Consider the following 115,343-nt stretch of genomic DNA (forward strand, 5'->3'; position numbering starts at 1 on the left):
TCTCTCGAATGCGGATGCAAAAGTAGTGCTTTACAACATACGCTCCAAACTTTTCACGCTTTATTTTTCACATAAAATCGTATCTATTCAACTATAGCGCTGAGTCATTGACGATTACAAAGTAAAAAAAATCAACACACTCCAAACACTCAACTATCGTTAAAAATCAGAACTTATGCCCTATTCGCTCTTCCAAAGACCGGTTTTCCTATACATTATAATATGGGAAAAACATCAGGTACAACAAAGCCTTCTTCTTGTTTGTTTTACTAAAAAAACAAGGAGATTATTTTATGGCAATAAAAAAAGTAGAAAACATCATAGCACCTCCTGCACCACATATGGTTGGAGATGGATTCAGAGTACATAACTTCATACCTCATCTGGAAGAATTAAGCAGAGAGCGCATGAATCCTTTTATCTTGCTCGACTATAATGCAAAAATGGAGTTCGCACCACGAAAAGAGCCAAGAGGAGTCGGGGTTCATCCACACCGTGGGTTTGAAACCGTAACAATTGTATATAAAGGGAAGGTCGCTCACCATGACAGCAGAGGAAACAGCGGCGTGATCGGTCCGGGTGATATCCAATGGATGACAGCAGCTTCCGGTGTTCTTCACAAAGAGTATCATGAAGAACAATTCAGCCAAAAAGGAGGAGAATTCCATGTCGTACAACTATGGATCAATCTTCCAGCCAAAGATAAAAAGACAGATCCGAAATATCAATCTATCATCAACGGCCAGATACCCAAGGTTGAACTACCCGATAATGCCGGACTGGTTGAAGTCATTGCCGGACATTATCAGAATACAAACGGAATAGCATCCACTTTCACGCCCATGCATTTACTAAATGTCAAGCTAAATAAAGGTGGAAGTGCTGATTTTTCATTTCCAGCAAATTATAACACTGCCATTCTGGTCATTGAAGGCTCCGTAAAGATCAATAATAATGAACTGGTTCCAACCGATTATTTCGCTTTGTTCGAAAATAAAGGAGAAAGTTTCAGTATTCAGGCTGTAAACAAAGCGACTATCCTTGTATTGAGTGGAGAACCAATCAAAGAACCTATCGCTGCTTATGGCCCATTCGTCATGAACAATGTTGCAGAATTGAAACAAGCTTACATCGACTTGGGAGCCGGTAAGTTCGGTAAACTGGATGACTAGGGTGACTAGGCCGACTATTCCTGTTAGATATTCCAGTGTTATACAATACAACTTACATCTAACAGAATAGAAAAAATAATAAATTACCGCTTCAATTTAGTTTAGTATGAACAAACGCCTGACAGCATTGTTTGAACAAGACAAACGAGCATTATACTAAACTAAATTTTACAGTTATGGCAAAAGAAAGTGTTAAGATTCTACAGCAGAAACTAGACGTAGAAAGTTTATTATCACAGCTTAACGCTGCATTATCAGAAGAATGGTTAGCATACTATCAATATTGGGTAGGCGCTTTGGTAGCAGAAGGTGCTATGCGTGCAAACGTACAGGCTGAATTTGAAGAACATGCCAACGAAGAATTAGGACATGCCAAACTACTGGCTGACCGTATCATCGAACTGGAAGGCGTTCCAGTTCTCGATCCGAAACAATGGTTTGAACTGGCAAGATGCAAATATGACACACCTAATGATTTCGATGTTGTCAGCCTGTTGAACCAGAATGTTGCTTCAGAACGTTGCGCTATCGTCAGATACCAGCAAATTGCTGAATTTACAGATGGCAAAGACTTTACTACCTGCGAAATCGCCAAACATATCCTGGGTATGGAAGAAGAACATGAGCAGGATCTGCAAGACTATCTGACTGATATTGCCAGAATGAAAATTTCTTTCTTAAAGTAATACCTGGTCCGGTATAAATTACTGAAAAATAAACCCGCTCCTTTCAATAGAAAGCCGTGGGTTTATTTTTTATTGTGCCATCTGCTTCAATGCAGGCATGTTACATACTTTTACCACTTTCCTGTCTATAGAGATGATTCCCTCCTGCTCCATCTCTGCCAGCGCCCGTGCCAATGACGGCCGGGTAACACCGAACGAATCGGCTATCTCCTGCTGTGTTTCTGTTAAATGAATCACAGTCGACAATGCATCCGGTAACTTACGCAACAAATAATCCGCAATCTTATTCTTTATGTTCTTCAGGGACAGGAACATGATCTTATCGCTCAGGAAATGGCTTCTTCCGGATATCAACATCAGGAAGTTCTGAAGAAGTTGCCTGTTCTGTTGCATCCAAACGGTAAAATCATCCCGATGAATAAATAAGATCTCCGACGATTCCATAGCAATAATGTTTACCGGCAGATTATTTTTCGGAGCATATAAAAATGCAGGGGCTAATAATTGAGCGGCTTCCAACTCCTCAATAACAACGAGTTTACCTGCATCATTCACCATTTGCCCTTGTAAAAGTCCGTTCAAAACGATCATCAGATGATTACAGGGCGTTCCCTGTAAAGCAACGACATCTTTTGTCCGGTAAGTAACAACCCGGTAAGCCGCCGTTTCCAACAAAGCGGAAATCTCAGATTCCGGGATATCCCGGAATAGGATGGATTTAGAGAGAATAGCTATCATATTCAATTATATATACAGACAAATATAACAAAAGATATGGAGGAAAGCTTCTTTTTCTGCAAGGGAAAGTTGTTGCCGACACTGTCGGCAAAATAATCGACAGCGTCGGCAAAGCTTTCGACAGTGTCGGCAATATTGTTGACACTGTCGGCAACAACTTTCATCGGCAACTAAACAAAGTTACATAAGGTCCCATACTGCTTTCATTCCTATCCTGCTAAAAGTTTTACCGTGTCTATCTAAAAAATATCCACGTTTGTAACATTTGGTACAATATAAGAAACCTTACCACCTTACTTTTGTTTCCAGAATAATATAAACCAATAAATTATAGAATAGTATGGATGCAAAAATGTTTTGTTTTCAGTGTCAGGAAGCCGCAAAAGGTACAGGTTGTACAATCAAAGGTGTCTGTGGAAAAGATGATGAAACAGCCAACCGGATGGACCTGCTTTTATTTGTTACTAAAGGTGTTTCCGTTGTAGCTACTCTATTACGGAACGCCGGAGTTGAAATTCCCTCACATATCGACCACTTCGTTGTCGATGCCCTTTTCTCTACAATTACGAATGCGAACTTTGACATAGAAAGTATTACTAAACGAATTGTCGAAGGTATCACTTTAAGAGACCGGTTAAAGGAAGAAGCCCGCAAACAGGCAATCGAACTTCCGATCATCGACGAACTGGTATGGATAGGCGATGAAAGCAGTTTTGAAGGGAAAGCACTGACCGTCGGTGTTTTACGCGAAGCTAACCCGGACATCCGTTCGTTGAAAGAACTAACCATCTACGGATTGAAAGGCATGGCTGCTTATGTGGAACATGCCGGAAACCTGGGATTCGAGGATAAAGACCTGCACCGATTTATCCAATATGCCCTGGCGGAAACTTTAAGAAAAGACCTTTCCGCAGAGCAATTAACAGCATTGGTTCTGGAAACCGGAAGTTATGGTGTGAAGGCCATGGCTTTATTAGACAAGGCAAACACCAGCAGTTACGGTAACCCGGAAATCACACAGGTGAACATCGGTGTCCGCAATAATCCGGCAATCCTTATCAGCGGTCATGATCTGAAGGATATGGAAGAACTGCTTGCACAGACAGAAGGAACCGGAGTCGATGTTTATACACATAGTGAAATGTTACCGGCCAATTATTATCCGGCTTTCAAGAAGTACAAACATTTTGTCGGCAACTACGGAAATGCCTGGTGGCAGCAACGGGAAGAGTTCGAGAGCTTTAACGGACCGATCCTGTTCACAACAAACTGTATCGTACCGCCGCTGGAAGGAGCTTCCTACAAAGACCGTGTCTATACAACCAACTCGACCGGTTTCCCGGGATGGAAACATATACCTTCTAGAGAAGATGGTAAAACAAAAGACTTTTCAGAGATCATAGCACATGCCAAACGTTGTGCAGCACCGAAAGAGATCGAACATGGACAGATCACCGGAGGTTTTGCCCATAACCAGGTAATGTCTTTGGCTGATAAAGTGATCGATGCCTTTAAAAGCGGTGCAATCCGTAAGTTCGTGGTGATGGCCGGATGCGACGGACGTATGAAGAGCCGTAACTATTATACGGAATTCGCCAGCGAATTACCCTCCGACTGCGTGATCCTGACTGCCGGTTGTGCCAAATACCGTTACAACAAATTGCCATTGGGAGATATAGGCGGTATTCCCCGCGTATTGGATGCCGGACAATGTAACGACAGTTATTCACTTGCCGTTATAGCCATGAAGCTGCAGGAGGCTTTCGGACTGGAAGATATCAACCAACTGCCGATCGTCTATAATATCGCCTGGTACGAACAAAAGGCGGTGATCGTCCTGCTCGCCCTGCTGAGTCTTGGAGTCAAAAACATTCACTTGGGTCCGACGCTTCCGGCTTTCCTTTCTCCCAACGTGGCAAAGGTACTGGTTGAGAACTTCGGTATCGGGACGATCAGCACTGTAGACGAGGATATTGAAAAACTAATTCTTGCCTGATATTTTAACGAAACTTTGTATATTCGCAACCAAATTCGGATAAGAATGGTTATATCATAAAAAAGGCGAATATATATGGGGAAGTTTTTACAAGAATTTAAGCAGTTCGCCATGCGCGGCAACGTCGTTGACATGGCTGTCGGTATCATCATCGGTGGTGCTTTCGGAAAGATCGTATCTTCTGTCGTTGGAGATATTATTATGCCAGCAGTAGGGTTACTGGTGGGTGGTGTGAACTTTACGGATTTGAAAATCGTATTGAAGCACGCGGTAATGGAAGGTGACAAAGTAATCACTCCTGCCGTATCCATCAATTACGGGAACTTTTTACAGGTGACATTGGACTTTATCATCATTGCGTTTGCAATCTTTCTGATGATAAAAGGGATGAATGCCCTCAACAAGAAGAAGGCAGAGGAAGTTCCGGCCGCCCCTCCCGCTCCACCGGCTGATGTTCAGTTGCTGACTGAAATACGTGATTTACTGAAAGAAAAGAAATAAGCAAAAGCCTTACGAATAAGGTTTCCACAAAGATAGGGAAGCGTGTCAAAACAGAGGTCTGCCTCTTTTGACACGCTTTTATTTTCTATGCACCGACAGTTTCCGGTACATCCGGTTTCGGGAACAGGCGAGAGCTTAATGCTTGCAGCGCCCGGGCTTTATCGGCAGACTTCATAACCAGCGAGACGTTACTGCTACTTCCTCCGTAAGAGATCATCCGCACAGGGATATCTTTTAACGCATCTATGATACGGGCTTCAAAGCCGACATTCTGCCATTCAAGATCTCCGACAACACATACGATCACCATATCCCTTTCCACATAGATCGTTGCATACTTTTCCAGGTTTGTGACTATTTCCTGTAAATGTTCAGGATTATCTATGGTCACAGAGACACCGATATCCGATGTCGTCACCATATCGACAGCCGTTTTATAAAGAGCAAACGTTTCAAAAACCACATTCAGGAACTTATGAGGTGGTAAAATATTTAACGACTTCATCTTAATGAACACGATATTATCTTTCGCTGCTACCGCCTTGATCCTTCCCTTCTCTGCCGTATTGGAGATCAGTGTTCCGGGAACCTCCGGCTGCAAAGAGCTTAGCAGGCGGACGGGGATATTGTTATCCTTTGCCGGGCGGATACAGAAAGGATGGAGTATTTTCGCGCCGAAATATGCGAGCTTCGCTGCCTCTTCAAAATTCAATTGGCGGACAGGTGCCGTGTGATCCACTACGCGGGGATCGTTGTTATGCATACCGTCAATATCCGTCCATATCTGTATTTCTTCAGCATGGATGGCAGCTCCGATCAGGGAAGCGGAATAGTCACTTCCGCCACGTTGCAGATTGTCCGTCTCTCCGTATGCATTCCGGCAAATGAAACCCTGTGTGATGAAGATTCCGGTACCGGGGAAGCGGGAAAGCTGGTTATTGAGATGCTCTGAGATATATGCCATATCCGGTTCTCCGTCAGCATTGATCCGCATAAAATCGAGAGCCGGAAGCAAAGCGGATTTTATTCCCTGCTCCTGCAAGTATAAGTGCATCATTCCGGTCGAGATCAATTCACCCTGTGCCAGGACCACTTTCTCATCAAATATGGTAAAAGGTGTATCGGCGAACGCCCAGATTACGTTGAAGCGCTCCATGACCAGTTCCAACGCCTTTTCCTTATAGGTGACAGAAGAATATAAATCCTCGATATGTCCGGCATAGGTCTGTTCCAGACGGGTGATGATCTTATTTGCTTCATCAGCCTCCTTACGGTAGAAACAGCGGGTGATGTCGACCAGCGAATTGGTCGTTCCGGACATAGCTGATAAGACGACAATTTTAGGTTCTCCATTACGGATTATAGATACGACGTTCTTCATCCGTTGGGCTGAGCCAACAGATGTACCGCCAAATTTCAATACTTTCATGATTGTTTACTGTGTTATCTAAATTACTATCAGACTTCAAATTTTATAATGAACGTACTCCCTTTACCGACTTCGCTTTCCACACGGATCGTACCGCCATGCGCTTCAACAAAGTCTTTGCTGATCGCCAGGCCGAGCCCGCTACCCTGCACTTTGGTTCCGGGGACACGGAAGTAACGGTCGAAGATGCTTTGATGGTAACGGGGATCGATGCCTTTACCGAAATCGCGGACGAATATCTCCAGGGATTTGCCCTCCTGACGGGCTCCAATGATGATACGACCGTTCTCCGGCGTGTAATGGATGGCGTTCGATAACAGGTTGGTCAATACCCAGGCAATCTTTTCGCTATCGACAAACAGCTTGGAGATCTTCTCCGGATACTCGACTTCAATGTGGCAGCCGAACCGCTCCGCTTGCACACGGTTTGCCTTAATCGCGTAGTCGATCAGTTCGATCGGCTTGGTGATCTTCGGGTTCAACTGTAGTTTACCGGTTTCCACCTGCGTCATTTTAAGCAGTTCGCCGGTTATTTCCAGAAGGCGGTCGCTGCTTTCCTTGATACTTTCAGCCAACGCCTTTTGCTCGTCGTTCATATTGCCGACACGGTTATCTTCCAGGAGCTTGAGGCTCATCATAATGGCAGAGATAGGTGTTTTCAGCTCATGGGAAATGGTCGAGATGAAGGTTGTCTTTGCTGAATCGAGCTCCTTGAACTCTGTGATATTCTTCAGAAGAATTACGTCGCCGACATACTGGCTGCCGTTTTTCTGGTCGTCCGTTACATGAATAGGGATATACTGGACTTTGAAATAACTTTCTTTATTATCGGCATAAATCTTGAGCGGTTCTTCCTTTTCGTTCGGCTGAACCAATTCACGGACGAGGCGGCGCAACAGATCGTTCTTTAAAGCGAGTTCGGCGGCGGATTTGCCAATCACATTTTCACGTTTCAGATTGAGGATAGTTAACGCCACGTCGTTGGCAAAAAGAATGATACGGTTACCATCCAGGCCGATGATCGGTTCGGTAATGCTGTTTACGATGGCTTCGATGTATTTCTTACCCTGAATAATATCGGAAAGCGTACTTTTACGGTATTCGGTCAGACGCTCCGCCATCCGGTTGAACGATTGGGCAACTTCGGTAAATTCCTCGTATTTTCCCAGGTCGAGACGCTTCTCATAATTATGGTTGGCAATTTCCATGATACCGTCTGTCAGCTTACGAATCGGAGTATTGATGGATCGCGGGAGACGTATCAGGAAAGCAAAGGCAATCAGAATACAGGTGATACCGATGATGCAGATCCATAGCAACGCTTCATGCGCGGTATGTTCCGCTACCTGGCTTTTTCGGTAGATAGAAGCCATGTTCAGGCTCATCACCTCGTTCAAAGCGATGCGGACACGTTGGATGGAAGCATCGTTCATGTCTTTCTTCATCGATTCATATTGTGTGACCAGATGAGTGGTCGCTGCATTCTCGTCCACCTCTGTTATGTTCTCCTTTTGCAGGCCCAGGTTCTTTTCAAATTCGTTCCGTGCCACCGGGTCGGTCTTGATGCGTTCGAGCGCATCCAACATACGGCGGGAATACAACAATGTGTTGTAATTATCCGCAAGGATATTCTGCGTATCTGCCGACATACGGTAGATATTCTTTACCGACAGACCGCCCAACAGGACGATCATTGCAAACAGCAGACCTATTCCGTAGGTGAGCTTCGTTTTAATCTTTAAACTAATAGACTGTAACATGTTATGCCAATATTATCAGGTCAATATTCATTTGTGACAAGCTATTCAGCAATTTCCGGTACTGGAAACAAGCGCGAAGGACGGAAGTGAGCGTAAAAACAGGCTTTCCGATACAGACGGTCGTGATTTGCTTTTCGCGGCATACCTCGATAATGCTGTCGGGGATACTTTTCGACTGGACCTGCATCACCTCGCCTCCCAACTCTGCCGCCAGTTTGAAATGGTTGGACAGATAACGCTGGTTTGCCAGCGGAATGCGCTCGATACTTTCGCGGGGCGTTTGCACGTAAAGGACAAAGAACTTCGTGTTGTAGCGGGTAGCCAGCCGCGCCGCCTTGCGGATCACTTTCCTCGGCGTCTTCTCATTACTGCTGATGCAGGCCAGGAACTTCTCGTGGCGGACACCGGTATTGACTGGGACAGCACTCTCCACCTTCTTCTCGACACGGAGGGCAACCTCCTTCAAGGCCAGTTCGCGTAACTGGAGAATGTTTTCGGATTTAAAGAAATTGTTCAGTGCCGTCGGAATCTTTTCCGGCTTGTATATCTTGCCCGCTTTCAGGCGTTTCACCAGTTCATCGGCTGTCAGGTCGATGTTCACGACCTCATCCGCCTGCTCCAGGACACTGTCGGGGATGCGTTCTTTGATCTCGATGCCGGTGATATCCTGCACATCTTCGTTCAGACCTTCCAGATGCTGGATATTTACTGCCGTAATCACGCTGATACCTGCTTCTAAAATATCCGTCACATCCTGCCAACGCTTTTCGTTCTTGCTTCCATCGATATTGGTATGTGCCAGTTCGTCCACGATCACGACCTCCGGATGGATATTCAGGATTGCCTGCAAATCCATCTCCTCCACTTCCTTCCCCTTGTAAAACGACCGGCGGCGCGGTATCAAAGGTAAACCTTCTACCAACGCCTCCGTTTCAGTCCTGCCGTGGGTTTCCACATAGCCGACCTGCACGTCTATTCCGCTGCGAAGCAATTCGTGCGCCTCCTGCAGCATGCGGTATGTCTTGCCTACACCGGCGATCATACCGATGTAGATCTTGAAATTGCCGCGACGGGACTTTTTCAGCAAATCTAAAAAGTGTTGTACGCTTTGTTCTCTGTCCATGAGTTCCTGTTTCAGATTACCACGGTCTTAACGATATTCCAAACACTAAATGAGCGTCTTCCATACGAGGATTCCAAATAGCCTGCGCAAATATAGGCAAAGAGAATGAATCGCTGAACTTTATTGCCGTACTTCCTTTGAGCGCGACGTTGGTAACAGCAAATCCGTCGTTGGTCTTCGTACCGGTATATACGCCGTAAGAGGTATAGGGAAGGAAACCGCAGGTCAGATTCAAATCTACCATTTTTACAGAGAAAGGATAGTTCAATTCGACATAAGATGAATAATTTTGATTGCCGTCGGCATCCTTATCCTGTCCGGCAAACATAGTGTACCAGGCGATCGAGAGGGGAAGTTTCTCAACCGGGAGTGTATAGGCTACGCCCGCTTCAAAATGATGTGCCGTTTCATGGCTTTTGAAGTTGAAGTATTTGTTCGCACCTTGACCAGCCCACCAGAGGTCGGCGATGGAGAGGGTCAGACCGGAGTTTCCAAAGGTATAGGCGGCGGTGAGGTCGATCTCTTTGTTGGCGGCACCTTCCGAGGATTTGTAACCGTCGAAATCGGTCGATCCCCATGCCGTCAGGGAGAAGCTTCCGGCGCTGAATGCCAGTGTCGGTTGGAAACTTGCTCCCGTTTGGTAGAAGCCTCTCCAGATATAGGAACTCACGAGGTCACCCTGGACGGTGAAGTTTACGGGGCTTTCGTTTTCCTCCGCTTTCAAGGCAGTAAAGGAAGATAAAGAGAAGATCAGAGAGGCTAATGTGATATTTTTAACGATAGATTTCATATTCTTATATATTCAAGTTGTTATTGTCATCTGTTTTATTCCGGTTATTTATTCATTGCCGCTTTCTCCAAAGCGACATTCAGTTTCAGGACATTGACCTTTTCAGGACCGAATAAACCTAACAGGGGTCCTTCCGTATTGGCATTCACCAAAGCCATCACTTTTTCAGGAGAAAGACCGCGTGCCGTCGCTACCCGTTGTACCTGCACGTATGCGGCTTTCGGAGAGATATCGGGATCGAGTCCGGAACCGCTGGCGGTGACCATCTCGGCAGGGACTTCCCCACGTTTCAGATACGGATGGTGCACCAGGAAAGTGTCGATGCGGGATTCTACTTCGGCAAGGTATTCTTCGTTGGAAGGGCCTTTGTTACTGCCGCCGGAAGAGGAAGCATCATAGCCGTCGCCCGCACAGGAGGGACGACCCCAGAAGTAAATGTCCTGCGTGAAGGTCTGGCCGACGTTTGCGGCACCTACGATCTTGCCGTTCAATTCAACAACATCCGCATTTCCTTTGTTCGGACCAGCGACTTGTGCAAAAATCCACAGGATGAAGATGTAGCATACACTGAATAAAATACAGAATGCTACGGTCAGTTTAAATGATTTGAAAAGAGTCGATATCATATTATTCGTTATTTTTTAATTATTACTGCGTTACATAAAAAGACTGACTACCATATCGATCAGCTTGATGCCTACGAAGGGAGCAACTATACCTCCCACCCCATATATCAACAGGTTGCGGCGAAGCAAAGCGGAAGCACCGATCGGCTTGTAAGCGACCCCGCGTAAAGCCAGCGGTATTAGGATAGGGATGATGATCGCGTTGAAAATAACCGCGCTCAGGATGGCACTCTCCGGACTATGCAGATGCATAATGTTCAGTGCAGCCAACTGCGGGATTGCCACCATGAACAAAGCCGGTACGATCGCAAAATACTTGGCGACATCGTTTGCGATACTGAATGTAGTCAACGTACCGCGTGTCATCAGCAACTGCTTACCGATTTCCACGATCTCGATCAGCTTTGTCGGGTCATTATCAAGATCCACCATGTTGCCAGCCTCCTTCGCTGCCTGCGTACCACTGTTCATCGCAACGCCGACATTCGCCTGTGCCAGTGCGGGAGCGTCATTCGTACCGTCACCCATCATGGCGACCAATTTTCCGGCTTCCTGCTCCTTCTTGATGTAGTTCATCTTATCTTCCGGCTTTGCTTCGGCAATATAATCGTCCACGCCTGCCTTTTCTGCAATATATTTAGCTGTCAAAGGGTTATCTCCCGTTACCATAACCGTTTTTACCCCCATCTTGCGTAGGCGTTCAAAACGTTCCTGGATACCCGGCTTGATGATATCCTGCAATTCGATCACACCGATAATGAAATCATCCTGCGAAACGACCAGCGGCGTACCTCCGTTACCCGATATCTTCTCCACCAGCTCGGCTACTTCCTCCGGATACTTGTTTCCTGCCGCCTCGCTCATCTTACGGATGGCATCGAAAGCACCTTTACGGATACGTGTACCGTCTTTCAGGTCGACACCCGAACATTTTGTCTCCGCTGTAAATTTGATCATGCGTGAACCCGAAGTACTCAGGTCGCGGATGCGGACACCCTTTTCGCGTCCCAACTCTACAATCGATTTACCTTCCGGAGTTTCGTCGGACAAGGACGCCAGCAGGCAAGCCTGCACAAATGAATGTTCGTCGATCCATGTCACCGGATAAAACTGCGTAGCCTTCCGGTTACCAATCGTGATCGTTCCCGTCTTGTCGAGCAGCAAGGTATCGATATCGCCTGCCGTCTCCACAGCCTTACCCGACTTGGTGATCACATTTGCACGCAACGCCCGGTCCATACCAGCGATACCAATCGCTGAAAGCAGTCCCCCGATCGTAGTCGGTATCAGACAAACAAACAAAGAGATGAAGGCTGCGATCGTGATCTGCGTATTCGAATAATCCGCCATCGGTTTCAAGGTACCGCAAACTACCACAAACACCAGTGTAAAACCTGCCAATAAGATCGTCAACGCAATCTCATTCGGTGTTTTCTTGCGGGACGCACCCTCGACAAGGGCAATCATCTTATCCAGGAAGCTCTCTCCCGGCTGCGTCGTCACTCTCACCCGTATCTGGTCGGACAAAACTTTCGTACCGCCCGTCACCGAACTTTTATCGCCGCCCGCTTCCCGGATCACCGGAGCGGACTCACCTGTAATGGCACTCTCGTCGATAGATGCCAGCCCTTCGATGATCTCGCCGTCGGACGGGATCGTATCGCCTGCCTCACAGATAAAGATATCGCCTTTCTTCAGTTGCGAACTGCTTACTGTCGTAATGCTTTCATTCGCACCAACCAGCTTAGCTGGTGTTTCCTCACGGGTTTTCCGTAAACTGTCTGCCTGCGCTTTGCCACGGGCTTCGGCGATGGCTTCGGCGAAGTTGGCAAAGAGCAAGGTGACAAACAGCACAATGAATACCAATATGTTATATCCGAACGAACCTTGTGTATGATCGCCTGTCACGGCGGCCCAAAGGGTAACAAGAAGCATTACGAACGTCACGATCTCTACGATGAACATGATCGGATTCCGGAACATCGTACGCGGGTCAAGCTTCACGAACGATTGTTTAAAACTTTCTATAACAAGCTCCTTAGGAAATAAGGAAGCAGCTTTTTTATCTTTCATATTATTTATTCTTTTCGTATATCGATATGAATATTACACCTATCAATTGTTATCTGTAAATCGAGAAATACTCCGCAATCGGTCCCAGCGTCAGTGCAGGGAAGAAAGACAAAGCGGCTACGATAAAGATCACACTGAATGTCATCACGGCAAATGTCGCCGTATCCGTCTTTAATGTCCCTGCACTTTCCGGTATATATTTCTTCTGAGCCAGCAGTCCTGCAATGGCAACCTGCCCCACGATCGGAAGATAACGGCTGATGATCAGAGCCAGACCGGTCGTAAAGTTCCAGAAGTAAGTATTATCGCCCAGTCCTTCAAAACCGGAACCGTTATTCGCTGAAGACGACGTATATTCGTAAAGCATCTCACTGAAACCGTGGAACCCCGGATTGTTCAGCCAACCACCTTCCGCCTCCACAAAAGCCGGGTTATATACCCAATAGTAGCAAGCCACCGCCGTACCGATTAATATCACGAACGGATGTGCCAGCGCCACGATCGTTGCTATCTTCATTTCACGCGCCTCTACTTTTTTACCCAGGAATTCCGGCGTACGCCCTACCATTAAACCGCTGATAAAGACGGCAATGATCAGGAATGCGTAATAATTCATGAATCCTACGCCCACGCCGCCGAACCAGGTATTGATCTGCATGTTCAGCATCTCCATCATTCCCGACAGAGGCATCGTGCTGTCGTGCATACCGTTCACCGACCCGTTGGAGGTCACCGTCGTCGTACAACTCCACAGTGCAGTGGCTGCCGCTCCGAGCCGCGTCTCTTTTCCTTCCATCGCTCCCGCGCGCTGGTCGATTCCCATCGCCGAGATCATCGGGTTTCCCTTCGTCTCATAGTGCGTATTGATCGCAACGCTCGCCAGATAGGCAAACAACATCACTCCGAAGATCGAATAAGCCAGTTTCTTCCGTTTCAGGTAGAATCCCAATGCAAAGACCATCGCCATCGGCAAGACAAGGATTGCCCAGCATTCGACCATATTGGTCAGGTATGTCGGATTTTCCAGCGGATGCGATGAATTGACTCCGAAGTAACCGCCTCCGTTCGTCCCCAACTGTTTGATCGGGATGATAGCGGCAGCCGGACCCTGCGAAACCATTTGTTCGGTACCTTCCAGTGTCGTCAACTTCATCTTTCCGTCAAATCCCATCGGCGTACCTTCCACGATCAGGATACAGCCAACGATCAGGGCAAGCGGTAACAGGATACGGGTACAGCTTTTCATCAACAGATTCCAGAAGTTACCGATCGTCTGTGTCGTTTTCGATGCCATCGCCTTGAAGACACCCGCCAGCGCCGCCATACCGGTTGCCGCTGTAATAAACTGGAACAGCATGATCACGAACAATTGTGTAAAATAGGTCAACCCGCTCTCGCCGCTGTAATGCTGCAAGTTACAGTTCACCATAAAGCTGATGCAGGTGTTGAACGACAGATGCGACGACTGTCCTGCGTTACCGTCGGGGTTCAGCGGCAGATACTGCTGGAAATATAAGAGCAGGACTCCCCAAAAAAACCAAAAGAGATTGATTGTCAGAAGTGCTTTCAGGAAACTTTTCCAACTCATCTCCACATTCGGGTCGATGCCGCACAGTCTGAAAATAAAACGTTCCACCGGAGCCATGAAGTCCAGCCAGGTCTTCTCTCCTTTATATACTTTTGCGATGTACATTCCCAGCGGATACGCCAGGACGATCATCAATACTATTTGCGTGATGCTACCTACTAATTCCGTATTCATCTTTTCATTCTCATTATTTGTTTAAAACTTTTCGGGCTTCACCAATACATACATCAGATACCCGAAGATCACGAGACAGAGTATAAACAATGCGATAAACATATCTTCTCTCCTTTCTTTAAATCTTTTCGAACCAATCTACACACTTGAAAAAGAACCAATAGCAGAGACTCCCTACTCCGCATACAAAAATCAATGATACAATCTCATTTTCTAACATACCTTTGTTATTTAATCGTTAATACTAATCGTTTCGCCCTACTATATGCCAAAGGCGTGCCAAAAAAGGAAGATTACCACGTGAAGATTTGATACAGAAACACTTATCTTAAAAACAAGGGTTAGGAGGCAGGAATACAACCCTACCATTTTGAAAGGGTCAGCCTACCAAAACGGAAAAACTTTATACAAAGAGCGTTATTTTTTCGTTGCTTAAAAGGATAAAAGCCTTTTTTTCATGGCTTCTGTGGATTTATGAATTATTTCACTTTCCTTAATTCATTCTGTATTAATACTCTATGGGAAATGGTAAGAATTGTATTTTCAATATGCATATCAACACATTAGCGACTAATAATCAGATAATTACAAACAAAAATAGTGACTAGAAAAAAGGATCGTTTTTTTTAGTCACTATTTTTTACATGTCGCAAAGTTAAAAAGAATTATTATAAAACAAATGAAAATCAAGTTTTTCTTACTATAAATCAGTAAAATATATCTTGATAATCAACGATACTACAAATGTAAACCAATGTTAAATGAAAGGCATAAAAAATGACTAAAAAAAACGATCCTTTTTACTAGTCATCACTAGATATTTCGACTGATAAACAAACCAGCAAATGACAATAAACGATGATCTAAATAAAGAAAATAAGCCATCAACCGTGATTACTTATACAAGCAAGGCAGTTAATTCTTCATCCATCTGCGTGAATTATGCATTTCCTTCATCTTATGAATCGTTTACCCGGGTGAACAACCTGTGGAAGCCCTTCAATTTAACATTTACCCGGGTGAGATTAACATTTCCTGCGTATTTGAAATTGTCGACCCGGGTGAACGGAGCATTCAACGCCTCCAATTTAACGTTTACCCGGGTGAGATTAACATTTCCCGTGTATTTGAAACTATCAACCCGGGTGAACAGGTCATTTCAGGGCTTCCACGCACTGTTTACCGTGGTAAATAAAATATTCATCCCCGATTTTACAAAAACACTAGTATAAACACTTTAAATCTAACACATTATGGCAAAGATTCAATCTGCACCTAAGTCAAAAATGTCAGTCAGCGAATTTTATTATTTCTGCCTGTTTATCGTCAATTACCTGTCAGCAGCCAATTTTGCGGTACTGAAGTTCAAAACAGCCTTCAATAATTTCAAGGAGAAGTTCGACGCATACAGCGACAGCATCAACAAAATAAGCAAGATGGATTATGACAAGAAGTCTGCCGATATGAAAAAGAAATTGAACACTTCGCGTACAGGCTTTTTCAATGTGATCTCCGGCTTGTCGGTAAGTGCCGTTGCCGATGTCAAAGGAGCGGCAACCATCCTGCTCGATCTGATCGATAAAAAATATCGGAATATGAGCAAGTTGAAATATAAGGATCTGCAATTAATGACCCTTAACTTGCTCAACGATCTTGATTCGGACGAATACAAGACGTATATCGAAAAGCTGGAACTGACAAAGATCGTCACGGCTCTTCGTACATTATATAATGAATGCATCGAACTGGAATCGAAGTTGATCAGTGCCGAAGGTACAAACAAGCGTATGCGTAAGTCGCTTGTTACCCGTCGTGAGTTGAATGTCGCCTACGAAAGGCTGACAGACCAGCTCAATGCCCTTGCCCAGGTGGAAGGCGATACCGAATATCTGGAACTTTTCACCTGGTGGAATGCTTTGATCGACGACTACCGTGTCAAGATCTCTGCCCGCTCGGGTTCCGGCACAGGCGGTAAGACGCAAACCGACGAATCTTCGCAAACAGATCCTAATAAAGGGGTCGATAATGGCGGCGGTAGTGGTGACGATGATCGCCCGGTAATAGAATAACACTAACACAATAAAGAATATGAGGGAATTAATTATTTTATGTTTCACAATCTTGTTTCTCCCGCTGTCGATGGCGGCGGAAGGGACGGGGTTGAAGGTTGAAGGGGGAACACCCGGAACGGATTACAAGTATGAGGATAATACATACACTATTCTGACAGACACAGAATTAACAATATCCGGAACGACTACAGCGGATCATATTGCTGTGGGGGAAAATGTGACAGCGAATATTATATTCAATGATTTGTCCATTAAGTTTGAAGATGGAAATAATCCAATTAAAGGAACATGTGCCTTTTATATATATAAAAAAGCTCATGTCACAGTAACTATCACTAGTACTAATACTATTCAAAGTGGTGCACTTTTAGCTGGTATTCAGATAGAAAAAGACGCTTCCATAACAATTCAAGGGGATGGTACACTAAATGCACAAGGTGGTTGGGGAGGCGCTGGTATCGGTGCCGGAAAAGCAACTTCTTGTGGAACAATTAATATTAACAGTGGCACTGTAAATGCTTTTCCCGGAGGTTGGGCTTTTGGTTTAGGCGGAGGCTGCTTTTTAGAGATGGAGCCAACAACAGATGCTATTATTAATATAAATGGAGGAATTGTAAGTGCTGGTGGAAAAGAATGGGGTTCTTCTAGCATAAATGGTACAATAAATATAAATGGAGGGGAGATTACTACTTCTTATCATGGAAGTAGTTTTTACAAATATAATTTCAATGGTCTACAGACTATAACAGGAGGAACATTTAATAATTATACTTTCAATAATGAAACCACAATTAAAGGTGGAACATTCACAAACTGTACCCTCAATAAGATTATATCTTTTGATGAGACTAACGCTTCTTTCTCAGATTGCAATCTGACTTTTACAAATCCGGCAACATTAACAAAAGATTATTCAGGCTGTACTTTCAATGGAGAGATAACAATTAAAGGTGGAACATTCACAAACTGTACCCTCAATAAGATTATATCTTTTGATGAGACTAACGCTTCTTTCTCAGATTGCAATATGACTTTTACAAATCCGGAAACATTAACAAAAGATTATTCGGGCTGTACTTTCAATGGGGAAATAACTATTAAAAGTGGGAAATTTACAAACTCTACTTTCACTGGAGAGATAACAGTTAAAAATGGAACATTTACTGACTGCATCTTTGATGGAAAAGTCTTTTTATATAATGGCTCATCTACCGGTGATTCATCTGTAAAAGGTTCAGAATGTTATATATATGATGGAAATTGGATTTTTAATAATAATGAGGCTGCCATTAATAGTTCAAAAGTCAATATTTATGGAGGTTCTATTAAAGCAAATGGAGTTTGGGGTGCCGGCATTGGAGGAAATAGTAGTAGTAATGGGAAAAATGTCACAATATATGGAGGATACATAACTGCAACTAGCGTGTATGGAGCCGGTATCGGTGGTGGAGATGGATATTCTGGCGGTGGTCAAGGAGGCACAACAATAATTTATGGAGGAACTGTTGTTGCTATTGTTAATTACTATGATGCAGCCAGAGGATTTGGTATTGGCTCCGGAAGAGCAAATCGTGGATCAGGCATTACTAAAATATATGGTGGTTCTATTAAAGGAACGATCGATGGTCAGCCAATAACAACTGGTGATCAACCTGTTTATTTAGGCAAGTTGGAAGTTCAAAATGTAACCGATGTTTCAGTAGATGGTAAACCTTATTATATTGATCGGAATATAGATGAGGATGATAATCTTTATTTATATATGACAGGAGATAAGCATACTGTAACTGTGCGTACAAGTGGTAGTAATAATGTTACGACTTATAACGCGACTTATGCATCGCAAGGTGTAAATAATGACGGGACTAATAAAGGATATTTTACATTTGATAGTGGAACCTCATCAACACCCACTGAGAGCTCTTCTGTTGCTTTTAATTTCTCCAATTATGACATAATTTACGGTACAGATAAGCTAACAGTAAAATTAACGGTGACAAATAAAGTAACAAGAACCCGTAGTGCCGCTATGAACAGTGTGCAATTGGCGTTAATAGATGAAGAGAATAATGTTTTATTGTCTGACTGGAAAGATGTTACTACAGATGGTGAATATGAATTTGAGTTTGATACAAAAAAACTCAATGCAGGTACTTATACATTAACTGCTCAGTATGGAGGAAGTAGTGAGAGTAATCCATCCAGTAAACAAGAAGTTCCATTGATTATTGCTCAGGCCGAAGGTACTAAAGCTCCCGAATATGAAGATCCTACGCTAACGGCGATTTATAAAAATAAATTAAGCGATATTCAATTACCTACGGGATGGACGTGGGATGTACCAGAGGCAGAGGTAGGCAATGTCGGAGATAATACATTTGCAGCAATCTTTACACCTAAGGATACAAGGAATTATAAGGTGGTTTCAAAAGATCTTACCGTAACTGTGAGTCCTTTACTTGTAAGCAAGTTGGATGACCCAAAAGTTATATCGTCCCAGCCGGTGACCTATGGCATAACGTTATCTAATATAGAAATTACTGATAAATGGAAGTGGGTAGATGGAAATACCATACCGAGAGTTTCGTCTTGGAATTCATATCCGGCTTATTATGAAATAGAAGATGATACAAATTATGATTGGAGTAAAATAAGTGGCTATAATAAAGGTCAACATCGAGTAATAAGAGAGATTGAGCTAGATGTAAAACCAATATATTTAGAGGCTAAGGATTTTATATTCACTCCTCCGGAAAATCTGATTTATGATGATCAAGGAAAAGAGGCGAAAGTAGAAGTAAAAGATAAAAGTATATCCTATAGCAATTTTTTTATTGAATATTATAATACTAATGGTGAATTAGTAAGAACACCTAAAGAGCCGGGAACATATACTGTATCTATTACTTTTTTTATGTCTACTAATTATGTTTTGAAAGAAGATCCATTAACAGATCTCAGTTGGACATTTACCATTAAAGAGCTACATAATATTACTATTACTTCTTCGATAGCAAATGGCAGAGTCACAGTAAATAAAGAAAAGGCAACCGAAGGTGAAACAATTATCTTAAAGGCTAATCCTGCTAGTGGATACGAACTCGAATCTTTATCTTATACTCAGTTGTCTGATGGAGCAACTATTTCCATCACTAATAAAACATTCATTATGCCTGAAAGCGATGTAACGGTAACGGCTACCTTTAAGAAAGCAACTGTTACCCCACCCGATCCTGTCGATCCTGATCCGCCTGTCGATCCCGATCCGTCGCCAGTGTATTACACTGTCACCCTTCCTGCTGTTGAAGGTGCAATGACCGATCCGGTAGCCGGTAGTTATGAGATTGAATCATGGGGTAACTTTGGTTTCTTCCTGATGATAGAAGAAGGTTATAAGGGAAGCTCCGTTCCTGTAGTGACAGCCGATGGCAAAGTGATAACGCCACGCATATCCGACGGTAAATATATCCTCAAAAATGTGCAAAGTGATATAGGTATTGAAATCTCCGGCATCGTTAAAGACCAGTCTACCGGTAATGTACCATTGCCTTCGGGCTTCGGTATCTTCATCGCAGACGGTATCCTCCGTGTGACAGCGCCGTATGTTATCCGCCTGTATCTGGCTGATACCAATGGTCGCCTCATCTTGACACGCCAGCTTCCGGCAGGCGATACCCGCATCGAAGGTCTTGCCGCCGGTATCTATCTGCTGACATTAGAAGGACAACCGACCCGGAAGATTTTACTAAAATAAATAAGGAGCTACACAATAATTTATAAACATCGCTTCAGGCAATAACAAACATGGGCTGTCGTTTTTATAGGCAGAATACTTAAATAGAGAGAATTATATGAAAAATCAAATGTGTGTGTGTTGCCTGTTGCTGATGTTGTCTTTGGTATCGTGTACGAAGATGGAAGTTGGGTTTAAGGGGCAGGTTTATTTGTATCAGTCGGAACCGGAAGTAACCCGATATTCACTGGAAAAAAGAGATAGCATCGTTGTAAAAGGGTTTAATAACTGGGCTATGAGGGATGAACATAAAGGCATGCTGCCCGATAATGTCGTGAAAGATTCGGGATATGATAAATCTTACGTATATTATATATGTGCAGTCACCGCTAAGGTGGAAATGAAAGAGGATGATTTTATAACCAGTTCCGCAGATCCGGATACTAAACTCGGATATACGACTCAAGAGCTGGATCAGCACGGAGTTTCAAGCATCATAGGAGATGGCAGCAACGCGGGTGATTATTTGATTATGAATACCTATCTGATCTATATTTCGCAGGAAAAGAATGGCAAAAAGATGGATGTCTGGTATCCGTGCTCCCCTGCTGATTTGGAATGGCATTGCATTGCCTTCAAAGGTATAAAATAAGAAAGACAGGTTTTAATATTCAATATAATAAGAAGGAATTATGAAGAATCTATCATTTATTTATAGTCTGTTGGTTGTATTTGCTTTGCTCTCCTGTTCAAAGACAAAGTTCACTTATGAGAAAAAAATCTATTTGTCTACTCCGGAGGTGACGCGGTTTACATTGGATGATCAGGATAGTATCGCTGTAAAAGGGTTCGACCGATGCGAAGCGTTAGAAGTCGTCAAAGGGAAATTGCCGGAAAATGTAGCGAAGGAATCGGGATATGATAAATCTTACTACTATTGCACTTATGAGGCTACGGTAGAAATGGAAGATGATATGGATAAATTAGTTTTTCCCAAGGAAAAGGTCGACGTGGGATATTCAACCATAGATTTTGAAGGCAGGGGATTCATGCAAGTATCAGATACGAAGGACGGACACAAATACGTGAAATTATATACCTATCTCGTCCATATCTTTAAAGATGAGAACGGAAAAGAGACGGATATCTGGTATCCCCACTCTCCTTTCGAGCTGGAATGGACTTTCTTTTCGATCGATAAATAAAAGAACAAGTATCGGATGCAAACGGTACTGATAATGCAGAGGGACGCAGACTATATTGATTATTAAAAAGTCTGCGTCCCTCTGCGTATTCTGCACCGTCTGTGTCCGGTAAGATATCCTCTTACATTATATATTACTGGAGCATCTGATACAACTTATCCAGCTTCGGAGCCATGATGATCTCCGTACGGCGGTTCTTGCTGCGACCCTCGGCAGACTCGTTGTCGGCAACCGGCATATATTCGCCGCGTCCGCTGGGCTGGATCTGCAACGGGTTCACGCCATAGTCTTTGGTCAGGATACGGACTACCGATGTCGCACGTATCACGCTCAAATCCCAGTTATCCTTGAACTGTGCCGTATTGATCGGCTTGCTGTCGGTGTGCCCTTCGATATATACGTCTATATCCGATTGCTTGTTGAGGACTTCCGCCAGCTTCGCCAATGCTTCTTTCCCCCGTTTATCCACGCGCGCGCTGCCTGATTCGAACAACAGCTTGTCGGACATGGCGACATATACCTTGCCGTCTTTTTCGGTTACCGTCAGTTCGTCGCTGCTGAATCCCAGCAGGGCATCCTTCACGCTGTTCAGCAGGTTGCGGACTTTCTCGTTTTGGGCGTTGATCATGTCCTGCAGTTCGTTGATCGTCCGTTCACGTTCATTCAGCTCTTCCATCTTCTGACTGAGGAGGCTGTTCAGTTTCTCCTGTTGCGTCATGTTCGAGCTGAGCATGGTTTGGTAATTACGGATGTTGCTGCCCAGGCGTGCCGTGTCGCGCTGGAGGGCGGCAAGACGCTCGTTCAGTTTGTCACCGGTATCGCGGCAATCGACCAGTTGTTCCTGTAATGCGTTGGCACGGCCGATGGCTTCGAGACGGCCGTTTTCCGCTTCCAGGTATTTCTTTTTCGTTACACATGAAGTGCAAAGCAGCAGTGCGGAGACTGCTATGAATAAAACTTTCCTCATTTCACCTATAATTTTCGTGCAATGTAATATTTATTACATTTTACCTGTATCCGAATTAAGATATTTGTAATCAATTAAACTTTAATTAAGGCTGTATGAAGATAAAAGAGATCATAAACAGGATTCTTCCTACCCGGCGGAGTAAATTATTTGCGCTTGTAGCCAGTGGGGCGATCTGTGGTTTAGGCTTTTATACATTTTATGTATCGAGGGCCTGGAGTTACTTGTCCGATGAGCCGTCGACCTGTGTGAACTGCCATATCATGGGGCCTTATTATGCCACCTGGAACCATAGCTCACACAGCCGGAACGCCACCTGTAACGACTGCCATGTGCCACACGAAAACGCCGCGAAGAAATGGTTCTTCAAAGGAATGGACGGTATGCGTCATGCCGCTGTATTCATGATGCGCGGGGAACCGCAGGTGATTCAGGCCATCGACGAGAGCGCTGAAGTCATTATGAACAACTGTATCCGTTGCCACATGCAACTGAATACGGAGTTTGTCAATACCGGTCGCATCGACCATGAAATGGCGATGGCAGGCGATGGAAAAGCCTGCTGGGACTGTCACCGGGAGGTTCCGCACGGAGGATCGAACAGTCTTTCGTCGACTCCGTCGGCAATCGTCCCTTATCCGAAATCCAACACGCCGGACTGGCTGAAAGAGATGCTTAAATAGAACGAATAAAATAAAAATCAACGAATATGGAAAAGAAACTTAAATCATGGCAAGGCTGGTTATTGTTCGGAGGAACAATGATCGTCGTTTTTGTACTGGGTGTACTCGCCGCTTCTATCAACGAGAGACGGGCTGAAATTGCCAGCGTTATGAATAACAAGAAGGTGGAGATCAAAGGGATCGAAGCGGTGAACGAAAAGTTCGCTCCGAACTATCCGCGCGAATATGAAACATGGACGCAGACTGCCGATACCAGTTTCCGGAGCCAGTTTAACGGCAACCAGATGGTCGATGTGCTGGAAGCGCGTCCCGAAATGGTGATCCTTTGGGCAGGATATGCTTTCTCGAAGGACTACTCCACTCCGCGCGGTCATATGCATGCGATCGAGGACATGCGCCATACCTTGCGTGTCGGTTCTCCGATGACACCGGACGAAGGTCCACAGCCGGCAACCTGCTGGACTTGCAAAAGCCCGGACGTTCCGCGCATGATGCAGGCTATCGGCGTCGATAATTTTTATAAAGGAAAATGGGCTTCGATGGGTACGGAGATCGTGAATCCGATCGGTTGTGCCGATTGCCATGAGCCGGAGAACATGAATCTTCATATCAGCCGCCCGGCTTTGATCGAAGCCTTCCAGCGCCAGGGACGCGACATCAATAAAGCGACCCAACAGGAAATGCGCTCGCTGGTATGCGCGCAGTGCCATGTGGAATACTATTTCAAAGGAGACGGAAAATATCTGACTTTCCCCTGGGACAAAGGTTTTACGGTTGAAGATATGGAGGCTTACTATGATGAGGAAGGTTTTGCAGATTATACGCATAAATTGAGCCGTACGCTGATATTGAAAGCGCAGCATCCGGACTACGAACTATCCATGATGGGTATCCATGCACAGCGCGGCGTTTCATGTGCCGACTGCCATATGCCTTACAAGAGTGAAGGCGGCGTAAAGTATAGCGATCACCATATTATGAGTCCGCTTGCCATGATCGACCGTACCTGTCAGGTTTGCCACCGCGAAAGCGAAGAGACACTCCGCAACAACGTTTACGAACGCCAGAACAAGGCGAACGAAATACGAAACCGCCTCGAAACGGAACTGGCAAAGGCCCATATCGAAGCTAAATTTGCCTGGGATAAGGGCGCTACGGAAGATCAAATGGCTCCGGTATTGAAACTGCTCCGCCAGGCACAATGGCGTTGGGACTTCGGGGTTGCTTCTCATGGCGGCGCGTTCCATGCTCCCCAGGAGATACAGCGTATTTTGGGCAACGGCTTGGATAAGACCATGCAGGCTCGTCTAGCGGTATCGAAAGTGTTGTCGAAGTTAGGCTATACGGATGATGTGCCGATGCCGGACATCTCTACAAAGGACAAAGCACAACAATATATCGACCTGGATATGGCTGCTGAACGTCAGGCTAAGGAAAAGTTCATGAACACGGTCGTTCCGGAATGGATCAAAGAGGCGAAAGCAAACAAACGTCTGGCTGATAAGATTTAAAGATATGTGGAGACAACCCTGGGGATATAAGGAAGGATGGACGATCTGTATCGGATTGTTCATTACCGGAGCAGTGTTGCAACTGACAGCCGGAAAGGTTGATCCGACGCTTTTCCGGTATCCCCTAAATGCTATAACGGGAGGTTTGTTCCTGTTTTTCTTGATAATGGTATATGTCGCGAGCCGTAAAGCTACTGCCTTGCAGTGGTTTTACAGCCTCACGACGAGTATTACGTCTTTAACTGCATGGATGGTTTTGGTTATCATCATGGGACTGACCCGACAGGTGGCTCCCTCCGTAACGGTTACTCACGGAGGACTACTGTCTGGGTTGGGTTTCATGCAGATGACGCTCTCGTGGCCTTTTATGTTGCTGTTCCTTTACTTTCTTTCGGTATTGGGGTTGGTGACTATTCGTAAAATAGCTCATTTCAGAAAGAAAGACATTCCTTTTATCCTGAATCATGCGGGATTGTTCATCACACTGCTGGCGGCTATCCTGGGAAACGGCGATTTGCAGCGCATGCGTATGACGGTTCCTCTGGAGCAACCCGAATGGCGGGCGACGAATGAAACCGGTGAAATGCAGGAATTACCTTTGGCGATCGAGCTGAAATCGTTTACGATCGATGAATATCCTCCGAAGTTGCTGGCTATCGACAACACGACCGGAAATGCGTTGCCGGAAAATAATCCTGAAAACTTGTTGGTGGAAGAGACTCCTTTATCGGGTTCCTTATTGGATTGGGAGGTGAAAGTGATCCGATCGCTTCCGATGGCAGCCTGTGTTCATGGGAAAGATACGGTAAACTTTGTCGAGTTCCATTCTGAAGGGGCGACTTCCGCCGTCTTTGTCAAGATTCGTAATAAGAAGGATGGTGCGGAGAAGAGCGGTTGGGTGAGTTGCGGTAGCTTCATGTTCCCGTACGTCTCCTTACAGCTGAACGACGAGATCAGCCTGGTGATGCCGGGGCGGGAGCCGAAACGCTTTGCGTCTGAAGTTTCCGTCTATACGCAGGACAAGGAGCAGGCAGATGCGCTTATCGAAGTCAATAAGCCTTTCAGCATAGCCGGATGGAAGATTTACCAGCTGAGCTATGACGAGACGAAAGGGAAGTGGAGCACTGTCAGCGTCTTTGAACTGGTTCGCGATCCGTGGCTTCCGATAGTATACGCCGGCATCCTGATGCTGTTGCTCGGCTCTGTCTGCCTGTTCATACAGGCTCCGGGAAACAAGGAAAAGGAAGAGGCGGTTAACGATACAATAAATGAATAATATGGATTGGAGTCATTTTATATATTTCGCTTTGCCGTCCGTCATCTGCTGGGCGATAGGTGCAGCGATGGCGTACCGGACGGACAAGCCGGAACGGGTTATCGGGTGGACGGTTGCCGGACTGGCGATATTCATGGCTTTCATTGTGGGCATGTGGATGTCGTTGGAACGTCCGCCACTTCGGACGATGGGCGAGACGCGCTTGTGGTACTCGTTCTTCCTGCCGGTTGCAGGAATCATTACTTATATCCGCTGGCGGTATAAATGGATATTGTCGTTCAGTACGGTGCTGTCGTTCGTCTTTATCTGCATCAATCTGTTCAAGCCGGAGATACATAATAAGACGCTGATGCCAGCCCTGCAGAGTCCGTGGTTTGCACCGCATGTGATTGTGTATATGTTTTCCTATGCGATGCTGGGAGCGGCGGCGATCGTGGCGGTCTATCTGTTAGTCCGCTCACGGAAAAGAACGATAGACCGGAAGGTGATGAGTCTCTGCGACAACCTGGTCTATGTTGGGACCGCCTTTCTGACGATCGGCATGCTGTTCGGTGCACTTTGGGCAAAAGAAGCTTGGGGGCATTACTGGAGCTGGGATCCGAAAGAGACCTGGGCAGCTGCAACCTGGCTGGGCAACTTGCTATATATTCATTTCAGGCTTCACAGGTACAAACAATATAAGGTTGCTCTCGGATTATTGGTGTTCGCTTTTGTCCTGCTGCAAGTTTGCTGGTTCGGTGTGAACTACCTCCCTTCGGCGCAAGGAAATAGCGTGCACGTATATAACATGGAATAACAAGCAAATAGAAATATCAACTTTAAATAGAAACGATATGAAGAAACGGGTGATTGTTTTTTCCGGGCTTCTGTTACTAGGCTCGGTATGGATGAAAGCAGATGAAAATGAAACATCCAAAGAGAAAGAGAATACCTTCTCGATGAGTGCGCAGATACGCCCCAGGGCGGAATACCGCAACGGAGTATTAAATCCCCGTAGCGAAGGACAGGGACCGGCAGGCTTTATCAACAACCGTGCCCGTCTTTCTATGAATTACGAGCGACAGAACCTCTCGCTGGGCCTTTCCGCACAGCATGTCGGTGTCTGGGGACAGGACCCGCAGATAGATAAGAACGGTCGCTTCATCCTGAACGAGGCGTGGGCCCAACTGGACTTCGGGTACGGCCTGTTTGCCAAGCTCGGCCGCCAGTCCCTGATCTATGACGACGAACGTATCCTCGGCGGACTGGACTGGAATATTGCCGGTCGTTATCACGACGCTCTCAAACTCGGTTACGAAAACAAAAAGAATAAGCTCCACCTGATCCTCGCCTTTAACCAAAACGACGAAACAAAGATTGACGGTACGTATTATGCTCCGGGTGCACAGCCTTATAAGAACATGCAGACCTTATGGTACCAGTATATTGCCAGCAAAGAGTTCAAAGCCTCTTTCCTGTTCATGAATCTGGGTTTGGAAGGCGGCGACGCTGAAACAAAGAAATCCGATACCCAGTTTATGCAAACGATGGGTACCAACCTCTATTACCAGCCGGGAGCCTGGACTTTCGGCGGTACGTTCTATTATCAGTCCGGAAAGAATGCCGGCAAACGCGACGTTTCCGCTTTCCTTTGGGCGTTGAATGCCGCTTATAAATTCAATTCACAGTGGAGCCTGGGTATCGGCAGCGATTATCTGAGCGGTGCAGGCACTGCGGACGGTCCCGATGCCAAATACAAGGCTTTCGATCCGTTGTACGGAACGCATCATAAGTTCTACGGTGCTATGGACTATTATTATGCCACGCCGTTCAAGGACAACTTAAATCCGGGCTTGTGGGATAACCAGGTAAAAGTAGCTTACAACGCTTCCTCAAAGGTAAACCTTGCCCTGACGTATCATTACTTCTCGACCACCAGTGATCTTACCATAAACAGCAAGGAGCTCGATCGCGGTCTGGGTTCCGAACTCGACCTGCAGGTCGACTGGCAGATCATGAAAGACGTGAAGCTCTCCGCCGGTTACTCCACCATGTTCGGAACATCGACGATGGAAGCCGTCAAAGGTGGCAGCAAAGACAGCTGGCAAGACTGGGGATGGTTGTCGATCAACATTAATCCAAGAATATTTACTGCCAAATGGTAGTTTGCAGTATCGGAAATGTTCTTATCTTTGTATGGAACATTTCCGATACTAAATCAATGCCGAATGAATATAACCGATATCTTTAAAATACCACTGTTCCGGAATTTTACGCAGAAGATGCAGGACGAGTTTCTGGAAAATATTGAATATACTATTGAAGAGCATTCGAAAGGAAAAACCATTATCCACCAGGGTTCTCCCTGTCATGCCATACATGTATTGCTGAAAGGTAAGCTGAACGTAGATGTAGTCGACGTTTCAGGAGGCGAAGTACGGGTTGAGGTCATTAAGGCACCCAGAACTTTTGCCACTCCGCATGTGTTCGCTGAGAAGAATCAGTTTCCTGCCACCTTCTCTGTCGAGGAAGATGTCGTCCTGATGAAGATACCTAAAGAATCTTTCTTTAAGGTCATGCATACCATGCCTCTTTTACTCCATAACTTCCTTTGTGTCAGTACGAGCTGCAACAAATGCACAATGACCCGCCTGCGTGTTTTATCTTTCCGTGGTATCCGCAGCCGTTACATCTATTATTTGCTCGACCATCTGAAGGAAGGAGAAGTTACCGTTGAGATGGAACACAACCAGGTGCAGCTCGCCGAATACTTCGGAGTCACCCGCCCTGCCCTTTCCAAGGAAATCGGCAAGCTCGTAGAGAACGGACTCATCAGTCTGGGCAGAGGAAAGGTAAAGATCCTGAACAAGCAAGCCCTGATAAACCTGCTGTAGCCTTTCATATTATTCTTTTGCATCCCCTTGCGGAAAAAAATAATCATCGTACATTTGCGATGGTTATCAGAAAGCGGACAAGATGGGAAAAGTATTGATTATTGACGACGAAAAGCAGATTTTAGGTTTATTATCACGGATCATCGGACTGGAAGGATACGATGTTCTCCAGGCGGCCACCTGCAAGGCGGGTCTGAAACAACTGGAGCAGCATACGCCCGAAGTAATCCTGTGCGATGTCTGCCTGCCCGACGGCAGCGGTGTAGAACTTGTCAGCGAACTAAAGAAACTGCGCCCCCTCTCCGAAGTCATTTTACTGACGGCGCACGGCAATATCCCCGACGGCGTACAAGCCATCAAGAACGGTGCTTTCGATTATATCACCAAAGGCGATGATAACAACAAAATACTCCCCCTGATCGCCAAGGCGATGGAAAAAGCCTCCGCCGCTTATCAGCAAAGCAAGCTGTCCGCCTCGCCGGTCGGCAAGCAATACTCGTTTGACACCATCATTGGCAAATCGCCAGCCATCCAGGAAGCGATTGCCCTCGCCCGCAAGGTTGCCCAGACCGATGTGCCTGTTCTCCTGACAGGTGAGACCGGGACGGGAAAAGAAGTCTTTGCCCAATCCATCCACCAGCACAGTACCCGGAGCGGAAAAGCCTTCGTTGCCATCAACTGCTCTTCTTTCAGCCGTGATCTGTTGGAGAGTGAGATGTTCGGACATAAGGCCGGAGCCTTTACAGGTGCATTGAAAGAGACAAAAGGTCTTTTCGAAGAGGCGGACAACGGCACGATCTTCCTCGACGAGATCGGGGAAATGGCTTTCGACCTGCAAGCCAAGTTGCTCCGTATCCTTGAAACCGGCGAATTCATCAAGATTGGCGATACACGTCCTGTCAAGGTCAATGTGCGCGTCATAGCGGCAACCAACCGTGACTTGTCGAAAGAGATTGCCGAGGGACATTTCCGGGAGGATTTATTTTACCGCCTGTCGGTTTTCCAGATTCATCTGCCGGCGTTGCGAGAGCGTGCAGAGGATATTCCGCTGCATGTGAAGGCTTTCGTCTCCGCCCTGTCTGCCAGGATGGGAAAAGAGATCAAGACAATCTCGCCGGATTACATTGATTTGCTGAAAAAAAATCAATGGAAAGGGAATGTGCGCGAGCTTCGCAATGTAGTGGAGCGCAGTCTGATCATTGCCGATGGCGATACGCTGGATACGGATTCGCTGCCGTTGAATATACAACGGGCAGATGTGGTAGAGACAGAGGCTTATGCCGGATTCGATCTGAGCGGCGTTGAGAAGATGCATATTCAGAAGGTGCTGAAATATACGAAAGGGAACAAGACGGAGACTTCGCGGCTATTGGGGATCGGGTTGACAACGCTTTACAGGAAGATTGAGGAATACGGGTTGTGATCAGATTTGCCCCCCCCTGCCCCCTCTCCAAAGGGCAGGAAGATACTCCTGTCGCTAGATGGGGAAAGAGTTATGAGGGGCGTCCGGCTATTGTAAATATGCTTCTACCTTCTGAAAAAAGGTTGCCAGGTGCGCACCGTCGACAAAACCATGATGCACGTTGATGGCGACAGGCATCACCAGCCTGCTATCCCTTACAACCGCCTTGCCGACATTCAGCAACGGATAACTGCTACCGCTCGGCCGCTCCTGCGTATGAGTCATTGAAGTAAAATAAAGGTCGGGCGTAGCACTTACCAGAATGACGCTGTATCGCTGGTCCTCCGAGGAGCCGTTTTCGGTTGCGTACGGATCACCGTCTTCCGGAATGGAGTCGATGATATGCCGGGCTTCGCGGTGGAAGTCCCCGAAATCCTCTTTCCAGGGAATCCTGACCGTATAAAACTTCCCATTCGCATGCATCCGGACAGGGCACAACACATCGACTGTCTCGAAATAGAGGATCTGTCCCTCGTTATCCACGCGGAACCGAAGCTCTTTGATCTCGTTTGCTGCCCGCAGGATTGCATATAAGTAATGCAGGAAGAAGGACTCTCCGTTCGCTTTCGCCTTTTCGCGCGCGGCACTGCATTCTACTTCGGAAGTGATGGTGATACAGGGATTCAGGAAGTTTCTGAAGAAATTAAAGTTATCTTTCCGTTCCCACGATTCGATATCAATGATCTGCCTCCTGGGAAAAGTCGCTTGCTTATCCATTCTATACTAAGTTTAATTGATTGCCTGCAAAGATAGGCATTTCATCCGCCATAAAAAATGGAGCATCTTTACAGGTGCTCCATTTTTTGTATCGGGAAAATACCGGTTTATGCATAACGAAAATCTTTCAAAGCTTTCTGTAATTCCTGACGGGCAAAAAAGATACGACTTTTGATAGTTCCCAACGGAAGATCCAGCTTCTCTGCAATTTCATGATATTTATAACCGCTCAGATACATGGAGAAAGGAACTCTCAAGTCATCGTTCAATTGTTCGATGGCTTTTGATATTTCCTGCATCTGATAGGCCTTATCAGGAGATTCAAACCCGGAGTCGTTCGTGACATCCAAGTTATACAGATCGGCACCCGAATCGATAACCGTCTGTGTACGTACTACTTTATGATAGTTATTTATGAAAATATTACGCATCACTGTCAAAACCCATCCTTTGAAGTTGACATTGTCAACAAACTTTTCCTGGTTGCTTAACACCTTCAGTGTTGTGTCTTGCAACAAATCCTCGGCATCATTGCGGTCGGCAGTGAGCATGAGAGCGAAATTCATCATGTTTTCTTGTAAGCTCACTAGTTTTTGTTGGAAATGGAAGGCATTCATACTTATTCAATTTTATGTTTGTAAAAATTATTTGTTGCTATAAATCAGTAACAAATACAATACAAATATAAGAAACTTTATGACACGATTTCATTTCATTGGCATACATTAATAATTAAGGCGTGATCTTAATATATTTATACTTAAAACTACTGATTATGAATAATATCTACAAGTTCGTGATCACAAAATACAATTACCGCAAAGAACTAGACACCTTATCTTATGAAATACATGACAGCCGTAGAATGAAATCTTTTTATTTCCGGCATTTGATTGCGAAATATAATATGTATAGGAATGCGACCAGTGGGACGAAAAATCCGATCGCCATATTGTTTTCGCCAATGTATCCCATCAGCATCGGACTGAAAGCACCTCCGGCAACGCCCATCACAATATAAGAAGAAGCCTTTTTGGTGTAAGTCCCCATCCCCTCCAGTCCCAGTGCGAAGATCGTCGGAAACATGATCGACATAAAGAAGAAAGAAATATACAATGCATACAATGAAATCGTTCCTGCAGAAACAATCACCAATGCCATGCAAACCGCATCCGCCAGCGCAAACCAGGTCAGCAGCTTTCCGGGCGACATCCATTTCATCGTGAAACTGCCGGACAGACGGCCGATCATAAACAATGCCATCCCACCGAATGCCAGTATTCGTGAAGCCTCGACATTCGTCATTTCCGGGTTCGCCTCCGTTACATAATTAATAAAGAAGCTGAAAATACCTGTCTGTGCCGCACAATAACAGAACTGTGCCAATACCGCCCGCACAAACTGTCCGTGCCGCCACATGGAAGTAGCCGGAAGTTCCGTATCGTCGGCAGCCTCCTCCAGTTCCTCCGTCTTCACTTCCGGCAGACGTGTGAAGAAGAACAGGACAGCTACCAGCAACACAACGCATCCTACCAATATATAGGGCTTTGTCAACGTGAAAGGATCATCCTGCGCCCCACCGAAGATCAATGCTCCGCCAACCAGCGGGCCTAATATCCATCCCAATCCGTTGAACGACTGCGAGAGATTCAGCCGTTGTGCACCCGATTCTGCCGGACCGAGTATGGTTGAATACGGATTTGCAGCCGTCTCCAAAATACATAATCCGCAGGCGATAACAAACAACGCCACCAAAAAAGGGGTTGCCGAATGCAGGAAAGCGGCGGGAATAAAAGCAAAAGCACCCGCAGCAAAAAGCAGCAACCCGAGGATAATGCCTTTCTTATAACCGTAACGTTTCATAAACATACCCGCAGGCAGCGCCATCAGGAAATAAGCGATGTAGGTAGAGAATTGCACCAGGCCGCTTTCGGCTTTCGTCATGGTGAAAGCTCCCTGGAAATGTTTATTCAGAACGTCCAGCAATCCATGTGCAAATCCCCATAAAAGGAACAGGCTCGTGATCAGGATAAACGGGATAAGGTAGGATTTGCCGTTCGGGGCGGCGAATAAGCTTTGTTTGTTTTTCTTTTCCATCTGATTATTTTTGACAATATCTTTTCATAACTTCATTTTTAAGGACTGCAAAGATACGGTTTTCATTGAATAAACGAAGATGTTGAAAAACAGCATGACTGTATGTGCATGCTGTTTTCAGTCTTTCTTCTTCAGATAAAACGAAGGTGTCATATAAGAGATTGTATACGCCGAATCAATGGAAGGACGATACAAATGAATACTTTGGAAAATCAGCTTTGCCGAATCTATATCTAAAACAAGCAGATTGGGGAAAGCGGCTTCCGGTATCGTATCCGTCGGATTTACTCCGGCTTTCTTTAATTGTCCCTCCCAAAAAGAAGGCAGGGCTTCGCTGTATATAACAGCATTCTCTTTGTTAAATAAACGTAATGTATCGTTGTTGTTGATGGTGTACATGCAATTATCGTTCTGATAGCCTGTCACAGGGATCAGCAACTGGTAACCGGAAAGATCGATCGGATACTTGTTGTCTATCTCCATATAGGAATACCGGTCGTAATGTCTCTCATGCCCCGGCTCATTCTCCCTTCCTTCCTGCGAGATCCTTTCGATATCCTTCGCCGTGATACCCGGAATATAAGTAACCGCCGACAGCAGGACAACCGACAGACAAGCGGCATACAAATACCTGCCCCATCGCTTCGTCAGGAACAGCACGACCAGTCCGGTCAGTATCCCTCCCACTGCGACCAAATAAACACGGGGTTCTGTAAAGCCGTATTGATTGATACGGTAGTAAGTCCCGATCCAGTACATCACCAGCGCGGGCAATACCACCCAGCTGGCGTATTTATAAAACCAGTCGTAATACCTTTTGGAAAGAAACACCTGACAGCCTTTCAAAATAAATGTAGCCGAAATAAAACTGACTACGATATAAGCTACCGCTCCTTTCGGCAGCGACCATAGCACGGCTACCTTAATAAAATAGAGGTACAATATCACCGCATAGATCAGCAACACGGGTGAAAGGACATAGTTCAGCAAGACTTCAAACAGCCGGTTTCGGCTCTCGTCCCTCTCCTCTTTCTCCTGGTTGAACATTAAAAACAGCAAAGGCATCCCGCACATGAATATCAGATACGCAGCCTCGGTGTAGAACCATCTGTAACTGTCTTCCCATATTTCAAAGATATATCGTATGGAAGTATTGATGGATATCGCCAGCAGATAGGCGACTCCGGCAAGCAGTCCGGCTGACAGCATCGCTTTGAGATAGCGCAGGGCAATACGGACAAAATCGTCATTGTCGCGTTTCCAGCCGCTTATGAGGTAGACGAGCTGTATCACGACCAGCGAGACCAGATAGGTCGGTGTCCAGATGGCTGTATCCGTCATCCAAAGGAACGGTATAAAGAAGAACGCGGAAAGATAATATATGGGACGCAACCGGATAGCTGCAGCCGGACTGCCGGTCTTTGTCAGGCCGTTCAGCGTATAGGTCGCCAAAAACAGGATCGGAAAATAGGACAGCGGTCCCACGAGGAAGTCGTATTCATACCCGCTCTCGAAATGAACACATCCTGCCAGGCTGAAAACGACTGACATGAAGACTTCTACCGGATGTTGTCTGACTGCCGAACGCAGGCGGATCATGATGGCTTCTATTTTCTTTTTCATACGATCTGATGTTTATAGATATAAAACGAAGATAAGAACTTCTTATTTTTGGAACAAATCCGATAGCTGTTTGTTTTATTATAAAATCAATAAACATAATATAAAACATACAACTATGATTTTAAGTAGAAAATTATCCGATGCTCTCAATGAGCAGATATTGGCAGAGATGTGGTCTTCCAATCTTTATTTATCCATGTATATCCATTTTAGCCAGATCGGTCTGGACGGCTGTGCACATTGGATGAAAAAGCAATCACAGGAAGAACTGGAACATGCGTATAAAATGATCGATTACTCCATTCAGCGTGGCGGACAGGTGAAACTGGATCAGGTCAATGTGGTTCCGACCGCTTTCGGTACACCGCTGGAAGTATTCGAGCATGTTTATTCGCACGAAGTACATGTATCGGAGCTGATCGACAAGCTGGTAGACATCGCCCACGCTGAAAATGACAAGGCTACGCAGGATTTCCTTTGGGGATTCGTTCGTGAGCAGGTGGAAGAAGAAGCTACAGCCAAGAACATCGTCGAAAAGCTGAAGCTGTACGGCGAACATCATGTGGCGATCATGGATCATCATCTCGCCAAAAGATAGAGACACAACATCCTATTACTTACTATAGACTTTTATATGAAAGCACCGGATGCGGCTTTTCTGCCATTAAGCGGCATCCGGTTTATTCGACAGCCTTCAAAATGGCTTTCCCCCAGAACTCACCCAGCACCGCCGCGCCTTTCTCGTTGGGATGGAGATAGAAGGTTCCGGCATTCCCGTCTTCAGGGAAAAGGTCGGTCAGGTAGTTTGCCTTGAAATAATCGAATGCCTCCGTGTCGCCCATGAACACTTGTCCGGGGAAACGTTTGGCATATTCTTCCACGAGTGATTGCAGTACCGGATAGTAACTCTGCAAACGGTTCAGCCCCTCCTTCAGATACATCGCTCCGTTGTACGTGTTCGGACTGTACCATACCGGACGGTTCAGGACGATCTTGCAATTCGGGTACAAGGCGAGCAACTGGTTGATGATGGTTTTCATGTTTTCCTCGTATTTCTCCGGCGAAGCGGGTGCACCGTTCGGACCGGTGATGGCGCTGTCGTTCGTCCCCAGCATAATGGAAAAGATCAGGGTCGCCCAGGTTTCATCGGCAAACTTGTCGGCGGCGGCTCTCGCTTTCGGGAACAGGGTTTCCGTAGCCGGAAGATAATCCGTAGTCGTGCAGCCGCTTACTCCCTGGTTGGAGTATTTGACCGAAGTGACGGAGGGTTGTTTGGTCAGGTACAAGGCAGCTTTCACCGGAGGGGCATCGTGCGCAGGGTCTGCGATCAATGCTCCGGCAGTAATACTGTTTCCTATAAATATGATATTCATGCTCTTTTTATTTTCCGCCTTCATAAAAGGGTTACTGATTGCCAGTCCCAGCAGCAGGCAGGCTATTTTCGCGATCTGTTTCATATCCGTTCAGTTGAGTTAGATTATTTGTCTGCGAAGATAAAAATAAATCAACTATTTCGGGGTGCTTTTTCAACCAAACTTTTGCGCCTTCCAGCTCGCGTAACGGATAGTCTTCCATGATGTTCATCAGTTCACTCAACTGTTCGTTGGTGAATCTGAAGTTTTTGAAGAAGGCTGCCACAAATGGGTGCGTCTCGGAGAAGCCTTTGGTGGCAACGGTTGCGATATGCTCGGTATCGCCATAAACACCTTTGTCGTCATCGAGAAACTTGAGGTCATAACGGGCAAACATCCAGTGGGGGGTCCAGCCTGTGACAACGATCCAATCGTTATGCTCTACGGACTTCTGCAGGAAGGCGGTCATGGTCGGGCCGCTGGAAGGCATTAATTTGAGTTGCAGGTCGTAATCGTTTACGGCGTCTTCCGTCAGGTTCATCAGGCTGGCACCGATATCGATACCGATAATTTCGCCTTTGAAGCGTTCCTTATTGGCATTCAGTTCTTCGATCGTATTGATCGTCACGTAGGACGGGACGGCCAGACCTAAACGGGCGTTCTTAAAAGGGATGCCGATCGTTTCCAGGCGGTCGCCGTATTTCTTCATGTAGTCGACATGGGTATTCGGAAGCCAGGCATCCAGAAAGAGGTCGACTTTTCCGGCTGCTACCGAGGTGAAGATCGGGGCGATGTCGGCATTCTTCAATATCACCTTGTAGCCCTGCTCCTCCAGCATCGCCTTGGCAAGATAACTCATGGCGATGCCTTCCGACCAGTTCACGTAGCCGATGGAAATTTCTTTCGGGTCTTTGGCACGGTTACAGCTGACCAGGAACATCAGGACAGCCAGCAGCAGAATCAGGTTGATAAGTATAAATAATCTTTTCATATAAATTCTTTTATGGAGTGAATAACTAAGGGCCGCTTATTTCTTGCGGACAAATCCCTGGGTAATACGGTCGAGGATGATCGCGAGGATCACGACGGCAATGCCGCCTTCAAAACCGAGGCCGATCTTCATCTGGGTGATTCCTTTGAGGACTATCTCGCCCAAACCGCCTGCCGAGATCATCGCAGCGATGACTACCATCGAGAGCGCCATCATGATTGTCTGATTGACGCCGGTCATAATCGTCGGCAATGCCAAAGGAAGCTGTACTTTGAATAGCAACTGTCCGGAGGTGGCACCAAAAGAACGGGTCGCCTCGACGATATCTTCCGGTACCTGCCGGATACCGAGGTCCGTCAGACGAACTACGGGCGGCATGGCAAAAATAACGGTCGCGAATGCACCTGGTACGGGCCCCAATCCGAAGAACAAGACTGCGGGAATCAGGTAAACGAAGGCGGGCATGGTCTGCATCAGGTCCATGACAGGGCGGATTATCTTGGAGGCAACCCGGTTACGCGCCGTCCATATTCCCAGCGGTACACCGAGTACCAAGGCAATCACGGTAGAGGACAGGACTAATGCGACGGTCTGCATAGTCTGTTCCCAAAAGCCCATTCCGTAGATCAGAAGCAACCCCAGTAGTGTCAGAGCGGCAGTCCCTTTTCCGGCTTTATACCAAGCCAATACGGTCAGGGCTGCAATCATTATAAAAAAAGGTATCCATAACAGGCCGTTCTGGAAGGCATCGATAAAGCCTCCGATCAGGTTATTGACGACATCAAAAAAATGCGCCCAGTGTTCCGTCATCCAGTTGATGACGATTTCTATATATTTTCCGATATTGATCATAAATCTATTGCGTTTTGAATTATTTCTTCTATTTCTTTTTCGTCTTTTCCTGTCATTTCAATGATGATGGCGGACGGAGGGATAACGCCCAGCAAACGGTTGTTCTCATCGACTACCGGCAATGCCTGCCGTACTTTGGACAGCAGAGGGAGCATATCTTCCACAATGGTGTTTTCGAGGACGGACGGGACTTCTTTTTTGATAATGGAGCCGATATCCTTCCCGCCTTCTTTCCGCAGGTTCAGTACATCTTTATAGTGTATCTCTCCGATGAATTGGTCATCATTGCCGATGACGGGCAGTGCGTAGAGGCGTCTTTCGCGCATCTTCCGGAGGATGGTTTCCGGACCGTCTCTTTTGATCCTGACAACAATGGGTTGCCTGAGCATGATCGACGAGGCTGTTACGATTCGGCCGCGGTCCACGCTTTCCGTAAAACGGGTGACGTAATCGTTGGCAGGGTCGGTCAGTATCTCTTCCGGCGTTCCCACCTGCACGATGACACCGTCTTTCATAATGGCGATACGGTCGCCCAGCTTGATCGCCTCGTCCAGGTCGTGGGTGATAAAAACGATCGTCCTTTTCATCTTCTCCTGCAAGAGCAGCAACTCGTCCTGCATCTGTTCACGGATCAGCGGGTCGAGTGCAGAGAAGGCTTCATCCATCAAAAGGACCTCGGGATTGTTTGCCAGGGCACGTGCCAGTCCGACGCGCTGCTGCATTCCGCCTGACAGTTCATCGACCCGCTGGTTTTCGTACCCTTTCAGACCGACCTGAAGGATGCTCTCCAGGGCTTTCTTTTCGCGTTCCTGTTTAGGGACACCTTGCAGTTCGAGGCCGAAGGATACGTTATTCAGGACAGTGCGGTGAGGCAGCAGTCCGAAGTGTTGGAAAACCATCGCCAGCTCTTTTCGCCGTATCTGCAACAGTTCCTTGTCCGACGAACGGGTTATATCTATCCCGTTCACCCGAATCTCTCCCATCGTCGGCTCGTTCAGCCGGTTGATACAGCGTAATAAGGTCGATTTACCGCTGCCGGAAAGCCCCATAATGACAAACATCTCGCCTTCTTCTATTTCCAGGTTCGCGTTACGCACGGCAACGGTACAGCCTGTTTCTTTTAGTATTTCCTGTTTGCTTTTCCCTTTCAGGATCATCTTTTTCGCCCGGCTCTTTTCGGGACCGAAAAGGATGGATAAGTTTTTTATTTCTATTTTTGCCATATATTGATTATTACTTAGGTTTATGAAACAAGGGGGCGTGCTCCGGCTCAGACTGGCCGGACAAGCAAAATTCCTCTTCCGGACGCACGCAGTGAATCCGAAATGACTTTTTAATCGTAAATTTATCTGCTAATTTTAATACCTTAATGGTAGACCAAATTTTACCCTTTCGTCTATATAACAAGTAAGCCTTGAATATGTTCATTTATATCAGAAAGTTCATGCAAATGGAGGCATCCGATAGGCTTAGTTTCAGGAAATAAAGAATTATCTTATTTTTGAATGAAATTACATGAAGAAGATCGTACCTGACGAAAGATGATAACCAATCATATTCAGGAAACCTATCGGTTGCCTGCTAAACAAAAGAAGCGTGGAAACTGTTGATATATAGACATTGAGGCTCTCGACAGGCCCCCCAACAATATATATAACAGTACCACGCTCTTATCCATATACACGAATCAATTTCTACAATTCTCTCGGTGTGTATAAATAGAAAAGAACATTTGCATTTACAGTACTATTATTTGTTGGGATGAAATTGTCGAGATTTCAATGTCAAATAATATTTAAAAACGCTTATGTCTAACTAACAAATTGCCCATGTTGCAACACCTTGCATTTCATGTGCGGAACAAAGATACACAGAAGATTCAAATAATCAATTTTTCGCTAAAAAATATATACATATCTTCTATTCCTTCCTCCAATTCCCAGACTCTACAAAAAGGACAACTTTTTTTATAACTTAGGTATAAGCCGAGTCAACCGATCTTATATATTAGACAATAGTAGTCAACTAAAATCATTAAACTACATTGCTTAAAGTGTTTCATTAGGATGAAACAAGTGTTTCACCTAGTAGAAACAACTGTTCCACTAGGGTGAAACACTTTTCAGGTGAGCTTTTATATAAACACCGACTGTTTGATTCATTTCTGTTTTTAAGGATACTGAAAACTGATTTAGCACGAACTAATTTCGTTTATCTATTCGGTAATTCGGAGATAAACATGTACATTTGCATTTTAAAGTATTCAATTAAATCTGTATCACAATGAAGACGCAATTATGCCAAAAGCTTGTAGCTCTTTTTCTCATAAGTATAATTGTCAGCGGTTGTAACACCGGGACAAAAAAAACGGCGGATAATGATATTACATTCGATTCAATCAATGTGGACAAGACCTATCATCTTCTGGAAAACCCGGAGAATCCGAATTGTAACCTTCAGATAAATTTCACTTATCCGGCTAAATATGACGACAAAGAGATCCTGAAAAAGATACAGCAGCAATTTGTGTCTGCATACTTCGGGGACAGTTACGAAAAGTTATCTCCGGAAGAAGCGGTAGCCAAGTACACGGAGGATTATCTGAATAATTATAAGGACCTGGAGGGCGAATATAAAGAAGAAGTGGCAAAAGCCGATGAAACGCCGGTCGGAGCCTGGTTCTCTTATTACGAAATGTCTACCAACGATATTGTCTATAACCAGAACGATATCCTCAGTTACTCAATCTACGTAGAAAACTATACCGGAGGGGCGCATGGCTCGCATGCGACCGCCAACCATGTCATCAACATGAAAACCGGTGCCCCAATCACGGAATCCGATATTTTCATCGAAGATTTCCAGGACGACCTGGCGCAGATCCTTGTAGACCGGATCGCCAAACAGAACAGCGTGGAGAATGCCAAGGATCTGGAAAACATCGGTTTCTTCAGCATCGACGAGATTTTCCCGAACAACAACTTCCTGATCGACGAAAATGGGATTACCTATACATTTAATGAATATGAGATAGCAGCCTATGTGGTCGGAGCAACGAGTGTACATCTCCCCTATGAAGAGATACAGTACCTGCTCAAGAAAGAGAGTCCGATCGCACATCTGGCATTTTAAATACAATCTATGGAACTGATAAAAACTTATTTTCCGGAGCTAAACGAAACGCAACTTGCACAATACGAAGCTCTGTACGACTTATATACAGACTGGAATGCAAAGATTAACGTCATATCGCGCAAGGATATCGAGAATCTTTATCCGCATCATGTGCTCCATTCGCTGGGGCTAACCAAGATGATGAAATTCAAAAACGGTTCTACCGTAATGGATATCGGCACGGGAGGCGGATTTCCGGGTATTCCGCTGGCTATCTTCTTTCCTGAAGTACAATTCCATTTGGTAGACAGTATCGGGAAAAAGATCAAGGTCGGGCAAGCCGTTGCCGAAGCGATCGGTTTGAAGAATGTCACTTTCCGTCATTGCCGCGCTGAAGAAGAAAAGCAACTGTTCGACTTTGTTGTCAGCCGGGCTGTTATGCCGCTGGGCGACCTGGTTAAGATTTCCCGTAAAAACATACGGAAGGAACAACAGAACGCACTGCCGAATGGTTTAATATGCCTGAAAGGCGGTGAGTTGGAACACGAAATACAGGCTTTTCGGAAACAAGCGATTGTTGTCGAGTTAGGCGACCATTTCAAAGAAGAATTTTTTAGTACTAAAAAAGTAGTTTACGTACCATTATGATCACAATAAAAGCGTTTGAGTTCAATTACTTCCAGGAAAACACATTCGTGTTGTATGATGATACCAAAGAGGCGGTTATTATCGATTGCGGATGCCTTCGTCCGTCGGAAGAAAAAGAATTAAGTGATTTCATTGCAGAGAACAAACTGACGGTAAAGCATCTGTTATGTACTCACTTGCATCTGGATCATATCTTTGGTAATCCGTTCGTATTCAAAACATACGGGCTGTCACCGCAAGCGCACAGGCTCGATGTGGAACAGCTTCCGTCACCTGATAAGCAGGCGCAGGCTTTCGGATTGCCGGGACATTATCAACATATTCCGGTCCAGAAACTGTTGGTCGGCAATGAAGTGGTCAAGTTCGGCCATTCGGAGTTGCAGGTACTGACTGTTCCCGGTCATTCTCCCGGAAGCGTTGCCTTCTATAATAAGAAGAACGGTTTCGCCATCGTGGGAGATGCCTTATTTGCCGGAAGCATCGGACGTACGGACTTGTGGGGCGGCAATCAGGATGTATTGATCGCTGCCATCAACGATAAGTTGTTGTCACTGCCGGACGAAACGGTCATTTACCCCGGACATGGCCCGGAAACGAGAGTTATCGACGAAAAATTAAACAATCCTTATTTATAAAACACATTAAATACTATGGACACAAATAAATTTGTAAACCGCCACGTCGGCATTGCAAAGGAAGATATTCCGGCTATGCTTGAAGCTATCGGTGTTAAATCGGTTGACGAACTGATTGACCAGACAATCCCGGCCAATATTCGTCTGAAAGAACCTCTGAACCTTCCGGAGCCAATGACTGAAAGGGAGTTTGCAGAACATATCGCAGAACTTGCCTCCAAAAACGAAGTCTTCACTTCTTACATCGGAATGGGATGGTATGACACAGTTTGTCCTGCTCCTATCCAGCGTAATGTTTTTGAAAATCCGGTATGGTACACTTCATATACCCCGTATCAGGCAGAAGTTTCTCAGGGACGCCTCGAAGCGTTGCTGAACTTCCAGACTGTCATCAGCGAACTGACAGCTCTGCCCCTGACCAACTGTTCTCTGCTGGACGAAGCTACCGCAGCAGCAGAGGCTGCCACGATGTTTTACGGAACTCGCAGCCGCGCACAGGCAAAGGCAGGAGCTAACACTTTATTTGTAGATGAAAATGTTTTTGAATCTACATTGGCCGTGATCCGAACACGTATGGTTCCGCAGGGAATCAATGTTGTGGTCGGCAATTACAAGACATTTACATTCACCCCTGAAGTATTCGGTGCGATCGTACAGTTCCCGAATGCAGACGGTTCGGTTGAAGATTACAAAGAATTCATCGCGAAAGCCAATGCGAACGAAACCCGTGTTGCCGTAGCTGCCGACCTGATGAGCCTGGTATTGCTGACTCCTCCGGGAGAATGGGGTGCCGATGTCGTATTCGGTAGTAGCCAGCGTTTCGGTATACCGATGTTCTACGGCGGTCCTTCTGCTGCATTCTTCGCTACGAAAGATGAATACAAACGTGCTATCCCGGGACGTATCATCGGTATCTCGAAAGATGCTTACGGACACCCGGCTTACCGCCTGGCTTTACAGACACGCGAACAGCATATCAAACGCGAAAAGGCAACTTCCAACATCTGTACCGCACAGGCTTTGCTGGCTACAATGGCCGGATTCTATGCCGTTTATCACGGAGCAGATGGGTTGCGCAACATCGCCGGACGTATCCATGCTTCTGCCGGATTCCTGGCTGCCGAATTGGAAAAGTTAGGCTACAAACAGCTGAATAAAGATTATTTCGATACCTTGAAGATCGAACTACCTGCCAACGTATCCGTCAACGCGCTCCGCGAGATCGCATTGGAATGCAAGGTGAACCTTCGCTACTTCGAAGGCGGTCAGGTAGGCATCAGTATCGACGAAACAACACAGCCTACGGATATAGGCGTCTTGTTGTATATCTTCGCCGGTGCTGCCGGAAAAGATTATATGCTGGAAGAAGCGATCCCGGAAAAGACTTATTTCGATCCGAAATTCGCTCGTACTTCGGACTTCCTGCAAGAAGATGTATTCAAGAAATATCGTACGGAAACCGAGTTGATGCGTTACATCACCCGCCTGGGACGCAAAGACGTATCGCTGGCTCAGTCAATGATCTCTTTGGGATCATGTACGATGAAGCTGAATGCTGCTTCTGAAATGCTTCCGTTAAGCCGTGCAGAGTTTATGAATATTCACCCGTATGCCCCGGAAGAACAGGTAGAAGGTTACAAAGAGCTGATCGAGAACCTGTGCTGCTACCTGGCTGAGATCACCGGATTCAAAGGTGTTACCTTACAACCGAACTCAGGTGCTGCCGGCGAATATACAGGTCTCCGCGTTATCCGCGCTTACCTGGAAAGCATCGGACAAGGACATCGCAATATCGTATTGCTGCCTGCTTCGGCTCACGGTACAAACCCGGCGAGTGCCATCCAGTGCGGTTATACGACTGTTACCGTTAAATGTGACGAGAACGGCAATATCGACCTGGAAGATTTCCGTGCCAAAGCGGAAGCTAACAAGGAGAATCTGGCTGCCAGCATGATCACTTATCCGTCTACACACGGTATTTTTGAAGCCGACATTAAAGAAATGTGCGACATCGTTCACGCTTGTGGGGGTCAATTATATATGGACGGTGCCAACATGAACGCCCAGGTAGGATTGACAAATCCGGGAACCATCGGCGCAGACGTTTGCCACCTGAACCTGCACAAGACATTTGCATCGCCTCACGGTGGTGGCGGCCCGGGTGTCGGTCCGATCTGCGTAGCCGAACATCTGGTTCCGTTCCTGCCTTCTCATCCGGTAGCCTGGGGCAGCGATCTGAATACAGTTTCTGCCGCTCCTTACGGAAGTGCTGGTATCCTGCCGATCACATACGCTTATATCCGCATGCTGGGTACAGAAGGATTGGAAACCGTTACAAAAACAGCCATCCTGAATGCGAACTATCTGGCTTCTAAATTCAAAGATACGTACGGTATCGTCTATACAGGTGCCACAGGACGTGTCGGCCATGAGTTGATCCTCGAATGCCGCGGCGTAAAAGAAGCATCCGGTATCGACGAAGGCGATATCGCCAAACGTCTGATGGACTTCGGTTACCATGCTCCTACGCTCTCATTCCCGGTACACGGTACCCTGATGGTCGAACCGACCGAAAGCGAAAGCAAAGCCGAACTCGACCGCTTCGCCGAAGTAATGGACTGCATCTGGAAAGAGATCAAAGAAGTAGAAGAAGGTAAGGCATCCAAAGAAGATAATGTGCTCAAAAATGCTCCGCATCCTGAATACGAAGTAACAGCCGATGAATGGAAGCATGAATACCCTCGTAGTAAAGCAGCTTTCCCACTGGAATGGTTGCATGACAGTAAATTCTGGATCAATGTGGCACGCGTAGACAATGCATACGGTGACCGTAACCTGATTCCGACTCTCTGTGCTTGTGAAATTTAATAACAAACAAATCTGAATGAAAAAAGTATTTATCGCTTTAGCAGCCGTTGCCCTTCTGGCAACGGCTTGCACGAAAGCACCGGAATCAAAAATCAAAGTGTACGGCTGGCAAGGCGAAGGAGGTAACACGACCGAAGAGACCTTACAAGCCGATTTTAGTAAATGGAAGTCTCATGGCCTGGACGGTATGTGCTATAATGCCGGACACGACTTACAGAAAATTCAGCGTGCAGCGAAAGTCGCTCATGCAAACGGTATGGAATATCATGCCTGGATCCCTGCCATGCTGCAAGGAGGTATGGATTCAACCCTTTATGCCGTAAACCGTAAAGGTGAACCTGCTTACGAAGTACAGGCATATGTTCCTTATTACAAATGTCTTTGTCCGAACCATGAAGGTACGGCAGAATTCCTTACTGACCTGTATGGCAAAGTGGCTGATATCCCGGAAGTGGATTATGTCCACCTGGACTACATCCGCTATGTAGACGTGATCCTGGCAAAAGGTCTTTGGGAAAAATACGGCTTAGTGATGGATGAAGAATATCCGACTGCCGACTATTGCTATTGCGATAAATGTGTAGCCGACTTCAAAGCTGCTACCGGCATCGACATCAAATCGGTTGAAGATCCTTCCAAATGCAAAGAATGGGCACAATTCCGCTGCGACCTGATCACAAAGCTGGTCGACCGCATTGCCGATACTGTTCACGCAAAAGGTAAGAAGGTAAGTGCTGCCGTATTCCCCGGTCCTGACTCTCATGCCAAATGGATGGTTCGCCAGGAATGGAACAAATGGAATATCGATGCATTCTTCCCAATGAACTACAACGATTTCTACCTGGAAGATGCTGCCTGGGTAGGCAAAGTGACCAAAGAAGAAGTGAACTCTGTCAAGGGAGAAAAACCTGTTTACAGCGGTCTGTTCATCTGTCGCGACTGGCAAAACAAAGCCAACATCAAAGATCCGGAAGGACACGGATTGATCCCGTCGGAGATTGAAGAAGCCGTTCGCGGATCAATGGAAGCCGGTGCAGCCGGTGTGGCTCTGTTCACACCAGGTAACATGACTGACGAACACTGGAAAGCTTTCGACAAGGCTATTCATCAAACTTACACTGTAAAGAAATAAAAAAAGACTTACACGAAATGTAAATACACGCAGGTATACGCAGCTCTAATTTTCTCATCTGCCTATACCTGCGTTTTACGTTTTATATTCTATATTCTAAAAACAAATAACTATCACATGAACACAACGACAAAGAAAGAGAAAATCAAATTCAGTAAAGCGTTTTGGGTAGCCAATACCGTCGAACTATTTGAGCGTGCTGCCTACTACGGCGTATTTATCGTAATAACCCTTTATCTCAGCCGCATCCTCGGGTTCAACGACATACAGGCGGCAACTATCGCCGGAACATTCTCTGCATTTCTTTATTTTCTCCCGACTTTCGCCGGTGCATTGGCCGATAAGATCGGATTCCGTAATTCCATGCTGCTGGCTTTTTCTTTACTGACTATCGGTTATGCCGGTCTAGGACTTTATCCTACCTGGCTTCAGTCTGCCGGACTGGTCGAATACGGGACTACGACTACATTTACCGGATTGCTTGAAAGTAATCTTCGTTATGGGATTATCCCAATCATGATACTGATCGTTATCGGCGGTTCATTCATCAAGAGTGTGATCTCCGGAACGGTGGCAAAAGAAACGACTCCCGAAACCCGTGCCAAAGGTTTCTCCATATTCTATGCAATGGTAAATATCGGAGCTTTCTCCGGCAAAACGATTGTAAAACCATTGCGCGAAGCATTAGGGAACGAAGGATTGATCACCCTCAACTATTTCTCCGCTTCGATGACTTTTCTCGCCTTACTCGCGATCTGGTTCTTCTATAAAAGCAGCCAGCATTCAGGAGAAGGAAAGACATTCGGACAGATATGGAAAGCATTGATCAAAGTATGTACGAACGGTCGCCTGATTATACTGATCTTTATCATCTCCGGATTCTGGATGGTTCAGCACCAGTTGTATGCAACCATGCCTAAGTATGTTTTACGTTTGGCAGGAGAAGGGGCTTCTCCCTCCTGGTATGCCAACGTAAACCCGTTGGTGGTTGTGCTGACCGTTAATTTGGTTACCCAGTTAATGCGTAAAAAAACAGCGCTGACCTCTATGACATTCGGCATGTTCATTATGCCGATATCCGCACTTTGTATGGCTTCGGGAAATATGCTCGATGGAAATACAACGATTCTGGGTATGCATCCGGTTGCCTTTATGATGGTAGTCGGTATCGTTTTCCAGGGATTGGCTGAGACATTTATATCTCCCCGTTTCCTCGAATATTTCTCATTGCAGGCCCCCAAAGGAGAAGAAGGGTTATATCTAGGCTTCAGTCATCTCCACTCGTTCCTGTCGTCCATTCTCGGATTCGGATTATCCGGTTTCTTACTAAGCAAATATTGTCCGGAACCGACCCTGTTCGCTACGCATGAAGAATGGGTGGCAGCCAGTACCAATGCCCATTATATCTGGTACTACTTTGGAGCAATCGCTTTAGTATCGGCATTTGCCCTGATTATTTATGGTCAGGTGGTAAAACGATTGGATGCAGCAAAAGCCAATTAAACATGGGGAAAAGCACCTGTCAGAGTGCTCAAAAAACCCTAAAGTGTGCACATTTCAGGTTAAAGTTGTTTGATATAAAGAATGTTTGACTACTTTTGCAATCGGTAATTTTTTTACTAATTACCGAATAATTTTCAGACAATAGAAATCTAATATTCCTATTTAATATGAGTTTAAGAATTATTGTTTTAGCGAAGCAGGTTCCGGACACACGCAACGTGGGAAAGGATGCGATGAAAGAAGACGGAACGGTAAACCGTGCCGCACTTCCCGCCATCTTTAACCCGGAAGACCTGAACGCATTGGAACAGGCCCTACGCCTGAAAGATGCCTACCCCGGATCAACTGTTACATTGCTGACTATGGGCCCGGGACGTGCCGCCGAAATTATCCGTGAAGGTTTATACCGCGGAGCAGACGGCGGCTTTTTGTTAACCGACCGCGCCTTTGCCGGAGCCGATACATTGGCTACTTCATACGCTTTGGCTACGGCTATCAAAAAAATTAATGATTATGACATCATCATCGGTGGCCGTCAGGCTATCGACGGAGATACAGCACAGGTTGGTCCCCAGGTAGCAGAAAAGCTGGGATTGACACAGATCACTTACGCTGAAGAAATCCTGAATGTGGATGAAGCAGCACGCCGTATCACCGTTAAACGTCATATCGACGGAGGTGTGGAAACCGTAGAAGGTCCGCTGCCTATCGTCATCACAGTAAACGGCTCGGCAGCTCCCTGCCGTCCGCGCAATGCCAAACTGGTACAGAAATACAAACGTGCCATGGGTGCACAGGAAAAAGCAGCCCACCCGACTGCCTGCCATCCTGATGTTCCGAGCGAACTGCCGTATGCAGATCTTTACGAAAAACGCCCGTACCTGAATATCCAGGAATGGAGCGTGAACGACGTAAACGGAGATCTGACACAGTGCGGTCTGTCCGGTTCACCTACAAAGGTAAAGACTATACAGAATATCGTGTTCCAGGCAAAGGAAAGCAAAACGCTGACCAGCGCGGATAAGGATATAGAAGAGATGATTGTTGAACTGTTAGCTAACCATACCATCGGATAAGATTATGAATAACGTATTTGTATATTGTGAGATTGAAGGCACAACCATTGCCGATGTAAGTCTCGAACTTCTGACCAAAGGTCGTAAGTTAGCGAATCAGTTAGGTTGCCAGCTGGAAGCAGTTGTTGCCGGTAGCGGCCTCGAAGGTGTAGAAAGCCAGGTACTGCCTTACGGTGTCGACAAAGTACACGTGTTCGATGCTCCGGGCCTGTTCCCTTACACTTCACTGCCCCACTCTTCTGTCCTGATCAACCTGTTCAAGGAAGAAAAACCTCAGATCTGCCTGATGGGTGCTACCGTTATCGGTCGTGACCTGGGTCCTCGTGTATCTTCTGCACTGACCAGCGGCCTGACTGCAGACTGTACTTCATTGGAGATCGGTCCTCACGAAGATAAACGGGCAGGTATCACGTATGAAAACCTGTTGTATCAGATCCGTCCAGCTTTCGGTGGTAACATCGTGGCAACCATCATCAACCCGGAACACCGTCCTCAGATGGCTACCGTTCGCGAAGGTGTGATGAAGAAAGAGATCCTGGATGCCAATTATAAAGGCGAAGTGGTAAAACACGACGTAGCAAAATATGTATCCGATGCTGATTATGTAGTAAAAGTAATCGACCGTCACGTTGAAAAAGCGAAACACAACCTGAAAGGTGCTCCTATCGTAGTTGCCGGAGGTTATGGCGTAGGGTCGAAAGAAAACTTCAACCTGCTGTTCGAATTAGCTAAAGAACTTCATGCAGAAGTAGGTGCCAGCCGTGCTGCTGTCGACGCCGGTTTCTGTGACCACGACCGCCAGATCGGACAGACCGGTCTGACCGTTCGCCCGAAACTCTATATCGCCTGCGGTATTTCCGGACAGATCCAGCACATTGCCGGTATGCAGGACGCAGGTATTATCATCTCTATCAACAACGACGAGAACGCTCCGATCAACACCATCGCTGACTATGTGATCAACGGTTCGGTTGAAGAAGTGATCCCGAAGATGATCAAGTATTACAAACAGAACAGTAAATAAGATATGGCTAACTTTTATTTAGATAATCCCAGCATGAAACATCACCTGCATCACCCGTTGATGCAGCGGATTGTCGAGCTGAAAGAACGCGGCTATGCCGACAAGGATAAATATGACTATGCGCCTCAGGATTTCGAGGATGCAATGGACAGCTACGAAAAGGTACTGGAAATTGTAGGTGAAATCTGTGGTGAGATCATCGCTCCCAATGCAGAGGGCGTAGACCATGAAGGTCCGTCTGTTGCTGGTGGACGTGTGACGTATGCCAAAGGTACTCAGGAAAACCTGGATGCCGTACGCAAAGCCGGCCTGATGGGTATTGCAATGCCCCGCCGTTACGACGGCCTGAACTTCCCGATCGTTCCTTACATCATGGCAGCCGATATGGTATCGCGTGCCGATGCAGGTTTTGAAAACCTTTGGGGATTGCAGGACTGTGCGGAAACACTATATGAATTCGGTAACGACGACCAGCGTCAGCGTTATATCCCGCGTGTTTGTGCCGGAGAAACGATGTCGATGGACCTGACAGAGCCGGATGCAGGTTCCGACCTACAGTCTGTTATGCTGAAAGCTACTTACTGCGAAAAGGACGATTGCTGGTATCTGAACGGCGTAAAACGTTTCATTACCAACGGTGATGCCGATATTCACCTGGTACTGGCACGTTCCGAAGAAGGCACACGCGACGGTCGTGGTTTGTCCATGTTCATCTACGACAAACGCAACGGTGGTGTGAATGTTCGCCGTATCGAGAACAAGATGGGTATCAAAGGATCCCCTACTTGCGAATTGGTATTCAAGAATGCTAAAGCCGAACTTTGCGGTGACCGCAAACTTGGTTTGATCAAATATGTAATGGCATTGATGAACGGTGCCCGCCTGGGTATCATGGCACAGGCAGTAGGTTTGAGCGAAGCGGCTTACCGCGAAGGTTATACCTATGCAACGGAACGTAAACAGTTCGGCAAAGCGATCATCGAATTCCCGGCTGTATATGAAATGGTAGCCCTGATGCGTGCCAAAGCGGACGCTTCCCGTTCCATGCTTTACGAAACAGCTCGTTTCGTAGATGTTTACAAGGCGTTGGACGATATATCCAAAGAACGTAAGCTAACTCCGGAAGAACGTCAGGAAATGAAGAAATACAGCAAACTGGCTGATGCATATACCCCGATGGGTAAAGGTATGACCACCGAATATGCCAACCAGAATGCATATGACGCAATCCAGATCCACGGTGGTTCAGGTTTCATGAAAGACTATGCCTGCGAACGTATCTACCGTGATGCCCGTATCACAAACATCTACGAAGGTACTACCCAGTTGCAGGTGGTTGCAGCGATCCGCCACGTCACCACAGGTACTTACCTGGCTCAGATCCGTGAATACGAAGCCATCGAATACAAACCGGAACTGGAAGGTCTGAAGAACAAGCTGAAAGCAATGACCGACAAGTACGAAAAAGTAGTTGCCGCGGTTACAGAAACCAAAGACAACGAATACATCGACTTCCAGGCACGCCGTATGGTAGAAGCTGCCGCTCATTGTGTCTTCGGTTACCTGTTACTTCAGGATGCCAACAAAGACGACAGTTACCGCCGTTCAGCCGAAGTATATATCAACTACGGCCAGGCAGAAGTTGACAAGATCGAATCTTTCATCAACAACTTCAACCGCGAAGATCTGGCGTATTACAGACAAGCATAATACAACCATCTCATAAAAAAGAAAATCCGGGTATCGTTTGATATCCGGATTTTTTATTTCTACATTTGTCCCAACAACCAAACAGTATTAGCTATGAACAATTACAATCCTTTATTACACCACCGTCATAGTATCCGGCTACAAGGATACGATTACTCCCAAGAAGGCCTGTATTTCGTAACGGTATGCACGCATAATATGCAATGCCTATTTGGCAACATCACCAACGGTCAAATGATATTAAACCAATTTGGCCAAATCATCGAATCCGCCTGCCAACAAATCGAACAACAATCCCCCTACATCCGCTTCAACATCTATTGCATCATGCCCAACCACTTCCACGCCATCATCGAAATCACCTCCCCCTGTACGGGCGGTTCGCGAACCGCCCTTTCCCGCCCCACCAAACCTCTCGGCCGCATCATCGGCGCATTCAAAACAATCACAACCAAAAACATTAATCTTATCAATAACACACCAGGCCAACGATTATGGCATCGCAATTATTATGAACATATTATCCGCAATGATTACTCATATCAGAATATATATAATTATATATTGGAGAATCCGGAGAGGTGGGATAGGGATAAATATAGGAGATGAAAGGGGGGATGGGGGCTATGATGGGGATAGAGGCGATGATGGGGATGGGGGGATGGGGCGACGGTAGGGGCGGTTCGCGAACCGCCCCTACAGGGCCTGCCCTATTCAAATAAGCCCCCCCATTCAAATAAGCCCCCCTTATAGCATATTCAGATAGAGGCAAAAGAGCGGCGATGCCACAATATCCATTGCATAATTCCTCGTAACGATAAATAAATCAAAAACGCCATCCATAATGCATGGTTTCCCATTATTTCGTAAAACAGATAATAGACAACGAAGAATGTACCTGAAGCGACCAGCATCGAATAAAGCATCAGGCGGGTAGCCGTAGCCCCGATCAGGATGCCATCCCAAAGAAAAGCGGCAAAACCGGCCAATGGGATAGCCAGCACCCAGTAATAATAAGTTCCGGCAGCCTCTATGACTGTCGTGTCGTTGGTCAATAAACCCAAAAAGCCTTGACCGCCTATCATATACAGAATTGTAAAGGATAATGATAACCCCCAGCCCCAACGGAATAATAGCCGGATCATCCTTTGTAATCCATTCCGGTTCTGTGCACCGACATAACGCCCTGTCATCGCTTCGCCGGCATAGGCAAAGCCATCCATGATATAAGAAAACAAGGTGAACAACTGCATTAATAAGGTATTGACAGCCAATACGACATCCCCCTGCCGCGCCCCTGTCGACGTGAAAAAGGTTGTGACAGCTACCAGGCACAACGTACGGAAAAAGATATCGCTATTTACCTGAAAGAAACGATGCATAGCTGTCCAGCCCAAAATCTCCCGCCAGTGAAAAGGGATTCTCAGTCTTCCGTAATAACGTAGCCAAAGCAGTAAAGCCATAAAAAGTCCGGCGTATTGGGCAATCAGCGTACCCAATGCCACGCCCTCGATCTTCATATCCAACAGATAGACAAAAGCCAGACTCGCCACGATATTCACTATATTTTGTGTAATCGCTATAAACATCGGGAAACGGGAATTCTGCATGCCGATAAACCACCCGGCAAAACCATACAACCCTAGTACAGCGGGTGCTCCCCATACACAGATACTAAAATAAACCGTAGCCAACTCGCGAACCTCAGCGGTAGCATCTATCAAAAGAAAAGCGACTTTCCGAATCGGATACTGAAGCAGTAACAGGCATAAAGCTATAAAAAGCCCTACTCCCACCGCCCGCAACAAAACACGGGTCACCTCTTTCAAATCACGTTTACCAAAAGCCTGCGAAGTCATCCCACTCGTCCCCATCCGCAAGAAACCAAACAACCAATAGATTATATTAAACAGCATCCCTCCCACTGCGATCGCTCCGATATAGGAAGCCGATCCCAAGTGCCCCACAATGGCGACATCAATCAGTCCCAATAGAGGAACGGTTATATTTGAGACAATAGAGGGAATTGCCAGTTGAAGTATCTTTTTATTCATTCTATTTTATTTTACCTGCAAAAATAGCCTTATTTTACAGTCCTACACAATTTTAGCAGCAAAGACATCGTTAATCATAAATAAACCCCATTACCATGTTACACCTGAAAGTTCTTATCAGAAGCTTATTACACAATAAATGGATCACGTTTATTCATGTTGGAGGACTGGCTATCGCCTTTACCTTTGTCCTCCTCCTCTCCTTTTATGTAAGAACTGAATCAAGTGTGGATAAGTTTCATGAACAGGAGGAAAATATCTACCGGGTACTACGCGACAACACCTGCGCCTTCTCCCCTCCTTTCGCCGACTATGTGAAAGAACATGTTGCCGGAATCAAAGCATATACCCGTATATTTGAGATGGAAACAGTACTGAAATATGATGAGAACATATTGAAAACGAAAAACTGTATCTTTGTCGATACCTCTTTCTTCTCAATATTCTCTTTCCCTTTCATATCCGGTGCGCTTCAAGATAAAAATGATGTAGCCATATCGGAAAGCTTCTCCAAAGCCATGTTCGGAAATGACAACCCTTTGGGTAAAACCATACGGATCAACGACAGACTGAGCGTAACAGTATCCGGTATAATAAAAGACTTTGGCGAAAATACACATTTCAGAAAGCCGGATGCAGTTTTTTCATTCGATCTGCTGACTGAATTTTTCGGACAGAACTATCCGGAACAGTACGACTTACCTATGTTTATGCCCGGACTATATGTATTGGCGGAGGAAGGTGTAGACATGAGCCGGAAAGGAGAAGAATTATTCAATCTGGCCCAGCCCTGGTACTGGCTACTGCAAAACGGCCTGAATAAAAGTATTACTTTCCAACCTCTATCCGATGCCTATTTCCATCCTTCCCAATATGGTTTCCCTACCGGAGAACGGGAAGGGAACAAAACCCGCTTGTTTATCATGTCTGCTATTGCACTGGCTATACTGCTGATCGTTGCGATCAACTATATTAATCTCTCTGTTGCACAATCCATGCGGAGAGCCAAAGATATAGGAATCCGAAAAATAGCCGGTGCGGAAAACTTTGGAATCATCCGTCAGGCAATGCTGGAAACGACAGTCGTATGCCTTATTTCTGCCTTACTGGCTTATCTTTTGGTTTTGATTGCTTTGCCATTCTACAATAACTTAGCAGGATATCATATAGGTATCAGAGAGTTGATTAGTGGTGATTTCATGGGAATCTATTTACTGCTGACAGTAATCACCATTTTGCTTATCGGCATAGTACCTGCATTCACACTCACCAGGTTTTCTCCTGCCGCTCTCATCCAGGGAAAAGTTGCTCAGTTGAATACTACTCTTATCCAGAAAGTACTGCTCACATTTCAGTTCTTTGTTTCCACCACATTAATTATCTGTATGCTGATCCTGTTAAAGCAAGAGGCATATATCCGAAAATTCGATTTAGGATTTGATGCCAAAGAGACATTGTATATTCCATTGAACCGTGAGTTTAAAGGAAAAACAGAAACTCTCAAAGAAAGCCTCAAGCAATTGTCAGGCGTTCGGGAAGTATCGTTTTGCAACGGAATGCCAGGCGTTGGTATTATCCCTATGACCTTTGATTACAAAGGAGCTAATTTCGAATTTGAACACATGGAAATAGACGACACCTATTTCCGGTTGATGAATATAGCGGTTGAAAGTTCTGTCATGGAAGATAATAGCTGTTGGTTGAATAAGAAAGCATCCCAAATGCTGGAAGTCTCTTCCGATGAAGAGTTTCTCAAGATAATGGTAAATAAGAATCCCATGACATACAAAATAAAAGGTATCCTGCCGGATATACAATTCGAACCATTATATTCAGAAGCCAAGCCGGTCATTTTCACTAAGATCAACACTGATAACTGGGCCGAATATGCCTTTATCCGTTTTGACTCTATCGGATTAACCTCTTTGATACCGGAACTTGAAAAGGTGTACAAACAGTATTCTTCCATTTTCCCTTTTGAATATTATCTCTTGGAAAATACCTTAAACAAGGCGTATGAGAAAGAATACAGGAACACCAAAATTATTATCGTATTCACCATATTCGCACTACTTATATCCTCTTTGGGTGTTTTTGCTTTAGCTTTCTATTTTTGTCAGGGAAAGCAGAAAGAAATGGCAATCCGAAAAGTAAACGGAGCTACAAACTTTCAGATATGGTCATTAATAGTCAGATACTTTCTCCGGCTGGTACTCATTTCATTTGTTATTGCATGCCCGTTCGCCGGATACTTTATGAATGAATGGCTAAGTAATTTTGTATATAAAACATCCTTAGACCTCTGGATTTTTGCATTAGCAGGCATCGTAGTCTCTATTATCTCGGTGCTGGTAGTAAGTAATCAAAGTTTATGGACGGTACGACAGAATCCGCTGGATGTTTTGAAGTAAACTCAACAAGCTCCACACATATCCACACAACGATGAGGACGATGGTTATTATAGATACCGAACTTCACCTACTAGATTACGAGCCTGACTGAGCGTTGTAATCATTTCTTTATTCAACCATTCTTCTTTCAATATATCATTTACATGTTCGGCTATTGCAATCTCTCTGTGATCTCTATTTTCTGTCATACTGGCGCAACACGCAATACCTTGTAAAATAGAGATATTCTTTGCTACAATACTGTATAACTCTGTCCATATCAGACACATATAATTGATTAACTGATAATGGATCATAATCTTTTATCTGGTTAGGATACCCACAATGGCAACATCGATCAGACCTAATAAAAGAACCGTTATATTCGAAATGATAGAAGGTTTTGCTAGTTGAAGATTTTTTTATTCATGGTGTTGTATATAATAAAAGCTTATTCTTATTTTTGTAGACGAAATTACAGATTACTTTATATATAACATTATTACACAACAATGTTTCAATTATAGATAAAACGCGAACCATAAGTGATAACAAAAACATAGGACATTCGCACTCCCTGTAATACAGATGTTTACATTTTTATTGATAATAAGACAGACATTGTTTATTGTCTTATATCATTATTCGCAGAATCATTCGCTGAAAGTGTTATAAATAAAGCTTTTGGTAAACATGCAGTCGTATCCTTTACGGGTACGTGGATTGAAACATATGATAATTGATAGATTAAAATGGGCTAACAGTCGTATCCTTTACGGGTACGTGGATTGAAACTCTTGAAGCTATTACTCATATCCCTAAAAACCCGAAGTCGTATCCTTTACGGGTACGTGGATTGAAACCTATTTGAACAGGATCATAAGCATGGGACGCATAGTCGTATCCTTTACGGGTACGTGGATTGAAACGAAAAGCCTTTTAAAACAAGAATGGTGCAAGTATTGTCGTATCCTTTACGGGTACGTGGATTGAAACAAATTCTAAGCCTCCATTAACAGCGGAAGATGCGTCGTATCCTTTACGGGTACGTGGATTGAAACAGCTATACCATATTGACGGTTAATTTCCCTTATCGTCGTATCCTTTACGGGTACGTGGATTGAAACAGTCTCATTCTGTAATCTACGTGTAGCATGGCAAAGTCGTATCCTTTACGGGTACGTAAATTGAAACTTAAACCAGCCCATAGAATCGTTCACGTCGCCTTCGTCATACCTTAAGGTACGTGGGTGAAATTCCAAGATGATAATTTGAATAGGTTAAGCCGATATGTCGCATCCTCACAGGTGCATAAACAATCCAGCACACATTTAAATTTAAGGGCTGAGAATAGCTATTTATCAAAAAATAAAATGTAGATTTGTATCCATAGGGGTAATTAATAAAGCTCTGTTTTCTAAGTACAGACTCCTATATTTTAATTAATCAACAGTTAACCTGACAATTATGGAATATCATAATAAAGAATATTGTTTAGAAGTTGAAGGTAAGCTTGCCTGTTTTACCCGCCCTGAAATGAAGATCGAGCGAGTCAGTTATGATGTTATTACACCTTCTGCTGCACGTGCTATCTTTGAAGCCATATTCTGGAAACCTGCCATTCGATGGAATATAACACGGATAGAAGTTTTGAAACCAATAAAATGGATTTCTTTTAAAAGAAATGAAGTAGGGAGTTTGATGAGTCCACGTGCTTCCGACTTATTCATAGAAGACAACCGACAACAAAAGTCCAGTTTGTTATTGAAAGATGTTCACTATAGGATATATGCAGAGCTAGAATTTATTCCACCAAGAAAAAGGAATGCAGAAGAAAAAGACAAAAACACATCAGTGCAAGCCGATGAAAACCCAGGTAAGTATAACGCCATGTTTGAACGCCGAGCTAAAAAAGGACAATGCTTCAATCAACCCTATTTAGGCTGTAGAGAATTTTCCGCTAACTTCACATATATAGATAATCCGATAAAAGGGAATGGTATACAGGAAGATCGCGATTTAGGATATATGTTATATGATATGGATTTCACAAATGAAAAGAATCCCAAACCAATGTTCTTTCGTGCTATTTTGAAACAAGGAGTTTTAGAGGTTCCTGCAATAAACAGTGAGGAGGTACGCCGATGATTTTACAAGCATTATATGATTATTATCAACGTAAAGCGGCTGATCCGGATAGTACTATTGCCCCTAGAGGGCTGGAATGGAAAGAAATCCCCTATCTTATCCTGATTGATAAAGATGGAACATTTGTGGAATTACAGGATACAACAGAAGGTTCAGCAAAACAAAAACGCGCTAAGAAATATTTAGTCGTTAAGAGCAAAGGACGTTCAGGTAGCGGTAGTTGGCAAACCGTAAATATTCTATGGGATCATTTCGGTTACGTTTTGGCACAACCCAAAAACACCGATGAAAAAGGAATGCCTAAAGCATTAGAGGATGCCCGCAAACAAAATAAATCGTTTGTACAGGAAGTGAAACGGATAGCAACACTTTTCCCTTCTAATGAAGAGATTCAGGCTGTATCCCGATTTTATGATATGGCAGAAAATATCGAACGGATAAAAGCAGATCCTTTATGGGAAGAATGTATAAAGAAAGACGGAACAAATTTATCTTTCAAAGTGATCGGTAATACGTCTATTGTTGCAGCAAATCCGGATATAACATCTTTAATAGAATGCAGTTCGGAGGAAAATGAAGAAGAGGGGATATGTCTTATTACCGGAAAAAAAGCACCGATTGCTTTATTAAATAGTGCTATTGCTATACCCGGAGGAAAAAGCGGAGCCAAATTGGTCGGTTTCCAAAAGAAATCAGGGTATGATTCTTATTACAAAGAACAGGGAATGAATGCCCCTATTTCAAAAGAAGCAGAAGATGCCTATACAACAGCACTTAATACGCTTTTAGGAAAAGACTCTTCCAATAAATACCGACTACATGATACATCCGTTGTTTTCTGGTCACAAAAACCAACTAAACTGGAACAAAGTTTTGCTTTCCTTGTATCGGCTCCACCCAAAGATAATCCGGATAAGAATATAGAAGTTATTAAAAGCTTTTTATCTTCTTTGGAATCCGGGGTATTGGATGAAAAAGATAAAACTCCTTTTTATATTTTGGGACTATCCCCTAATGCAGCTCGTATCTCCGTGCGATTTTGGCGTCAGGGGACAGTAGGGGAATTTTCAAGTTATTTCAGACAACATTTTGAAGACCTGGACATAGTAAGAAATAAAAGCAAAAAGGAATATTACTCTCTCTTTAACTTGCTTACTCAGATTTCTTTTCAGAATAAAATGGAAAACCTTCCACCCAATCTGGCAAGTGATTTGACCCAAAGTATTCTGGATAACGGACCTTATCCTGCAACACTGCAAATGCAATGTCTCACTCGGATAAAGGCCGACCGGAATATAACATCCATAAGGGCTGCTATTCTCAAAGCATATTTAAATCGAAAATATAGAAATCGTACTAATAAACCTAAAGATATTATCATGGGATTAGATTTAACAAATACAAATCAGGCATACTTATGTGGCCGCTTGTTTGCTATCCTCGAAAAAATTCAGAGTGATGCAATCCCCGGAGCTAATTCAACCATAAAGGAACGCTATTACGGTGCAGCTTCGACAACACCGGCAACCGTCTTTGGACGTTTACTCTCCTTATCCAGACATCATCTGGCAAAATTAGATACAGGCAAATGTGTCTATTACGAGAAGTTACTACAAGGGGTAATTTCTGATTTGGATAGTAACGGCTTACCGAAATATCTGTCGATAGACGATCAATCCCGCTTTGCGATAGGCTATTATCATCAGAGAGAAGAGTTATATACAAAAAAGGAAACAACAGATAAAGAATAAAAATAATAATTCTATACAATATGGAAACAGCAATAAAAAACCGTTATGATTTCGTCTATTTATTTGATGTACAAGATGGTAATCCCAACGGAGACCCTGACGCAGGTAACTTACCCAGAGTAGACTCCGAAACCGGTGAAGGTCTGGTATCAGATGTTTGTTTGAAGCGAAAAGTCAGAAACTTCATTCAGATAGTAAAAGACTGTGAAAAACCTTATGATATTTTCATTAAGGAAAAAGCTATTTTGAATAACCAGATAGCAGAAGCTCATAAGCAGGAAGATGTAAAAGCGAAAGAAAAAGGAGATAAGACAGAGGCAGCCCGTCAATGGATGTGCCGGAATTTCTATGATATCAGGACATTCGGTGCAGTATTGAGTACCGGAGAGAATGCAGGACAGGTTCGCGGTCCAATCCAATTTACTTTTGCTCGTTCTATTGATCCTATTGTGACAGCAGAGCATAGTATTACCCGCATGGCAGTAGCGACTGAAGACGAGGCTAAAAAACAAAGCGGTGACAACCGTACCATGGGACGAAAATATACAGTACCCTATGGATTATATAAAGCTAACGGATTCATCTCTGCACATTTGGCGACCCAGACCGGATTTAATGAAGATGATCTGAATTTATTCTGGGAGTCATTAAAGAATATGTTCGATCATGATCATTCGGCTGCAAGAGGTATGATGAATGCCCGTAAATTGATCGTATTCAAACATAGTTCAGCACTAGGAAATGCTTCTGCTCATACGTTGTTTAATCTGATTGATGTAAAGTTGAAAAATGAAGCGGTTCCTCCCCGCTCGTTCAATGATTATGTAGTGACTATCGATAAGGATAAACTTCCCGAAGGAGTAGAACTTTTAGATATGATATGATAGAATACGGAGATGAGGATCTGTTGATGCTTTCCGGTATTCAACATATTACATTTTGCGAGCGTCAATGGGCACTTATACATATAGAACAACAGTGGGCTGAAAACAAGCTCACTGTTGAAGGTAACTGGATGCATCAAAAGGTAGATGATCCCCTGTTAATGAACCGCAATAAAGAGGTCGTAACATTAAGATCCGTAACTCTTGTTTCCAGAAGACTGGGACTTTATGGAATATCTGACGTTGTAGAAATGGTTGCGTCATCTTCCGAAGAAAACGCAATACGGCATCCTAAATATCCGGGATTATGGCGATTAATTCCGGTAGAATATAAACGGGGAAAACCAAAGAAAGATCAGATTGACGAAGTCCAGCTATGTGCTCAAGCCATCTGCCTGGAAGAAATGTATGACATTTGTATTGAAAAAGGCTTTTTATATTATGGTGAAACCCGCCATCGGGAAGAGGTTCTGCTAACAAAAGAGTTACGGACTTTAGTTGAAGAAAAGTGCACGAGAATGCATCAGTTATATGAACAGAAACTTCTTCCGCCTGCTATATACAAAGCACACTGCAAGTCTTGTTCCCTGAATGATGTATGCATGCCTAAAGTGCTGACCAAAACACCAAAAGTGAATTCTTACCTTACCCAATTATACGAATAGAGTATGAGAAAATTGTTGAATACGTTGTATGTAACAACTCCGGAAGCCTATCTTACCAAAGATGGGGAAAACGTTGTAATCAGAGTAAAAGAGAAGGATATTTTCCGTATTCCGGTATTGAATATAGAAGGTATCGTTTCGTTTGGATATATGGGAGCATCTCCGGCTTTGATGAAGATGTGCGCCGAGAGAAACGTAGGATTATGTTTCTTAAGTGCTAACGGGCAATTTCAGGGACGGCTTTCGGGACCGGTAAAAGGGAATGTGCTTTTAAGAAGAACGCAGTACAGAATAGCAGATGATGCAAACAAATCGTTGGAGATCAGTCGTATCTGTATAGCCGGGAAGATAGCGAACTCAAGAGCTGTAATAGAGCGATTCAAGAGGGATCATATATCTTCTGATGAACAACTTTCTGTATTTCTATCAGCTTCTGAAAAATTGAAAAGATCGAAAAATCAAGCATTAACAGCAGATTCATCCGATAGCCTCAGAGGAATAGAAGGAGAAGCAGCAACAACCTATTTCTCTGTCTTTAGTCAGATGATTATTGCTCAGCATGAAGATTTTCCTTTTAGCGGAAGAAACCGGAGACCGCCAAAAGATAAAGTAAATGCATTGTTATCGTTTGTGTATACATTATTAAATCATGAGATCCAATCTGCATTAGAGTCTGTTGGACTTGATCCGTATGTTGGTTTTCTGCATACAGATCGTCCGGGTAGGGCTGGGTTAGCGTTAGATATGATGGAGGAGCTGCGAGCTTATATGGCAGACAGGTTGGTTTTGTCATTGATTAATCGCAAACAAATTTCAGGCAAAGGTTTTATCGAACATGGAGATAATGGAATTGTTATGAATGATGATGTCAGGAAAGAGGTTTTATCTGCCTGGCAAAAAAGAAAGAAGGAAACTATTATTCATCCATATTTGAATGAATCTGTTCCCATAGGACTGATTCCATATATCCAGGCAATGTTATTAGCCCGATTCCTGAGAAATGATTTAGATAATTATCCTGTCTTTTTAATAAAATAGCAGTATGTATGTTCTGGTCACATATGATGTAGAAACAATGACTCCTCAGGGACAACGCCGGTTACGACAAGTAGCACGACAGTGCATGAATTACGGGCAACGTGTTCAAAACTCCGTTTTTGAATGTTCTGTGTCTCCTACTCAGTTCACTGAATTAAGATTGAAACTATTAGATATTATAGATAGTAATAAAGATAGTATCCGTTTCTATTTCCTGGGTAATAATTACTCTAAAAGAGTCGAGTATATCGGAGTTGTCACGTCTTATAATGTAGAGGATGAGTTAATAATTTAAGTCTCTGCGAACCTGAAGTGGTAACGGATATACAAGGATGTTCGCTATTTCTGATTTTCAGCATATTATATGCTTTACCTTTCGTTCCACCATAAAGAAATAAGACAGTAAATAAAGTTTCGCATAACAGCATATCTAATATGCTGTAAATGTTTGTGTTATTTATTATGGAGTCGTACCTTATGTAGGTACGTGGATTGAAACTCGTAAAGCGATCAATGCCTTGCGACGCTGATGGTCGTACCTTATGTAGGTACGTGGATTGAAACGATCGTGAACAGATGATCCGGGTCGTGGCGGGAAGTCGTACCTTATGTAGGTACGTGGATTGAAACTGGGCATCAGAGTTTGCACACTTACTCGGCAGTAAGTCGTACCTTATGTAGGTACGTGGATTGAAACCTATCACAGCAAAAAGATTAAAAAAGCGGCTTAGGTCGTACCTTATGTAGGTACGTGGGTTGAAACAATGTAAATACTTAAGTCTTTTTTATCACTCATGAGTCGTATCTTTTACGGGTACATGGATTGAAACTACAATAGGGAAGAGAGAGTATCGCTTTTATGTCGTAACTTATATAGGTACGACTTAATTCATTTACCTATTTAAGGTTATTACCATGTTTCAATCCACATACTTCGTAGAGTATGACAAAACACCTCACAAAGAAACAAATCCAGTCCTTTCTTTATTCTATCAGCAACAGCTCTTCCGCCCAAGCCCCATCCAACACCAGTCCTGCCTGCGGATCATAGCTACTCGGATCCTCCAGAATGAAAACGCCCGAATACTCGATAACTTTGCCACTCCGTGCCAGCTCTTCAAAGTCCCACTTTTTCACAGAGACACTATATTGCTGTAACTTGCGTAATAGCCAAAACTCCGGACCTTTTTCTTTCAACTCCCTAATAAGATCTGCGCCATCACCATAATTGACCAGGATGGAAACAGAGTTCTTATCATCAATCAGGCAGAACTTCTCGGCAGCAGTTGCAAACATAAAGTTCATTTCTGCAAAACCTTTATATAACAAACCTTTTATATCTGCTTTATCAAAGGTATTACAACCACCATAAAAGAGCGTAAAATAACGAGCCATAACAGCCGGATCAAACAAATCCGTACGATCAGACACCCGAAGCAATTCTCTCAAGGCAGTAGCTCCCTTCCCCATCAGACCACGTAAAAGAGTATTCTCTAAATTAAAGACAAAAACCTGACCTAATTGACCCGTATGATTCAGTTTACCTTCCCGATTACACCGGCCTGCCGCCTGTATGACAGAATCCAATCCGGCAAAAGCCCGGTATACCACAGGAAAATCAATATCTACACCGGCTTCCACCAGTTGCGTGCTAATCACCCGAACCGGCTCATTGTTCTTCAGCTTTTCTTTTATCAATTTGATCACCTTCATTATATGTGCGGAACACATCATACGGGACAAGTGTAAAGTTCCTTTTGGCATCCTTTGATAAAGCTCCCGAGCCTCCTTACGGGTATTAACGATACAGAGCACACATTCGTAGCCGGTCAGTTCGTCGGCCAGATCATCGAAAGTCGTTGTCGACTCCGGCCAGTGTAATTCCACACGCTTAAAAGCTTCGAACAGATTTTCATGGGCAGAAGTTATTTCCTCAACCGGACTCTTCAATCCGTTAAAAGCCTCTTGCCCCGTACCGATACGACCGCTGAATACGGGCAACGTAGCGGTAGTAAACAGAACACTCACCTTGAAAACAGATTGCAAACCTTGTAAAACCTCCAACACCGGTCGCAGAAATTCGACCGGCAACATCTGTGCCTCATCCAAAATAACAATAGAATTACAGATATTATGAAGTTTCCGGCATCTCGAACTTCTACAGGCATACAATGACTCGAAGAACTGTACATTGGTGGTTACAACAATAGGAGCATCCCAGTTTTCCGTTGCCAGCAAAGAAGCCGACCGTTCATCCAGCCTATCCACCTGCAAATTACTATGATGCTCCACCACATTTTCTTCTCCGAAGATTTTGCGTAATACAGCTGCCGTTTGCACAATAATGCTGGTGTAAGGGATAACGACTATAATCCGATCCTTTTTATAACGAACCGCATGATCTAAAGCCCAGGCCATCGAAGCCAACGTCTTTCCTCCACCCGTGGGCACCGTCAGACTGAAAAAGCCGGGGAGATCTTTTGCCTTCTCCCGACAACGGGACAAAATAGAAGCTCTCTTTTCATTGATAAAAGAAGAGGGAGCCTTCACCGACAACTCTTCCATGTGTTTATCAAAACGAATTTTCAGCTCTTGCAAACTATCGTACTTCCCTCTACGCCCTGCCTGGTCAGGCATCATAAACTGCTCCGTATCCAAATAATCGGCATCTACCAAACAAGAAAACAACATACGTATCCACAGATGAAACTCCTTTTCCGGATCACTCAATGCCGGAGCTTCCAGAGGTAGCAATTCTTCCAGTACTTCCACCGGAGCATCCTTTCGCATCTCCTCGCAGCACGACTCCTTTTGATAACGCCGGCTCATATTCGCATCTCCGTCCGAAACCCAATCCAGTAAACCAGAGTGATGTCCGGCAATACAATAGGACAACGGAGGATAACAATGTGGCAATCTCATCTTCGCCCAAATAGCTCCCGCTGTCGAATGATCCGGCTTATTCATTGGCTTCTTACTCTCTCCGGTCATCCCGGAGGCATTACGAATATACGGCTGAAATTCATCTGCGGTATACTTTCCCAAATCGTGCCATACCCCGGCCTGTTTACCCCAGCCGGAAGCTCCAAATACGGATGCAAAAGATTCACTTAATACGGATGTCCCTGTCAAATGCTCCTGCAATGTTTGAATTTTGAAAGATTCTTCATCCTTCCGGACATGGGCTATAAAGACATTTTCATCTCCAACTTCTTTCATACACAAAGTTTTATTCTTTTATTTGTTATTTGCAATACTAAACCATACAAAGCTATGTTACAATAATTTACAGCATTGCAAACACCTTATTCGTTTGCAATGCCGTTTGTCATCTGTCATACATCATTCATTCTTTACAACTGAATAACACGTTCCTTTCATAGTACGCCGCGAAGGTATTTTGTTTTTCTGGAGCAAACGACCGAAGTAAGTCAACCGCTTGTTTCCCAACTTCACTCCACTTTTAGCCTGCAAATATTGAAGAATTTCAATTGCAGAAAGACTTTCACAGACCTCGTCGGGATGTGCCGCACGAAAATACTGTAGGAATAACTGCTCTTCTACCGGAAGTTGCTGAAAAGCCTCGTTGCTTTTTGTCGTTGAAAACTCCTCTTCCGAAGTAAACCAATAACGTTCGCCAGCCGCCAAAGCAGCAGAAGCCTGTGCATAAAGCTGCTCGTAATTAATTGAAGCGGTATTGTCGATCGTCCCCGTTATGTCGATACAGATAAAACGCCGGCTTCCGGTCGGATCGGTCAACAAATCATAATTATTGCAGGTCGCTATAAAAGAGGCATAACGATGTAAAGCCTGAACACTTCGCTTATAAGGCTGCCGGGCATTCACTACCGGCTTCTGAAGCACATGCTTCAGAAAACTCTGATAACCGGAACTGACCGAGTCGAACTCATCAATGTTTATCAGTGCAAAGCGGGTAAGCAATAACTCTGCATCACGTTTATTTCCAAAATCGATACTGTCCGTATAATACATACGCAAAGTCGGCGGCAACAAATTCCGGCACCACGTCGATTTGCCGCATCCCTGTGGACCGACCAGCAAAGGCAACGAACTATTAGCATGCAAATGATCGCGCCGACGCCAATGTGCCACCATACTCAAAAACCAGATATAAAACAGATTACGCCACGCCGGATTATCCGTCGGCAACGTATCTGCCAATGCCCGGATGTGATCTTTACCATCCCAGGCCGGCAGATAATCCAGAAAATCTTCCAGCGGATGGAAAACCGGAATCCGGTCTGAGTAGATATAACGTTTCACATCCCTATCCCATAAAGCCAGCCCTTCCGCTTGCGCGTTAAGCCCGATACTGTTCAATACCGTTTCGGTAACCGGGGCAAAATGAATATAAAAGGAACCTCTTGCCCGAAACTCCACTTCGCCGGACAGCATATTCCGTCGAAACTCGTAACGCCGCTTCATAAACTCATTCGTTTTCACAGACAATAATTGCTCGGGAGCAACAGCCGGTTTCTTTCCGAAGTTCTTCGACAACTGATAAGTCGTATGAATCATATCCCTTACCTCTTCTTCAAAAATAGACAAATACTGATAAACCATTGTCCAGCGTACGACATCTTCTTCGGGAATACCGGAATGAAAACAGTTTTCAGCCAACCTGACAAGAAAAGGTCTGAGCTCTTTTCCCTCATCCAGTCCTCCGGTTTTATCCAAAGCGTCCTGCATACAGGCATTATAAAAACGGGAAATGATACGACTACGGTCGTAACCGGGCATCATACGCAGCAAAGGATCTTCATATTCCCCGACCACTTCCCGGTAAGTCGCTTCCGCCGGCATTTGTAAAGGTTGTTCCTGTGTAAGTGGGATAGCCTGAGGATTATAATACAGCTCCGGATCATACGAATGCCGGCAACCCTGATCCAGTACCGGCTTTTTCTGTTCTATATCCCGATTCAACTGAGCCTGGTAATAATTCACTGCACGCCGATAAGCTGCCGCATGAAAATATTCAGCCAGTTCTTTCGTCTGCGGCAGTGAGCCGTCCGGCAAAACGAAAGGTACCAGAATTTTTACGCTCTTTCCGCTTGAACCGGCAAAAGCAGCCAGCGTTTGCGGAGCCTGCGAGGCCAATGTTTTTATTTTCAAGACCTCCTGCCGATCAGCCAAGCGGTCGACTTCCACCAGGATCAATCCGTTATAAGCCCGAAACTCCAAATTATTTTGTTTTCCCCGAAATACCGCGGCAAACAATAATACCGGAATTTTACCTGCATGTATATTCCTGTCGCAAGGCATCGAAGAAGATAATAACTCCCGCAGGTTATTTACTTCCCGGCTTTGTTCACCGGTCTCTATTGCAGCCATAACTGCTGATAATTCTATATTTTTCAACGACTTACCATCGCCCTTTATTTGTGTAATTTTCATTCTTAGCCCTATAAGTTCAACAATTCCATATGACAGATGACAAATGCCATTGCAAACAAACAAGGCGTTTGCAATAGTATATCCTACTCAAGTACATACAATTACAGGAAAATATGACAAATAACAAATACTTTCCCAAAACTTTATGTATAAACGATTATTTCAGCTTCGTAAACTCTATATCGCTCAGCTTTTCTTTTAGTTTCGGACTGGGTTTAAAGCTGATACTTTTCAATTTGATGGACTCGGCACGTACCTTGGAAGGAACTTCCACCTCCCGGTTCGGTTGGGCGGTGATACTGAACGTGCCCAAACCGTCTATCGTAACGGTGTAACCATCTTTCAGATGAAATGCGATCATACGGGTCAGGTTTTCGATCATCCCTTTCACCTCTCCGTAGTTGAAGGTGCTCATATCGGCCATCTGATTGGCCAAAGCATCGAGATTTACATTACCGTAACTTACGGTGGTTACTGAGTACTTCACCTGCTCTTTGTCGGTGATATTGTCATTGATTTTCGTGAGTTTGTACCTTACAGCCATGCGGTTCCCTTTCTTTTAGATTTAATATTACTACTAGTTATGTCAAAGGTTACTACCTTTTATCTCTTTAGTCACTAGTTAGTAATACTACCCTGTACAGGATAATTGAATAGGGTGTACAGGGTGGCTTGGCAAGGTGTACAGGATAGTCAGCCAGGGTGTACAGGATGATATTACTAAGTAAGGACTAAAGGTATAAAATATAAGGAGATACACAATAGTTTGTGGGAAGTTTATTTACAAAAGCTCTCACGCAACTCTCTTATCGATGGTACAAAGAATGAAACCAGTCCAATCATTCCAACCAACACTCCCCCTATTATAAATGTATTCCCGATCCCGATATTATCCGCCAGGAAACCGGTACTCAGCAATCCTATCATTGAAGGAAGCAAACTGACACTCATATAAAATGAGAACACCCGCCCCATTACTACCGGATTGATGCGTGTCTGCATCACTGTAGTGAAAGATGCCATATAAAGAGAACCGGATATCCCACCGACCGCCGTCAACCCGACAAACAAAGGATAACCCGAAACAGGTAATACTCCGGATAACAGGAATGTGATCCCTAACAAAATATACATCCAGTTGATCAGTGATATCTCATTCAACCTAAACTTCTTGATCCCCAGAAAAGCACCGCCTAACAAGGCGCCGATTCCCCAGGCCGCTTCTACCAGACTGATCTGATAAGCATTCCCCGAATAGTGATTCAGTGTCATCAAAGGGAACAACACACCGACCGGCATAATAAAGAAAGTAGCCAGGATAGACAGGACAAACAACCACGACAATCCATTCTGCGCACGCACCTCCGTATAGGCTTCTTTGGCTTCCTTCAATAATTGTACCTTTTGACTTCTCTCTTCATTCTCCGGATCGGGAATCTTTACAAACAGAAGCGAAGTACAAGCCAATGCCGCCCCGATCACATCCAACAGCAATATATTCGTCATCTCCATAAAGGAAATAAAAAGTGCAGCCAGAGCAGGACCGGCAATATTACAGGCCGACTGAATGATCTGATTGATCCCGGCTATACGGATCAGTTCCGATTTAGGAGCCAGTAAAGGTACGGAAGCCTGCATCGCCGGCATATGAAATGCCGATCCAACCGAACGCAAAGCCAGTAGGATATACACATGTCCGAGCTTCGCCACATCCAGATAGAACAGGAAGGCAAGGATCAGCGTACAGAAAGCAATGAAGCTATCCGCCATGATCATGACCCGCTTCCTCTTCCAGCGGTCGACAAATATACCTGCAAATAACCCGAGTACCGACTGCGGAAGCATGGCGGCAATGGCTGCAAAAGCGAGTACTTCAGCCGATTTAGTTTCGAAACTAAGCCATAAGATGATTGCAAAATTGACGATCGAACTGGTCAGGATAGAGAAGAACTGCCCGGTCCATATAATAGCGAATACTTTTTTCCAGTTATTCATAACTTCTTTTAATTAAAATAAAATATGTATAGAAATATACTTCCCGAAACCTCTCCGGAAGTAAAAAATGAAGGTTCAAAAGATAAGAAGGCTCTTATCTGCCGTTACACAAAGTAAACGAAACCAAATTTAGAAGTTATTGAACACATAAAAGATGATTAATTTGCTGCAAGTATACGAATAAAATCCGAATTATCAAACTCTTTAAAAAACGAAGGCTGCGGGATTCACATCCGACAGCCTTCTACACTAACCCTTAACTTTAACCAATGAAAAACAATAATCTACTTAATTAGTTTTTTAGCGAAGCGATTGCGGCTTCGTAATTCGGTTCGTTGGTAATTTCGGAAACGAGTTCCTCATAAACCACTTTACCTGCTTCGTTGACAACTATCACGCCACGGGCCAATAGACCTTTCAGCGGACCGTCAACCATCAGCATCCCGTACTTATCTTCAAAACATGAACACCGGAATGCAGAAAGTGTGATCACTTTATCGATGCCTTCCGTCGTACAGAAGCGTCCATGTGCAAAAGGTAAATCTTTTGATACGGCAAGTACCACAGTGTTGGGTAAAGAAGCGGCTTCTTTGTTGAAACGTCTCACCGAAGCGGCGCACACAGCAGTGTCCAGACTGGGAAATACGTTAATTACAACATTCTTACCTTTCAATTCTTTGAGAGATAATTCCGATAGATCACTTTTTACTCCTTTGAAATCCGGAGCCTCTGCTCCAACTGCCGGTAATGTACCGTTGGTATTTACTTCATTTCCTTTAAATGTTATTTTTGCCATCTTTGTAGTATTTTATGTTTTACGTTAAAAGCGGCTCACAAATATAAGCGGCTTTGTATGACTAAAACAAAAGTTAAAGAATAATGTTTTTCCTTTTAACTCTTTTTAATTACTTGTTCAGAGAACAGTTTTTCTATCTTTGACGCAAAATTGAATGACATGGATTGGTTGATTATTTGTACATTACTTATCATCATTGTTTTACAGATCTTATTCCGTCCTAAAAAGGACAATACCGATACACAAAACGAATTGAAACGCCTGCTGGATGAAATGCAGCGTTCTTTCGAACGCATTGAAAAAAACTTCCGGGAGGACTTCCGCCTGAACCGCGAAGAAGGCCGCATCGTTGCCCGCGATAACCGGGAAGAGCTGACCCGTTCCATGAACGAATTTCGGGAAGCTTTCGACCGGGGGATCGCTTCCTTTAACAACCTGCAACGGGAAAAGTTCGCCAACCTGGACGAACAGCAGCGCATGTTGGTTGCGAACACCGAAAAACGTTTGGAGGAGATCCGTGTTACGGTAGACGAGAAATTACAAAAAACATTGAACGACCGGATCGGTCAGTCGTTCCGCCTGGTCACCGAACAACTGGAGAGTGTACAGAAAGGACTCGGGGAAATGCAGACACTGGCACAGGATGTAGGCGGCCTGAAACGGGTATTGAGCAATGTCAAGACACGGGGGAATATCGGAGAGATACAACTGAGTATGTTGCTGGAACAGATACTGGCTCCGGAACAATATGAGGCCAATGTTCATACCCGTAAAGGTTCGGATGCTGTCGTCGAATTTGCCGTCAAGCTGCCGGGACGGGATGATATACGCGAATACGTTTATCTTCCGATAGATGCCAAATTCCCGAAAGATATCTACGAACAGTTGCTGGATGCCTACGACAATGCCGATCCGCAAGCGATCGAGGCTGCCGGGAAGTTACTGGAAACGACGATCAAGAAGATGGCTAAAGATATTTCCGACAAATACCTGGCTCCGCCTGCGACAACCGATTTCGGTATCATGTTCCTGCCGTTCGAAGGTATTTATGCCGAAGTGGTACGCCGTTCTGCTTTAATGGAAGAGTTACAGCGTACTTACAAAGTGGTTGTAACGGGGCCTACTACGCTTGCCGCCATCCTGAACAGTTTGCAAATGGGTTTCCGTACACTGGCTATCCAGAAACATTCGGGAGAAGTATGGACCATTCTCGGTGCCGTAAAAAAGGAGTTCGAAAAGGTGGGCGGCATGCTGGAGAAAGCACAAAAGAACCTGCAAACGGCCAGCGGCCAGATAGAAGAAGTACTCGGTACCCGTACCCGCGCTATCCAGCGAAAGCTGAAAGATGTCGATACACTGAGCGACCGCGAAGCTCGTGCGATCATTCCTGAATTGGGACCGTTGACGGAGGATGAGGATAATATAGAGGCTTAATTTTAGATCATACTAATTTGCAGAGATAAAGAATTATTATTTCCTTTGTATCAGTAAACATGTTCGTATGAAAAGGGATATAGTACTAAAAAAGCTCGCATTCTTAAAAGAGACGCTCTCGTCCCAATACGGGGTAAGCAAGATCGGCCTTTTTGGTTCCACTATACGCGGTGAGAACAAAAAGAATAGCGATATTGATATTTTGATAGATTTCCAGGAAGGAAAAGAAACCTATCAAAACTATATTTCAGTATGTGATATCCTGGAAAATTTCTTTCATAAACATAAACTGGATATAGTCACATTAAAAGGTCTCAGCCCTTTCATTGGCAAACAAATCCTCAATGAAGTAGAATATGTCTAAATCACATATCGTTTATTTACAACATATACTTCAAGAATGTTGCTACGTCACATCTGTTGTAACGGATAGTTTGCCTATGTACCAGTTCTTATCGGATGAAACATTAAAAAGAGCTGTTACCCGTAGCCTGGAAATCATAGGTGAAGCGACTAAGAAAATTCCGGCTGATGTAAAATATGAATGGAATGACATTTCATGGAAACAAATGGCAGGTATGAGAGATAAGTTAATTCATGATTATATGGGCGTTAATTATCTCATTGTTTGGGATGTTGCTAAAAATATTATACCGGTTCTTATTCCTCAGATTGAAGCCATTATTGATAAAGAAAAAGAGAACAGGATAAACAGATGAAAAACGACGGTTTTACTTTCCGCAAACGGTTACGGAGTTTCCGGTATGCTTTTAATGGGATACGCTTATTGATTACCCGGGAACATAATGCCTGGATACATTGTTTTGCTGCTGTTTGTGTGGTTGTCGCTGGTATTTTGCTGGGACTGTCAGAGACGGAATGGATCGCTGTTGTGATCGTAATCGGTGCGGTACTGGCAGCCGAAGCAGTCAACTCGGCACTGGAAGCGATAGCGGACTTCGTTTCACCGGAATACAGCGAAGCCATTAAACGAACCAAAGACCTGGCGGCGGGAGCCGTATTAATCATGGCTATTGCCGCCGCAATCGTAGGCGGAATCATCTTTTTCCCTAAACTGATCGCTTTATATTAAAACCGCCCGTTTTGAACAAAATAGTATATATCACAGTTATTTAATTTAAATGATGAAAACAATGAAACTCCCCGAAGACCCGACGATGCTCTTTAGCGTAATCAACATGAAGCTACGCGACCGATATGCATCACTCGATGAATTATGCAGTAAAATGGATGTAGACAAGGATATGCTTGTACATAAACTGGCTATTGCCGGCTTTGAATACAGTGCTGAAAACAATAAGTTCTGGTAACTTCCGTTTCTATATTTGCACTAACAATAAATATATGAAACGTACAACCTATCTCTTTATCTTCCTCCTGGCCTTTATCGCCTGTTTCAACGGACATGCACAAGAAGTCAAGTTAAGCGGCAGCCGGAAAGCCGTCCGCACCTCGGGCGACGTACTTGCCTGCCTGACTCCGGCAGCCAGCCTGGCGACGGTATTGATCTTACAGGACTGGCAAGGATTGAAGCAAGGAGCACTAGCTGGTGTAAGTACCGTCGGAATGACGTATGCCCTGAAGTATCTGATCAAGAAAGAACGTCCGGACGGCAGCGACAATCACTCCTTCCCTTCCATGCACACCTCGGTATCTTTTACCGGAGCAGCTTTTATCCAACGCAGATATGGTTGGAAATGGGGTATTCCGGCATATGCCGTAGCTACCTATGTAGGTTGGAGCCGTACGTATGCCAAGAAGCACGATTGGTGGGACGTGGCAGCCGGAGCCGCTATGGGTATCGGCAGTGCCTATATCTTTACCCGTCCGTTCGCCCAAAAGCATAACCTGACACTCAGCCCGCTTGCCGGTGACAAACATTTCGGTATTTATGCCTCGATGACTTTCTGATGACATACGGCACAGATAAAAAACAGCCCGGACATGTACTCGCTACAGATCCGGGCTCTATTAGCTCTATGTGACTAATGTAATTTATATGAGAAATAATCACTCATAATGTAAAGCCTCTGCCGGTTTCAGGCGTGCTGCTTCGTTGGCCGGATACCAGATTCCGGCAATGATCATACCTACGATCAACAGGTAAGTGATCAGCATGCCTACGACAAAACGAAGGACCGTGTTATCCATCAGTACTGTATTTGTCAGATCTGCAAACATGATATTGCCACAGATCACTACTGCCGGAACAAAAGCAAGAGTCAACAGCAAGACACCTTCCCCCAGGACAGTACTCCGCAGTTGGTTACGGGTAGCACCCAATGCCATGCGAAGCCCCATCTCCCCCTGCCGCTGGCGGGTACGGAACCAGAATGTTCCGACTATTCCCAGGAAGATATTGATCAACAGGAAGAGCAGGATCGACAAACGGGTATTCATCTCCCCTTTGCCTTCACGTATGCCGTCCTCCCGTATAGTAGATACAGGAGTGATGCTTTGCAAGTAAAGGTTCCCTATCTCTACCTGATTACTGTTCTCTTTCATAAAGGTTTCGGCAAAATCCCTGTCCGCTTCCGGTTTTACCCTTACCGAGACTTCGGCCCAGGGAAGAAAACCGGCATCTATCGTCTTTATATCCCCTTCTCCCATACAGAGATACACATTCGGTCTGGGACGCTTAAACTCAGAACTACGAACTACCCCACAAATGGCCCCTACTTTGGTTGTCCAGGTATTATCGCCGGAATAGACCATCTTTCCGAGAGCATCCTGCCCTTCGAATATCTTATCGGCTGCATCTTCTGTCAGGACAATACTATTGGCAGTCACACCCTCTCCCGGCTGCCGGTTACTTCCCGGTGCCGCAGGGATACGGTAGACATCGAAATATTCCGGTGTTACGTAATAGATGCGACAAGCCGTCTTCTCCACCACCGTATCACGTCCCAAGGGCATATAATTGATTATATCGTTGTACGGTACACCGAATCTCGACAAAGTAACCGCTTCCACCCCCGCATGCAGCCTGAGCCTGTTCATCGCATCCCACAAGTCCTCACCTACGGCTGCCGGATGTTCTTCGGACGACAGATATCCCTCAGCACCTTCTTCGCGTGCGCTGAACTGGAACTTATAGGTATGGTCGATATCAAACCCCATAGGAGCATTGAAAGCATACAGCGTCACCAGCAAAAAGTCGACTATGTACCACAGGCAAACGGCAACAAGCAACAGTTCACCGAACAACCAGCCGTTACTCTTCCGCTGGTTCCATATTTGTTTTAATATATGATTGATCATCTTCGTATGGGTTTAGTATTCGTTCAACGCTTCCATTACATTCTTCCGGGCCATCCGGTAAGCCGGTATTCCCGCCGACAGCAGGTTCAGTATCAGGCAGAACACAAAGGCATAGAGGAATATCACCGGGTTAAGCAGTTCCGTCACCGACAACGCCGGTGTGCCTCCAAAGACAGAGGAGATAGAAGCAAAACTGTTGCTCAATAACCAGGTACGCATCAGCCAGATCGCGATATAAGAGATAAACAACCCGATAACGCCCCCCAGCAGGGTTAAGACCATACTCTCCGAAAGGATCTGCACCAACAATGTTCCCCGGGTTGCCCCGAAAGCCTTACGGATACCTATTTCCGACATACGTTTCCGCATCTGCGACAAGGTCATACCCGACAGGTTGATAGCCGGAACGAGCAGCAAGATAACGATCACCAGCAGATATTGCAGGATGGTCTTTGTCTTGTCAGGCCCCATTGCCCCCAGGCCTTTGATCTCCCAATCCAGATGGGTATCGGGCTGGTCGTACAGCGTGAGTTTATAATCGGCCAGCGAACTGTTGTAACGAACCAGTTGCCTGTCCATCTCCTGCCGGATAGCATCGAAATCGGCAGGGGAATGTGCCAGGATAATGGCCTGATACCAGCCGGTTATACTCTCCGCCCAGGTATCGTCGGGGAAAGGCTGCGCCGAATAAGACACCCATACTTCGGAATACGATGCTTTGGCAATCGTAGACACATCTTTTACTACGCCGCTGACGGTATAGGGTTTATAGCTGATCATGATCGTCTTGCCTGCCGCATCGGAAGTTCCGTAGAGCCGGCGGGCAAGCGACTCCGCGATAACGACCTTTTTGATACCCGACTGCACCTCTTCTTTCGTATACGGGCTACCGGACACAAAGTCGAAATTGAATATCTTCCAGAACACATCGTCGGTAAACAGCATCAGGCAATCTTTCTTTTCCTGTCCTCCCGGAATGGATGCCAACTGGCTGCGCCAGGGGGAAACGATGGCGACTGCTTCCGGCGTTTCCATCGTTTGGATACATTCCCGGATCGTTTTCAGGGAGAGGTAACCGTTGCCATAGTTTGAACCTTTAAAGTCACGCCCGCCCCACCGCACATACATCGTGCGGTCGCGGTTGTCCTCCGGCGAATAGTTATTTACCCTCACCTCGTAAGTGATCACCATCACCATGATCATACAGATGGCCAAAGCTGTTCCCAGAATGGAGATCAGGCTGAGGAGTTTATTCTCTTTCAGCATGGCCAGGGCTTGTTTGAAATAGAGTTTATACATAATCTTTATTGTTGTTTATGCAGGGGCGGTTCGCGAACCGCCCGTACGGGATCTGTTATTCGTAATGCAGGGCTTCGGCAGGTTCCATCTTCATGGCACGCCAGGCCGGATATAAAATGCCGGAGATGATCATCAGCGACATAAGCAGGCAGGTCAACACCGTTCCTATCAGGAAACGAGGGAGGGTAAAGTCCGCCCAATAGATGTTGACCAGTTCGGCTACTCCCAGGTTAAAGCAGATGATGACGGCAGGCAGCATGGCCAGGAACAGCATCACCAGTCCTTCGCTTATCAACAAAGTTCGCAAACCTTGTGAAGTAGAACCCAGGGCGACACGCAGTCCCATCTCCCCCCGGCGGTGCTGCGTACGAAACCAGAACGTTCCGGAGATACCCAGGAAGATATTCACAACCAGAAAAAACAGAAGGAACAGGCGCATCCTTATATCGCTCAGTACCGGGCTTACGACTGCCCTCTTTATTAATGAAGAGGGACGGACATCTATCATATATAGATTACCTACCGACAACTGCGTCGCCATATCCCGACGGAACTCGTCACTGAAACGGAGAGCGGCATCCGGACGGATACGGACGCAGAGTTCCATATTCGCCAGGTCGTTCGAACTCATTTCACCGGCTATTTCATCTTCCGGCAGCAAGGTATAAAAACAAGGCCTACTCTTTTCATACTCCGTCCAGCGGATAGGGGTACAAAGGGCTTTTACCTCCTTAAAGTAGCCGTCTTTACCGATCTGTAGACTTTTGCCTACCGCATTTTCGCCCGGCAGCAGTTCTGCGGCGCCATTGGCCGACAAAACGATCGAACGTACATCGAGCGCATCGGCCAGGGTCGGCCCGTTCCCGCCTTCGCGTTCTATACGGAAGACACGGAAGAAGGAAGGCGTTACTTTGTAGCGTTGCATGGTCACCCCGACCGTATCCTTATAGAACAGGCGGCTGTAATAAACCTGATTGGTATAATGTGTTGCGGCATACGGCTGAGAGCCTATCGACAACGATACTTCCTCCACACCCGGGTATTGCCGGATACGCTCCATGATGGTCAACAGATCCTGGCCGGTAGTCGTTTCTTTGGTGGCGGGGTCGAGGTAGTTGTCGCTATCGGGAGTACGTTCGTTGATATCGACACGATAAGTATCGGTTATATCGAATCCCAGCGGAGTACGGACGATCGTGGACAATACGCTCATATAATCGATAATGTACCACAGGCAGACAGAGACCAACATCAATTCCGTCAGTATCCAGACGTTACTCTTACGCTGGTTCCATATTATTTTAAACAGGTGCTTTATCATCATACGTTCCTCCTTATTCCCCTTTTAATGATTCAACAATAGGTATCGACGACACACGCCACGCCGGAACACAGGCACTCAATAAGTTCAGCAGCGAACAGAACAGGAAAGCGATCAGGAACACCTCCGGACGGAACAGGATCGATAACGGCACCTCTGCCGTCACATCCATACCGAAGTAGGTGGAAGAGGTGAACACCCAATCCTTCAACAGGTAAAGGAACCAATAGGAGAACAGCAACCCCAGTAACCCGCTGACTACCGACAACACGATATTCTCGTAAACGATCTGTCCGAGCAACCCGGCCCGGGTACATCCGAACGCCTTACGCACTCCCAGTTCGCTCACCCGTTCTTTCATACGCGATAAAGTCAGGCCCGAGAGGTTGATGGCAGGCACCAATAATGCGATCAAGATCGGGATAATAGCATTGAGATAGACCATTCGCATATCCGGCATACCGGGACCGAAACGCATCTCTTCCACATATTTGGTATCCGGCTGTCGATAGTAATAGACCTTATGATCGACCAGCGTCTTATTATATTGTTCCGTCCGTCGGTCGATCTCCTCGCGTATCTCGTCGAAATCGGACGAAGAGCGGGCCACGATCATACATTTGTAATGTCCCATGATATTTTCCGATCCTTTTATCTCGGGGATATTAGCCGAAGTGAAAGGTACCCAGGCATGGGCATAGGAGAATGTAGTACGGGGAGTGACATCGGCCACCACAGCGCAGACCGTATAGGGAACGAAGCTGAGCTGCATGCTCTTCCCCACCACCTCGTCGATCGAGCCGAACATGCGGCGTGCCAGCTTTTCGCTGATCACCACTTTCCGGATACCGGCGTCGAACTCGGCTTTGGTGTATAGGTTTCCCCTCAATACATTGAAGGAGCATATCTTCCAGAACACATCGTCGGTGAAGAGAACGAAGCAGCGTTCGCCCGGATCACCGGGTATGGTTGCCAGGCGCGACTGTGCGGGGGAAGTGATACAAACCGCCTCCGGTATCTCCAACGACTGGAAACATTCGCGGATCGTCTTTAGCGACAGGTAACCGTTAGCCTGGGTGCTTTCGGTCAGTTTATCCTGCACACCGACCCACTTGACATAAAGCGTCCGTTCGCGTGCCGTCTCGGGAGGCATGTTCTTGTACATCGCCTGGTGAGCGATGATAATCGTCATGATAAGCGATATGGCCAATGCCGTACCGAAGATCGAGATGAAGCTGAGCCAGGGGCTCTCCTTCAACATGTGAAAGGTTTGTTTGAAGTATTGTTTATACATAGTTTTTTGTGTTGTGTAGGGGCGGTTCGCGAACCGCCCTTACAGGAGTCATTCATAGTGCAAGGCTTCTGCCGGCTCCAGATGCGCCGCTTTATGCGACGGGTACCAGACGGCAAGGGTGATGATACCGGCCAGGATTCCCCAGGTAAGGAGGCTGACGGTCAGCAGGCGGCCGAAAGTAACCTCCATCACTTCCGTACTAAGCAGGCCGGCGAAGGCTACATTCACACAGATCAGCAAGGCAGGTACGGCAGTAATAGTCAGTATCATCAATCCCTCGCCGATCAGCAACTGCTGCAGGCGGAGGCGGGTAGAACCGACAGCCATGCGAATCCCCAGCTCGTTACGGCGGCGGTTCACACGGAACCAAAATGTCCCGATCACAGCCAAAAAGACATTGATCAGCAGGAAGAGATTAATGGCAACGTCCAGCTTCTGCCCACCCGTATTCATCGAGGTCGCCTGATAGTTCGTACGTACATCGGGATAATATTGAACATTCACCAGCCAGAAGTTTCCCCCCGCTAGCCGGTGTTTCATCTCTTTCTTAAAACGGACGGCATATTCGGAAGCACTTTCCGCCGCGACATTCGGACGAACCCGGAAACAGATCTGCATCTTCCCCAGCTCCTGTTCACCCATCCTGAGGATACTCCGTTCCTTCATCTCTTTAAAGACAATCGAAGGCGGTTGACTGAACTCTTCGCGTTTCACGGCCCTCGTTACTCCCTTTACACGGAAACGAAAGGTATCATCCTGAAGGATAAGCAACTCCTCGCCGTCCACCTTCGTCGAACCGAAACATTCCATTGCCATCGGCTCACTGATAAGGATACCCTCCTGAATAGCTGCAGCCAGCTCGTCCGACGAATCGCCATCGGCTGTATGTATATCGAACACACGAAAATAACCGGGCGTAACGTTGAAGTCAAAGGCATTCCGGAAAAGAGAATCTTTCTCCTGAAAGTAAGTCTCCGAATTGGACATATATGTATAAGGCATCGAAGCCCCGTTCGCCATACCTACCACCTGCACGTCGGGATGTGCCTCCAACTGGCGGATGATACGCATGAAATCCTCTCCCGCCTCCTGGCTTCCCTTTTCGTAGGCAATATAGGAAGCGCTGCTTGAAGGACGTACTGCCAGCGTCACCTTATAGACATTTTCAAACGAATATTCCATCGGTTGCGCCTGTGTTATCCGGTTCATCATCATCCGGTCGACGGCGTACCAAAGCAGTACGAAGACGACAAGTAGTTCGATAAACACCCAGGTATTGCTGCGGCGTTGTGTCTTGATCAGTTTCAGTATATGTAACAGCATATCTATCTCTTTAATTGTGGTTTAATGACTCAGTTATATTCACACGGATCGCACGCCAAGCAGGGATCATCGACGACATCAGGTTCAATACGAAGCAAACCAGGAAGGCATAGCCGAACACAGCCGGGCTCAGTAGCATTCCGAATGTCAGTTCCGTCTGCACACTGCCCTGTACCATAGCGATGATACCCGGAGTAAGCAGCAACTGCTGGAAAAGCGCAACCATCCCATAAGAGACCAGTAGTCCAACCAATCCGCCCGGCAGCATCAGCAACAAGTTTTCTATCAGTACCTGTGTCAACAGCCGGTTCTTACGTGCCCCGAAAGCCTTCCGCACACCCAGTTCGGAGATGCGGTCCTGCATCCGTGAAGCGTTCAGTCCGGACAGGTTCAGAGCCGGGATCAGCATGAAAAGCAGGATCAGAAACAGGAGTATCAGATAAACCGCAGACACGGAGCCGCCCATCACAAACTGGCGGACCACATGCGTCAGATGTGTCTCCACCCCGTTCATCATACTGAGCTTTCCGTCGGCCAGGGTCGTATTATAACGGTCGATCATTTCTTCCAGTTCAAGGCTCACCTCATCGGCTCCCATCCCGTCGACAGGCAGAATACAGACCGTCAGCAAGCCGACTGACACATCGCGTTCGTTGGAGGCCGCCATAACCAGCGGTATGGAAGTATAAGGTATCCACATATCGGCATAAACGGACGGTGTAACGGCAGAGATATCTTTCACCACACCGCTGACGGAATATTCGGTATCATCGAGCAGGATGCTTTTTCCCGTCACACCGGTCGTCGTCGAAAAAATACGGCGTGCCAGCGATTCAGAAACGACCACACGGGGGAAACCCGACTGGAACTCTTCCTCACTAAACGGCTTCCCTTCGATAAATGAAAAAGAAAAGAGGCGCCAGAAGCTATTGTTCGTCCCCATCACCTGCACCTTCTGCGGGTCGTCTCCCCCGGGAATCTGCACATAGGTATCACCATGAAGCAGGCTTGTAATGGCCGTGTTGGTCATCAGTGCCACCTCCTTCGCCGACTTCAACGGCATCAGGCATTCTTTAGCAGAACGGATGCCCCAGAAGAAAGTAGTGTTGCTTTTGCCCCGCTCATATTTCATCTGGTCGATGTACAGGTATTTGCCGCGATGCACTTCGGGGGCAATGTCGGCGGTACGGATATGGTACACGATCGCCATGACCATCACCATCGAGATAGCCAATCCGGTACCGATGATATAGACCGCGCTGTAGAAGCGGTTTTGCTTCATCAGGTTCCAGGCTTGTTTGAAGTATTGTTTATACATGGTGCAATATTATTTGTTTTGATTCTGCAAAGGCAAATGCCGTGCCACAAACATAACTGACTGATAGTAAGCCCCAAGAGCAAATACCGTAGTGTTCAATAACGAACAGTGGTCACGGTATCGAACACTGCAGGTTTAGTTGGTTTAACTGTTTGAACATATCCCCCGCTGTCTTTTATTCATAATGCAATGCTTCCGCCGGTTCGATACGGGAAGAGCGGCGGGCCGGATACCAGGTACCGAGCACGACCACGAACACCAGCAAAGCCAGCGTGATCACCGTAGTCAATCCGCAACGTAAAGGCGTTACGTCCATATACTGCTTCGGGAGCAGGTCGAGATGTACCAGATTCAGGCAGACGACCAGTGCCGGAAGGAAAGCGATAAACAACAGGATCATCCCTTCTCCCACCATCTGCCACAGGATGGTACGCCGGGAAGAGCCGACCGCCATACGTAAGCCTATCTCCGAATTACGTTTATTGATACGCAGCCAGAACGTTCCGATCACTCCCAGGAATATGTTAAGCAGGAAAAAGACGGCAAAGCCAATCCGGTAATTCAAGATATTATAAGCCTTTTGGAGCTGCACGTCGCGGTAATTACTCAGAGGCGTGACCTCCGACAGATAGAAATTGCCGGCCTGCAACTGCTGTCGCATCTCCCGCCCAAAACGTTCGGCAAAGTCGTTCTTCGCCGCCCCTTTTTTCACACGGAAACAAATGTCGACAGAGCTCCAGAGGTCGTTCTCACTCTCTACGGACAACAAAGACTCGTTCAACGGGACAAAAAGGAAACGTGCCGGACGGTCGAACTCCGTCCGTTTCATCAGCCCGGTAACTCCCGTCACACGCATCTCCAGGCTATCGCCTTTATCGAGGATGGTCTGCCCGATAGCCGAAGAACCGGGAAAGAGCCGTTCTTCCACGGCGGAAGAAATCACATAGCCCTCAGTCATAGCCTGCGCCAACGTTTCGGGATAGCCATCGGAGCCGGCAACACGGAACACACGGAAGTAGTCGGGCGTAACGGTCAGAATATCGGCATTCACCCTCAACGTATCGTGCCAGAACAGGTTGCTCATATTGCTGCGGCAATAAGGGAAATGCCAGGAACCGACACTCACACCTTCTATATCCGGGTGCTGGCGAAGACGTTCGGCAATACGTTGCATATTCAGCCAGGGCTCGGGACTATCTTCTTCGTAAGTAATATACCCGTTTTCGTTCTTCTGACGGACGGCAAGGGTCAGCTTATAGGTGTTATCTATATGAAAGCCTGTCGGGGTAGAGGCGGTAATGGTCAGGACGGACAGGAAATCGACGATATACCACATCAGGGCGGAGACGACAAACAATTCGAGCACGATCCACAGGTTGAAACGGCGTTGTGTCCATATTAATTTAAATAGATGTCTTATCATAATATATCATTATTTATCGTTGATCGAGTCTGCTATCGGCCGGCGCACGGCTTTCCATACGGGCAGCAGCGACGAGAGCAGATTAAGGAACACGCAAAGCCCGAAAGCCGAAAAGAAAAGCGGGAAGTTGAACAACATGCCGAATGTGAGTTGTACATCACCCGTCGCAGCCATTTGCCCGACGCTGCCGAGCAGGAAGTTACGCAACACGACAACCAGCACCCACGACACCAGCAAACCGGCCAGTCCGCCGATACAGGTCAACATCAGGTTTTCGGTCAGTACCTGCGACACCAACGTACGCGCACCGGCCCCAAAGGCTTTCCTCAGTCCCATCTCTTCGGTGCGTTCCTGCATCCGCGAAGAGATAAGCCCCGTCAGGTTGATGGCGGGAACCAGCATGAAGACCAACGCGATAAGCAAGTAACGGCGGATGATGTCCGACAGCGAAGAACCGTAGTCGAGTTTCTGAAGCTCCGTCTGCTTCGGGGTGGATAGCCACAATGTATCCACATACCTCTCCTGCAAAGTAGCGTTGTATTGGAGCCGGCGGCGGTTCACCTCATCGCGGACGGCATCGAAACGGGCGGGACCGGAGACAAGCAGGTAGGCGACAACAGGGCCGGCAGACCTCTCGGCATTGGCCGTTTCCGCCAGGACAGGAACCGAGGTGATCGGTATCCAGATATCGGCACAAGTCATCGACATAACCGATGAAACATCTCTCACCACCCCACTGACGCGGTATTCCAGCCCGTTGAGTAGAACGGCTTTGCCTTCCGCCTCTATCGTTCCGAACAGGCGGCGGGCATACGATTCACTCAACACGACACGCTTCACGCCGCTTTCAAATTCTTCACCGGTAAAGGGTTTACCGCTGAGGAAACGAAACCGGAAGATCTGCCAGAACGCACCGTCGACAGCCTCAACCATCGCCCTATAACGGTCGGGACTTCCGGGCAACTGCGAATAGACGGTTCCCATCAATATATCCGTACCTTGCGGATTGATCACGAAGGTCACTTTCTCCACCTCCGACAATTCACTCAGTATCTGCCGGGCAGCATGAAACGAAAGCGACCAGTTGTGCGTTCCGCCATTCTCATCCTTCGACTTCACCGATGCACGGTCAAGCTGCAACAGCCTGCTCCGGCAATCCTCCGGAGCAATGTCTGCCGTGCGGATGTAATAGACCGTGGCCATGATCATCACCATCGAAATGGCAAGCCCCGTCCCCAGGATGTAAACGAAACTGAAGAAGCGGTTCTGCTTCATCAATTGCCAGGCCTGTTTGAGATATTGTTTATACATAATGTCTATCTTTGTTATTCAAACTTTAAAATCACACTAGTCATGGATAAGGAACTACCCAAATCGCAATTATCAGGCATCACACCGGCCCGAGTATTGCTACGCGTCAGTAAAAGCCATCTGCCCGCCCTTCCCGATACGGACAATGCATGAGGGCTCATCCTTACTGTACCTGTCGTCCGTCGAAGAACCTCACCGTACGGCTGGTCTGCTGTGCCTGCGCTTCGTTGTGGGTTACCATCACGATGGTGCGTCCGTCTTCCTTGTTCAGTTTATGAAGTATCTCCATGACCTCGATACCCATCTTCGAGTCCAGGTTACCGGTCGGCTCATCCGCCAGGATGATCTCGGGGTTACCGACAATCGCACGGGCAATGGCTACACGCTGGCACTGACCACCCGAAAGCTGCGTCGGGAAGTGACGCATACGATGGCTCAGACCGACCTTTTCGAGAACAGCTTCGGCTGCTTTGCGGCGTTCGGAGGAAGAGACGTTGCGGTAAAGTAACGGTAACTCCACATTATCCAGGACATTCAGTGAATTGATCAGATGGAACGACTGGAAGACAAAGCCCAGCGTCTTATTACGGAAAGCAGCCAGCTGCTTGTCGTTCATATTGCTGGTATTCGTACCGGCAATTTCCACCATACCGCCTGTCGGAGCGTCCAGCAGGCCGATAATGTTCAATAAGGTCGATTTTCCACAACCGGACGGTCCCATGATGCTCAGGAATTCACCTTTTTGGATATCCAAATTTACATTTTCCAGGGCAACTGTTTCAATCTCCTTCGTGCGGTAGATCTTTTCGAGGTTTGTTAACTTGATCATGATGTTTGATATTAATTGATTTTGAGTTTGTTCTTATCCTTGTAGCTGCTCATGTCGGAGACGATGACTTCGTCGCCGGGCTGCAGGCCGCTGACCACTTCCACGTATTCGTAATTGCTGTCACCGAGCTGGACTTTGCGCTTCAGCAGTTGGTCGCCGTTGATGACAAACAGTTCGTATTCACCTTTACCTACATAATAGGAAGCGTTGGCAATGCGCATGACGTCGTCTTTTACGGCGTTCATGACGTAGACGTCCGTCTTCAGGCCGGAGCGGAGACGGCGGTGGTTGTCTTCCTCCAACTGCACGGTAAAGGAGATCACGCCGTTCTTTGAAAGCGGGGTGACGTCGCTGACGGTACCTTCCAGCTTGTCACTGCCGATCTTAACGACCGCCTTACTGCCTGCGGCGATACGGTCGCCATACGTGTCGGCTATCTCTCCTTCGATCTTGAAGTGGGACAGGTCGGAGACGATGGCGACTTTCGTTCCCTGTGGCACCTGAGCACCGATCTCGTTGTTCACATACGTCAGGATAGCCTTACGCGGCGAACGGATCTGGGCATCGTCGAGCGTACGCTTGGTCTCGGCCAGGCCTTTGCGGAAGATGTTGAGTTCGAGTTCTTTTACCTTCAGATCAGCCTCGGAAAGAGCTTGTTCGTTGATGTATTTCTGTTCGTCTTCCTTCAGTTTGAGCTGGCTGACGTTGAAGTCGAGTTCTACCTGGCGCACTTTGTCGGTCGTTCCGGCACCGAGGCTGTCGAGATAGCGCTCGTTACGGAGTTCCACGGCTTTCCGGTCGAGTTCCATGCGGGACACTTTCAGTTTCATTTCCATTTCAGACAGCTTGCTTTGGTTGGTGACTTTCAGCTTTTCCAGTTCCAGGCGTTTCATCTGTTCTTCGTCCAGCAGTTTGTTGTATTCGGTTTCTGCGCTTTGCAGGTCCAGTTTCAGAATGGGGGTACCGACATCCACGGAATCACCGCCTTTTTTATAGATCTCGACGATGCGGGAATTGATCGGTGAGTTGATTATTTCTTCAAAGGCGGGAATCACTTTCCCGGATGCGCTGACCGATACTTCGATCACCCCTTTATCCACTTTCGAAATAGTAATGTCTTTACGATTCAGGCTGGTTTGCAGAAAAGAGATGACAACGGCAACGACGAGAACGATGCTCCCTACCCCTGCCCCGATCTTGATGATCTGTTTGCGTTGTTCTTTTCTCCGAACCTCTTTCGATATCTCTCTGTCCATATTTAGTATTGTTTTTATTTTCTGTCCTCCTAGGGGCAAACTCCGTGCCAAAAAGCTAAACAGCTGATTATGTGCAAAAAGGAAGGATGAACGGGTGTTCAATATCGGACAGTGTGTTCGGTTTTACGGAAAACATTCCTTATGTCTGGCTTGTTCTTTATCGACAAATAGAAATATGCACTTATTAATCGCTAAAACAATAAGAATATGAACATCAGGTCAATCTTTCTATCCCTTTTCGCCGTTTTGGGATTATTTCTCGCCAGTTGCGACAATAACGACGACGATCACAAAAATGCAATCGAACCGACCGAACCGGTCATGCAGGCTTTCAACAAGAAATATCCGAATGCCTCCAACCCGATCTTTACGATAGAGGGTAATTACTACGTAGCGGAATTCACGAACAACAGTGTCTCTACCGAAGCGTGGCTGACCGAACAGGGCAAGTGGATGATGGACAAAGCGGATACGCCTTTCAACCAGCTTCCGGAAGCGGTGACCGCCGCACTCAATAACGGACTTTATGCCGGTTGGAAAGTGGATGATTCCTATACGATCAACCGGGATAGTATGGCGGTCGTTTATAAGATCAATGCCGAAAAAGGGAACAGCGATATGGATCTGTATTACTCCCCGTACGGCAATCTTATCAAGGCTGTAAATGATGAAGGGAATGAGGATGCCCCGATCGTGATACCGGCAGAGGTACATACGTTGATGGCATTCACCTTTGCTACCTGCGACTTGCTGGATATACAGAGTAATGCCGACGGGTATATCCTGAATATGCTGGATGGAAAGGTGTACAAGATTGCTCAGTTGAATAAGAATTATTTATGGCAAAGTACTTCCTACCAGATCGCGGAGCAGGATGTACCTGAGATCATCATGGATAGTTTCCAATCTACGGGCTACGCCGGAGACACGATTGAATCGATCCTGGTAAAGATCGATGCAAACGGCACATTCTATACCTTTACCGTCGATCACAACGGGCAGAGCACGGAGGTTACGTTCGATGCGATCGGAAATATCGTACAATAAGTAATTTTAAACCTACTTTTCCCTTGATGGAAAAGTAGTCAAAAGATCAAGGCTGAACCGGCTTCACTGCTACGGTGAAAGACTACGCGGACGTTCATCCGTTTAGGCCTTTCATAGGAAGCAGAGCTTCCTCTTAGGATTGCCGACACCGCTTGCTTTTTGCACGATTCCGGGTCAAGCCCGGAATGACAAGCTTGGGACTTCGGGATTGATAACAAACCTGTCATCCCGGGATGACAGCCTAAAGAACTGTCAGTATCGGCAATCACAGGAGAACGCTTTACGTTCTATGAAAGGCCTCAGCTGGCGAGCGTAAAGCGTAGCAGCCGGAGAGAGCGTCCGGAGCATCCGCTGTAGGGGTCGTTCGCGAACGACCCTTACCTATCGACAGCGAACGCAGGATACGGAGTAGCGAGGCAGGTGCAGCCTTGAACTTTTGGTTACTTTTCTTTCAAGAGAAAAGTAACATACAAATAGAACAATATCCGAATCTATCCATAAAAAAATCCCCTTCGCAGAATAATGTGCGAAAGGGATTTTCTCTATACCTTGAAATAATCTTATCTACTTATCAACTCAATCCGTGCGCTCTTGACTCCCGGTGAAGAAGCTTCGAAGTAGATCGTACCCGGAGTCTCTTCCGTTTGTACGATGGCAGTCAGCTGTCCGCTGAACAGCTTCATCTGCGGAGCCTGGAAAGATTCGAGGCTTGCCGAATTACCGTTGGCAGCCGCTTTATATGTACCGGCTCCACGAACGTTGAACTTGATCTGGTTGGTGGCATCCGGACAAAGGTTACCGTTTTTATCCACTACCCGTACATTAATGAAAGACAGATCTTTGCCATCGGCAGTCAGATTGTTACGATCGGCAGAAAGCTCGATATGATGAGGTTTGCCGGCTGTATGTACTTCCTCTTCAGCAACTGCGTTTCCATCCTTATCGTAAGCAACCACTTTCAGCGTACCCGGCTCATATTTGGTATCCATCCACATCAGACGATAGCGTTTCTGACGTTCGAAACTCTTCTGAGCCGCTTCGGTATAGCTGCTGTCGATGCCGATGCTCAGATCTTTCGTACGTTTACCCTGGCTCTTTCCGTTGATGAACAGCTCGGCAGAAGGATAGTTGGTGTAAACGAACACTGGAGTTACTTCACCTTCGCGTCCCGGCCATGTCCAGTGAGGCAGGATATGTAACGTCTTTTCAGCCTTGTTCCAATGACTGCGATACAGATAGTAACGGTCCTTTGGAATACCGGCCAGATCAATGATACCGAACAGGGAGCTATGGCTCGGCCAGTTGGTATAATACGGAGTCGGTTCACCCAGATAGTCGAAACCGGTCCATACGAACTCGCCGATACAATAAGGCAGGTCTTCATGCTGGATGAAATCGTCTTCCGGCAGGTTTGACCAGCCGCAATGCTCTACGTCGTAAGAAGAACTCTGATGATCGTCGTAGACAGCCATCGCCTTACGTTCAACCGGGAATTTATAGACACCGCGTGAACTTACCGTTGAAGCCGTCTCACTTCCCAAAATAATTTCCTGCGGTAGTTTCTTGTAATTGACCTGATATCTGAACGGACGGTAGTTGAAACCGGCTACGTCCATTACGGCTGCAAAGTTATTGTTTACGACAGCATCCGGTGCATCCATACCCTGGGTTACCGGGCGAGTCGGGTCTTCCCGGTGGCAGATATCCTGCAGGAAGCGGGCAATCTTGGCATCTCCCTCGTTCCACTGGTTCGGCACTTCATTACCGATACACCACATCACCACACTCGGGTTATTACGGAAATGGTGAACCAGGTTTACCATGTCTTTTTCCGCCCATTCATCGAAGAAGAGATTGTAGCCGTTCTTGCATTTAGCGACATTCCATTCGTCGAAGCTTTCAGCCATCAGCATCATACCCATCTCATCACAAGCCTTCACCAGTTCAGGAGCAGGCATGTTGTGGGAAGTACGGACCGCATTACACCCCATCTCTTTTAGGATACGGATCTGGCGACGGATAGCGGCATCATTCACGGCTGCTCCCAACGGCCCCAGGTCATGGTGGTTACATACGCCTTTGAACACGGTCTTTTCACCGTTCAGGAAAAAGCCTTTACCCGGAATGATCTCGATGGAACGGATACCGAACGGGGTTGTGTATTCGTCTTTCAACTCGGTTCCGTTCCGGTACAAACGGCTTTCTGCCACATACAGGGCCGGCATATCCGGTGACCAAAGTGTCGGAGTATGAACAATAAACTCCTGGTCGACCGAACCGTTATTATATTTAATGTCGGTCAATGGAAGCATTGTCTCTACCAGCATCTGTCCGTTCGGATTACGAAGGCTTGTTTTTACTGCATATTGTTTCGGGTCAGCTCCTGCCGGCAGATTCACCTTCGTGTTTACATTCACTTTGGCAAATTCTTTCTTTACGATAGGAGTTGTCACATACGTTCCCCAAACAGGGATATGTGCATCTTCCGTAACAATCACATGTACGTTCCGATACAGACCGGCTCCGGGATACCAGCGGGATGATTCCGGCAGGTTTTCCAGGCGGACAGCCAATGTATTCTTCTGTTCCGGTTTCAGATACTTCGTAATATCGAAATGGAACGAGTTGTATCCATAAGGCCAATACCCTACTTCTTCTCCGTTAATATACACTTTCGCATGGCTCATCGCTCCATCGAACAGGATGGATGCTTTTTTACCTTCAGCGAACTGGGGGACTTCAAACTCGATACGGTACCAACCCACACCAACAAAAGGCAGACCACCTGTACGTCCAGCGTGTTCCATTGCCTCTTTCTGACCATCCTGTGAAATGGCTACTTCCTGCTTGTCGTTCTGGGAACTGAACGGACCGTATATCGCCCAATCGTGAGGGACTGTCACCGATTGCCATTTACTGTCGTCGAAAGCGGGTTTGATAAAGTCGGGGTTATCCTCACGAGTGAACTTCCAGTTTTTCTCTAGAAGGAACTCATTGCGTACTTGTGCTGAAAGGTTGGTCAGCAGTCCGAATAACGCGACTAAAATAACTAAATTGAATCTTTTCATGCGCATTTTAATGTTTTTGTAGTTCTTAGCGCAGCAAAAATAGCTAAATTTGCAGCTTTCACAAACTAAATCTACAATAACAAGTTACTGAATATGTTAATTCAACTAGCATTCGTATTAATTGCAATTATAATCGGAGCTCGCCTTGGTGGTATCGGGCTTGGTGTTTTAGGTGGGCTCGGGCTTGCCGTACTGACTTTTGTCTTCGGGCTCGAACCAACTTCTCCTCCTATCGACGTGATGTTGATGATCGTAGCCGTCATCGCTGCAGCCAGTTGCATGCAGGCAGCCGGTGGCCTGGACCTGATGGTGAAATGGGCAGAAAAACTTCTTCGTAAGAATCCTTCCAAAATTACAATATTAAGCCCGCTGGTTACCTATGTTTTCACATTCATTGCCGGGACAGGGCATGTGGCTTACTCGGTTTTACCCGTTATCGCAGAAGTGGCGACCGAAACGAAAATACGTCCGGAACGCCCGCTAGGTATTGCCGTGATCGCTTCACAGCAAGCTATTACAGCCAGTCCGATCTCTGCTGCTACCGTGGCTCTGTTAAGTATGCTGGTGGGACAAGGGTTCAATGTGACTTTATTCGATATTCTGATGATCTCCGTACCCTGTACGCTGGCAGGCGTGCTGGCTGGTGCTTTCTATTCCCTGCGTGTCGGTAAAGAGCTGGAAGACGATCCTGAATTTAAAAGACGTATTGCAGAAGGTGAATTCACAACCCAAAAGTATGAGTTGAAAGATGTAAAGAATCAGAAAGCGGCCGGCTGGTCGGTTATCATATTTATCCTGGCGACTATCGGCATCATCCTGTTCGGTTCCATCGAAAGTATCCGTCCGACATTCAACGGCCAGTCTCTGTCGATGGCTTACATTATCGAGATATTGATGTTGTCGGCTGCCGCCATTATCCTGCTGGCAACCCGGACAGACGGGATCAAAGCTGTTCAGGGTTCGGTCTTTTCTGCCGGTATGCAGGCTGTTGTCGCCATCTTCGGTATTGCCTGGATGGGCGATACGTTTATCGGAGGGAATATGGCGGAGCTGAAAGGCTCGATTGAACAAATCGTTACCGAAATGCCTTGGTTATTCGGGATCGCCCTGTTTCTGATGTCTATCCTGCTATTCAGCCAGGCGGCAACCGTACGTGCTTTATTGCCGCTGGGAATCGCTTTGGGAATATCTCCTTATATGTTGATCGCCCTTTTCCCTGCCGTGAACGGTTACTTTTTCATACCGAACTACCCGACAGTCGTAGCTGCGATCAATTTTGACCGTACAGGAACCACCCATATCGGGAAATATATCCTGAATCACTCTTTTATGATCCCCGGATTGATCGCGACAGGAGTTTCCGTAATGCTAGGTTTACTCCTTATACAGCTATTTTAATATACAGAGGCAGTAAAGCAATCCGGTAAAATTGACAAATATATTAGACATTTTGCTATCTCATCGCTTCTGAATCTTGTATAATTTTGCACTGTAAATAAAAACAATGAGCATATGAAACCAGTAGAATTGACAAAAGCAGATTTCATTCAGAAAGTTGGTAATTTTGAAGCAGATCCGAAAGATTGGAAATATATAGGAGACAAACCTTGTATCGTGGACTTCCAGGCACCGTGGTGCGGTTACTGCAAACGCCTGGATCCAATATTGGATGAGTTCGCAGAAACATACGATGGAAAACTGACTATCTATAAAGTGAATGTAGATAATGAGGAAGCTCTGGAGACGGCATTCAATATCCGTACCATCCCGACACTTCTTATCTGCAAACCGGACGGGACAAAAGAATTCATGCTCGGTACAATGCCCAAGCATGAGTTAAAAAAGATCATTGAAGAAAATATCCTGAAATAAGATTCACACAGTCTGTTATTTACGGACTGTGATATGAAAACAGCCTTGCTTGCGTTCGTGCTTGATATAACAGCGTTCAGCCTTTCGCTGATCGCGGAGCACAGACGCAAGTACCATTTTCAGACGGTCGCTATCGATATTCAATGTATCCTTTTCGTCTATTTTGGTGTAACGAACCCAAGATATATCAAAAGTAGTACCATAGCGGTGGGCTGAATTCATGGAAGCGTTATAGTTACGTTTTCCTAATTTCTTCACGTCATCGACCGTACGGGTAACGCTTGTCACCTTTACTTTATAGATGGAAGCATTCAGGTTATAAAGGGAATCCTGAAAATTACGTCCGATATCTTCCAGTAATGTAGCAGCTTCGGGGATGAGATAAGGGATGGAATGTTTCAATTCTTCCACTTCATAATAATCACAGGTCTTGATCTCTTTCATTTTTTTAGAGGCATGTTCGGCATCATCCCGGTTACTGATAGGTTCTATCCCTATTTTCTGCGCTACCGCCAACTGAACATCATTCAAGTCATTAAAGTCCCGGTTATAGCTACCATTATACCAAATAGTTTTCAACTCACCCCGCTTTTCCTTGCAAGAAGAAAAAGCACAAACAGCCAGCAATACGGCCACCAAACTTATTGTATTTATAAATAATTTCATCCTTTTTGATTTTGGGAAACAAAAATAAGAAAAATAACAGACTTAACAGGATAAGAGAAAAAAGATTTCGTACTTTTGTAAACAGCATAAATAAAAGAATATGGATATGAGTACTTTAGAACTAAGACTTTCACTGATTGAACAATTGACTCAAATCGATGATGAGCAGTTGTTGCACAAGATCAAAAATCTTATCAGCCAGCACACAGGCAAGAAAGCCGAACGCCTGCCGGCACAAATGACGGTAGATGAGCTGAAAGAGGTGTTGAAGAAATCTATAGAAGAATCCAAACAAGGATTAGGCATGACTTCCGATGAATTACGAAAAAGACATCCTCTATGCCAACAAGATTAAAGTGGTTACCACAAGCTATTACCTTACTTGAAAATATTTACGGTTATTACAGTAAGAGGAGTGAACGCTCTGCCGTTCGCTTATATAACAGAATCATTGATTCTGCTGAACCGTTAAAGACATTCCCTCACGCAGGACCTCTCGAACCTTTATTAAAGGATTTTCCACAGAATTTTCATTCGTTTGTTGTCGAAAAACATTATAAGCTGATCTATACAATCAGCCCCGACCTCATCGAAATACATGCCATATGGGATTGCAGGCAAGACGACTGGAAACTTAAAGAAATGTTCCGATAGTTATTCTCAAAAAAAAGCCCGAATCTATTTAGGAGACAAAGAATATTACTAATTTTGCGTACCTAAATAATAGATGGGATAAAAACATAAAAATTATAAGGAAAAAGGAAAAGAACGGATGATAGAACGAATATATATTCTGGAAAGCGTAGACCCGGTTATTTTTTACGGAGTGAACAATGCGAACATGCAGCTTATCAAAACACTGTTTCCCAAGCTTCGCATCGTTGCCCGAGGAAATGTGATGAAAGTAATCGGAGACGAAGATGAATCCGAACTGTTCCTGAAGAAAATCCGGGAAGTCGAGAAATACTGCGAGGAGTTCAATTCCCTGACCGAAGATGTCATACTCGACATTATCAAAGGTAAAACCCCGACCGTCGTTAAACAGGAGAACCTGATCATCCACGGAATGAATGGGAAAGCAATCGTTGCCCGTACCGAAAACCAGCAATTACTCGTGAAAGCATTCGAAGAGAACGACCTGGTATTTGCCACCGGTCCGGCTGGGACAGGCAAGACTTTCGTTGCGATCGCCCTGGCCGTAAAAGCATTAAAGAACAAAGAAATAAGGAAGATCATCCTGAGCCGACCTGCCGTCGAAGCCGGCGAGAAGCTGGGATTCCTTCCGGGAGAGATGAAAGACAAGCTCGATCCGTATCTCCAGCCGTTGTACGATGCCCTGCAGGATATGATACCGGGAGCGAAACTCAAAGAATATATGGAAAATAACGTGATTCAGATCGCTCCACTGGCTTTTATGCGCGGACGTACGCTGAACGATGCTGTTATTATCCTCGATGAAGCACAAAATACGACTACGCACCAGATCAAGATGTTCCTCACCCGCCTGGGTATGAATGCTAAAATGATCATTACCGGTGACGTAACGCAGATCGACCTTCCTCCCACAGCGACTTCCGGACTCGTGCAGGCCATGCAGATACTGAAAGGCGTAAAAGGGATCGGTAAGATTGAATTTGATAAGAAAGATATCGTACGCCATAAACTGGTGCAACGCATCGTCGAAGCGTACGATAAATTCGACGAAAAGAAAAAAGCAGCGCATGCCGCCGCTAAGACAACAACAGAAAAGAACAACAAACTATCAGAAAACAATTAAAAATAAATTGGTCATGAAGAAGGCGTTAGTTAAAACAGATTACAATTTCCCGGGACAAAAGAGTGTCTATCATGGTAAAGTACGCGACGTGTACAATATCAATGACGAAGTATTGGTGATGGTCGCAACCGACCGTATTTCAGCTTTCGACGTAGTATTGCCGGAAGGTATTCCTTACAAAGGCCAGATGTTGAACCAAATTGCTGCCAAATTCCTTGACGCGACCACCGACATTTGCCCGAACTGGAAAATGGCTTCACCCGACCCAATGGTTACCGTTGGTGTGCAGTGCGAAGGTTTCCCTGTTGAAATGATCGTACGCGGTTACCTTTGCGGTAGCGCATGGCGTGCTTACAAAAGCGGTGTACGCGAAATCTGCGGTGTGAAACTGCCGGAAGGTATGCGCGAAAACCAGCGTTTCCCGGAACCTATCATCACCCCGACAACGAAAGCTGCCATCGGTGCTCACGACGAAGATATCTCCAAAGAAGAAATCCTGAAACAGGGACTTGTTTCTGAAGCCGACTACGCCGTTCTTGAAAAATATACAATAGAGCTCTTCAAACGTGGTACAGAGATCGCAGCCGGACGCGGACTGATCCTGGTCGATACCAAATATGAATTCGGTCACCGTGACGGTAAGATCTACCTGATCGATGAGATCCATACACCGGACTCTTCCCGTTATTTCTATTCAGAAGGTTACGAAGACCGTTTCGCCAAAGGTGAACCGCAGAAACAGCTGTCTAAAGAATTCGTTCGCGAATGGTTGATGGATAACGGCTTCCAGGGTAAAGCAGGCCAGGTGGTTCCTGAAATGACTCCGGCTATCGTCGAAGGTATCAGCGACCGCTACATCGAGCTGTTCGAACATATCACCGGCGAAAAATTCGTGAAAGGCGATACAGACGACTTGCTTGCACGTATCGAAAAGAACGTTACAGATTATCTGAACAATAAATAAGAATGTATGAAGTACGGTTCGGAACAGATTTTACCTTACAACAGGGAAGAACAAAAGAGCACACAAGTCAGACGTATGTTCGACTCGATTGCAGGCACCTATGATCTGCTGAACCATACGCTCTCGTTCGGAATTGATAAAATATGGCGCAGGAAAGGTATCGCTTTCCTGCGTCCTTTTTCTCCGAAGTCGATACTGGATATCGCAACCGGAACAGGCGACCTGGCCATCTCCATGCAAAAGAAACTGAAGGCGGACCGGATCATCGGCGCCGACATTTCGGAAGGTATGATGCAGGTCGGACGTGAGAAAGTGGTCCGTGCCGGTCTTTCGGAGCATATCTCGTTCGAACAACAAGACTGTACGGCGCTTACTTATCCGGACAATTCGTTCGATGCCGTTACTGCCGCATTCGGAGTACGTAACTTTGAAAATATAGAACAAGGGATAGCAGAGATGTTCAGGGTCCTGAAACCCGGCGGCCATCTCATGATCCTGGAGCTTTCCACCCCGGAACATTTTCCGATGAAACAGCTCTACCCTATTTATTCAAAGACGATCATTCCTTTTATAGGCCGGTTGTTCTCAAAAGAAAAAGCGGCATACAGTTATTTGCCGGAATCCATCAAGGTCGTTCCTCAAGGAAAGGTCATGGAAGAACTACTCGCCCGTCAAGGTTTTACACAGGCGAAAGCACGCACCTTTACCTTTGGAATTTGTTCATTATATACAGCCAGTAAGGACAGTTCGCCCAGTAAGGGCAGTAGTAAGGGCAGTTCGCGAACTGCCCCTACAATTTAAACATAAAAAGAAGAAGGTTATGCAGAAATATGGTTTATTGGGATATCCACTCGGGCATTCATTTTCCAAAACTTATTTCAACCAAAAGTTTGAGGCGGAAAAGATAGATGCTCAATATGTAAATTTCGAGATTCCGAACATCAAAGAGATAAAGAATGTTCTGAAAGAGAATCCCGAATTAAAAGGTTTGAACGTTACGATCCCTTATAAAGAACAGGTGATCCCTTATCTGGACGAGCTGGATGAAGATGCACGCCTGATCGGTGCCGTCAACGTGATCAAGTTTACAAAAGGTCTTTTCGGAAGAACAAAGCTGATCGGTTACAATTCCGATATCATCGGTTTCAAGCAATCGATCGAACCTTTCCTGAACGAAACGCACCGGAAAGCCCTGATCCTCGGAACAGGCGGAGCTTCAAAGGCAGTCTTCCAGGGATTGAAACAACTGGGAGTCGGCGCTACTTTAGTCTCACGCAAGCCGAAAGAATTTTGCATTACCTATGAGGAGATCACAGCCAAAACGATGGAACAATACACGGTTATTGTCAATACGACTCCGCTCGGAATGTTCCCTAATATCAATGATTGCCCTGATATTCCCTACGATCTGCTCACCCCTGACCATCTGTTATACGACCTGCTGTATAATCCGGATGAAACACTTTTCATGAAGAAAGGAAAAGAAAAAGGAGCTGTCGTCAAAAACGGACTTGAGATGCTGTTGTTGCAGGCATTTGCCGGCTGGGAAATCTGGCAGAAATAAAAAACTGAAAAACAACTATCATACTATCACAAACAGTCAAGTACGCTTTGATATTTAAAGGATAAAACCAATGATAGTTAGTATGATAGTACTATTTTCAACCATCATACTATCACAAAACTACCCGACAAAGTTGGTGATGTATATATCTTATTATTAACAACATAGTTAGATATCTTTCTTGAGACCCGGGTCTCTATACCCTTCACACCCGGGTCTTAGCATCGTTCACATCCGGATGTAAAAGAGGGCAAAATGGGGGTCTAAACAAGAAGAACAAGCTATTTGCACGAAAAAAACAGCTTTATTCAGGCAAAAAAGATAGGATGCTATTGCTTTTCCGTCATATACTTCCAGAAACGGACAGGCATATGCTGGCGGTGCAGCTTCGGATTGATACGTTCTTTGATGGCAATCGTCTTGAAATACTCTTTCCACATCTGCTGGAACAGTTTCTCATCTTTATCCATCAGGCTCTCATTGAGGAAGCCGGATAACAGATGCTCTTCCTTTTGTTCGAAACGAACCTCGATCGTCTCTTTCAGATCATAATAATAGCCATACTCCCGGCGCATATCATAGATCAGCCATTTCTGATCGCCGAAACGATCGTTCAGATACGGAAGGACAAGCGGCAATACATTATATATAGGCTCGACGGCAGAGAAGTAAGTGCCATCCAATGCCTTTTGGAAACGGAGAAACTGCATGATGCGGAGACGTTCGTTGCTTACTTTCTTCCAAACCTTGGATATCTGTAGTACATCAGGATCACCGAAATTCATCTCAATAGATTTCGAATGGTCAAGCGCCTTGCGGATATAGCGGAACAACAGCATGTCGACCTCCGGCAGCTCCGACAGCCAGGAGACTGTCAGCCCCGACAGGGATAGTTTCGACACCTTCTTTTCAAGCCCTTTCCAAACCCGGTCCGCCTTTTTCTTGTCGGAATAAATCGTCACCGTTTCCTCGCAGAACAGAGGTAACGGCTCGCCCTCCGCCAGCAGCACATCGGGAAAAGACTTCCGGACGTAAGCGTCGAAGACGGCAGTCAGTAATCCCTCGAAAGTTTTGTCATATATAAAAGCAATCACAATATGTCCTGTTTCAATTCACGCATCCGTAAAAAATGCTACATTTCTACCTCTACATCACGTTCACAATACATCCTGAAATTGAATTGTTAGTTGACGGTCGTCCAGTTTCCTGCCTTTTTTCTGCGTCAGGATATGGCGTACATTCTCCGGTGTCAGTTCGTTTACCGTCCGCATCGCCAGCTCATGGCAGGTGATGAAGTATTGCGCTTTCTTCATCACGACCCCGATCTTTTTCAATTGTTCCGATCCCAAACGGGAATAGCGGCGGGAGACAACGATCATCTTCGCCGATTTTACCCCGATACCGGGTACACGGAGAAGCAATTCATAGTCCGCCTTATTGATATCGACCGGAAACATATGCGGGTTCCGCAGTGCCCACGATAACTTCGGATCGACCTCCAGATCCAGTTCCGGATAAGCATCGTTCACGATCTCATCCACCTTAAACTCATAAAAACGCAACAACCAATCCGCCTGATACAAGCGGTTTTCCCTCACCAAAGGCGGTTGCTTCAATGCCGGAAGCCGGTTATCATAATCATTCACAGGAATAAACCCCGAATAATAAACACGTTTCATCGTCGGACGCTGATAAAGGGCGGACGACAAACGGAGAATATCCTTGTCCGTATCGGCTGTCGCTCCGACAATCATCTGCGTGCTTTGCCCGGCAGGAGCAAAACGAGGAGCATGCCGGAAACGTTTCCTCTCCTCCGCACTTTGTAATACCCCCTGCTGAATGTAACGCATCGGGGTAAAGACGCTCTTAAAGTCCTTTTCCGGAGCAAGAGCCTGCAAACTTTTCTCATTGGGTATCTCGATATTCACGCTGAGACGGTCGGCATACAATCCGGCTTCATTCACCAGTTCCTGGCTGGCTCCGGGAATGCTCTTCATATGGATATAGCCGTTGAAACGGTGTATCAGACGCAGGTCTTTCACGACACGTACCAAACGCTCCATCGTATAATCCGGACTACGGACCACACCCGAACTCAGAAAGAGCCCTTCTATATAATTCCTCCGGTAAAACTCGATCGTCAGATTGACCAGCTCCGTCACGGAAAGCGTCGCCCGGGGCAGGTCGTTGCTCCGACGGTTGATGCAGTAGGCGCAATCATACATACAATAATTGGTCAACATGATCTTCAGCAGGGAAATACATCGCCCGTCTTCCGCAAAACTATGGCAAATCCCCCACCCAGCCGCACTTCCGACCATTCCTTTCTTTCCGGAACGGGTTGTGCCGCTTGACGCGCAGGATACATCATACTTAGCTGATTCTGCTAATATTTTCAGTTTTTCGAGAACAGTTTCATTCATATTTCAGGAGGATATACTATACAAAAATAAGGATTAAAAAGCTATCTTTGCGATAAAACAGAGTGAAATGTTCTTAGATAATATTCCCGTACATAACCTGGATGAAACGGACTTCTTTGTCGTCGAACGGATTGAGAATTGCGCGCCTTTGAATTTCAGAGGATCGCATCGGCATAATTTCTACGAACTGTTATTCTTCACGGAAACGGGAACAGACGAGAGCCACAGCATCGACTTTATCGAATACCCTTTACAGTCCAATCAGCTTTACCTGCTCCGCCCGGGACAAGTACATACGATGAAACTAAAAGGACAAATGGGATTCCTGTTTGCCATCAATCCCGATTATTTCGAGCGCCTCTGCCTCCATATCGAGAGTTATGCAGATCATACATTTCCCAGCATGCTTCTTCTCCCGGAGAAAGAAACCTCAGCGATCCGCCAAATCGCCCGTCTGATCTACACCGAACATGAAGGACTGCACCGGAAAAGCCTGCTCAACTCATACATGCACGCTTTGATCACCCATCTGCTATTATTATACACCGATACCCGGGTCGACCAGGATATACGCGTCAGTAAAGTCTTGTCCCTGATAGACAAACATTATATCAACGAGCGCTCCACCGACTTCTATGCCCGCGAAGTAAACCTCAGCAACAAACGGATGAACGAGCTTACAAAAAAGGCCGTTGGCCACACAGTCAAACAACTGATAGATCAACGGCTATTACTGGAAGCCAAACGCATGATCAGTTCCGGAGCTTCGAGCTTCAAGGAAATCGCGTTCAGCCTGGGATTCAGCGAAGCATCTTATTTCACCCGCTTCTTCAAGGAGCAAAGTGGCTGTACCCCCGAACAATTCCGGTTATTATTGAAAAAAGACCTGTCATGAACGGACTTTGATCACTGCCAGCCGCCGCCGTGTATCGACAAACAACAACACAAAAGAGGTCAGTCCGCAAACGAACAGCCCGCACATCATCGGCACTACCGAATTATTCTGCAGGAAACTGACTACAGCCGACAGTATTCCGGTAAACAATAATTGCAGGAATCCCATCAATGCCGAAGCCGCCCCGCTGTCTTCCTTAAAATAAGCGAGTCCAAGCGAAGTCGTTGCCGGAAGCAACAACCCGATCGGTATCAGATTCAGGAAAACCAACACCAATAAAGGCACGACAGAAGTCGACACCAACGAAGTCACCACCAGCAATACCCCGATCAGTAGTTGAAAGACAAGCGTATATCTCACCAGCTTCTTCAACGTCATATATTTCAGGAAGAAATTAATAATATAGGTACCGAACATCAACCCCAACGAATTGACTGCGAAAATAATGGCAAACGTATCTCCCGACATTCCGCCCTTTTCCATGATCAGGAACGGAGCATTGGAAACATATACCATCAAACCACCGTAAGCCATACAGCCAATAATCGTATAGACCATGAACGGCCATACTTTCATCACCCGTACATACCCTTTCACCATCTCACGCAACGAAGGTTTCTTCGCTTTCACACCTTCGGGTAAAGGCATCGGCTTACTTTTCGGAAGAAACGCCCAGGTTAGCAGGATAGTACAAGCGCCTAACAACGCCATCGTATTGAAAACCCCGTGCCAATGCCATTGTTTCAACAGCAAATTACCGATAGTCGGAGCAATGACAGGGGCAATACCAGAAATAATCACCAACAAAGAAAATACTTTTGTCCGTTGCTCATTCACAAACAGGTCGTTCACGGCAGCACGTCCGACCACTACGCCGGCACATCCACCGAAAGCCTGAAAGAAACGGATCACCCATAGTTGTTCGATCGAAGTCACATAGATGGAAGCAAACGAACTGACCGTATATAAAGCAGTCGCCAGCAAGATCGGATTTTTCCGTCCGTAATAATCGGAAAGCGATCCCCAAAACAGTTGTCCGATAGCAAAACCAGCCAGGAAGATGGATAAGGATATTTGTACCTCACTCAGAGAAACCTGCAGACTTTCAGCAATATCCGTAAAAGCCGGAAGATAAAGGTCTATACTCAAAGGTTCCAGTGCCGCTAATAAAGAAAGGACCAGAACCACGATTCCCATTTTTCTATTCATCACATTATACCTATTAAAATTACCGCGACAAAAGTACTGTCTTCCTTCCGTCCGCCTTTTACATTAATTGCACATTTACTGGTATAAATGGGAACATTCAGAAAAACAGACGAAACGGGATATTTCTTTTATGAGTGTGGTAATTAGGCAGGAAACATGTACATTTGTACGTTTTTTAAATTTACATCTTCAATAATGAACGACTTACTTATTTTCAACCATATAGAATTGATCTTGGCTTCTACAACAGCCGGTCTTTTCATCATCCAGCTTTTGTATTATCTTGTCACCTATGCCCGCCCGTTGAGACAGGCAAAAAGGAGACAAATGGAGGCAGGACAGGCTAAACCCGCCGTTTCCGTGATTGTCTATGCCAAGAACGAATCGGAGAATCTCAGGAAACATCTTCCGGCTTTGCTGAATCAGAACTATCCGGAATACGAAATTATCGTCGTCAACGACGGCTCCACAGACGAGAGTGACGAGGTTTTAAAAACATTCAAGAACGAATACGACCACCTCTATCATACCTATATCCCGGAAGACGTAAAATACCTGAGCCGCAAAAAACTGGCACTTACCGTCGGTATCAAAGCGGCCAAACACGAGATCCTCCTTTTCACCGAAGCCAATTGCGAACCGATGGGTAAAAACTGGATATCTGCCATGGCACGCAACTATACATCCCAGACAAGCATTATTTTAGGCTTTTGTGCATATGGTCCCCATAAAGGATTTTTCCACAAACTGGTCGCTTATGATAACCTGATAACCGGACTGCAATACATCTCGTCCACCCTTGCCGGAAACCCTTATACCGGAAACGGCCGGAACCTCTCCTACCGGAAAGACTTGTTCTTTGCCCATAAAGGTTATTACAAATCGCTCAGTCTGCATGCCGGAGACGATGATCTGTTCATCAATGAATCCGCCACCAAACAAAACACCTGGGTGGAATACTCGCCGGAAAGCATCACTGAAATGGCAAAGATAGACCGTTTCAGTATGTGGAAAGAAATGAAAGTATCGCGAGCTGCGACCCAGCGTTATTATAAGGGCTGGAACCTGACCTTCTTCAGAATGGAGAGCCTAAGTTATTTCCTGTTCTTTATCGCGGTGATTGCCAGTATCGTATTCGGTATCCTGGGGAACTGGTTAATCTCCATACTGGCGGGCTTACTTTACATAATCCAGTTTTCCAGTAAAGCTGCCATCCTGCATAAATCCGCCAAGCTCCTGCAGCAGAAACCTGTAACAGGCTGGCTGTTTTTATTGGAATTAATCTTGCCCCTGTTCAATTTGTACGTAAGAATATACCGTATATTCAGAGGGAAGAACGACTATACATTCAGACTTTAAATATTACTCGAACCGAATACTCTTGGCCGGGTCGATCTTGGTGATCAGGTAAGACGGGCCGAGCATCATCAGCATGGATGCACATAATGTTCCGATATTCAGCAGAACTAAAGAAAGTATACTCAGATCGATAGGCACTGCATCCAGATAGTACGTAGACGGATCCAGTTTTATGACATGGAAATGAGACTGTATCAGGCAAATAGTAATCCCGATCACATTCCCCCAAAGCATCCCTTTCCCTATCAGGAAGAAAGAGATATAAAGAAATATCTTACGGATACTGGCGTTGTTCTCTCCCAACGCTTTCAGGATTCCGATCATATTGGTCCGCTCCAAAATAATGATCAGCAGACCGGAGATCATGGTGAAACCGGCAACAGCAAATATCAGGATAAGGATAACGACCACATTCACGTCCAACACATCGAGCCAGTTAAATATCATCGGATTCATCTCCTTGATCGAACGGGTAAAATAGGTATTTCCATGACGATCCTGCTTTTCTACTAAATTGAAATACAGGTCTTCCGCTATCTGATCCAGATCGTCGTAATCATCGACAAGCAATTCCAGCCCGCTGACTTCATCTTTCTCCCAACCGTTCAGACGACGTATCTGCTTGATATCCGCCAGGACAAATAACTTGTCGTAATCCATAAAACCGGTCTCGTAAATCCCGGCAATATTGAATTTGCGTGCACGGATATCTTCCTGAATAAAATAAGTCCGAACAGAATCCCCCAGTTTCAGATTTAATAAATCAGCTAAATATCGGGAAACAATGATATCGATCGAACTCTTATCCGGGTTTATCGTCAGTATCTCACCCTCTTTCAAATTATTCCGGAAGAAACTCCAGTCATAATCCGTATCGACACCCTTCAATACGATTCCCTGAAAATCACTGTCTGTTTTCAGAATCCCCATCTTTGTGGCATATGCTTCTATATGCTTGATACCGGGGAACTCCTGAAGCGCCTGAAGCAATGAATCGCTCACTGCTATCGGTGTCGTTTCGTATGAACTGTTATTATCGAAATTGGTGATCTGGATATGAGAACCGAAACCGATCACCTTATTACGGACCTCTTTTTTAAACCCGATTACAATAGCTACCGAAAGAATCATCACCGCCAGCCCGAGCGCAATCCCAATTATGGCAATACGAACAGCAGGAGGTGTAACCTGCCGGTCACCCTCCTTGCTGAAATGAATTCTTTGTGCTATAAATAATTCTAAGCGCATAGCAATTGAAAGTTGAAAATTGAAAATTGAGAATCAGCCTCCTCTCTCTCTAATTTTCAATTTTCAATTCTCCATTTTCAATTATTAAATGACTCTTCCCGGGTATGCTTCCAACGCCTTAGCCAACACAACCAACGCATTTGCCAGATCTTCTTTTTTCAGTACATAAGCAATACGCACTTCATTCTTACCCAGACCAGGCGTTGTATAGAAGCCGGAAGCCGGAGCCATCATGACTGTCTGCCCTTCATATTCAAATTCATCCAGACACCAGGCACAGAACTTATCGGCATCATCCACCGGCAGTTTGGCAACCGTATAAAAAGCTCCCATAGGGATCGGAGAATAGCATCCCGGAATACGATTCAGGCCGTCGATCAGGAATTTACGACGTTCCACATATTCGTTATACACCTCCAGCATATACTCTTCAGGCGTATCCAATGAAGCCTCGGCAATAATCTGTCCGATCAATGGAGGACTCAAACGGGCCTGACACCATTTCATAACATTTTCCTTCACCATCTGGTTCTTCGTGATCAGCGCACCGATACGGATACCGCATTCACTGTAACGCTTAGAAACAGAATCGACCAAGACCACATTATTCTCTATCCCTTTCAAATGAAAAGCAGAGATATAAGGTGCTCCGGTATAACAAAACTCGCGATACACCTCATCCGAGAAAAGGAACAGATCGTACTTCTTCACGATATCACGAATCTGATCCATCTCCTTTTGTGTATAGAGATAACCGGTCGGATTGTTCGGGTTACAAATCAGAATCGCTTTTGTACGCGGTGTGATCAGTTCCTCAAAACGTTCTACGGATGGAAGAGCAAAACCCTCGTCGATAGTGGACGGAACCGTTTTGATCACAGCCCCACTCGAAATGGCAAATGCCATATAGTTGGCATACGCAGGTTCGGGAACGATAATTTCATCCCCCGGATCCAAACAAGCCATAAAAGAGAAGAACACAGCTTCCGAACCACCGGTTGTGATGATTATATCGTCAACATCGACATTGATATTGAATTTCGCATAATATTTAACCAATTTCTCACGGAAACTACGAATCCCTTCACTGGGTGAATATTCCAAAACCTTACGGTCAATACGGCGCATCGCCTCCATCGCGACCTCAGGAGTAGGTAAATCCGGTTGACCGATATTCAGATGGTACACCTTGGTACCCTTTGCCTTAGCCTTATTGGCTAGCGGAACTAGTTTTCTAATGGGGGAAGCCGGCATGTTGACACCCCGCTGTGAGATATTAGGCATTACTTTTTCTATATGTTAGTTTAAAGTTCGGCAAAGATAGGAAATAATTGAAAATTGAAAGTTGAAAATTTAAAATTAATATCGGTTTGCATGTTTTCCCCTCATTTAATTTTCAATTTTCAATAATCATTTCTCAATTCCTCAAATTCCCGGACGGGGTGAATCTTTGCTGGCATGCATAGTCGAGATAAACGCATGCGGATCTATCTCTTTAATCTCGTCTTTCAGACGCGGCATATCCTTACGTTCAGCGATAGTGAAAATGATCTCTTTCTCCTGTCCTTCATACATTCCGCGTCCATGCAGGAAAGTACCGCGCATCCCCATCTTGCCGACGATCAGGTCTTTTATTTCCTGTGTTTTCTTCGACACGATAAATACGGCACGGTTCGGATTCTCCGTCTGGAACATTTCAACCACCTTTCCATAGACAAAGATGGCAAACCAGGAATACAAAGGCACTGCCCAATCCTGAAACACGATCAAACCGAGCATTACGATGGCAGAGTCAAGCAATATGATCATATTACTTACTTTCAGGTTGGAATTATTGGCAATGACGCGGGCCAGTACATCAGTCCCCGCACTCGTACTTTGTGCCTTAAAGACGCAAGTCACACCAAGACCCAATATCGCCCCTCCATAGAAACAGGCAATAAAGGTATCATTTTCCACCAGCGGTTCCGTTCCGCAGAAATAAGACAGCGTATCGGTGAAAACGGAGATAAGCACAAATGTCACTATCGTTTTCGGTCCCGAAGAAAGCCCGATTTTTTTCATTGCCAGTATCAGCAACGGCACGTTGAAGCACAAGGCTGTAGCACCCATCGGCAAACCATCAGGAAAAACAGAGAAAACTCCTTTCGTGACATAATGTAAAACAATGGAAATACCATATACCCCACCTGGTACGATTTTATAAGGGGCAAGAAAAAGCACATAGCTCAGTGCCTGGAGAAAAGCTCCGACTACAATAAAAGAATAGTCGAAAACACTGCTTCTCAATGTAGCATTAGAAGGAAAACCTAGTTGTTTCATGATAAGATTAAATCATTATTTGTTCTTTTAAGTATTGCAAAGATAGATAAAAAAAGAAGAGACTACACAAACTAATTGCGTAATCTCTTCTATCTATTTTTAACAACCTCAATCCGGAATTAAACAATCCCGGTACCTTTTATTATTAAAGGCTCAATGCGCGGTTATTATTATTTGTTACATTCAACAATGTTACATATTTGCGATACTGATCGGGAGTCAGAACCTGTTTCATCAATTTCAAGTTCCCATATACAGCCTGATGCATTTTCTTCTGTTGTTTGCTTTCGCTTGAACGAAGGCTTGCACGTTGCATATCAAGGAAATATTCATTTATATTTGCTACTTCATTTGTCTGAGATGGAGTTAATTGTAAATAATAACTCAGTTTTTCAAAGTTAATAGCAAACGGTTCTTTACTCATCTTACGGCTCTCGCGTGCAAAACCTACTGTTGCACATAATAAAATGGCTGCTACAGCCATACCAAAACGTCTCATAATACCTAAACATTTAATTAATAAACCTAAACATGGAGGCCGCTGCCTCCTATCTATCTCTCTTTTTGCGTTCATCTATATAACAGCATGTTTTATAACATTGTTCACGAACAGGTTTATTTATTCATCCAAATGATCGGATATCCCAGTCTCCGCTTGATTTCCTCCATCTCCGCGCTATGCCACATTTCATGTTTGAAGCACCAGGACAATGCCTCATATTTGTTTTCAGCAACCGGATGTCTAAAAGGAATAGGTTCTAACGGAGTATATAAAATATCATCACTTAAACCCGACAGGTTTTCAATACAAATTTCATGAACAGCGTCCAGCTGGCTTTTCAATACGGAAGCTGTTACAACATCCTCTTTGACAGACCGGTGCAACGTACCCATCCCGTTAAACTGTTTATTATATTGCGCCAAAGGAATCACCCGTTTTACTTTTTCATTCAATCCCGTTATCACAGTTATTGCGTGAAAGTTCTGGGCAACGATCAGATGTCCGATCTGCCAGGCGAAGTTTGAATCCGTATTTTCCGGTATGACAAACCATAAATCTTCAGGGAGTTCCGAAACCAGGCGATTGACAAAATTTCTTGCTTCAATGATCTGTTCTCTCAAAAATTCAATTCTACTCATAATGTCTACTTTTTTAAGTTATACATTAATCATTAGTGAACAGAAGAGCAGGATATGTGACAACTCAGTCCAAAAATTTTTCCCAATAATTCTTTCTTGGTAAATCTTTTTCGAATTTCTGATACATATCGGCCAGCCGTATCATTTTCGCTACAGTAGAATATTCTTTGTTCAGATCGATATGGTAAACTTGTTTGCAAATTCGGCATTTACATGTCCCGGCAGGATTATATAACGGACAGGTATCATTCATAAAATGACTGATCTTATTGATAGAACGAGAGGATATTTGTCGGATATTTTCCACCGACATTTCCATAATACGACTGATCTGTTTATGGGAAAGACCTATATTTTCCTTAAAGATGAAGATCAGACGAGCATCATTATTCAAACAGTGATTCAATGCAGTCAGGCACCAGTCACACCTTTCTTTCACCCATTCTTTCCGATCCTCGTCAGAGCCGGAATATTCAATTTCCTCCAATCCTCTGAATTGCTCCAACTTCAGCAGTGTCGCTACCTTTTCATTTTGAGCATACCGTAAAATAGTCCGTTTCGCAACCGTGTAAATCCAGGTAGACAATTCAGAATCTCCATTAAAAGAAGACAGGCTTTTAAAGACTTCATACCAGACTTCCTGTGCTGCCTCTTTCGCAATCTCCCTATTCTGGATCATCCGGTGAGCGATGGTAGCAACCATCCTCCCGTATTGTTCAACTAAATATTTACGATCTAAATCCATAGGTAATCAGTCTATCAGTTTATTCTTCTCATACGATGACCGTACCCAACGCAGATAAACCAGAAGCGACACCAGACAGCAACCCGAACCGACTAAATAAGCTGTTGCCAGATCAGCACGCGAAGCAATAAAACCGGCAGCAAGCATACCGATCCCCACACCGAAATCGAAAGAAGTCAGATAAGTAGAAGTAGCCGTCCCACGCATATGATGTGGAGCAACATTCACAAAAAGACATTGAATAGCCGGTACACAAACACCAAACCCGATACCGATAGCCAAGGCAGAAGCGAAGAAAACAATCTCATTATGGAAAAGGGCAAAAACGGCAAACGAAAGTGTTAGGAACGTCAGTGCACTGATCGACACCAGATGAATCTTTCCGTGATCGACCAAACGTCCGGAAATAAGACGGGCCACTCCGACTCCTATCGCCATGAAAATAAAGAAATAACCCGGATTTGCTACATTGATTTCTTTCCCGTACAACACCACAAAAGAGGTCACCATCCCATAAGGAATAGCACTCAACAGATAGGCCAAAGCCGTCGGCAATGCTTTCACCAGGATAAAACGATCCAGTGAAAAAGTTGGTCTCGGCACTTTCTCCCGCTTAGGATAACGAATCAGACAAACCGAACCGACACCCACCAAAGCGATTACCAATCCGACAAACACCACAGGATGAAAACCGAACCGGTCATAAATAAACACGGCCACCAACGGCGAGAGCGACATTGCCAGGTTGATCGTCAACCCATAAAAGCCCATTCCCTCCCCTCTTCGTTTGGAAGGAATCACATCGATCGCTATGGTATTTCCGGCAACGGAAGTCATTCCCATAAATCCACCCTGAATAAAACGAACTGCCATAATAGTCAACACCGTCGTTGCAAACAAATAACCGGTAAACATACAGGCAAAAACCATAAAGGCAAACAAATATAATGGTTTACGGGAAAAACAATCCACCAGATATCCGGAGAACGGACGAACACATAACAAACCGATCGAATAACTGGAAAGGGCGATTCCCACTTCCGACGGGTTAATCTTCAGAACTTCCACCAAGTAAACCGGCATAGTTGGCATCAACATGTAGAATGAGAAGTTCATCAGGAAATAAGAGATACAACACTGAATGAAATTCCGGTTCCAAAGCACAGGTTTCGTTTCGTTCATATCTTTAGTAATTAAATACGGATGGAAATACTCCCACCCGTACATTATATTATATATGTAATATCGTATTAAGCCAATTCACTTAGCTCCAGCCAACGCATTGTCTTTTCGTCGATTTCTTCAATTACTTTCGCAATACGTTCCGACTTAGTCATCAATTCATCGTTGCTAAGAGTTCCGCTGCTCATTGCCGTTTCCAGTTCAGCTTTTTCGGCTTCAAGCTGCGGTATTTCCGCTTCCAGAGCTTCGAACTCCTTCCGCTCCTTGAAAGTAAGTTTCTTTTTCTGCTCAGGCTGCGGACGGTTATTCTTTTCAGGAGCCGGTGTTTGTTTGGGCTGACGGGCTGCCTCCGCCTCTTTCTCCAACTGATCCTGCACCTCTTTCCAGTCACGGTATTGGGTATAATTACCAGGGAAATCCTTCAAATCGGCATTACCACGGAATACTAACAAGTGATCGACTACTTTATCCATAAAGTAACGGTCGTGCGAAACAACGATTACACACCCCTTAAAGTTACGCAGGTACTCTTCCAATACATTCAAGGTCACGATATCCAGATCATTGGTCGGCTCATCCAGTACCAGGAAGTTCGGGTTGCGCATCAGGACAGTACATAGATATAAACGACGTTTTTCTCCACCACTCAGTTTGTAGACATAGCTATGTTGCTTCTCGGGAGTGAACAGGAAATAATTCAGGAACTGAGAAACACCCAACTTCTTTCCGTCTCCAAGATCGACATATTCGGCTATATCCTGCACGACATCGATCACCTTCATCTGCTCGTCAAACTGCAGACCATCCTGACTGTAATAGCCGAAACGTACAGTTTCGCCGACATCGAAGCGTCCGCTATCCGGTTCCACTTCGCCCATCAGCATTTTAATAAAGGTAGACTTCCCTGTTCCGTTGTTACCTACGATACCCATCTTTTCGTAACGGGCAAAAATATAATTGAAATCTTCTACAATCTTGATACTGCCGAAACTTTTCGTAACATGTTCCGCTTCAAAAATCTTCGAACCGATATAGGATGCTTTCACATCCAGGTTCACATTACCGTTGTCTCGTTGCTGCTTGGCTTTCTTTTCCAGCTCATAAAAAGCATCGATACGATATTTAGCTTTCGTACCGCGTGCCTGCGGCTGGCGGCGCATCCATTCCAACTCTTTACGCAACAGGTTGTTGGCACGTTCCACCTCTGTGTTCATCGTCTCCATCCGTTCCTGACGTTTTTCCAGATAATAGCTGTAATTACCTTTATACTGGTAAATTTGCTGACGGTCTATTTCGATAATCTCGCTGCAGACACGATCCAGGAAATAACGGTCGTGAGTAACCATCAGGATACTTATATTCGCACGGCTCAGATATCCTTCCAGCCATTCGGTCATTTCCAGGTCGAGGTGGTTGGTCGGCTCATCGAGAATGATCAGTTCAGGGTCGGTGATCAGAACGTTAGCCAATGCCACACGTTTCAACTGCCCACCGGACAGATGTTCCACTTTCTGATCGAAGTTTGTGATCTTCAACTGCGAAAGGATCTGTTTGGCACGTTGTTCATAATCCCAGGCTTTCAGGTTATCCATACGCATCAGGATATCCTGCAGGTTGGAATGATCATCGCTGGCCATAGCTTCTTCATACTCAGCGATCAGACGTACCGTCTCATTGGGAGAATAGAAACAAGCCTGCAACACAGTCAACCCTTCCGGATAAACAGGTGTCTGCTCCAGATAACCGACACGCAGGTCGTTGCGGAACACAACTGCCCCATTATCATAATCCTCCTTTCCGGCAATGATATTCAGTAAAGTTGTTTTACCTGTACCGTTCTTTGCAATAAGGCCCACTTTCTGACCTTGTGCAATACCAAATGTAATATCCTCAAAAAGAACCAAATCGCCGAAGCTCTTGGTCAGTCCGTCTATCTGTAAATAACTGATCATACTGCCTTTTATGCTTTAAATGCCGGACAAAGATACAAAAAATAGGCGTTAGGTTACTATTAAAGGTTAAGTGTTCGCAGTTTGCTTAAATAAAGAAACTGTAAATTAAAACAAATTCCTAGTTTTGTAATTCAAAAAACAGGAATAATGAAAAAATACAATAAGACATTATGATATTTTGCTGAAGAGGAAAAATAAGTCACAATACAATTTCCCCGTAAATTTTCTCTTGCTATTATTCTGATAGTTTTATATATTTGTCTTTCAATCAAACCCATTAAAATAAAAGTAATGAAAAATAATCAATCAGATATACAAGAAATTATGGAACAAATTGTTAAGTTCACAAAGGAGAGAGACTGGGATCAGTTCCATAATGGAAAAGATCTAGCTCTGGCTCTGTCTATCGAAGCTTCAGAACTTAACGAAGCTTTTTTATGGAAAGAAGCCGATAGAGCCAATGTCGATAAAATAAAAGAAGAATTAGCAGACATCATGAATTATGCCTTTCTGATTGCTTACAAATATAATCTGGATATTAAAGATATCATTCTTACTAAATTAGCAAAGAATGCAGAAAAATACCCGGTAAATAAATCCAAAGGTAACGCTAAAAAATACAATGAGTTATGATAGTCTATCATGCTTCTAAACAAGGATTCCTAAAAGACGTCTTTAATGGAACTATTGCAGATGAGATAGATCACGCATTTGTTACTCACTTGGGTAGACACACATCTCCTAATGAGGTACAATCATGGAAGAACTCTATGATGCATATGTATAAAGTGATCAATACGCCAAACATTCCTGACTCATCCAATATAGCCATCGAATATCAGATACCACTGACTTCAAAACGTATTGATTTTATCATAGCCGGACTTGATGAAAACAAAAAAGAGAATATTGTCATTATTGAATTAAAACAATGGGAACAAGCCCAATTATCTAATAAGTCCGGAATTGTAAAAACACGTTTCCAACATGGAGAAAGCGAAACAGCACATCCATCATATCAAGCATGGTCATATGCTTATATGCTGATCAACTATAACGAATTAGTCAGGGAACGGCAAATAATACTTTCCCCATGTGCATTTTTACATAACTACAGTCCGGATAATATCATTACAAATCCATGCTATGAAGAGTTCATCCAAAAAGCACCTGTTTTCTTAAAGTCAAATGCCCAACAGTTGCAAGACTTTATCAAAAAACATATTAAATATGGTGCAAAAGATGATATTGTCTGGATGGTAGATAAAGGGAAACTAAGACCATCCAAACAATTAGCAGACGCTTTAACTTCTATGCTACAAGGCAATCAGGAATTTGTATTACTGGACGATCAAAAGATTGTATATGAAACGGCGTTAGAACTGGCTCGAACCTCCATATCGACTGGTAAAAAACAAGTATTAATAATTGAAGGAGGTCCGGGTACAGGAAAAAGTGTCGTTGCAATCAATCTCCTGGTACAATTAACAAAAGAAAATTTTTTAACTCAGTATGTTTCAAAAAATGCTGCTCCACGAGAAGTTTATACAATAAAACTGAGTGGTGATTATCAGAAGGAACGCATCAAGAACCTTTTTGTAGGAAGTGGTCGTTTTTATGATGTTCAAGCTGATATATTCGATACTTTAATAGTCGACGAGGCACATCGATTAAACTTGAAAAGCGGATTTTATGGTACTGAAGGGGAAAACCAAATACTTGAAATTATACGTGCTGCAAAATTTTCTGTGTTTTTTGTCGATGACAGACAAAGAATACATATTAAAGATATAGGTTCTAAAAGAGCCATTGAGAAGTATGCAGAATCATTCGGTGCTATAGTGCACACAACCAAACTAAGTTCTCAGTTCCGTTGTAATGGCTCAGACGGTTACCTTAGCTGGTTGGATAATACACTACAAATCAAAGAGACTGCCAATATACACCTCTCTGCGGAAGATTATGATTTCAAAATATTCTCAGATCCCAATGAACTATTTGAAACAATAAAAACAAAAAATAAAAAGAATAATCAGTCCCGGGTTGTAGCTGGTTATTGTTGGGATTGGAATAGTAAAAAAGATTCCGATAGTTTCGATATCGTTATTTCAGAATTCAATTTCAAAAAGAAATGGAATCTGAATTCAGAAAAAACACCTTGGATTATCGGGGAAAAGTCTGTCGATCAGATTGGATGTATACATACCTGCCAGGGTTTGGAACTAGATTACATTGGTATCATAGTCGGTAAAGATATGAGATATGAAAATAATAAAGTAATCACTGATGTTACTCAACGTTCCAAGCACGATCAGTCCGTAAAAGGCTTCAAATCTTTATTAAAAAAAGACAAAGAGCGGGCTTTGCAAGATGCCGATGAGATAATAAAAAATACTTACAGAACTTTAATGACCAGAGGAATGAAAGGTTGCTACGTTTATTTCTGCGACCAAGCTTTAGCTCAACATTTCATGAGTCAATTGCAGCCTCAACAAGAAACAAAAAAGGAGATTCGAATTGAGCCAGAAGTCAACGACAACGTCAAATACATAGACTTTCTCCCACTATATTCTATTAAAGCTGCTTGTGGATATTTTGGTGAAGGAGAAATAGTGGATGAACTTGGCTGGATAAAAGTAGAAGGATTAGGAAAACTAAATAGAAACATGTATGTCGTACAAGCTGTAGGTCGGTCGATGGAACCTGTTATATGCCATAATGACTATTGTGTATTCAGAGCAAATCCGGCAGGAAGTCGACAAGGCAAAATAGTTTTAATCCAACATCATAATTTCTATGATGCCGATTATGCAGGAGGTTATTCCATTAAAACATACAACAGTAAGAAAAAATTTGATGAGTTAGGAAATTGGGAACATGAAGAAATTGTTTTAACCCCTAAA

The 115,343-nt window shown here is 45.2% G+C and carries 99 protein-coding genes and 2 CRISPR repeat arrays (1 of these 101 cut by a window edge); of the genes, 51 read left to right on the forward strand and 48 right to left on the reverse strand.

The window, feature by feature from the left end:
• The first annotated feature begins 293 nt into the window (after positions 1–293).
• Both DXD68_RS20055 and DXD68_RS20060 read left to right on the forward strand, forming a co-directional pair.
• Positions 294–1,172, forward strand: a complete 879-nt coding sequence (locus DXD68_RS20055; protein ID WP_122363279.1) for a pirin family protein — start codon at positions 294–296, stop codon at positions 1,170–1,172.
• A gap of 176 nt (positions 1,173–1,348) precedes the next feature.
• Positions 1,349–1,858: a ferritin-like domain-containing protein gene (locus tag DXD68_RS20060; protein WP_122363280.1), complete on the forward strand. Its 510-nt coding sequence runs from the start codon at positions 1,349–1,351 to the stop codon at positions 1,856–1,858.
• A 69-nt stretch (positions 1,859–1,927) separates the two neighbouring features.
• Here DXD68_RS20060 and DXD68_RS20065 read toward each other — a convergent pair whose 3' ends face one another.
• Entirely contained in the window at positions 1,928–2,596 is a 669-nt protein-coding gene (locus DXD68_RS20065) for a Crp/Fnr family transcriptional regulator (RefSeq protein WP_122357304.1), read from the reverse strand.
• A gap of 340 nt (positions 2,597–2,936) precedes the next feature.
• Here DXD68_RS20065 and hcp point away from each other — a divergent pair, with 340 nt between their 5' ends.
• Both hcp and mscL read left to right on the forward strand, forming a co-directional pair.
• Positions 2,937–4,592, forward strand: a complete 1,656-nt coding sequence (hcp, locus tag DXD68_RS20070; protein WP_122363281.1) for a hydroxylamine reductase — start codon at positions 2,937–2,939, stop codon at positions 4,590–4,592.
• A gap of 75 nt (positions 4,593–4,667) precedes the next feature.
• Positions 4,668–5,093 (forward strand): large-conductance mechanosensitive channel protein MscL, encoded by a 426-nt coding sequence (gene mscL, locus DXD68_RS20075; protein ID WP_122363282.1) that lies wholly within the window; start codon positions 4,668–4,670, stop codon positions 5,091–5,093.
• An 85-nt stretch (positions 5,094–5,178) separates the two neighbouring features.
• On the opposite strand, the gene DXD68_RS20080 is transcribed toward mscL, so the two are convergent.
• The 8 genes from DXD68_RS20080 to DXD68_RS24860 are packed head-to-tail and all read right to left on the reverse strand — an operon-like array spanning position 5,179 to position 14,758.
• Positions 5,179–6,522 carry an aspartate kinase gene (locus DXD68_RS20080; RefSeq protein ID WP_122363283.1) on the reverse strand — a complete coding sequence of 448 codons (1,344 nt, stop codon included), beginning with the start codon at positions 6,520–6,522 and terminating at the stop codon, positions 5,179–5,181.
• A 29-nt stretch (positions 6,523–6,551) separates the two neighbouring features.
• Positions 6,552–8,270 carry an ATP-binding protein gene (locus DXD68_RS20085; protein WP_199673379.1) on the reverse strand — a complete coding sequence of 573 codons (1,719 nt, stop codon included), beginning with the start codon at positions 8,268–8,270 and terminating at the stop codon, positions 6,552–6,554.
• A gap of 13 nt (positions 8,271–8,283) precedes the next feature.
• Complete coding sequence (locus tag DXD68_RS20090; RefSeq protein ID WP_122363285.1) at positions 8,284–9,405, reverse strand: sensor protein KdpD; 1,122 nt, start codon at positions 9,403–9,405, stop codon at positions 8,284–8,286.
• Positions 9,406–9,421: 16 nt separating this feature from the next.
• Complete coding sequence (locus DXD68_RS20095) at positions 9,422–10,195, reverse strand: TorF family putative porin (RefSeq protein ID WP_122363286.1); 774 nt, start codon at positions 10,193–10,195, stop codon at positions 9,422–9,424.
• A gap of 44 nt (positions 10,196–10,239) precedes the next feature.
• Positions 10,240–10,821: a K(+)-transporting ATPase subunit C gene (locus tag DXD68_RS20100; protein WP_122363287.1), complete on the reverse strand. Its 582-nt coding sequence runs from the start codon at positions 10,819–10,821 to the stop codon at positions 10,240–10,242.
• 30 nt (positions 10,822–10,851) lie between these two features.
• Positions 10,852–12,894, reverse strand: a complete 2,043-nt coding sequence (kdpB, locus tag DXD68_RS20105; protein WP_122357296.1) for a potassium-transporting ATPase subunit KdpB — start codon at positions 12,892–12,894, stop codon at positions 10,852–10,854.
• A gap of 49 nt (positions 12,895–12,943) precedes the next feature.
• Positions 12,944–14,656 (reverse strand): potassium-transporting ATPase subunit KdpA, encoded by a 1,713-nt coding sequence (kdpA, locus tag DXD68_RS20110; RefSeq protein WP_122363288.1) that lies wholly within the window; start codon positions 14,654–14,656, stop codon positions 12,944–12,946.
• A 21-nt stretch (positions 14,657–14,677) separates the two neighbouring features.
• Positions 14,678–14,758 carry a potassium-transporting ATPase subunit F gene (locus tag DXD68_RS24860; protein ID WP_122357294.1) on the reverse strand — a complete coding sequence of 27 codons (81 nt, stop codon included), beginning with the start codon at positions 14,756–14,758 and terminating at the stop codon, positions 14,678–14,680.
• Between the two features lie 1,151 nt (positions 14,759–15,909).
• Between DXD68_RS24860 and DXD68_RS20125 the strand changes: the two genes are divergently transcribed.
• The 4 genes from DXD68_RS20125 (at position 15,910) to DXD68_RS20140 (ending at position 21,666) form a co-directional block, all read left to right on the forward strand.
• Positions 15,910–16,725: a DUF6261 family protein gene (locus DXD68_RS20125; protein ID WP_147383019.1), complete on the forward strand. Its 816-nt coding sequence runs from the start codon at positions 15,910–15,912 to the stop codon at positions 16,723–16,725.
• Between the two features lie 19 nt (positions 16,726–16,744).
• Complete coding sequence (locus DXD68_RS20130; RefSeq protein WP_122363291.1) at positions 16,745–20,482, forward strand: InlB B-repeat-containing protein; 3,738 nt, start codon at positions 16,745–16,747, stop codon at positions 20,480–20,482.
• Between the two features lie 97 nt (positions 20,483–20,579).
• A complete protein-coding gene (locus tag DXD68_RS20135) occupies positions 20,580–21,113 on the forward strand; it encodes a hypothetical protein (protein WP_122363292.1) in 534 nt (177 codons plus the stop codon).
• Positions 21,114–21,153: 40 nt separating this feature from the next.
• Positions 21,154–21,666 (forward strand): hypothetical protein, encoded by a 513-nt coding sequence (locus tag DXD68_RS20140; protein ID WP_122363293.1) that lies wholly within the window; start codon positions 21,154–21,156, stop codon positions 21,664–21,666.
• 133 nt (positions 21,667–21,799) lie between these two features.
• Here DXD68_RS20140 and DXD68_RS20145 read toward each other — a convergent pair whose 3' ends face one another.
• Positions 21,800–22,633, reverse strand: a complete 834-nt coding sequence (locus DXD68_RS20145; RefSeq protein ID WP_122363294.1) for a flagellar motor protein MotB — start codon at positions 22,631–22,633, stop codon at positions 21,800–21,802.
• 95 nt (positions 22,634–22,728) lie between these two features.
• Between DXD68_RS20145 and nrfH the strand changes: the two genes are divergently transcribed.
• The 7 genes from nrfH (at position 22,729) to DXD68_RS20180 (ending at position 30,399) form a co-directional block, all read left to right on the forward strand.
• Entirely contained in the window at positions 22,729–23,316 is a 588-nt protein-coding gene (nrfH, locus tag DXD68_RS20150) for a cytochrome c nitrite reductase small subunit (protein WP_122363295.1), read from the forward strand.
• A gap of 26 nt (positions 23,317–23,342) precedes the next feature.
• Positions 23,343–24,827, forward strand: coding sequence for an ammonia-forming cytochrome c nitrite reductase (gene nrfA / locus DXD68_RS20155; protein ID WP_122363296.1), 1,485 nt, complete (start codon positions 23,343–23,345; stop codon positions 24,825–24,827).
• 4 nt (positions 24,828–24,831) lie between these two features.
• Entirely contained in the window at positions 24,832–26,103 is a 1,272-nt protein-coding gene (locus DXD68_RS20160; protein ID WP_122363297.1) for a cytochrome c biogenesis protein ResB, read from the forward strand.
• Between the two features lies 1 nt (position 26,104).
• On the forward strand, positions 26,105–26,899 hold the full coding sequence (gene ccsA / locus DXD68_RS20165) for a cytochrome c biogenesis protein CcsA (protein WP_122363433.1): 795 nt from the start codon (positions 26,105–26,107) through the stop codon (positions 26,897–26,899).
• A gap of 37 nt (positions 26,900–26,936) precedes the next feature.
• Positions 26,937–28,247 carry an alginate export family protein gene (locus tag DXD68_RS20170; protein ID WP_122363298.1) on the forward strand — a complete coding sequence of 437 codons (1,311 nt, stop codon included), beginning with the start codon at positions 26,937–26,939 and terminating at the stop codon, positions 28,245–28,247.
• A gap of 63 nt (positions 28,248–28,310) precedes the next feature.
• Positions 28,311–28,976 (forward strand): Crp/Fnr family transcriptional regulator, encoded by a 666-nt coding sequence (locus DXD68_RS20175; protein WP_122363299.1) that lies wholly within the window; start codon positions 28,311–28,313, stop codon positions 28,974–28,976.
• Between the two features lie 82 nt (positions 28,977–29,058).
• Positions 29,059–30,399 carry a sigma-54-dependent transcriptional regulator gene (locus DXD68_RS20180; RefSeq protein ID WP_122363300.1) on the forward strand — a complete coding sequence of 447 codons (1,341 nt, stop codon included), beginning with the start codon at positions 29,059–29,061 and terminating at the stop codon, positions 30,397–30,399.
• Positions 30,400–30,486: 87 nt separating this feature from the next.
• Here the strand turns inward: DXD68_RS20180 and DXD68_RS20185 are convergent, their stop codons facing one another.
• The 4 genes from DXD68_RS20185 to DXD68_RS20200 form a co-directional block, all read right to left on the reverse strand.
• Positions 30,487–31,155 (reverse strand): chloramphenicol acetyltransferase, encoded by a 669-nt coding sequence (locus DXD68_RS20185; protein ID WP_122363301.1) that lies wholly within the window; start codon positions 31,153–31,155, stop codon positions 30,487–30,489.
• A gap of 107 nt (positions 31,156–31,262) precedes the next feature.
• Positions 31,263–31,772: an RNA polymerase sigma factor gene (locus DXD68_RS20190; protein ID WP_122363302.1), complete on the reverse strand. Its 510-nt coding sequence runs from the start codon at positions 31,770–31,772 to the stop codon at positions 31,263–31,265.
• A gap of 259 nt (positions 31,773–32,031) precedes the next feature.
• Positions 32,032–33,252 (reverse strand): sugar MFS transporter, encoded by a 1,221-nt coding sequence (locus DXD68_RS20195; RefSeq protein WP_122363303.1) that lies wholly within the window; start codon positions 33,250–33,252, stop codon positions 32,032–32,034.
• A 117-nt stretch (positions 33,253–33,369) separates the two neighbouring features.
• On the reverse strand, positions 33,370–34,875 hold the full coding sequence (locus DXD68_RS20200) for a DUF4153 domain-containing protein (protein WP_122363304.1): 1,506 nt from the start codon (positions 34,873–34,875) through the stop codon (positions 33,370–33,372).
• 118 nt (positions 34,876–34,993) lie between these two features.
• On the opposite strand from DXD68_RS20200, the gene DXD68_RS20205 reads away from it, so the two are divergent.
• Entirely contained in the window at positions 34,994–35,473 is a 480-nt protein-coding gene (locus DXD68_RS20205; RefSeq protein WP_199715791.1) for a ferritin, read from the forward strand.
• A gap of 82 nt (positions 35,474–35,555) precedes the next feature.
• Here DXD68_RS20205 and DXD68_RS20210 read toward each other — a convergent pair whose 3' ends face one another.
• Genes DXD68_RS20210 through DXD68_RS20225 form a run of 4 tightly spaced genes read right to left on the reverse strand, consistent with a single transcriptional unit; the run spans position 35,556 to position 39,293 of the window.
• The gene (locus tag DXD68_RS20210) at positions 35,556–36,332 is read right to left on the reverse strand and encodes an SGNH/GDSL hydrolase family protein (protein WP_233577255.1); all 777 of its coding nucleotides are present in this window, start codon (positions 36,330–36,332) and stop codon (positions 35,556–35,558) included.
• Positions 36,280–37,218 (reverse strand): glycine betaine ABC transporter substrate-binding protein, encoded by a 939-nt coding sequence (locus DXD68_RS20215; protein ID WP_122363305.1) that lies wholly within the window; start codon positions 37,216–37,218, stop codon positions 36,280–36,282. The genes DXD68_RS20210 and DXD68_RS20215 overlap by 53 nt, the downstream gene beginning before the upstream one ends.
• A gap of 36 nt (positions 37,219–37,254) precedes the next feature.
• Positions 37,255–38,070: an ABC transporter permease gene (locus tag DXD68_RS20220; protein WP_122363306.1), complete on the reverse strand. Its 816-nt coding sequence runs from the start codon at positions 38,068–38,070 to the stop codon at positions 37,255–37,257.
• Positions 38,067–39,293 carry a glycine betaine/L-proline ABC transporter ATP-binding protein gene (locus DXD68_RS20225; protein WP_122363307.1) on the reverse strand — a complete coding sequence of 409 codons (1,227 nt, stop codon included), beginning with the start codon at positions 39,291–39,293 and terminating at the stop codon, positions 38,067–38,069. Before DXD68_RS20225 ends, DXD68_RS20220 begins: the two co-directional genes overlap by 4 nt.
• Before the next feature lie 1,060 nt (positions 39,294–40,353).
• Between DXD68_RS20225 and DXD68_RS20230 the strand changes: the two genes are divergently transcribed.
• From DXD68_RS20230 to DXD68_RS20270, 9 genes are all read left to right on the forward strand, one after another.
• Entirely contained in the window at positions 40,354–41,202 is an 849-nt protein-coding gene (locus DXD68_RS20230) for a DUF3298 and DUF4163 domain-containing protein (RefSeq protein ID WP_122363308.1), read from the forward strand.
• A gap of 9 nt (positions 41,203–41,211) precedes the next feature.
• Positions 41,212–41,832, forward strand: coding sequence for a 16S rRNA (guanine(527)-N(7))-methyltransferase RsmG (gene rsmG / locus DXD68_RS20235; RefSeq protein WP_122363309.1), 621 nt, complete (start codon positions 41,212–41,214; stop codon positions 41,830–41,832).
• A complete protein-coding gene (locus tag DXD68_RS20240; protein ID WP_122363310.1) occupies positions 41,829–42,467 on the forward strand; it encodes an MBL fold metallo-hydrolase in 639 nt (212 codons plus the stop codon). The genes rsmG and DXD68_RS20240 overlap by 4 nt, the downstream gene beginning before the upstream one ends.
• Before the next feature lie 15 nt (positions 42,468–42,482).
• The gene (gene gcvP / locus DXD68_RS20245; RefSeq protein ID WP_122363311.1) at positions 42,483–45,335 is read left to right on the forward strand and encodes an aminomethyl-transferring glycine dehydrogenase; all 2,853 of its coding nucleotides are present in this window, start codon (positions 42,483–42,485) and stop codon (positions 45,333–45,335) included.
• 16 nt (positions 45,336–45,351) lie between these two features.
• Positions 45,352–46,467 carry a hypothetical protein gene (locus DXD68_RS20250; protein ID WP_122363312.1) on the forward strand — a complete coding sequence of 372 codons (1,116 nt, stop codon included), beginning with the start codon at positions 45,352–45,354 and terminating at the stop codon, positions 46,465–46,467.
• A 117-nt stretch (positions 46,468–46,584) separates the two neighbouring features.
• Positions 46,585–47,970 (forward strand): MFS transporter, encoded by a 1,386-nt coding sequence (locus DXD68_RS20255; RefSeq protein ID WP_122363313.1) that lies wholly within the window; start codon positions 46,585–46,587, stop codon positions 47,968–47,970.
• Between the two features lie 167 nt (positions 47,971–48,137).
• A complete protein-coding gene (locus tag DXD68_RS20260) occupies positions 48,138–49,046 on the forward strand; it encodes an electron transfer flavoprotein subunit beta/FixA family protein (RefSeq protein ID WP_122363314.1) in 909 nt (302 codons plus the stop codon).
• Between the two features lie 4 nt (positions 49,047–49,050).
• On the forward strand, positions 49,051–50,070 hold the full coding sequence (locus DXD68_RS20265; RefSeq protein ID WP_122363315.1) for an electron transfer flavoprotein subunit alpha/FixB family protein: 1,020 nt from the start codon (positions 49,051–49,053) through the stop codon (positions 50,068–50,070).
• A 3-nt stretch (positions 50,071–50,073) separates the two neighbouring features.
• Positions 50,074–51,780, forward strand: a complete 1,707-nt coding sequence (locus tag DXD68_RS20270) for an acyl-CoA dehydrogenase family protein (protein ID WP_122363316.1) — start codon at positions 50,074–50,076, stop codon at positions 51,778–51,780.
• 240 nt (positions 51,781–52,020) lie between these two features.
• On the opposite strand, the gene DXD68_RS24865 is transcribed toward DXD68_RS20270, so the two are convergent.
• The gene (locus DXD68_RS24865; RefSeq protein ID WP_158585915.1) at positions 52,021–52,269 is read right to left on the reverse strand and encodes a hypothetical protein; all 249 of its coding nucleotides are present in this window, start codon (positions 52,267–52,269) and stop codon (positions 52,021–52,023) included.
• A 269-nt stretch (positions 52,270–52,538) separates the two neighbouring features.
• Complete coding sequence (locus DXD68_RS20280; RefSeq protein ID WP_122363318.1) at positions 52,539–53,834, reverse strand: MATE family efflux transporter; 1,296 nt, start codon at positions 53,832–53,834, stop codon at positions 52,539–52,541.
• A gap of 95 nt (positions 53,835–53,929) precedes the next feature.
• Here DXD68_RS20280 and DXD68_RS20285 point away from each other — a divergent pair, with 95 nt between their 5' ends.
• The 7 genes from DXD68_RS20285 (at position 53,930) to cas2 (ending at position 63,006) form a co-directional block, all read left to right on the forward strand.
• A complete protein-coding gene (locus DXD68_RS20285; RefSeq protein ID WP_122363319.1) occupies positions 53,930–56,245 on the forward strand; it encodes an ABC transporter permease in 2,316 nt (771 codons plus the stop codon).
• A gap of 677 nt (positions 56,246–56,922) precedes the next feature.
• Positions 56,923–57,419: direct repeats of the CRISPR family, unit length 33 nt; unit sequence AGTCGTATCCTTTACGGGTACGTGGATTGAAAC.
• Positions 57,420–57,692: 273 nt separating this feature from the next.
• On the forward strand, positions 57,693–58,373 hold the full coding sequence (cas5c, locus tag DXD68_RS20295) for a type I-C CRISPR-associated protein Cas5c (RefSeq protein WP_122363321.1): 681 nt from the start codon (positions 57,693–57,695) through the stop codon (positions 58,371–58,373).
• Positions 58,370–60,124: a type I-C CRISPR-associated protein Cas8c/Csd1 gene (cas8c, locus tag DXD68_RS20300; RefSeq protein WP_122363322.1), complete on the forward strand. Its 1,755-nt coding sequence runs from the start codon at positions 58,370–58,372 to the stop codon at positions 60,122–60,124. Before cas5c ends, cas8c begins: the two co-directional genes overlap by 4 nt.
• Before the next feature lie 20 nt (positions 60,125–60,144).
• Entirely contained in the window at positions 60,145–61,008 is an 864-nt protein-coding gene (gene cas7c / locus DXD68_RS20305) for a type I-C CRISPR-associated protein Cas7/Csd2 (protein ID WP_122363323.1), read from the forward strand.
• Positions 61,005–61,673 (forward strand): CRISPR-associated protein Cas4, encoded by a 669-nt coding sequence (gene cas4 / locus DXD68_RS20310; protein WP_122363324.1) that lies wholly within the window; start codon positions 61,005–61,007, stop codon positions 61,671–61,673. Before cas7c ends, cas4 begins: the two co-directional genes overlap by 4 nt.
• 3 nt (positions 61,674–61,676) lie before the next feature.
• Positions 61,677–62,711, forward strand: coding sequence for a type I-C CRISPR-associated endonuclease Cas1c (gene cas1c / locus DXD68_RS20315; protein ID WP_122363325.1), 1,035 nt, complete (start codon positions 61,677–61,679; stop codon positions 62,709–62,711).
• Positions 62,712–62,715: 4 nt separating this feature from the next.
• Positions 62,716–63,006, forward strand: coding sequence for a CRISPR-associated endonuclease Cas2 (gene cas2, locus DXD68_RS20320; protein WP_122363326.1), 291 nt, complete (start codon positions 62,716–62,718; stop codon positions 63,004–63,006).
• Between the two features lie 172 nt (positions 63,007–63,178).
• A CRISPR array of direct repeats spans positions 63,179–63,541; the repeat unit is 32 nt; unit sequence GTCGTACCTTATGTAGGTACGTGGATTGAAAC.
• A gap of 154 nt (positions 63,542–63,695) precedes the next feature.
• Here the strand turns inward: cas2 and cas3 are convergent.
• The 5 genes from cas3 to tpx all read right to left on the reverse strand — a co-directional run bounded on the left by cas3 (position 63,696) and on the right by tpx (position 70,917).
• Entirely contained in the window at positions 63,696–65,930 is a 2,235-nt protein-coding gene (gene cas3 / locus DXD68_RS20325; RefSeq protein WP_122363327.1) for a CRISPR-associated helicase Cas3', read from the reverse strand.
• Positions 65,931–66,053: 123 nt separating this feature from the next.
• Entirely contained in the window at positions 66,054–68,126 is a 2,073-nt protein-coding gene (locus DXD68_RS20330; RefSeq protein ID WP_122363328.1) for a BT4734/BF3469 family protein, read from the reverse strand.
• Positions 68,127–68,283: 157 nt separating this feature from the next.
• The gene (locus DXD68_RS20335; RefSeq protein WP_075558492.1) at positions 68,284–68,670 is read right to left on the reverse strand and encodes an HU family DNA-binding protein; all 387 of its coding nucleotides are present in this window, start codon (positions 68,668–68,670) and stop codon (positions 68,284–68,286) included.
• A gap of 233 nt (positions 68,671–68,903) precedes the next feature.
• Entirely contained in the window at positions 68,904–70,121 is a 1,218-nt protein-coding gene (locus DXD68_RS20340; protein ID WP_122363329.1) for an MFS transporter, read from the reverse strand.
• A 292-nt stretch (positions 70,122–70,413) separates the two neighbouring features.
• Positions 70,414–70,917, reverse strand: coding sequence for a thiol peroxidase (gene tpx, locus DXD68_RS20345; protein ID WP_122363330.1), 504 nt, complete (start codon positions 70,915–70,917; stop codon positions 70,414–70,416).
• 159 nt (positions 70,918–71,076) lie between these two features.
• On the opposite strand from tpx, the gene DXD68_RS20350 reads away from it, so the two are divergent.
• From DXD68_RS20350 to DXD68_RS20375, 6 genes are all read left to right on the forward strand, one after another.
• Positions 71,077–72,351 (forward strand): DNA recombination protein RmuC, encoded by a 1,275-nt coding sequence (locus DXD68_RS20350; protein WP_122352320.1) that lies wholly within the window; start codon positions 71,077–71,079, stop codon positions 72,349–72,351.
• A 67-nt stretch (positions 72,352–72,418) separates the two neighbouring features.
• Positions 72,419–72,715, forward strand: a complete 297-nt coding sequence (locus DXD68_RS20355; RefSeq protein ID WP_122352319.1) for a nucleotidyltransferase family protein — start codon at positions 72,419–72,421, stop codon at positions 72,713–72,715.
• Complete coding sequence (locus DXD68_RS20360) at positions 72,708–73,070, forward strand: DUF86 domain-containing protein (RefSeq protein WP_122363331.1); 363 nt, start codon at positions 72,708–72,710, stop codon at positions 73,068–73,070. Before DXD68_RS20355 ends, DXD68_RS20360 begins: the two co-directional genes overlap by 8 nt.
• Positions 73,067–73,444, forward strand: a complete 378-nt coding sequence (locus tag DXD68_RS20365) for a diacylglycerol kinase family protein (RefSeq protein WP_122363332.1) — start codon at positions 73,067–73,069, stop codon at positions 73,442–73,444. The genes DXD68_RS20360 and DXD68_RS20365 overlap by 4 nt, the downstream gene beginning before the upstream one ends.
• A gap of 61 nt (positions 73,445–73,505) precedes the next feature.
• Positions 73,506–73,682 (forward strand): DUF4250 domain-containing protein, encoded by a 177-nt coding sequence (locus tag DXD68_RS20370; protein WP_122363436.1) that lies wholly within the window; start codon positions 73,506–73,508, stop codon positions 73,680–73,682.
• 34 nt (positions 73,683–73,716) lie between these two features.
• Positions 73,717–74,283: a phosphatase PAP2 family protein gene (locus tag DXD68_RS20375; protein ID WP_122363333.1), complete on the forward strand. Its 567-nt coding sequence runs from the start codon at positions 73,717–73,719 to the stop codon at positions 74,281–74,283.
• 99 nt (positions 74,284–74,382) lie between these two features.
• On the opposite strand, the gene DXD68_RS20380 is transcribed toward DXD68_RS20375, so the two are convergent.
• The 10 genes from DXD68_RS20380 to DXD68_RS20425 all read right to left on the reverse strand — a co-directional run bounded on the left by DXD68_RS20380 (position 74,383) and on the right by DXD68_RS20425 (position 87,007).
• Positions 74,383–75,633 carry an ABC transporter permease gene (locus tag DXD68_RS20380; RefSeq protein WP_122363334.1) on the reverse strand — a complete coding sequence of 417 codons (1,251 nt, stop codon included), beginning with the start codon at positions 75,631–75,633 and terminating at the stop codon, positions 74,383–74,385.
• A 12-nt stretch (positions 75,634–75,645) separates the two neighbouring features.
• Positions 75,646–76,932 carry an ABC transporter permease gene (locus DXD68_RS20385; protein WP_122363335.1) on the reverse strand — a complete coding sequence of 429 codons (1,287 nt, stop codon included), beginning with the start codon at positions 76,930–76,932 and terminating at the stop codon, positions 75,646–75,648.
• A gap of 55 nt (positions 76,933–76,987) precedes the next feature.
• Positions 76,988–78,256, reverse strand: coding sequence for an ABC transporter permease (locus DXD68_RS20390; RefSeq protein ID WP_233577256.1), 1,269 nt, complete (start codon positions 78,254–78,256; stop codon positions 76,988–76,990).
• 10 nt (positions 78,257–78,266) lie between these two features.
• Positions 78,267–79,514: an ABC transporter permease gene (locus tag DXD68_RS20395; protein ID WP_233577257.1), complete on the reverse strand. Its 1,248-nt coding sequence runs from the start codon at positions 79,512–79,514 to the stop codon at positions 78,267–78,269.
• An 81-nt stretch (positions 79,515–79,595) separates the two neighbouring features.
• A complete protein-coding gene (locus DXD68_RS20400; RefSeq protein WP_122363337.1) occupies positions 79,596–80,870 on the reverse strand; it encodes an ABC transporter permease in 1,275 nt (424 codons plus the stop codon).
• 10 nt (positions 80,871–80,880) lie between these two features.
• Positions 80,881–82,188: an ABC transporter permease gene (locus DXD68_RS20405; protein WP_122363338.1), complete on the reverse strand. Its 1,308-nt coding sequence runs from the start codon at positions 82,186–82,188 to the stop codon at positions 80,881–80,883.
• 175 nt (positions 82,189–82,363) lie between these two features.
• Entirely contained in the window at positions 82,364–83,611 is a 1,248-nt protein-coding gene (locus DXD68_RS20410; RefSeq protein ID WP_122363339.1) for an ABC transporter permease, read from the reverse strand.
• Positions 83,612–83,620: 9 nt separating this feature from the next.
• A complete protein-coding gene (locus tag DXD68_RS20415; protein WP_122363340.1) occupies positions 83,621–84,922 on the reverse strand; it encodes an ABC transporter permease in 1,302 nt (433 codons plus the stop codon).
• A 163-nt stretch (positions 84,923–85,085) separates the two neighbouring features.
• Positions 85,086–85,751, reverse strand: a complete 666-nt coding sequence (locus DXD68_RS20420; RefSeq protein ID WP_122363341.1) for an ABC transporter ATP-binding protein — start codon at positions 85,749–85,751, stop codon at positions 85,086–85,088.
• Between the two features lie 11 nt (positions 85,752–85,762).
• Positions 85,763–87,007 (reverse strand): efflux RND transporter periplasmic adaptor subunit, encoded by a 1,245-nt coding sequence (locus DXD68_RS20425; RefSeq protein WP_122363342.1) that lies wholly within the window; start codon positions 87,005–87,007, stop codon positions 85,763–85,765.
• Positions 87,008–87,214: 207 nt separating this feature from the next.
• Between DXD68_RS20425 and DXD68_RS20430 the strand changes: the two genes are divergently transcribed.
• Positions 87,215–88,054: a PepSY-like domain-containing protein gene (locus DXD68_RS20430; protein WP_122363343.1), complete on the forward strand. Its 840-nt coding sequence runs from the start codon at positions 87,215–87,217 to the stop codon at positions 88,052–88,054.
• A gap of 560 nt (positions 88,055–88,614) precedes the next feature.
• On the opposite strand, the gene galB is transcribed toward DXD68_RS20430, so the two are convergent.
• Positions 88,615–91,122, reverse strand: a complete 2,508-nt coding sequence (gene galB / locus DXD68_RS20435; RefSeq protein ID WP_122363344.1) for a beta-galactosidase GalB — start codon at positions 91,120–91,122, stop codon at positions 88,615–88,617.
• Between the two features lie 93 nt (positions 91,123–91,215).
• Between galB and DXD68_RS20440 the strand changes: the two genes are divergently transcribed.
• Both DXD68_RS20440 and DXD68_RS20445 read left to right on the forward strand, forming a co-directional pair.
• Positions 91,216–92,520 carry an anaerobic C4-dicarboxylate transporter family protein gene (locus DXD68_RS20440; protein WP_122363345.1) on the forward strand — a complete coding sequence of 435 codons (1,305 nt, stop codon included), beginning with the start codon at positions 91,216–91,218 and terminating at the stop codon, positions 92,518–92,520.
• Positions 92,521–92,634: 114 nt separating this feature from the next.
• Positions 92,635–92,994 carry a thioredoxin family protein gene (locus DXD68_RS20445; RefSeq protein ID WP_122363346.1) on the forward strand — a complete coding sequence of 120 codons (360 nt, stop codon included), beginning with the start codon at positions 92,635–92,637 and terminating at the stop codon, positions 92,992–92,994.
• Between the two features lie 15 nt (positions 92,995–93,009).
• On the opposite strand, the gene DXD68_RS20450 is transcribed toward DXD68_RS20445, so the two are convergent.
• Positions 93,010–93,660: a DUF5715 family protein gene (locus DXD68_RS20450; protein WP_122363347.1), complete on the reverse strand. Its 651-nt coding sequence runs from the start codon at positions 93,658–93,660 to the stop codon at positions 93,010–93,012.
• A gap of 106 nt (positions 93,661–93,766) precedes the next feature.
• Here DXD68_RS20450 and DXD68_RS20455 point away from each other — a divergent pair, with 106 nt between their 5' ends.
• The 6 genes from DXD68_RS20455 (at position 93,767) to DXD68_RS20480 (ending at position 97,965) form a co-directional block, all read left to right on the forward strand.
• A complete protein-coding gene (locus DXD68_RS20455; RefSeq protein WP_122363438.1) occupies positions 93,767–94,015 on the forward strand; it encodes a hypothetical protein in 249 nt (82 codons plus the stop codon).
• The gene (locus tag DXD68_RS20460) at positions 94,000–94,314 is read left to right on the forward strand and encodes a type II toxin-antitoxin system RelE/ParE family toxin (RefSeq protein WP_122363348.1); all 315 of its coding nucleotides are present in this window, start codon (positions 94,000–94,002) and stop codon (positions 94,312–94,314) included. Before DXD68_RS20455 ends, DXD68_RS20460 begins: the two co-directional genes overlap by 16 nt.
• A gap of 118 nt (positions 94,315–94,432) precedes the next feature.
• Complete coding sequence (locus tag DXD68_RS20465; RefSeq protein ID WP_122363349.1) at positions 94,433–95,437, forward strand: PhoH family protein; 1,005 nt, start codon at positions 94,433–94,435, stop codon at positions 95,435–95,437.
• Between the two features lie 13 nt (positions 95,438–95,450).
• Complete coding sequence (locus DXD68_RS20470) at positions 95,451–96,401, forward strand: phosphoribosylaminoimidazolesuccinocarboxamide synthase (RefSeq protein WP_122363350.1); 951 nt, start codon at positions 95,451–95,453, stop codon at positions 96,399–96,401.
• Positions 96,402–96,407: 6 nt separating this feature from the next.
• On the forward strand, positions 96,408–97,202 hold the full coding sequence (gene ubiE / locus DXD68_RS20475; RefSeq protein WP_122363351.1) for a bifunctional demethylmenaquinone methyltransferase/2-methoxy-6-polyprenyl-1,4-benzoquinol methylase UbiE: 795 nt from the start codon (positions 96,408–96,410) through the stop codon (positions 97,200–97,202).
• Positions 97,203–97,221: 19 nt separating this feature from the next.
• On the forward strand, positions 97,222–97,965 hold the full coding sequence (locus DXD68_RS20480) for a shikimate dehydrogenase family protein (protein ID WP_122363352.1): 744 nt from the start codon (positions 97,222–97,224) through the stop codon (positions 97,963–97,965).
• Positions 97,966–98,294: 329 nt separating this feature from the next.
• On the opposite strand, the gene DXD68_RS20485 is transcribed toward DXD68_RS20480, so the two are convergent.
• Complete coding sequence (locus tag DXD68_RS20485) at positions 98,295–99,059, reverse strand: TIGR03915 family putative DNA repair protein (RefSeq protein WP_122363353.1); 765 nt, start codon at positions 99,057–99,059, stop codon at positions 98,295–98,297.
• A 63-nt stretch (positions 99,060–99,122) separates the two neighbouring features.
• Positions 99,123–100,388 carry a putative DNA modification/repair radical SAM protein gene (locus tag DXD68_RS20490; protein ID WP_122363354.1) on the reverse strand — a complete coding sequence of 422 codons (1,266 nt, stop codon included), beginning with the start codon at positions 100,386–100,388 and terminating at the stop codon, positions 99,123–99,125.
• 67 nt (positions 100,389–100,455) lie between these two features.
• Between DXD68_RS20490 and DXD68_RS20495 the strand changes: the two genes are divergently transcribed.
• The gene (locus tag DXD68_RS20495; RefSeq protein WP_122363355.1) at positions 100,456–101,283 is read left to right on the forward strand and encodes a helix-turn-helix domain-containing protein; all 828 of its coding nucleotides are present in this window, start codon (positions 100,456–100,458) and stop codon (positions 101,281–101,283) included.
• On the opposite strand, the gene DXD68_RS20500 is transcribed toward DXD68_RS20495, so the two are convergent.
• Entirely contained in the window at positions 101,278–102,492 is a 1,215-nt protein-coding gene (locus DXD68_RS20500) for a multidrug effflux MFS transporter (RefSeq protein WP_122363356.1), read from the reverse strand. The genes DXD68_RS20495 and DXD68_RS20500 overlap by 6 nt on opposite strands.
• A gap of 195 nt (positions 102,493–102,687) precedes the next feature.
• On the opposite strand from DXD68_RS20500, the gene DXD68_RS20505 reads away from it, so the two are divergent.
• Positions 102,688–103,851, forward strand: a complete 1,164-nt coding sequence (locus DXD68_RS20505; protein WP_122363357.1) for a glycosyltransferase — start codon at positions 102,688–102,690, stop codon at positions 103,849–103,851.
• A gap of 3 nt (positions 103,852–103,854) precedes the next feature.
• On the opposite strand, the gene DXD68_RS20510 is transcribed toward DXD68_RS20505, so the two are convergent.
• The 8 genes from DXD68_RS20510 to DXD68_RS20545 form a co-directional block, all read right to left on the reverse strand.
• A complete protein-coding gene (locus tag DXD68_RS20510) occupies positions 103,855–105,099 on the reverse strand; it encodes an ABC transporter permease (protein WP_122363358.1) in 1,245 nt (414 codons plus the stop codon).
• 84 nt (positions 105,100–105,183) lie between these two features.
• Entirely contained in the window at positions 105,184–106,383 is a 1,200-nt protein-coding gene (locus DXD68_RS20515; RefSeq protein WP_122363359.1) for a pyridoxal phosphate-dependent aminotransferase, read from the reverse strand.
• 141 nt (positions 106,384–106,524) lie between these two features.
• A complete protein-coding gene (locus DXD68_RS20520) occupies positions 106,525–107,421 on the reverse strand; it encodes a YitT family protein (protein ID WP_122363360.1) in 897 nt (298 codons plus the stop codon).
• 145 nt (positions 107,422–107,566) lie between these two features.
• A complete protein-coding gene (locus DXD68_RS20525) occupies positions 107,567–107,920 on the reverse strand; it encodes a hypothetical protein (RefSeq protein WP_122363361.1) in 354 nt (117 codons plus the stop codon).
• A 116-nt stretch (positions 107,921–108,036) separates the two neighbouring features.
• The gene (locus tag DXD68_RS20530; RefSeq protein WP_122363362.1) at positions 108,037–108,561 is read right to left on the reverse strand and encodes a DinB family protein; all 525 of its coding nucleotides are present in this window, start codon (positions 108,559–108,561) and stop codon (positions 108,037–108,039) included.
• A gap of 64 nt (positions 108,562–108,625) precedes the next feature.
• A complete protein-coding gene (locus tag DXD68_RS20535; protein WP_122363363.1) occupies positions 108,626–109,306 on the reverse strand; it encodes an RNA polymerase sigma factor in 681 nt (226 codons plus the stop codon).
• A gap of 6 nt (positions 109,307–109,312) precedes the next feature.
• Positions 109,313–110,488, reverse strand: coding sequence for an MFS transporter (locus tag DXD68_RS20540; protein ID WP_122363364.1), 1,176 nt, complete (start codon positions 110,486–110,488; stop codon positions 109,313–109,315).
• 68 nt (positions 110,489–110,556) lie between these two features.
• The gene (locus tag DXD68_RS20545; RefSeq protein WP_122363365.1) at positions 110,557–112,440 is read right to left on the reverse strand and encodes an ABC-F family ATP-binding cassette domain-containing protein; all 1,884 of its coding nucleotides are present in this window, start codon (positions 112,438–112,440) and stop codon (positions 110,557–110,559) included.
• Between the two features lie 291 nt (positions 112,441–112,731).
• Between DXD68_RS20545 and DXD68_RS20550 the strand changes: the two genes are divergently transcribed.
• Both DXD68_RS20550 and DXD68_RS20555 read left to right on the forward strand, forming a co-directional pair.
• Positions 112,732–113,073, forward strand: coding sequence for a nucleotide pyrophosphohydrolase (locus DXD68_RS20550; protein ID WP_122363366.1), 342 nt, complete (start codon positions 112,732–112,734; stop codon positions 113,071–113,073).
• Positions 113,070–115,343: the 5' portion of a DNA/RNA helicase domain-containing protein gene (locus DXD68_RS20555; RefSeq protein WP_122363367.1), read on the forward strand. It continues 90 nt past the right edge of the window; only the first 2,274 of its 2,364 coding nucleotides appear in the window; its start codon is at positions 113,070–113,072; the stop codon falls past the right edge of the window. Before DXD68_RS20550 ends, DXD68_RS20555 begins: the two co-directional genes overlap by 4 nt.

Origin of the sequence: Parabacteroides sp. TM07-1AC (genome assembly GCF_003480915.1) — a bacterium.
GTDB classification, from domain to species: Bacteria; Bacteroidota; Bacteroidia; order Bacteroidales; family Tannerellaceae; genus Parabacteroides; species Parabacteroides chongii.

Coding starts and splice junctions, on each gene's coding strand:
- DXD68_RS20055 (WP_122363279.1), top strand. CDS start 294: ATGGCAATAAAAAAAGTAGAAAACATCATAGCACCTCCTGCACCACAT.
- DXD68_RS20060 (WP_122363280.1), top strand. CDS start 1,349: ATGGCAAAAGAAAGTGTTAAGATTCTACAGCAGAAACTAGACGTAGAA.
- DXD68_RS20065 (WP_122357304.1), bottom strand. CDS start 2,596: ATGATAGCTATTCTCTCTAAATCCATCCTATTCCGGGATATCCCGGAA.
- hcp (WP_122363281.1), top strand. CDS start 2,937: ATGGATGCAAAAATGTTTTGTTTTCAGTGTCAGGAAGCCGCAAAAGGT.
- mscL (WP_122363282.1), top strand. CDS start 4,668: ATGGGGAAGTTTTTACAAGAATTTAAGCAGTTCGCCATGCGCGGCAAC.
- DXD68_RS20080 (WP_122363283.1), bottom strand. CDS start 6,522: ATGAAAGTATTGAAATTTGGCGGTACATCTGTTGGCTCAGCCCAACGG.
- DXD68_RS20090 (WP_122363285.1), bottom strand. CDS start 9,405: ATGGACAGAGAACAAAGCGTACAACACTTTTTAGATTTGCTGAAAAAG.
- DXD68_RS20095 (WP_122363286.1), bottom strand. CDS start 10,195: ATGAAATCTATCGTTAAAAATATCACATTAGCCTCTCTGATCTTCTCT.
- DXD68_RS20100 (WP_122363287.1), bottom strand. CDS start 10,821: ATGATATCGACTCTTTTCAAATCATTTAAACTGACCGTAGCATTCTGT.
- kdpB (WP_122357296.1), bottom strand. CDS start 12,894: ATGAAAGATAAAAAAGCTGCTTCCTTATTTCCTAAGGAGCTTGTTATA.
- kdpA (WP_122363288.1), bottom strand. CDS start 14,656: ATGAATACGGAATTAGTAGGTAGCATCACGCAAATAGTATTGATGATC.
- DXD68_RS24860 (WP_122357294.1), bottom strand. CDS start 14,758: ATGTTTATCGCATTGTTTATACTCTGTCTCGTGATCTTCGGGTATCTG.
- DXD68_RS20125 (WP_147383019.1), top strand. CDS start 15,910: ATGGCAAAGATTCAATCTGCACCTAAGTCAAAAATGTCAGTCAGCGAA.
- DXD68_RS20130 (WP_122363291.1), top strand. CDS start 16,745: ATGAGGGAATTAATTATTTTATGTTTCACAATCTTGTTTCTCCCGCTG.
- DXD68_RS20135 (WP_122363292.1), top strand. CDS start 20,580: ATGAAAAATCAAATGTGTGTGTGTTGCCTGTTGCTGATGTTGTCTTTG.
- DXD68_RS20140 (WP_122363293.1), top strand. CDS start 21,154: ATGAAGAATCTATCATTTATTTATAGTCTGTTGGTTGTATTTGCTTTG.
- DXD68_RS20145 (WP_122363294.1), bottom strand. CDS start 22,633: ATGAGGAAAGTTTTATTCATAGCAGTCTCCGCACTGCTGCTTTGCACT.
- nrfH (WP_122363295.1), top strand. CDS start 22,729: ATGAAGATAAAAGAGATCATAAACAGGATTCTTCCTACCCGGCGGAGT.
- nrfA (WP_122363296.1), top strand. CDS start 23,343: ATGGAAAAGAAACTTAAATCATGGCAAGGCTGGTTATTGTTCGGAGGA.
- DXD68_RS20160 (WP_122363297.1), top strand. CDS start 24,832: ATGTGGAGACAACCCTGGGGATATAAGGAAGGATGGACGATCTGTATC.
- ccsA (WP_122363433.1), top strand. CDS start 26,105: ATGGATTGGAGTCATTTTATATATTTCGCTTTGCCGTCCGTCATCTGC.
- DXD68_RS20170 (WP_122363298.1), top strand. CDS start 26,937: ATGAAGAAACGGGTGATTGTTTTTTCCGGGCTTCTGTTACTAGGCTCG.
- DXD68_RS20175 (WP_122363299.1), top strand. CDS start 28,311: ATGAATATAACCGATATCTTTAAAATACCACTGTTCCGGAATTTTACG.
- DXD68_RS20180 (WP_122363300.1), top strand. CDS start 29,059: ATGGGAAAAGTATTGATTATTGACGACGAAAAGCAGATTTTAGGTTTA.
- DXD68_RS20185 (WP_122363301.1), bottom strand. CDS start 31,155: ATGGATAAGCAAGCGACTTTTCCCAGGAGGCAGATCATTGATATCGAA.
- DXD68_RS20190 (WP_122363302.1), bottom strand. CDS start 31,772: ATGAATGCCTTCCATTTCCAACAAAAACTAGTGAGCTTACAAGAAAAC.
- DXD68_RS20195 (WP_122363303.1), bottom strand. CDS start 33,252: ATGGAAAAGAAAAACAAACAAAGCTTATTCGCCGCCCCGAACGGCAAA.
- DXD68_RS20200 (WP_122363304.1), bottom strand. CDS start 34,875: ATGAAAAAGAAAATAGAAGCCATCATGATCCGCCTGCGTTCGGCAGTC.
- DXD68_RS20210 (WP_233577255.1), bottom strand. CDS start 36,332: ATGAAACAGATCGCGAAAATAGCCTGCCTGCTGCTGGGACTGGCAATC.
- DXD68_RS20215 (WP_122363305.1), bottom strand. CDS start 37,218: ATGAAAAGATTATTTATACTTATCAACCTGATTCTGCTGCTGGCTGTC.
- DXD68_RS20220 (WP_122363306.1), bottom strand. CDS start 38,070: ATGATCAATATCGGAAAATATATAGAAATCGTCATCAACTGGATGACG.
- DXD68_RS20225 (WP_122363307.1), bottom strand. CDS start 39,293: ATGGCAAAAATAGAAATAAAAAACTTATCCATCCTTTTCGGTCCCGAA.
- DXD68_RS20230 (WP_122363308.1), top strand. CDS start 40,354: ATGAAGACGCAATTATGCCAAAAGCTTGTAGCTCTTTTTCTCATAAGT.
- rsmG (WP_122363309.1), top strand. CDS start 41,212: ATGGAACTGATAAAAACTTATTTTCCGGAGCTAAACGAAACGCAACTT.
- DXD68_RS20240 (WP_122363310.1), top strand. CDS start 41,829: ATGATCACAATAAAAGCGTTTGAGTTCAATTACTTCCAGGAAAACACA.
- gcvP (WP_122363311.1), top strand. CDS start 42,483: ATGGACACAAATAAATTTGTAAACCGCCACGTCGGCATTGCAAAGGAA.
- DXD68_RS20250 (WP_122363312.1), top strand. CDS start 45,352: ATGAAAAAAGTATTTATCGCTTTAGCAGCCGTTGCCCTTCTGGCAACG.
- DXD68_RS20255 (WP_122363313.1), top strand. CDS start 46,585: ATGAACACAACGACAAAGAAAGAGAAAATCAAATTCAGTAAAGCGTTT.
- DXD68_RS20260 (WP_122363314.1), top strand. CDS start 48,138: ATGAGTTTAAGAATTATTGTTTTAGCGAAGCAGGTTCCGGACACACGC.
- DXD68_RS20265 (WP_122363315.1), top strand. CDS start 49,051: ATGAATAACGTATTTGTATATTGTGAGATTGAAGGCACAACCATTGCC.
- DXD68_RS20270 (WP_122363316.1), top strand. CDS start 50,074: ATGGCTAACTTTTATTTAGATAATCCCAGCATGAAACATCACCTGCAT.
- DXD68_RS20280 (WP_122363318.1), bottom strand. CDS start 53,834: ATGAATAAAAAGATACTTCAACTGGCAATTCCCTCTATTGTCTCAAAT.
- DXD68_RS20285 (WP_122363319.1), top strand. CDS start 53,930: ATGTTACACCTGAAAGTTCTTATCAGAAGCTTATTACACAATAAATGG.
- cas5c (WP_122363321.1), top strand. CDS start 57,693: ATGGAATATCATAATAAAGAATATTGTTTAGAAGTTGAAGGTAAGCTT.
- cas8c (WP_122363322.1), top strand. CDS start 58,370: ATGATTTTACAAGCATTATATGATTATTATCAACGTAAAGCGGCTGAT.
- cas7c (WP_122363323.1), top strand. CDS start 60,145: ATGGAAACAGCAATAAAAAACCGTTATGATTTCGTCTATTTATTTGAT.
- cas4 (WP_122363324.1), top strand. CDS start 61,005: ATGATAGAATACGGAGATGAGGATCTGTTGATGCTTTCCGGTATTCAA.
- cas1c (WP_122363325.1), top strand. CDS start 61,677: ATGAGAAAATTGTTGAATACGTTGTATGTAACAACTCCGGAAGCCTAT.
- cas2 (WP_122363326.1), top strand. CDS start 62,716: ATGTATGTTCTGGTCACATATGATGTAGAAACAATGACTCCTCAGGGA.
- cas3 (WP_122363327.1), bottom strand. CDS start 65,930: ATGAAAGAAGTTGGAGATGAAAATGTCTTTATAGCCCATGTCCGGAAG.
- DXD68_RS20330 (WP_122363328.1), bottom strand. CDS start 68,126: ATGAAAATTACACAAATAAAGGGCGATGGTAAGTCGTTGAAAAATATA.
- DXD68_RS20335 (WP_075558492.1), bottom strand. CDS start 68,670: ATGGCTGTAAGGTACAAACTCACGAAAATCAATGACAATATCACCGAC.
- DXD68_RS20340 (WP_122363329.1), bottom strand. CDS start 70,121: ATGAATAACTGGAAAAAAGTATTCGCTATTATATGGACCGGGCAGTTC.
- tpx (WP_122363330.1), bottom strand. CDS start 70,917: ATGGCAAAAATAACATTTAAAGGAAATGAAGTAAATACCAACGGTACA.
- DXD68_RS20350 (WP_122352320.1), top strand. CDS start 71,077: ATGGATTGGTTGATTATTTGTACATTACTTATCATCATTGTTTTACAG.
- DXD68_RS20355 (WP_122352319.1), top strand. CDS start 72,419: ATGAAAAGGGATATAGTACTAAAAAAGCTCGCATTCTTAAAAGAGACG.
- DXD68_RS20360 (WP_122363331.1), top strand. CDS start 72,708: ATGTCTAAATCACATATCGTTTATTTACAACATATACTTCAAGAATGT.
- DXD68_RS20365 (WP_122363332.1), top strand. CDS start 73,067: ATGAAAAACGACGGTTTTACTTTCCGCAAACGGTTACGGAGTTTCCGG.
- DXD68_RS20370 (WP_122363436.1), top strand. CDS start 73,506: ATGAAACTCCCCGAAGACCCGACGATGCTCTTTAGCGTAATCAACATG.
- DXD68_RS20375 (WP_122363333.1), top strand. CDS start 73,717: ATGAAACGTACAACCTATCTCTTTATCTTCCTCCTGGCCTTTATCGCC.
- DXD68_RS20380 (WP_122363334.1), bottom strand. CDS start 75,633: ATGATCAATCATATATTAAAACAAATATGGAACCAGCGGAAGAGTAAC.
- DXD68_RS20385 (WP_122363335.1), bottom strand. CDS start 76,932: ATGTATAAACTCTATTTCAAACAAGCCCTGGCCATGCTGAAAGAGAAT.
- DXD68_RS20390 (WP_233577256.1), bottom strand. CDS start 78,256: ATGATGATAAAGCACCTGTTTAAAATAATATGGAACCAGCGTAAGAGT.
- DXD68_RS20395 (WP_233577257.1), bottom strand. CDS start 79,514: ATGTTGAAGGAGAGCCCCTGGCTCAGCTTCATCTCGATCTTCGGTACG.
- DXD68_RS20400 (WP_122363337.1), bottom strand. CDS start 80,870: ATGCTGTTACATATACTGAAACTGATCAAGACACAACGCCGCAGCAAT.
- DXD68_RS20405 (WP_122363338.1), bottom strand. CDS start 82,188: ATGTATAAACAATACTTCAAACAAGCCTGGAACCTGATGAAGCAAAAC.
- DXD68_RS20410 (WP_122363339.1), bottom strand. CDS start 83,611: ATGATAAGACATCTATTTAAATTAATATGGACACAACGCCGTTTCAAC.
- DXD68_RS20415 (WP_122363340.1), bottom strand. CDS start 84,922: ATGTATAAACAATATCTCAAACAGGCCTGGCAATTGATGAAGCAGAAC.
- DXD68_RS20420 (WP_122363341.1), bottom strand. CDS start 85,751: ATGATCAAGTTAACAAACCTCGAAAAGATCTACCGCACGAAGGAGATT.
- DXD68_RS20425 (WP_122363342.1), bottom strand. CDS start 87,007: ATGGACAGAGAGATATCGAAAGAGGTTCGGAGAAAAGAACAACGCAAA.
- DXD68_RS20430 (WP_122363343.1), top strand. CDS start 87,215: ATGAACATCAGGTCAATCTTTCTATCCCTTTTCGCCGTTTTGGGATTA.
- galB (WP_122363344.1), bottom strand. CDS start 91,122: ATGAAAAGATTCAATTTAGTTATTTTAGTCGCGTTATTCGGACTGCTG.
- DXD68_RS20440 (WP_122363345.1), top strand. CDS start 91,216: ATGTTAATTCAACTAGCATTCGTATTAATTGCAATTATAATCGGAGCT.
- DXD68_RS20445 (WP_122363346.1), top strand. CDS start 92,635: ATGAAACCAGTAGAATTGACAAAAGCAGATTTCATTCAGAAAGTTGGT.
- DXD68_RS20450 (WP_122363347.1), bottom strand. CDS start 93,660: ATGAAATTATTTATAAATACAATAAGTTTGGTGGCCGTATTGCTGGCT.
- DXD68_RS20455 (WP_122363438.1), top strand. CDS start 93,767: ATGAGTACTTTAGAACTAAGACTTTCACTGATTGAACAATTGACTCAA.
- DXD68_RS20460 (WP_122363348.1), top strand. CDS start 94,000: ATGCCAACAAGATTAAAGTGGTTACCACAAGCTATTACCTTACTTGAA.
- DXD68_RS20465 (WP_122363349.1), top strand. CDS start 94,433: ATGATAGAACGAATATATATTCTGGAAAGCGTAGACCCGGTTATTTTT.
- DXD68_RS20470 (WP_122363350.1), top strand. CDS start 95,451: ATGAAGAAGGCGTTAGTTAAAACAGATTACAATTTCCCGGGACAAAAG.
- ubiE (WP_122363351.1), top strand. CDS start 96,408: ATGAAGTACGGTTCGGAACAGATTTTACCTTACAACAGGGAAGAACAA.
- DXD68_RS20480 (WP_122363352.1), top strand. CDS start 97,222: ATGCAGAAATATGGTTTATTGGGATATCCACTCGGGCATTCATTTTCC.
- DXD68_RS20490 (WP_122363354.1), bottom strand. CDS start 100,388: ATGAATGAAACTGTTCTCGAAAAACTGAAAATATTAGCAGAATCAGCT.
- DXD68_RS20495 (WP_122363355.1), top strand. CDS start 100,456: ATGTTCTTAGATAATATTCCCGTACATAACCTGGATGAAACGGACTTC.
- DXD68_RS20500 (WP_122363356.1), bottom strand. CDS start 102,492: ATGAATAGAAAAATGGGAATCGTGGTTCTGGTCCTTTCTTTATTAGCG.
- DXD68_RS20505 (WP_122363357.1), top strand. CDS start 102,688: ATGAACGACTTACTTATTTTCAACCATATAGAATTGATCTTGGCTTCT.
- DXD68_RS20510 (WP_122363358.1), bottom strand. CDS start 105,099: ATGCGCTTAGAATTATTTATAGCACAAAGAATTCATTTCAGCAAGGAG.
- DXD68_RS20515 (WP_122363359.1), bottom strand. CDS start 106,383: ATGCCTAATATCTCACAGCGGGGTGTCAACATGCCGGCTTCCCCCATT.
- DXD68_RS20520 (WP_122363360.1), bottom strand. CDS start 107,421: ATGAAACAACTAGGTTTTCCTTCTAATGCTACATTGAGAAGCAGTGTT.
- DXD68_RS20525 (WP_122363361.1), bottom strand. CDS start 107,920: ATGAGACGTTTTGGTATGGCTGTAGCAGCCATTTTATTATGTGCAACA.
- DXD68_RS20530 (WP_122363362.1), bottom strand. CDS start 108,561: ATGAGTAGAATTGAATTTTTGAGAGAACAGATCATTGAAGCAAGAAAT.
- DXD68_RS20535 (WP_122363363.1), bottom strand. CDS start 109,306: ATGGATTTAGATCGTAAATATTTAGTTGAACAATACGGGAGGATGGTT.
- DXD68_RS20540 (WP_122363364.1), bottom strand. CDS start 110,488: ATGAACGAAACGAAACCTGTGCTTTGGAACCGGAATTTCATTCAGTGT.
- DXD68_RS20545 (WP_122363365.1), bottom strand. CDS start 112,440: ATGATCAGTTATTTACAGATAGACGGACTGACCAAGAGCTTCGGCGAT.
- DXD68_RS20550 (WP_122363366.1), top strand. CDS start 112,732: ATGAAAAATAATCAATCAGATATACAAGAAATTATGGAACAAATTGTT.